Genomic DNA, 112,420 nt, shown 5'->3' with positions numbered 1-112,420 from the left:
GACAGGGAGGCAGCCGATCGCGAGCGATGCGGCGACGATCAGCATGTTGTAGGTGCCGTCGTACTGCACCTTGCTCAGCGTGCGAATCCCCGACGCCGCAACGGTACCGAAGAGCAAGATCCCCGCACCGCCGAGCACGGCTGTCGGCAATGTGGCGACAACGCGGCCGAGCACGGGCAGCAGGCCCAGCACGACGAGAATGGCGCCGCCGGTCGCGACGACGAAGCGGCTCTTGATGCCGGTGATCGCCACGAGACCGACGTTCTGGGCGAACGCGCTCTGTGTGAACGTATTGAACACGGGCGCCACGACGCTCGAGATCATGTCGGCGCGCAGTCCGTCGGCGATGCGGCGGGAGTCGACTTTCGACCCGGTGATTTGCCCGACGGCGAGCAGGTCTGCCGTCGTCTCGGTCAGAATCACGAGTACGACGACGAACATCGAGATGATGCCGCCGATCTCGAAGGTCGGCCAACCGAACGCGAACGGCTGCGGCACCGCGAAGATCGCGCCGTTCGCCACCGAGGAGAAGTCGGCCTTGCCGAGAAGGAGGGCGACAATCGTGCCGATTACGAGCGCGAGGAGGATCGCCAGGCGTGCGATACCGAACGCGCGCACCCGCGAGAGCAGCAGGGCGATCAGTAGCGTGCCGGCAGCAAGCCCGATGTTCGCGACGCTGCCGTAATCGGGCGCGCTCGCGTTGCCGCCCATGGCCCAGCGAGCGGCGACCGGAATGAGCGAGACCCCAATCGTGGTGATGACGACACCCGTAACGACGGGCGGAAAGAAGCGCACAATACGGGCGAAGAAGGGTGCGATCACAAATCCGGCCGCTGCGGCCGCGAGCACGGCGCCGAAGACCGCCGGCATACCCCCACCGCCCTCGATGATCGCGGTCAGCGTGGCGACCGACGCGAACGAGGTGCCCTGCACGAGTGGCAGTCGACTACCGAAGAACGGAATGCCGATGGTTTGCAGCAGTGTCGCGAGCCCGCCGACGAAGAGGCAGCTCGCGATGAGCACGCCGATCTCAGCGCTCGTGAGCCCCGCCGCTGTACCGATGATGAGCGGTGGCGCGATGATGCCGCCGTACATGCTCAAGACGTGCTGCATTCCGTAGGCGAGATTCTTGCTCCAGGGCAGTCGCTCATCCTCGGGCCGGGCTTCGCGCGTTGCTGATCGTTGCTTCACGGCTGTACTCGCTTCTCGTTCGGGCCGGGACTGTACGCCTCGGGGCGCTGCTGCCGGCCGTCACTGTGATCCGGGGCTGTGCATCTCGCCGCGAGTAGGTTAACTTAGAAACTGTGTAACTCAAAGAAGTAACCAAAAATCTGACACATCGAGATTCGGATTGAAGGTCCCCATGGGAGTCGTCGCCCACCTGCAGCAGGTTCGCGCTGCAGCATCCCTCACTCGAGCACTCGCGCTCTCGCACGAATTCGCCACAGCTCCGGTACACGAGGTCGAAACTGGGCGAGACGCGCGGGATGCCCTCGCCTGCGTCACCGCCGCGCTCGCCGGCACCGATCACGTACTCGCCATCGCGGCACTCCACGCCTGCACGCGCATCGACGATACGGCCGTCGATGCACTGCTCGAGGAGGCGATGCGGGATCGCCGCGCCCACATCCGCGAGCACGCTGCGTGGGCGTCTGCCGCACGACCGTTCCACGAACCGTCCATCGCTGGGCTCATCGAGCTCTGCGCTGAATCAGGTCTCGGCGGCATGCTCGCACAGCAGTGCCTCGAAGCATGGGGACGCACGCACCCCGAGTGCATCTCGATCAGGCTTATCTCTGCGCTGCATCGCGTTCGGCCTCTGGTATCGCGTCGACTGCTTGTCGAGACGCTCGGGCTCGTGCGGTCGTCTCGGGCCGCCGAAGAACTTCAACGCATTCAGGCGGACCCGCGGGAACCGGCGCCAGTGCGCGTTGCTGCACATGCCTCGATCGCCGATTCCACATCCAAGCCGTGCCGCGTCACCAAGCGAAACATGCAGAGCGGCGTCACCGTCGCGCAGCTCTTTCTCGGGGCAGACATCGACGCCGGCCTGCGTCGCGTCGGCAGCGGCAACAACGGGGGCATCGCCACGCTCCTGGTGCGGTTGGGAGATGCGCTGGTCGCTTCGGCGGGCACCGCACACACCGCAGATGAACGCTCGGTCCGTCGCGTACTCACCCTGTCGAGTACGGGCGCCGAAGCAGCCGGCGATGCTCGCGCACCAGCGCCTGATTCCGATGCATCAGCATCGCATGCCTATGACAGCGTGTCGTTGGCGGCACCCGGGGCGAACGGCAACGACGCGTGGTCGAACTATGTGTCCGCTCGCCGCGGCATTACTCAGGCACTGCGCCAGCATGGACCGGTCGACATCCTGCACCTGCGCATGGCCGATGTCGGCACGTTTGCCGCTTGGCACGCCGCCCGCGACCTCGGCATCTCGGTGGTATTCACCGCAGCCCCTGACCCGCACGCGCTCATCGAGAGGCTCGATGAGCGCGGAGCGCTCACGCGCGAGAACTTCGGCGATCGCGATATCAGCGATCGCTACTGGTTCCGCACCCGACTGGTCTATCAACTTGCGCGAACGGCCGACCACACCGTCCTCATGCCCCGTGAGCGACTGCGCGACGACTTCGGACGCCTGGTCGGCATCGACATCGGTGCCGGCACGAGCGCGAGTGGTGACGACAGCAGCCGCATTCGCACGTCGTTCACCCCGGTCGCGGAGGGTATCGACGTCGCGGTCATCGATCACGCGGTCACCGAGGCGACCACCGCGGCGAACGGCGGTGCCCCCTCTCCCGCTCTCTCGCAACTGCAACAGCTGCTCGGTTCGCTCCCCGAGGCTCGGCGATCGTTGCCACTCCTCATCTCGGTCGGGCGCCTGCACCGCGTCAAAGGGATGGCCGATATCGTCGCTGCCTGGGCCGAGTCGGAGTTGCGCGATCAGTGCAATCTCCTCATCGTGGGCGGCGACCTGCGCGCTCCCTCGGCCGACGAGACTGAGCAACTCGCGCGTATCGATGCGCTCGTCGATCCTGCACACCGATGCGACGCGGGTCTCTTGCTCGCAGGCCACCGCCCCAATACCGTCGCTGCTCGATGGATGGCGGCCGCGCAGACCGGCGTTCCGGGGTTCGCGGCGCCGCACGGTGTCTATGTGTGCGGCAGCGTGAAAGAGGAGTTCGGACTGGCTATTCTCGAGGCACTCGCCGCCGGCCTGTTTGTCGTCACTCCCGAGCGCGGTGGCCCTGCAACCTACGTCGAGCACGGTCGCACCGGGCTGCTCACCGACACGGCAGACGGCACGGCACTGCGCACGGCGATCGTCGAGGCCCTCGCGGTAGCGCGGGGCCCGCACGCGACAGAGCGAGCCCGCCGCGCCCGCCGCACCGTGCTCGAGCGCTTCTCGATTCGCACGATGGCCGAACGCTTGACGCACGTCTACGGATCAGTGCTTCTGCACTCCTCAGACCGCGAAGCGTCGCCGCTCACTCAGGTTTCGCCACACCCCAACTGCACCCTCGAATTGGAGAGCCAACCGTGACTCTACTCATCATCAGCCCCGACTACGCGTCGCACCTGTACCCGCTTGCGGCGATGGGACAGGTGTGGCGCGAGCACGGACACCGTGTCATCGTCGCGACCGGCAGTGCGACCGCCGACATCGTCTCCTCCTTCGAATACGACCACGAGCCGCTGCAGATGAGCCAGGGGTCAAACCCGGGCACCATCCGCGCCGAGGCGCAGCCGAAGGGTGAGGACGATGCGCTGCGCGGCTTTTTCGCAGCGACGCACGGTGGCATGATCGAGACGCTCTCGTTTCAGGCTCGCGCCCGACTGCACGATCTCATGTGGGAACCCGTTGCCACCGCGAGACGAGTTATCGAGATCATCGAGCGAGTGCAACCCGACGAGATCATCGTCGACCACCTCGCCTTCAGTGCCCGACTCGCATTGCAGTCCGCGGAGGTGTCGTACATCGATGTGGTGCTCGGTCACCCAACTGCCCTGCCGCTGCCCGCCGCGGGAGAGCTCTACGGATACCCGACCGCCTGGCCCGACGCGTTCACGCCAAGCACGGTCGAGCTCGATGCACTGCGTGAGCTGTGCCGCGAGGTGAGCGAGCGCTTCACCGACGAGTGGAACACGGCGTTGCAACACGTCGCACCAGATCGCACCCCCACGACCGATGCGTTCGCCGAGCACGGCGATTTTCTGGTCTTCAACTATCCCGCAGCGCTGATGCCTGAGGACCGAGCCACCCTCTTGCCGCCCCACACCTGCATCGGTTCGTCACTCAGGCCGGAGGCGCCCGACGCCGAGGTGTCAACGTGGCTCGCATCGAGTGATCAGCCGTTCGTCTACGTCAGCTTCGGCAGTTTCCTCTCAGTGCGAGGCGACGTGCTCGCGCGCGTCGCCTCAGCGCTCCGTGATCTCGGGGTGCGCGCGGCGATTGCGCACGGTTCATCGCGTCGGGAGGCGCTCGGCGAGATTCCGCAGGGCTGGCTGGTGCGCGAATTCTTGCCACAGGTGACGCTGCTCGAACACGCCGCCGTCGCGGTGACGCACGGCGGCAACAACAGCGTGACGGAGGCGCTCGCGTTCGACGTGCGGCTCGTCGTTCTCCCGTTTTCGACCGATCAGTTCGCCGGTGCCGAGGCCCTCGAACGAGCCGGGCTCGGGGTTGCCTTGGCACCCAACGATGCGACTGAGGCTCAACTCTCCGCCGCGATTTCTCGAGCTTTACGCGGCAGCGATATCCCTCGAGTTTCCGGACGCCCCGACGCTGGAGACACTGGCGCCGCACTCGCGTACCGCGCTCGACAACGGCATCGCGCCCTCGCGCTCGCACCCTAGAGCAGGCACGCCTGTTCAAAGGCGAGTTCGGCGCCGATCGCGTCACGGGCCCAGATCGCCGCCGCGAGATCCTCATACCCTGAGATGACGCGCGGCCAGTTCTGTGCCTGCTGCTCCCAGATACCCTCGAGCCTGCCACCGAGGGAGTCGATGGTGTTGCGCACCGTGTTCACCAGGTGACGGTTCGGGCAGGCGTCGAGCAGCAGCCGAACCAGTGCCGAAGCGTTCTCGCGGTGACGATCGATGTCGCCGGCACGCGCTGCGCTCTGAGCCTGCTCCAGAGCGTGCAGCACACTCGAGAGTTCGTCGCCCCGCAACTCGGCCGCGGTGAGCCTCACGGCGGCGCCGAGCAGCGCACCGACCATTTGCGTGACGGCGACCTCGTCGCCTTCGAGCACGATGGAGCCCGCGTCTCCAGCTGCGTCCGCACGCGGGGCGACGACGTCACCGGTGATGCGGAACGCATGCTCGAGCGCCAGCTCGGCGGCGACCGCATCGCCGACGTCGATGGCAGACCGAAGCGTAGCGTAGCTCCCGTGCAGGCGGTCCCACTGCGGCTGCTCCTCCGCTTGCGTCAGGGAGATGAGGTACGAGAGCGCCTCGATGCGCCCCTGCGTCGCCCTGGCGAGTTCTCGGTTCGGGCAGGCATGCACGAGAAACTCAATGAATTGCCACGTGTGCGCGGCGTATTCATAGGGCTCGCGGGCCGCGACCGCATCGACCAGCTGCCCGAGTTGCACCGAGAGCGACTCCCGCTCGCAGGTCGGCAGTGCGGGAACCGTCACTCTCGCCACACCGCCGAGCAGCGCTCCCAGGCACTGAATGATCTGATCGCGCTCTTCCAGAGCAGGCAGCACGACGCGCGGACGCTCGATGTCGACGGCTTCGATCAGCCCAACTTTGGCCAGTTCGCGCACCACATTGCGCGCGGCGTCATCGCCGAGGCCGAGCCATCGCTGCAGCTCCCAGTAGTCGATCGCCTCACCAGGCTTCAACGTGCCGTCGAAGATCGCGGATCGCACGCGATGAAACGGCGTGTGGCTGAGTTCCGGGCTGCCCGATTCTGCGGGTGTGCTCGGGGTCGCCATGCGTGCTCCAGCCGGTCAGAAATAGCGTCACCGACACACTACCCGGAGCATGCTCCGAATTTTGTAACTTCTCAAAAAGACATGAGCACGCTTTCGAGGCGCCCTCCCCTACTCCGGCTGCAGCAGGTGCCGCAGAAGCGGCATGGCGAGTTCCAGGCGGGCCGGCAGCGATTTCCACCCATCGCTCATGCCCGCCATGACCTGGGCACCGACGAAGATCTCGTTGAGCAGTTCGCCGATGTCTTCCGCGGGCAGGGTTGAGGTGACCGACCCGTCAGCCAGGCCTTCGCGAATCAGATCGGTGGTCGTGTTCTGCCAGTCGCGGTAGTGGTCGTGGCCGATTTGCTTGAGCTCGTCGGGGAGCGACGCAAGCAGTCGGATGCCCGCCTGCACCACCTTGTCGACCGAGATCAGTGCCGCCATGTTCGTGAGGAGCACCAGCATGCGGTCGACAGCCGATGCGTCACCGGCCACGCTCGTCGTGAACACCTCGGTCATGCGGGTCTGCTGCAGCGTCAGAACGGCAGAGGCGACGTCGTCTTTATTGCCGAAGTGAAAGTAGAGCGAACCGACGCTGACGCCGGCCTCATCAGAGATGTCGGTGAGCTTCGCGTTGTTGTAGTCCAGGCGCGCGAAAACGATCGCCGCCGATTCGAGCAACAGGGTCTCAGTTTCCAGGCTGCGCGGTTGCCGCTTCCTGGGGGTGGTACGGGTGGTGTTGGAGGCCACGGGGGCACCTTCCTGTTTCGAGAACTTCATCTATCGTACGAGTGACGGCATGGCCGAGCTGTCAGACGGTCGCCTGAATTCAACTGGCCTCGCGCACCGACTGCTGCCTTCCACGTCGCGCACCGAGTGTGGACCCTCCGGTGACGTCGAGTGCGGTGCCCGTGATGCGGCGGGCGGCGGGTGACGCGAGAAACGCGACGGCCTGCGCAACGTCATCAGGTTGCGCGACACCGCCGAGCACCGAGAAGGTATCCATGTAGGCGAGCGCCTGGGCGTTCTGAAACAGCGCGTACCCGTTATCGGTGAATCCGGGAACCACGGTATTGATGCGGATGCCCCGTTCTGCCAGGGTTTCTGCGACCTGTACCGTGAACGATTCGAGCGCGGCCTTGCTCATCGCGTAGGCCGTATCACCTGGGCTCGAGAAGTGGGCAGATGCCGATGAGACATTCACGATCGATGCACCTCTCGGCATCACCGGAGACAGCGCCTGCACGAGGAAGAACGGAGCGCGCACATTGGTGGCAAAGAAGTAGTCGAATTCGTTCGGTGTTGTCCGAGCGAACTCGGGGCTGAGCAGGGCGGCGGCGTTGTTCACGATGAGGGTGAGCTGCTGACCGTCAGTCACGAGCCGCCTCGCGCGGTCGCTGACCAGGGCCACGCCGGATTGCGTACTGAGGTCAGCTCGCACGGTGAAGCTCTCGACGCCCGCTGCCTCGCACGCGCGTTCGATGTCGCGCAGACGCGGATGCTCCGCGCGCGAGTGCAGCAAGAGCGCGTACCCGGCTGCGGCGAGCACGTGCGCAATGCGACTGCCGATCCCCCCGCTCGCACCCGTGACGAGCGCAAGGCCGCGCGACACCACCGGTTCAGTCATGAGCGAGATGCCGATCGTGTGCCGCGAAACGGACCTGCACCTGAGCGATCTCGGCCCCCTGCTGACGCACTTGGGCGATCGTCGCGTGCGCACGCTGACGTTCGTCGATCTCGATGGGTGTGTGCGCGTCACCCACTCGGGTGAACGTGGCTTCGAGCCGCTCGACCGTTTGCACGGCGCGATGCTGCCGAGTCACGTCGAGGGTCCGTGACACGATCTGCATGCCAGTGACGTGAGCATGGCGTGACTCGATGCGTGGTTTTCGCGGGTTCAACCGAAGCAGTGCTCTCGCGCGTTCCGCGATCGAGGGCCTGATGTTGGTCGTGGCGGATCGACTCATCCGTTCGATCCGCTCGTAGAGGTCGGCTGCAAGATAGGCGCCATCGATCTCACTGCGGGCCGTGTGCACGCAGTCGGTACGAAACTCGATTGAGGTTGCCACAGACACCTTCTTTCCCGCTCCGGATCGATGCGCTCGGCACAGCAGCGTCAGTTCACCGGAACGACCGAATTGCGCACCATCGATTGCGGCGAATGCAGCACGCGTCAGCAGTGACCGCCCGTCGACGGGTACCTCGAGCTGCAAGTGCGCGAAGCAGTGCACCGCTTGTCGCGCGACTTCGATGGCAACGACTGGCCCGACCTCAATGTTTGCGGGAATTCGGTACCGGAATCGCGCGCCGACCTCCGAGATCTCGATGACCTCTTTGACCCACGTGCGCCGCTCATCTGACTGGTGCGCCAGCGTCGCGAGCGATTCCACGAAACACCCCCCACCCGCGTTGAAATTTCTTGAATCCAAATTAGATTCTAAACACTCCCGGCCGTTGCAATGGGTGAATTATGTGAAATGCATGCGGGTTCCCGCATAGGCTCGAGTCGAGAACACCGAAAGCAGCACTGATTCGCCTAACAGAAACGAGTGCCACGTGTCTGAGATGTATCGCAACGCCACCGAGCAGCCCGACGCCACGAAGATCCTGGTCAATCCGGTCTTTGCGAGGCCAGGAGAAGATTCGGATCTGCCGAAGTTCCAGATTCCCGACGGCATGATGTCGGGCGACACTGCTTATCAGATCATTCACGACGAAGCCATGCTCGATGGCAATTCGCGGTTGAACCTCGCGACGTTCGTGTCGACGTGGATGGATGATCACGCGCAGAAGCTCTACGCCGAAGCCGCCGACAAGAACATGATCGACAAAGACGAGTACCCGGCGACGGCGGCGATCGAGGATCGCTGCTGGCGCATGCTCGCCGATCTGTGGCACGTGCCCGATGCCTCAGACACGATCGGCACCTCGACGATCGGCTCGTCCGAGGCGTGCATGCTCGGCGGCCTCGCGCTGAAGCGGCTCTGGCAGGAGCGCCGCCGCGCAGCCGGGCAGTCGACCGAACAGCCGAACCTCGTGCTGTCGGCCGGTGTGCAGGTCGTCTGGGAGAAGTTCTGCAACTACTGGGACGTCGAAGCACGGTATGTTCCGGTCACCGAGGATCACCTGGTGCTCGACGGCTATGAACTCGAGAAGTACGTCGACGAGAACACCATTGGCGTCGTCGCGATTCTCGGCCAGACCTACACCGGCCTGTACGAGCCGGTGCAGCAGATTGCGGCGAAGCTCGATGAGATCCAGTCCGCGACGGGTGTGGATGTGAAGATCCACGTCGACGGCGCCTCGGGCGCCATGGTCGCACCGTTCTGCCAGCCCGATCTCACCTGGGATTTCGCGGTCGAGCGCGTCAACTCCATCAGCACCTCCGGCCACAAGTACGGACTCGTCTACCCAGGCGTCGGGTGGGTCGTGTGGCGCAACGCCGCGGTGTGCCCCGAAAGCCTCATCTTCCATGTGAGCTACCTCGGCGGCGACATGCCGACGCTCGCTCTCAACTTCTCGCGACCGGGCGCCCAGGTGCTGCTGCAGTACTACCAGTTCCTGCGTCTCGGGCGCGAGGGCTACCGCGCCGTGCAGCAGGGGTCGATCGATGTCGCGACCTTCCTCTCGTCTGAGATCGCCCAGATGGCGCCGTTCGAGCTGGTCAGTCGAGGGGATACCATTCCGGTCTTCGCGTGGAAGCTCGTGCCCGGAGAGCGCAATTGGAACCTGTACGATCTCGCCGACCGATTGCGCATGCGCGGCTGGCTGGTACCCGCGTACCCGATGCCCGACGACCTCTCAGACCTCGTCGTGCAGCGCATCGTCGTACGACTCGGGCTCAGCCGTGATCTCGCCGAGCTGCTGCTCGCCGCGATACGCGAGGAGGTCGACTTCCTTGAGCGACTCGATGCGCCAATTCCGCGAGCGCGAGCGCGTACGAACTTCACACACTGACGCGACGCACGTCGGTCTCCGCGCGCCAGCCCGCACGCCCATTCGCCCGCAGGCCCCGAATCGGTGTCAATATGTGTCGCCAAAAGGCCGCATCGGGCCGCGGAAGCTACACTTTTCGACACCGATTCGCCGAGTCGCCGCTCGGGCAGACGCACGATGGGCCCGTCGCTGCGCGACGGGCCCATCGGTTATGGCGGAGGGTAGGGGATTTGAACCCCTGACTGGGGGTTACCCAGTGCTTGTTTTCAAGACAAGTTCCTTCGGCCGCTCGGACAACCCTCCGCGAACGAGCTTAGCAGCGCATACGCAGTCGTTCTGCCCCAGCGGGCAAAGCCCGCCTCAGCCCCGCGCGTGGTCGAACAGTTCAGCGGACAGATAGCGCTCCCCCGTATCGGGCAGCACGGCGACGATCGTCTTGCCCGCGTACTCGGGCCGAGCCGAGAGCTCGCGCGCTGCGGCGAGCGCGGCACCCGAAGAGACGCCGACGAGCAACCCCTCAGTAGCGAGCGCCTCACGCGCCGTGCGGATCGCCTCGTCGCTCGCGATGCTGATGATCTCGTCGGCGATCTCGATGTCGAGCACGGGCGGGAAGCCGTTGCCGCCGACAATGCCTTGGATCTTGTGGGGCGTGAACTCGCCGCCCGAGAGCACGGGTGCTTCGGCGGGCTGCACGGCGATAACGCGAATCTCGGGATTCTGCGCTTTCAGGTAGCGCCCGGTGCCGGTCAGGGTGCCACCCGTTCCCACAGTCGCGACGAATACGTCGACGGTGCCCGCGGTGTCGGCCCAGATCTCGGGCCCGGTGGTGCGCTCGTGCACCGCGGGGTTCGCGTCGTTGCCGCCTTGCCCCGAGAGGAAGGCGCCGGGTGTGCGCTCCAGAATGCGCCCGGCCTCCTGGTTGGCGCCGGCCATCGCTTCGGGCCCGGGCGTGAGCACGAGCTCGGCGCCGAGCGCGCGCAGCAGGGTGCGGCGCTCCTCCGAGACGTCGTCGGGCATCACGATGATGACGCGGTAGCCCTTGACGGCGCCGATCCAGGCAAGCGCGATGCCGGTGTTGCCGCTCGTCGCCTCGATGATGGTGCCGCCGGGCTGCAGGCGCCCATCAGCCTCGGCCGCCTGCACGATGGAGAGGGCCGTGCGATCCTTCACGCTCGATGCGGGGTTGGCCGACTCGAGCTTGCCCAGCACCTCGGCTCCCCCGGGCGGCACGACCCGGTTGATGCGAACGAGGGGCGTGCCGCCGACCAGATCGGCCACACTGTCGGCGATGCGCCGATTCTGATGCTCACTCATGGGTTCAACTTACGGTGTTCGGGGCCGGGCGCGGTGAAATCGCCGAAACGTTACTGCGCATCGGACGGCTCGGGGGCGAGTTCGGGGGCGTGTTCGAGAGCGTCGAGCGCGGCCCGCTGCTCGTCGATGCCCCCGGGGCCGTAGTAGCTCTGGGGCTTCGACAGGCCGAGGTGACCGCGGAAGGTACTTGTCTCGTACTCGGTGCGGTGCAGGCCGCGCTGCTGCAGGATCGGCACGACCTCGTCGACGAAGCGGTCGAGCTGCGTCCACAGGTACGGCGACTGGATGTTGAAGCCATCGGCGGCTCCGCCGTCGAACCACTCCTCGAGAAAATCGGCGACCTGGGCGGCCGTGCCGTTGATGATCGGGAAGCCGTCGATGATCGCGGAGTAGAGCAGGTCGCGCGCGTGCACGGGCTGCGCCCCGCCGGGGGTGCGGTCGGTGCGCTGCGCGATCTGGGCGAGCAGTCGCTGGCCCTCCGCGTTGAAGATCTCAGCGAGCGACGCGTCGACCTCACCGTCGAGCCCCAGTCGGGTGAGGTCGGCCCCGATGCGCGCGGAGACGATGCCGAGGTTGCGGGTGCCGTACTTGAGCGGCCCGCCGGCGCGAGGATTCGCTGCGACCTCCTGCCAGTGGGCGGCGTCGTGCCCACCGGTGATGGGGTCGGCGTCGAGCGGCAGCGACGCGTTGAGGCGATCATAGATCGCGATCGCGGCCTCACGGGTGTCGGCCACGATGGGCGTGACGCCCGGCAGGAAGAGCACCTCGTCGGGGTTGCGCCCGTGCGCGGCGGCCCGTGCCCGCACGTCAGCATTGAACGCCGCCGAGTCGGCGATCGACTTCGGCCCGGTGAAGTTCACGTCGCACCACTTCGAGGTGAGCTGACGCGAGAGTTCGCTGGCACCCGCGTAGAGCAGCGGCGGGTGGCCCTGCGGCGGGCGCAGCAGCGGCAGTGTGCCGTCGACGCTGAAGTGCTTGCCTTTCCACCCGAGGCGGTGGAACTTGCTGTTGTCGATGAACGTGCCCGCCTCCTTGTCTTGGATGTAGGCACCCTCTTCGACGCTGTCCCACAGCCGCTTGACGATCTCGATGAACTCGTCGGCGCGCTCGTAGCGGGTCTCGCCGCCGAGGTCGGGCAGGCTGAAGTTGCGGGCGGCGACGTCGTTCGCGCCGAGCACCACGTTCCAGGCGAGGCGGCCACCGCTCAGGTGATCCAGCGACGCCGTCATGCGGGCGAGGATGTACGGGTCGTAGTACGTGGGGTGCGCGGTGACGACGATGCCGATGTCTGTGGTGCCGAGCGCGAGCTGCGACCCGAGCGTGAAGGGTTCGAGGCGGCCCGTGTTGTGAGTCGTGATCCACTGCTCCTGCACGAGGTCGCCGGGCAGGGTGTCCCCGAGGAAGAAGAAATCGAACTTGCCGCGTTCGACGGTCTGGGCGGCGCGCAGCGCGTACGCGTAGTCGAAGGCGCCATCTTGCGGGGCTTCGGGCTGTCGCCAGCCGCCCCAGTGGGTGCCGTTGACCCAGTACATGTAGCCGAGGTGGATGTGTCGAGCCGGGGTGTCGCTCATCGGTCGCCTTTCCGGGCCGGGGCCCGCGGGGTTCGTGTTGGGTGTGGTCATGGGTGCGCGGTGTTTACGCGGGCTGGTGGTGCGGGATCGCCGCGATGAGCTCGCGGACGTAGTCGGTGCGGGGATCCCGGAGCACGTCGCGTGCGGTGCCGCTCTCGACGACCGCACCGTGCTGCAGCACGAGGATGTCGTCGGAGATCTCGCCGATGACGCCGAGGTCGTGCGAGATGACGAGGTAGGTGAGGTCGAGTTCGCGTTGCAGCGAGGCAAGCAGGTCGAGGATCTGCCGCTGCACGGTGACGTCGAGTGCCGACACGGGTTCGTCGCAGATGAGCACCTCGGGCCTGACGGCGAGCGCGCGCGCGATGGCGATGCGCTGCCGCTGACCTCCCGAGAGCTCCGCGGTGTAGCGGGCGGCAACCGTTGCGGGAAGCCCGGTGAGGTCGAGCAGTTCGCCGACCCGCCTGCGGCGCTCTGCCCGCCCTCCCAGGTTGAAACCGGTGAGCGGCTCTTCGAGAATCGACTGCACCGTGTGCCGGGGGTTCAGCGCGGCGAACGGGTTCTGGTAGATGATCTGCAGTGTGCGATAGAGCGCGCGCCGACCGCGCTTGCCCCGGGCGTCGTGGTTGACGGGTACACCGTCGATGCGCACTTCGCCGGCATCGGGCTTCGTGAGGCCCGCGAGGGTGCGCATCAGCGTAGTCTTGCCCGACCCCGATTCCCCGACGATGCCGAGCGTGCGCCCGCGACCGACGCTCAGCGAGACGTCGTCGAGGGCGAGCACGGGCTCCCCGGTGCGGTTCGGGAACGTCTTGCGGAGTCCGCTTGCGCGCACGACGGGCGCGGCACCGGCGCCCGGATCGGCGCCCGCAGCCGTAGGAGCCCGAACCACCGAACGCGCCTCCGCGCGCGCCTCCGCACGCGCCTCCGCGACTTCCACGGCTGACCGACCGAGGTGCGACGAGTCGATGAGCTGGCGCGTGTAGGCCTCAGCGGGTGCCGTCACGATCTGCGCCGCCGAGCCGGTCTCGACGAGTCGCCCGTGCTGCAGTACGACGATGCGCTGCGCGCGCTCCGCGGCGACGCCGAGGTCGTGCGTGACCAGCAGAATGCTCAGGCCGTCGCGCGTGAGATCTTCGAGCAAGTCGAGAATGCGCTTCTGCACGGTGACGTCGAGGGCGGTCGTCGGCTCGTCGGCGATGATCAGTTCGGGTTCGGCCGCGATGGCCGCCGCGATGAGCACTCGCTGGCACATGCCGCCCGACAGCTCGTGCGGGTAGCTGTCGTAGACCTGCTCGACGCGGCGCAAACCGACGCGTTCGAAGAGCTCGAGCACGCGTCGCTTCCGCGCGGCCGCGTCGAGCTGGGTGTGCACGCGCAGTGGCTCCCCCGCTTGCTTGCCGACGGTGAGCAGTGGGTTGAGACCGAGCAGTGCATCCTGCGGCACGTAGCCGATGGTGCGCCCGCGCAGTCGCTCGTACTGCTTCGCGGGGAGTCCGACGAGTTCGCGACCGTCGAGCGTGACGGAGCCCCGCGTGATGCGAGCGTTCGACGCGAGCGTGCCCGTGACGGCGCGGGCGAGCGTGCTCTTGCCCGATCCCGACTCGCCCACGAGCGCGAGCACTTCGCCACGCCGCAGCGAGAAGCTCACGTCGTCGAGCACCGGTACGGGTGCTCGACCGCGCACCCGGTATTCGAGGGAGAGCTCTGAGAACTCGAGAATGTTGGCGGAATCGTCCGCGCGAGGCTTATCCGACAACGCTGGTCCTCCCCTGATTCATGGAGCGTCCGATGCGATACACCGCGAGCACCGACGCGACGATGACGAAGCCGGGCAGCGTACTCAGCCACCACTGCACGGTGAGGAACGATCGGCCGGCGGCGACGAGTGCTCCCCATTCGGGTGTCGGCGGCGGGGCGCCGAAGCCGAGGAAGCTGAGGGCCGCGACCCCGAGAATCGCGGTGCCGATCTCGAGCGTGGCCGCGGCGAGCACCGACCCGGAGGCGTTCGGCACGATGTGACGGAAGAGCCGGTAGACCGCCCCGTGTCCCGCGAACGCAGCCGCTTCGACGTAGGGCAGCCCGCGCACCCGCAGCACCTCGGAACGCATGAGACGCGCGAAGGTCGCGACGCTGGTGATACCGATCGCAATCGCGATGTTGATGGTGCCGCGGCCGAGGGCGGTGACAATGGCGAGCGCGATGATGAGGCTCGGCACCGCGAGCATCACATCGATCACGCGCATGAGCACCGTGTCGACCGCGCCGCGCAGGGCGCCGCCGATCAGACCGATGAGCGAACCGAAGACGAGTCCGATGAGCACCGCCACGACCGCCGCCTGCAGCGACTCGACGGTGCCGTACACCGTGCGGGCGAATTGGTCGCGCCCGTAGTCGTCGGTGCCGAAGGGGTGCTCGGCGCTCGGCGGCAGGAAGCGCGAGTACGCATCCTGCGCCAGCGGGTCGAAGCTCGTGAAGAGCTGCGGCGCGAAGGCGGCGAGCAGCACGAGCGCGATCCAGAGCCACGAAATGGTGAGGGTCGGTTGGCCGAAGAGCGTGGTGAGCAAACGGCGGCCGCGCGACGGGTCGGCAGCGTGCGGGTCTGAGCCGGTGGGCGGCGCGACACCGGTTTTCTCGGGTGCGGGATCGGCCCCGGGTGTCGCAGCGAGGCGGGCGGGGGCGGCGAGATCGGTCATCGCTCCTCCAATGCAATGCGCTTGTCGATGAGCGGGTAGAGCGCGTCTACGATGAAGTTCACGACGACAAAGATCGCCGCGCTCACGGTGACGCACACGAGCACTACCGGGGTGTCGCGCCCGTCGACCGCGTCGACGATCACGCGTCCGACGCCGAGGCGAGAAAAGACCGTCTCGGTGAGCACCGTGCCGCCGAACATGAGCCCGACCGTCGTGCCGAACGAGGTGACGACCGGCAGCAGCGAATTGCGCAGTGCGTGCCGCAGCACGACCGCGCGGCGGCTCAGCCCCCAGTTGCGCACCGTCTCGATGTAGGGCGAGGTCAGCGCCCCACGCAGATTCGCGGTGAGCAGCTGCGCGATCGCGCCGGCCCCCGGAATGGCGAGACCGAGTGAGGCGACTAAGAGCCCGAGGAAGCTGTCGTTGCCGGTCGACGAGATCACGCCCAGCTTGAACGCGAAGAGCTGCAGGAGCAACAGGCCGATCCAGAACGGCGGCACGGCCACCGCGATCGCCGGCAGCGACAGCAGCGTCTCGCGCGCCCACTTCCAGTCGACCAGTTCGATCAGCACGGCGAGGCCGACTCCGATCACGACCGCGAGCACGAGCCCGGTGACCGCCAGTTCCAGCGTCGGCCCGAACGAATCGAAGTACAGCTCGGTTGCGGGCCGGCGCTGGTAGATGCTGTCGCCGAAGTCCCCACGCACTGCACCCCAGAGCGCATCGGCGTACTGCACGAGCACCGGGCGGTCGAGGCCGAGCAGTTGGCGCTGCTCGGCGAGCAGGGCCTCGATGTCTTCGCCCTCGGCGCCGAACGTCAGCCCACCCGCCGCATCACCCGGCAGGATGTACAGCAGGAAGAAGCTGGCGGTGAACGCACCCCAGAGCACGATCACGCCGTACAGCAGCCGCTTGCCGAGGTAGCGCGCGAACGCGGCGCCGCCTGAGCGGGGAGCGGCCCGGAGGCCGGAGCGACGAGCGCCCGGCCTCCAGGTGGTCAGAGTTGCCATAGTGCTTCTCGGGATTCCTTACTTCGCCGGCGTGAGCCAGGCGTCGAAGAGCAACTGGTCGAGACCGTTGTGCTTGATGTCGTGCAGTCGAGGCGACGCGACCCAGATGTCGGTGTCGACCGACAGGTTGAGCACGTACGCGTCTTCATCGATGATCTGCGCGGCCTGATCGACCACCTTCTGGCGCTCGTCGTGGTCGAGAATCGTGTTCTGCTGCTGCAGCAGCGCATCGAGCTCCTGGCCCCGGGCGTCGTCTTCCGCGATGAAGGATCGGTTCGACCCCGTCTTCACGCCGTAGTTGGCGCGCAGCACATCGGCGTCGGGCGAGGAGTGGTACCAGTAGGCGATGTCGTACTCGCCCGAGAGCAGCTTCTCATTCGCCTCAGCGGCGAGCGGCACGTCGATGACCAGCTCGACGCCGATCTTCTTCCACTGATCCTGCACGGCGCTCGCCGCAGCGCGATCACTCGGGAACCGCAGCGAGAGTCGCTCGCCATCCTTGTTGACGCGGATGCCGTCTGCGCCGACCGTGTCCCATCCCGCTTCTTCGAGCAGCTTGATCGACTGGTCGGGGTCATAGGTGAGGTACTCGCTCTGGTCGGAGAAGTACGGATTCGCCGGGCTCAGCGGGCCTTCGGCGGGAACGTCGTAGCCGTTCGAGGTGAACTGCACGAGCGCTTCGCGGTCGATGCCGTGCTGCAGCGCCTGTCGCACCTTCACATCTTTCAAAAACTTCGAGGAGGTGTTGAGGGGCCACTCCTCACCCGTCGCCGGGTTCAGCACGTCGGAGGTCACGGTGAGACCCGCGGCCTCGAGTTCGGGCACGTAGGTGCCGTCGACCCAGTAGATGAATTGGATCTCATCCGACTTGATCGCCCCGTTGCGCACGGAGTCCTCCGGGATGACCTTGTAGACGACCTCGTCGAGGTACGCGCGCCCCTCGTGCTCGAAGTACGCCGGAGCCCAGTCGTAGTCGTCGCGCGCCTTGAGCACGATTTGCTGGTTCTCGGTGTACGACTCGAGCTCGAAGGGGCCGCTGCCGTCGATCGACTTCTGCCGTTCCTCGACCGGAAGCGCCGCCGTCGCAGCCGACACGATGCCGGCGTGCGCGCGCGACAAGCTGGGCAGGAACGCGGCGTTCGGCTCGGCGAATTCGACGACGACCTCGTTCTCGGCCGGCACGGTGATCGACGAGATGCCCTGCACGATGGTCTTCGCGCTCGAGTGGATGCCCTCGCGCTGGAGGCTTTCAAAGTTGGCCTTCACGACGTCGCCGGTGAGCTTCGTGCCGTCGTTGAAGGTGACGTCGTCACGCAGTGTGAAGGAGTACGTGCGGGCGTCATCGCTGACCGTCCACTCGGTGGCGAGCCAGGGCTCGATCTCGTTCGTCTCCGGGTTGCGGAACACGAGCGAGTCGGAAAGCTCACGGGCGACGTGACGCCACACCTGATTCACGACCGCAGCATCGACGCCCTGCGGGTCGGCTTCGAGGCCGATGGTGAGGGTGCCGCCGAAGCGGTCTTCAGGGCTGACGGCCGCAGCCGAGTCCTCGGCGCTGCCGCCGCCCGTGGAGCAGGCGGTGAGCGCGAGCGTACCGGCGACGAGCGCCGCTGCGGCGATGCGAATGCCGCGCCATCGGGTTTTGGGGGTGTGCATGGGTCAGTCCTCTCGAGAGACGGGGTAGAGCTCATCGAGTCGAGCGAGCAGCTCGGCCGACGGCTCGGGGAGTTGTGCGGACGCCAGGTTGACGTCGAGTTGTTCGGGCTTCGATACACCGAGCAGCACGCTGGTGACGGCCGGCTGCCGCAGGATCCAGCGCAGCGCCAGCTGCGGCGTCGTCGCCCCCTCCGACTCGGCGAGCGACGCGAAGGCGCGAGTGCGCTGCACGTAGTCGTCGGTCAGGAAGTCGGTGCCGAGAAACTCGCTGCGCCCGGCTCGCGCGTCTTCGGGAATCTGGCCGGCGAGGTACTTGTCGGTCAGGAGGCCCTGCGCGAGCGGCGAATAGACCACGACGCCGAAGCCGTGGCGTTCCGCGAGTTCGAGCAGGTGGCCCGGTCGCTCGATCGCACGGTCGAGCAGCGAGTACCGCGGCTGCACGAGGGCGGCCGGGGTGCCGAGCTCGCGCAGCCGCTCGGCGATTGTCTGCAGCGCCTCAGGAGGATAGTTCGACAGGCCGAGATATCGGGCCTTCCCCTGCCGCACAATGTCGGCGAGGGCCTGCGCGGTCTCGTCGAGCGGAGTCGCCGGGTCGTGACGGTGGGAGTAGAACACATCCACGTGATCGAGACCGAGACGAGTGAGACTGCGGTCGATCTCGGCGAACAGGTGACGACGGGAGGCTCCCGAGCCGTACGGGTGCGAAGCGACCTGATTGCCTGCCTTCGTGCTGACCGTGATCTCGTCGCGATGGGCGCGCAGCTCGCGCGCCAGAACGTCGCCGAGCACGATCTCCGCGTGGCCGTGCGGGGGGCCGTAACGGTTCGCGTTGTCGAAGTGGGTGATGCCGCGATCGAAGGCGCCGGTAATGAGGTCTGCCTGCGTGCGCCGATCATGATGCTCGCCGAAACTGTGCCAGAGCCCAAGCGCGAATGCCGACAGCAGCAGCCCCGAGCGCCCCGCGCGCCGATAGGGCACGCCGCGGTACTCAAGCTCACCGATAGTCGATTGCGTCATCTGCATCCTTCCCTGCCAGAGAGCGGTTCCGATACCGCCCGCAGCACCCATTCGGGCCCTGCGTAAGAAATTATGTCTGCCATAACTACGGGCACTAGAACTTGTGACGTTATATTTCGATAATGAACACGTTATAAGTGCGGAAAACTATCGATATGCGCTTATATCTATACGAGAAGCACAGTACAAATGCTGCTCGAACTGAACAGGAGATCCCGTGCCCCTCACCCCTGCAGCCCCGCTCCCCAGCGGGCACCGCACCGTCGGCGATTCCGGCCTGATCGTCTCCGAACTCGGCGTCGGAGCGAGCACGTTCGGTCGATCCGGCATGCGCGCCGTGGGCTCCGAGCAGGTGCAGGCGATCGTCGATCGCGCACTCGACCTCGGCATTACCTACTTCGATCTCGCCGAGGGATACGGTGACGAGGTCGGACTCAGCGAGCAACTCTTCGGCGACGCCCTCGGCACCCGCCGCGAGCAGGTCGTCATCGGCACGAAGTTCGGCCGCTCCCTGTTGCAGACCCGCGGACCCGCCTATGCGCTGACCGGATCGCGCAAGTACATCGTCGCCTCGGTCGAAGAGTCCCTGCGTCGCCTCGGAACCGACTACATCGATCTCTACCAGATCCACTTTCCTGACGCGCACACCCCGATTGACGAGACGCTCTCAGCGCTCGACGACCTGGTGCACTCGGGCAAGGTGCGCTACATCGGCGCCTCCAACTTCTCGGCGTGGCAAATCGCTGATGCGCATCACCTCGCCTCGGCCGCCGGCCTCACCCGGTTCGTCTCGACGACCGACGAATACAATCTGCTGTGGCGGCGCCCCGAGGAAGAGCTGATTCCCGCTCTGCACCGATTCGGGCTCGGATTCATCCCGTACTTCCCGCTGCAGAATGGCCTCCTCACCGGCAAGTACGCCGCCGATCGGGCCCCTGCAGGTGCAAAGATCACCAATCTGAAGCGCAATCTGCTGCGCGAGGCACCATGGGAGGCGCTCGCCGCCTTCGAGCACTTCGCGCGCGAGCGCAGCATCACCCCCACTGCGGCGGCACTCGGCTGGCTGCTCGCACAGCCCACGGTATCGAGCGTGATCGCCGGCGTCACCGTGCCCGAGCAACTCGACGAAAACCTCGCAGCGACCCGCTGGGTGCCGACGTCGGCCGAAGAGCGCGAACTGCGCGAACTGCTCCCCGGTACCCTCACGGGCGGCCCCGGGCAGGTGGTGACCGAGTGACCGGTGCAGTGCGCTCCCTTGCCGACCTGATCTCCGCGCCGGCGCAGCGCCCCACCCGCGTCGTCGAGATCGTGCACGCGTCGCCGTCGGCGGCGCCGAACGCAGGCGCGGTCGCGCCCATCCCCGGCGCGGTGCGGCTCTCCGCGGCCGACTTCGCCGGAGCCGAGGGGCCGACGACCGGCCGGCAACCGCTTCCCGATCACGCGCGACTCGCGGCGACGCTGACGGCGGCCGGCATCACTCCGAGCACCGCGCTCGTCGTGGTTCCGCGCTCCCCCGACGCGCTCAGCACGGCAGCCAGGGGGTGGGTCACGCTGCGCTGGGCGGGGATCGCCGACGTCGTCGTGCTTGCTCCCGGCCCGCACGTCGACGGTGGTGCACAGCTCGACGCACTTGCTCAGTGGGCGGCTGAGTCGGGCGAGGCAGCCGACTCGGCGGCTCCGCTCGAGCGGAACGAGAGCGTCGTGACCACCGCCGATGCGGTGTCGCGCCGGGATGGCACGGTGATCCTGATCGATGCCCGCTCACCCGAAGCGTTCGGCGACGACGACGCGCACATCGCCGGCTCGGTGAATCTGCCGACCGCGGCACTGCTCGAGGCCGGCGCGCTCACCGACGCTGAGGCGTTGCGTCGCACCTATCGCGAGACGCTCGGTGTCGACCCGCACGCGCAACCCCTCATCGTGTCGTGCGGTAGCGGCATCTCGGCCAGTGTGCAAGCACTCGCGCTCGCGCAAGCGGGCGTCGCGGCACCCGTCTACATCGGGTCGTGGTCGGAATGGAGCAAGCGCGAGTCATCGCTCACGCTATAACTTATATGTCAGGCGAATAACGGCTCGTAACGTTTGGAGGGGTCATGGCATTCGAGCGCAAGTACAGCGACGAAGTGCGCACGGCTTCAGTCGAAGAAGCGCTCAAGCGGCGACGTGCTGAGCCCGGCAACCGCTCGATCATTCGAGAGGTCGCCGAAGAGTACGCGGTGGGCTATCAATCACTGCGCCAGTGGCTCGCCCGATTCGACGACGGCAGCTACGACTTCGACGACGCTGACGAGAGCGAGACGAACGCTGCCGAGCCGACCCGCGACGAACTGCTCGCGCAGGTTGCCGGCCTCGAGCAACGCATCGAGGTGCTCGAGGCCGACAACCGCAGTCTGACTCGGGTGGTCGCGATGTTCGCCGATCAGCTGCGCCCGACCACCCACGCGTAAGACTTCTCAACACCCCGGCACCGCGAGTCGCACGCTTGCTAGGGTGGCCGAACGCCCGTGCCCCGCGGCGCCGGGGTTGCACCGCGGCCGCGACCACACTTGGGCCGCGCGATCCGAACAGGAGGCCCCATGGAAGACGACATTGTCGTAGCGAGCCGACTGCACGGATCGTTCACCGATACGCGCGGGCGGTACGCGCTCGCCGGTGACGGTTTCGAGATCGTCTCCGACGGATCACCGATCAGCGGCGGCCCCGGCGAGGCCGCGAGCGCACTTGATCTGCTCGTCGCATCGCTCGTATCGTGCGCACTGAATGCCTTTCGGCAAGATCTCTTGGGCGACGGCGAGCAGGATCGCCGCGTCGAGATCTTCGCCCGCGTCGAGCGCAGCATCGACGCCAAGCGACTCGGCACCCTGGTCATGGAGTGCTTCATCGAGAGCACAAGCGGCGTTCCGGTCGATCCGGATCGCCTCGTCGCCGAGTACAAACGACGCTGCCGCATCTACAACGCTCTCAAAGACGATCTGCCCGTCGAATTCGTGATTCACGGCTCGGGCGACGAGCCCGATTGGTGAGCGATCGCCCCGCGGATCGCCTGCTGGTTCGCGCCCACGAGGCCGTGCAGCAGCACGCCGCCTCGATTTTCGTCGAGGCCGTGCCGTGGCGCACCGCGGCAACAGTCTCGGATCAGCTCTCGCCCACCATTCCGGGCGCGCTGCGAGTCGGCGTCAAGCAGGTGTTCGCGGGCGAACCCCGCCCCGGCTCCGGCCATCTGCCACTCCCCGATGCGGCCGCGGTGCGTGCCCGCGCAGCACAGTGGCGCACCGCGAAGCCGGGGGCCCGCATCATCGTCTTCACTCGAGATCGCCGCGACCTCACCTCGGCAACGCGCGCCTGGTTCACGCTGTCATGGGCGGGAGTCGGCGGTGTGCGGGTGCTGCTCGGCGGGCTTGCGGCATGGGAGGCGGCCGGCGGCGCGCGCGGTGGTGCGGCGGGCACGGAGTCAGAAGCCACCCATGTCGGCGACGAACGGCTCAGCGTCGGCCAACCCGGCACCGACGCGGCCGGCTTAACGCATGATTCGGCGTGGCCCGTGCGCGTCATCGATGCCGACGCGCTGCGCGAGCGCGGGGCCCGAGGCACTGTGCTCGACGGGCGCCCCGCCGCGCACTACGCCGGATTCGCCGACGACCCCCGCACCGGTCACGTACCGGGTGCGGTCTCAGCCCCGGCGACGGAGTTGCTCACCGCCGATGGCACCCTAAAGGCACCCGCAAACCTGCGCCGCTGGCTGCTCGAGCGCGGCGGCATCGGCGCGCATCCGGTCGCGGCGTACTGCCACGGCGGCGTGGCGAGCTCATCGCTCGTCTTCGCCGCCGCACTGCTCGGGCAACAGGTCGATCTCTACGTCGACTCGTGGAGCGCCTGGGCCGAGCGCGCCGATCTGCCCGTCGCACGCGGCGCCGCGCGAGGGCACGGCACCGGCGACGACTTCAGCTGCTTCGACCCGCTCTGAACGGGCGGGTGAACCGCATTGCGCGATCCTGCACCGCCGGCCCGATCAGCTGCCCGCGTACTCCTGATACCGCTCGCCGGCGCGCACGGCGGCGCCGAGTCGATTGCTCGCGGGCGGAATCGGGCACAGGTACGCCGGCGTGAACGAGCACGGCGGCAGGTAGGCGCGGTTCCAATCGACGATGACGGGCTGAGCGACGTCGTGACCTTCGGGCAGCGCGATGTCGATGAAGCGGAACTGCTTCGTCTCGGCACCGTTCGTCGTGTCGGCGAATGACGCCCACACGCCGCTGTCGTTGCGGAACCCGGCCAGCGACACCTCGTGGCCGTCGACGGTCACCGTCACGCGGCCGGCGACTGGAAACTCGGTCTCGCCCCCGTCGGCCTGATCGACGCGCAGTGATTCGGGTGCGGGATCGTATTGGCCCTCGACGGCCCACTCCGGCGACCACGCGAACGCGTCGATTCCGGTCAGCTTCGTGCGGGTTTCGGCCTCGGGGTCGAGCCAGCGCACGGCGAGCAGTCCGGCGCGCTGCAGCACACGCACGAGTTGCGGGCCGACCTCGGCGCTCTCGCCCGGTGCCAGCGCGAGCTCCGTCGCACCGTCGGCGAGGAATCCGTCGAGGTCGATGCCGGTGACCGTCGCTCCGTCAGACGACCAGGCGCCGGGCAGACCGGGCAGCTCTCGGGGATCGGCGTCGAGCCAGACCGTTGCGACGGCGGCGGCCGTGCCGTGGGGCGCGCGGGCTCCAGCGAGACGTTCGGCGCGCCACTGATGCCACTCGAGCTCGGCGGCGGGCTCGGTCTGTGCGGCCTCGTCGGCTGCGGGGGTCTCGGTCAGACTCATCAGAATCCCTTTCCCGGGTTCAGGATCCCTGCGGGATCGAAGGCGTGTTTGATGCCGGCGTGCAGCTGCAGGGCGACGTCGCCCAGCTCGCGAGCGCTCCACTCCCGCTTCACGATACCGACCCCGTGCTCGCCCGACACCGTGCCGCCGAACTCGATGGCGAGCGCGAAGACGGCGTCGGCCGCGGTCTGCGCGTCGGCCTCAAGTCGCGCCTGCTGCGCAGGATCGTCGTGCGTGGGCACGAGCACGATCGGATGCAGGTTGCCGTCGCCGGCGTGACCCATCGTGAAGATGCGGGTGCCGGTCTCGGCAGCGATCGCGCCGATGCGCTCAACCGCATGCGCCAAGCGGCTGATCGGCACCGAGATGTCTTCGATGAGCACCCGGCCGAGACGTTCGAGCGCGGGCAGCCCGAGCCTGCGAGTGCGAATGAGCAGCTCGGCCTCAGCGTCATCGGCCGCGCGGGAGAGCTCGCTCGCGAACGGGGCGAGCAGCTCGGTGATGCGATCCGCCTCGGCCGCCGCACCCCAGCCGTCGGTCTGCACGATCACAAACGCGCTGCCGCGCTCGCTGAACGTCGTGCCCTCAACGGCATCGATCGCCTCGAGGGTCGCCCGGTCGAGCAGTTCGTACAGACTCGGCGTGACGTCGGAGCCGAGCACCGCGATCGAGGCCTCGGCTGCGGCCTGAATGGATGGGAAGTAGGCGGCGATCGTCACCGTGTCGCGGGGAATCGGTTGCAGCGCGACCGTGGCCTCGGTGACGACCCCGAGCGTGCCCTCGGAGCCGGTCAGCAGCGATACGAGGTCATACCCCACGACGCCCTTCGCCGTCGCACTGCCGGTGCGCAGGGTGCGACCGTCGCCCGTGACCACGGTCAGCGACCGCACCGCATCTCGGGTGACCCCGTACTTCACGGCACGAAAGCCGCCCGCGTTCGTCGCGATGTTGCCGCCGATCGATGAGATCGCGGCGCTGGCGGGGTCGGGGGCGTAGCGCAGACCGTATTCGGCCGCAGCAGCGTTCAGTGCCACCGCCGAGACCCCCGGCTGCACGACGGCGAGCTGATCGACAGGATCGATGCGCACAATGCGGTCGAGTGCCGAGACGTCGAGCACGATCCACCCCGTGCCCGCGGCAGAGCCACCCGCGAGCCCACTCCCGGCTCCCCGCGTCGCCACCGGGATGCCGTGTTCGGTCGCGAGCGCGAGCACTCGGGCCACGCCGTCGGCGGCGAGCGCGCGGATCACTGCGAGCGGTGCTCCCACGGCCTGCCACGATGAGCGATCAGCGACGGGTGCGGTCGCGGTGGTGACGATCTCGAGATCGTCACCCGCATCGAGCTCAGCAAGCAGGCAGGCGCCGCGGTCGTCGGGTACTGCGTGGGTCATGTGGCTCCGGATCTCTGCGCGCGTGGCATCCGCGCGGGTGGCACCGTGCGCGCCGCCCAGGGTTTCTAACGTAGAAGTTCTTCGGCCACGATGTCCAAGCATTTCCGCGAATGACGCGCCATCTCGGATCCGAATGACAGAGGTGCGCCGGCGCGGCTAGCATCCGAACATGAGCACCGACACGATCCCTGCCCGCGAGACGATTCTCATCACCGCCGAAGCACTCGAGGCGCAGCTGAGCGCCGAGCGCGATCTGCCCGCCGAGGCGCCGCGCACCCGACTGCTTGACGTGCGGTGGACGCTGCCGCACCCAGACGGCCGCCCAGCCTTTGCCGAGGGGCACATTCCGGGCGCGGTCTACGTCGACCTCGACACCGAACTCGCCCAGCACCTGACGCCGCAAGACGGGCGCCACCCGCTGCCCGACCCGGCGGCGTTCGAGGCGTCGGCACGGTCGTGGGGCATTCGCGAACAAGACGAGGTGGTCGCGTATGACGGCGGCGGCAATTACGCTTCGGCCCGCGTCTGGTGGCTGCTGCGCGACGCCGGCTTCGACCGCGTGCGCCTGCTCGACGGTGCACTGCCGGCCTGGACCGAGGCGGGCTTTGCGCTCGAGTCAGGCGAGTCTGCAGCGGTGCCCGGCGACGTCAGCCTCTCCTCGGGGCAGCTCCCCGCGCTTACGCTCGACGAGGTCGGGGGCTTTGTCTCGGGCGGCGGAGCCCTGCTCGACGCCCGCGCCCCCGAGCGCTACCGCGGTGATGAAGAACCGATCGACCCCCGCGCCGGTCACGTGCCCGGAGCGCTCAACGCCCCGACGGGCGGCAACCTCGACGACGACGGCCGGTTCCGTTCGGCCGACGAGCTCCGCGGGCGCTTCGCGAAGCTCGGTGTCGATGGCACACGGCCGATCGGCTCCTACTGCGGCTCGGGGGTCACCGCGACCCACAATCTCGTCGGGCTCGCACTCGCCGGCTTCGACGGCGCGCTCTTCCCTGGCTCGTGGTCGCAGTGGTCGAACCACGACGAACTGCCGGTCGCGACGGGAGCGGCGCCGGGCGGCTCGGTCTAGTCGAGAGCGCTCGCGAGCTCGCAGCGGGCGGGCAATCTACTCGTGAGACTGAGCGCCCAGCACCGCTCGCAACCGCTGCGTCTCGGCTGAGGTCAGGCCGCCGCTGATCACATAGCCTTCGGCATCACCATGCTCACGGGCGATCCAATCGAGTGCTGCCTCGATCGCCGATGCCGGTGACTCGGTCGCGAGTGTCGAGAGTGCGGGGGTCAACGGCACACCGAGCGAAGTGATCAGTGCGGTGAGCTTCGGTGCGAGCCCCGTCGCCAGACGCGACTGGGTCAACACGTAATCCGCGACGATCTCCTCTCGAGCGACACCTCCGATCTGCAACAGCAGAGCTGCGGCCAAGCCGGTGCGGTCTTTGCCGGCGGTGCAGTGGAAGAGCACCCCGGGCCGAGGCGAATCGGCGAGCTCGACGATCACGCGGGCAAGTTCGGCGAATTGACGGGCGCTGCTTTCCAGTATCGCGACGTACAGCTCTGCAAGCGTCGGCACCTGTTCGACGATGCGCTCGATCTGATCGGTGTCGAGCGCATGCTGGCCATTTGCAGGCAGCAATTGCCGCACGAGCTCGTCCATCGCGCCACCCAGCACGGGGAGCGGGACGAATCGGATGGCGTCGTCGTGGGGCAGCACATCTGGCGCGCGTTCGCGCTCCGACTCGGTGCGCAGATCGATGATCGCCCCGATTCCGAGTTCGGTCAACCCCTGCACCCCCGCGGGGGAGAGATCCGAGAGCGCATCGGAACGCACGATCAATCCGCCGTCAGTGCTCGATTCGGAATGCGCGGTGCGCGTCGGCAGTGATCTCGCATTGAAGGTTCCCTGCAATATGGCAGTGAGATCAGTCATGGGCCACCCTTCTATCCGTGCGTCACCAGTGCGCGCGCTGCATCATCAGCCTACGGGCAGACGGCACACGACGCCATCGCGAGCAAGGCAGCCGCCGAGCGCCTCTGATCTCGCCGAACGCCTCCCATCTGCGCGCGCACATCGGCAGCGTTCGGCGAGATGGGAGGCGCTCGGCGGGAGCGGCGTAGGAGCAGAGCGCCACCGTTCACCTCAGCGCAGCAGCCGCCGCCCCGCCGCGACGAGTGCCGCGTCCTCCTGCGGCGGGTGCACGCGCGCGCAGAGCACGTCGCGCAGCAACCGCTCGAAGGGATAGTGCCGCGAGAGACCGGGGTTGCCGATCGCGGCGACTGCGGCCTGCACTGCGGCAATCGCCGACCGCACGATCTGCACCTTCAGCACCGGCGCCTGCGCGGCAACCAATGTCTCCCCACGCTCGATACGCAAGGCAGCACCGTAGAGCAGCGTTTCGGCCTGCGCGATCTGGGCATCGATCTCGCCGGTCACCGCCTGGATGCGCTCGGTCGTCGCGATGGGGCGTCCGAGCGCCGCGGGCACGCGTTCGTGCGCGAAGCGGATGAACGCGGTGCGCGCCGCCCGGGCGACCCCGACGTACAGCGCACCCCCCTGCAGCCCGGCTCCGGCCTCGGCAGCTGCCGGGTCGCGGTACGACCCGTCGGGCTGCCGCGGAATCTCGACGAATGCGTCCGCCGGCACCACGACGTCGCGGTAGATCACGTTGTGCGTGTTCGTGGCACGCAGGCCCAGGTGATCCCACGTCGGCACCCACGTGATGCCGGCCGCGTCAGCGGGCACAATGAGGTGCCCCACGCGCGGCGCATCGAGTGATGCGGGATCACCCGGCTCGTCGGCGACCACCCAGACGAGGTGGGTGTCGAGCGCGGTGCCCCCGGTCGCGTACGCCTTCTCGCCGTTCAGCACCCACCCGTCTGCAGTGCGCCGAGCGACGGTTGCGGGCAGACCGCCGCGGGCGGGTGCCCCCAGTTCGGGTTCGGCCCGGATCGCATTGGCGAGCGTCGGCCGCTCGGCGCTGCGGCTGGCGAAGGCCCGGTAGGTCGCCTCAGGCCACGCTCCTGCGCCGTCTTGAGAGCTGTGGGCGCTCAGCGCGTTCTGCGCGAGGAGCGCCACCGACGCGTCGCCCTCACCGAGCGCGACCAGAATGCGTGCGACATCGAGCGAGCCGAGGCCCGGCCCTCCGAAGCGCTCGGGCACGGTCGCGGTGAGCAGGCCGGCGCGATGGGCGATCTCGAGCCCGCGTTCGGGCACCGAGCCGTCAGCATCCGCTGCCGGCGCGTGCTCGGCGATCTCGGCGGCGACCACCGTGAGCGCGGCCTCGCTGAGATCGGGACGCACAAACGCGAGTTCGTCGGTCCGTTCAGCGAGCGCACCGAGTGCGCCGGTCGTCGCTGCGGCGCTCATCGCGCACCCGCCAGGGCGAAGTCGGGTGCGAGCGCACCGATGTGCTCGGCTTGCAGCGCTCCGCGATCCCCCGTCGATTGCCGGTGCGCGAGTTCGGCGCGCACGAGCGGCAACACGTAACGCCCGTAGTCGATCACGTCGTTCAGGGTGTCGTACCCCCGAATCGACACGATCGACGCTCCGAGATCGATGTAATCGAGAATCGCCGCAGCGACCGTCTCGGGGGTGCCGACGAGCGCCGTCGACGCCCCGAACCCTCCGGTCACGGCTGCCGTCTTCGTCCAGAGCGCACGGTCGTAGACGTCGCCCGCAGCGGCGAAGTCGAGCGCGCGCTGCGATCCCACATTCTCGGGAGCTGCGCCCGCAGCGCGCTGCCGCGCAATCGACGAGGCGTGCGTCTCGCCGATGCGCTGCGCGATGCGCTCCGCCTTCTCCCAGGCGAGTACCTCGGTGGGCGCAATGATCGGGCGGAACGTCACCCAGAATCGCGGCCGATCCGCGCGACCCGCGGCCTCGGCGATGCCGTTCACCCGCGCGATCTGCGCGGCGATCTCACCGAGCGGTTCACCCCAGAAGCTGAAGATGTCGGCGAGCTCGCCGCCGAGATCGAACGCCGCATCCGACTGCCCGCCGATCGACACCGGCAGCGCACCGCCCGAGTGGGTGGGGAATCCCGGCCCGAAGTCGTCGAACCGGTAGAACCGGCCCTCGTGGCTGAACGGCTCGGTCTCGGTCCAGGCCCGCCTGAGCAGCGTCAAGAACTCGCGGGTGCGGTCGTACCGGTCGAGCTTGCCCAGGTAATCGCCCTGCCGTGCCTGCTCGGCATCGGCGCCGCCCGAGATGAGGTGGATGAGCGCCCGCCCACCGGTGAGCTGATCGATGGTTGCGAGCTGCTGCGCCACAACGAGCGGAAACGCGGTGTTCGGGCGCACCGCCACGATCGCGCCGAGGCGCTCGGTGAGCTGCCCGATGGCCGACGCGAGGGCGATCGAGTCGGCGCCGTCGGAACCGTAGGGCACCAGCGTGTAGTCGAAGCCGCCCGCTTCGATTGCACCGGCATAGCGCCGCACGAAGTCGCGGTCGAGTCCGCGCCCCGGCAGCGGCGCGAGCTCGGTCGAGGCCGTCTTGTGGATCTGACTCACGAACTGCACCGTCGGCGAGGCGGTGCTCGGGATCGCCGCGTCTCGCGTCACAGCCGCGCTCACGCGGGCACCTCGGCGAGCTCGCGTGCCCCGAAAACCGGCACCTCACGTGTCGCTCGCTCGGAGACCTGGCGAATCGGGCGCACCCCCGGCCCCTCTCCGGCAGCCGCGGCGGCGGCGAGTTCGCGCTGTACCGCGGTGTTGAGCGGTGCCGCGACCCCGACCTCTCGGGCGAGCAGGGCGATCTCTCCGTTCAGATAGTCGACTTCACTGCCCGAACCCCGGGTGAAGCTCTGCCAGGTCGAGAGTCCCTGAATGGGAGCGTCGGCCGGAATCTCGACTCGCGCGAGCTCACGGTCGTACGTGATCTCGGAGCCCGGGTCGGCGATGGAGGAGCCCGCCGCATCGAGCACGGTGCGCGCCTCTGCCGTCAGCAGCGCCTGCAACTCCTGCCGCTCGGCGGGAGAGCCGGCAAACACCTCGGCGGGGAACGTGACCGAGACCGAGAGCTTCCACGCGAGCCAGCGGCGCGGATCCTCAGTCTCTTGGATGAGCCACTCGGCAGCGCGCAGGTCGTTCGCGATGCCCGGCACCCGTTCGGCGACCTCGGCATCGTGCGCAGCGCTCGGGTACGCACCGAGAATGATCTGCCCGAGTTTCGGCCCGTTGCGCACCTCGATCACTCCCGAGCTGACATGGCTCGCGGCGATGAGCGCGACCCCGCCGATCACGTGGGCGAAGTATCGGGTGGCGACCCGCGGGGCGTCGAGGCCGTTCTGCAGCGTCACGATGGGCAGCACCTCTGACGCGGGTGCCGTCGTTCCTTCGGCACCGATCGCGACCGGTCGGGAGGCCCACGCTCGGATGGCAGCCTCCGCATCCTGCGACTTCACGGCGAGCAGCAGCACGTCGTCGACACGCAGCTCGATCTCTTCGGGCGCCCCGATCAGCGGTGCATCGACGATGTGGTCGACACCCTGGTGATGAATGCGCAGCCCGTGCGCTCGAATGGTCTCCAGAGTGGTGCCACGTGAAACAATCGTCGCTTCGCGGCCCGCTTGGCGCAGCCCCAGGGCGAGCGCCGCTCCGACCCCTCCCGATCCGATAATGATGTAGCGCGTCATCGCAGTGCCTCCCGTTCTGCTCCGGTGAAGACCGGTTCGAAGTGTGCGCGCCCGAGCTCGGGCGTCAGTGTCCAGGTATCGACGACGGCGTCGGGCAGCGCACGCCGGCCTTCGACCCCCTCGAGTGCGAGGTTCGCCTCTGCCGAGCGTTCGGCGGCCCACAGCAGAAACGCGGCCTCCGCGACGCTGCTGCCCCACGTGACGAACCCGTGACCGGCTTGCACGATCAGGCGTTTGCCGGCGCGTGCCAGCTCGACGTTGGTCGGCGCCGGAGCTGATCCCGCTCCCCCGTCGTCGCCCCAGATACCGCTGCTCAGCCCCTGCAGCCCGATGAGTCCGGCCGAATCGGTGTTCACGGCTTCGAGCGGGCGCCCGAGGTTCGACCAGATGAAGCCCCGCGGGGTGTGCAGGTGGAACACCGCTGCGGCCTCAGGCACCTCCTCATGGATCGCGAGGTTGCCCGCGAAGCCGTACACCGCGTGACTCGTCGCTGCGTGCACCGGATCGCCCTGCGCGTCGACGAGCACGAAGTCGGCCGGTGTCACCGTACTGATGCTGATCCCGAATGGATTCACCCAGTAGTGCCCCGGTGTTTCGGAGGCGCGAGCCGTGACGTGGCCGTTGAAGCCGAACTCGTACCCCAGCGCGCCGAAGTGACGCAGCGCCGCGGCGAGTTCCCACCGCACGTCTCGGTCGCGCGGTGCGGGCGGGGGCGGAAATGCTGCGCTCATCGGGCGCCTCCTGAGGTCGGGATGGGAAGCCCGAGATTCTCGCGCAGCGTGGAATGCGCGTACTCGGTCTGGAAGAGCCCGCGGCGCTGCAGCTCGGGCACGAGGTGCTCCGTGATCGCCGACAGGCCGTGCGCGTAGTTGTTGTAGAAGGGCAAGAAATTGAACCCGTCGGCGGCTCCCCGCTCGAAGCGTTCCTGCAGCTGGTCGGCGATTCGCTCCACCGAGCCGATCGGGAACCAATGGCCCGCCGCACTCGCGTGGTACAGCACGAGGTCGCGCACCGTGCGCAGTTCTCCGCGCTGCAGCAGACGCAGGAGCACGCCGTACCGCGATCTGCGGCCCTCGACCGCGCTCTCGGGCGGCAGGGAGTCGACCGGCACCGCGTCGTCCAGACCGAGATCCTCGAACCCGCGCCCATCAAACTGCGACGCGAGCTGCCGGCGAGCCGCTTCGAAGTCGAGGTCGGCGTAGGCCTCGTGCCAGAGCCGCTTCGCCTCCTCGTCGGTCGACCCGATCACCGGAGCCACCCCGGGTATCAGTTTCACCTCCGAGCGCTGCCGCCCCGCGCGCTCCACGCGCTGCGCGAAATCGCGTTCGAACGCGACCGACTCGTCGACGTCGATCAGCCCGGTGGTGAAGACCAGGTCGGCGCGCGCCGCCCCGAGGTTCTTGCCGAGATCCGAAGACCCGGCCTGGGCGAGTACCGGCTTGCCCTGCGGGCTGCGCCCGATATCGAGCGGCCCCTGCACCGAGAAGTGCTTCGATTTCCAGTTGATGGCGCGCACCCGCTCGGGGTCAATGAGCAGGTTGCGTTCGCGATCCGCCACCACCGCGTCGCTGTCCCAGCTCTCCCAGAGCGAATCGACGACCCCGGCGAACTCCTCGGCGATTTCGTATCGCGTGTCATGCGTCGCGTCGTCCTTGCCGAAGTTCGGACCGCCGGCTGCCGAGGTGACGAGATTCCACCCGGCACGCCCCGCCGAGATGTGGTCGAGCGAGGCGACCTGGCGGGCGACGTTGAACGGTTCGAAGAACGACGTCGAGATCGAGCCGATCAGACCGACGCGCTCGGTCTGCAGCGCGAGTGCACTGAGCAGCGTGGTCGGTTCGAGCCCGAGGTCGACCGATTGCGGCGACGACGAGACGCCATCGGCGAGAAAGACGGTGTGCAGCTTCGCCGCCTCGGCCTGTTGCGCCTCCGTCACATAGTGCTGAATGTCGCTGCGCGGCGTCTGGCCGTGCGGCCAACGGCGTCGCCAGTTCTGGGACGGGTTGCCGAGCAGCACCCCGAGTACCAGGCCGTCGCGCGCTGCGGTGGTGGTGGTTGCGGTCATTGCGAGTTCGCTTTCGTGAGTCGGGGCGGGATCAGCGCGAGCCGTCGAGTTGCAGTTCGCGCACGCGCGGCTCCGCCTGCGGCACCGAGGCCGGCGCGGGCAGCGCGCTGACGTTGTCGCGCGGCTCGGCCGGGCGATCCTGACCCTGATCTTCGGCTGCCAGCGGATGAATCTCCACGAACCCGCGGTAAATCGAGAGCTCGACGTCGATGCCGTAGACCTGACGGATGATCTCCGACGAGTAGACATCGATCGGCGCACCGGCTGCGAGAATCTCACCGCCCTGCAAGAAGACGACCTGGTCGCAGAAGCGCGCCGCCTGATTGAGATCGTGAATCGCGATCACCGCGGCGACGCCACTCTCCCGAGCGATGCGCTGGGCGAGCGTCAGTGTCTCCCACTGGTAGCGGATGTCGAGAGCCGAAGTCGGTTCATCGAGCAGCAGGATCGTCGGATCCTGTGCCAGGGCCCGCGCGATGAGCACCCGCTGCGCCTGACCGCCCGAGAGCTCGCCCACCGAACGATCGGCCAGTTCCTCAAGCCCGAGCGCGGCGAGGGCGCGATCGACGTGCTCCCAATCCTCATCGCGCGGCCGTGTACCGAAGTACGGCGTGCGGCCGAGCAGCACCGACTCGCGCACGTCTTGGGAGAACGCGAGATTGATGTTCTGGGGCACGTAGGCGACCAGCTGCGCAAGGTCGCGCCGGGCGATCGTCGTGAGGTCGGTCTCCCCCTGCCAGGTCACTGTGCCCGCCTGCGGGCGATTGATGCCCGCGATCGTCTTGATGAGGGTGGACTTGCCGGCGCCGTTCGAACCGAGCAACCCCACGAGCTGGCCGGGCTGCACCTCAAGCCCGACCCCCTTGAGAATGTCGTGCTTGCCGTACGAGACCTGGAGCTGATCGACTGCGAGTGTCATGAGAGTGCCTTCTTTCGCGACAGGATGAGATAGATGAAGATCGGGGCACCGACGATGGCGTCGATGATGCCGACGGGCATGACCGCGGGGTTCACGATCTGACGGCCGACGATGTCGGCGACGATGAGCAGCAGCGCCCCGATGACGGCGGCGAACGGCAGCAAGAAGCGGTGGTTGCCGCCGATGAGCAGGCGGGCGATGTGCGGCCCCACGAGCCCCACGAAGCCGATGATGCCCATGAAACTGACGGCCACCGCCGTGAGCACCGTCGCGACCGCAATCAACTCGAAACGCACCCGGGTCACCGGCACCCCGAGGCTCTTCGCCGCGTCGTCACCGCCGAACGCGATCGCGTTCAGCGTGCCGCTGCGCAACTGCACCCACGGCAGCGCGACGAGCAGCAGCACGAGCAACGTCACCACTTGGTACCAGACCGAGTTGTTGACCGACCCCCACGTCCACCGCACGATCGCCGCGAGCACTTCGTCATCCGCGAAGTACTGGATCGCCGCCGTCAACGCCCCGAACAACTGGGTGAGCGCGATCCCGAGCAAAATCAGCGTTGTCGCCTCGAGTTTGCGACGCGACGCGAGCAGCAGCACGATCACCGTGTTCGCGATGCCCGCGACCAGCGCGCCGACCACGAGCAGGATGCCCGAGGCGGTCGCACCCGCCCCGAAGACGACGATCGCGAGCGAGGCGCCGAAGGCCGCGGCCGGCGCAATACCGAGGGTGAACGGACTGACGAGCGGGTTGCGCAGCAGGCCCTGGAACAGCACACCGGCGACCGCCAGGGCGATGCCGCCGAGAATCGCGAGACCCACGCGCGGCAAGCGCAGCTCCCAGATGACCGTCTGCGCTTTGAGCGATGCCGGGTCTGCGGGCGCGGTTCCGGTCGCCTTGCTCCAGATCGCGCCGAAGAGGTCTCCGATATCGGCGCCGGCCGTGCCCACGAGCACGCTGACCACCGAGGCGATCACGATCGCGGCGATACCGATGATGATCGTGATGACGTGGGTGCGGTAGCGGCTCGCGTACCGGGACTTCCGGCTCTGCGGGGTTGGCCCGTCTGCCGGCGGTTCACCGGGAGACCCGGCGGGCGGCCGTTCCAGGGTCGATGCGCTCATGCTCGTGCTCCGTTCAGTGCTTCGTGATGCGCGCGGTGTCAGCCGGCGTACTTGACGATGTAATCCGCTGCCGGTCGCGGTTCGACGCCCTGCAGTTCGAGCCAGGTACCGAAGTAGTCGTCGACGTCGACATCGGCGAACTCCTCGGGGTACAAGATCTTGGCGAGGGCAACCGAACCGATCTTCTTGCCGAGCGTGCTCCACAGGAAGTTGCTCGTGACGTAGATGTCGTCGTTCTGCACCGCGGTGATCTGATCCCAGCCGCCGCGATTCGCGATGGCCGCCGCCGCGTCTTGCAACTCCTGCTCATCGACCGGTTCGATCCCGGCGGTGAGCCCACCGACCGTGTTCTGAATGATGACGTCGGGGTTGCGGTCGATGATCTCGACCGGATCGACCGGATAGTTGTGGATCTTGGCGCTCTGGTCATCGGTGATGTTCACATCGCCGAAGATATTCTCGCCGCCCGCATCGACGATCTGGTCGTGGAAGCCCGAACCCGGCACGACGGTGCTGTACTCCGTCGAGCCCTCGAAGTAGACCTTCTTGCGCTCGTCCTCGGGAATGCCCTCGGTGTGCTCGGCAAGCGTCGCATCGATGCCGTCGTACAGCGCGGCGGCCTCGGCCGCCTGATCCTCGGTGCCGAGAATCTCGCCCAGTACCGGAATGAACTCGCGCAGCACCTCGGGATCCCAGCCCGTCACGACGAAGACATCGATGCCGAACGGCTCGAGCTTCTCGACCGCGTCCTCCCACGGACCATTGCGCATGACGAACGCGACCTGCGCACCGCTGTCGACCACCGTTTCCCAGTTCGGCTCGTCGTATGCGCCGACGCTCTGGGCATCGGCGAAGCTCGCCCAGTACTCCTTGTTGTTCGCGTTGAGCGGGTTCGCGGGGTCGGTCGCATCGCTGTGCGCGACAATCTTGTCGCCGCCGCCGACGAGACGCACGGCCTCGGCCTGGTATTGGAAGTCGGTGTAGACGGCGGTCACCGGCAGGTCGATCTCGACCTCGCGACCCAGCTCATCGACGAACGTCTGCGCGCCCGTCGGCTCGGCGGCCGAGGCGGCGTCTTCTCCGGGCGCCGTAGACGCCGTGGAGCAGCCGACCAGAGCACCGGCGGCGATGCCGAATGCCGCGATCGCGGCGACGGTTCGGGCGAACCGTTGTGTGGGTGAGGACATGTCGGTGGATCCTTTCGCGCGACGCCGGTTCGATCCGTGCGCCGTGAAGCTGAGTGAGTCCGCGCGTTCGGCGGGTGGACTCATTCGAGCAGCGTGAGGCACCGGGCGTCCAAGCACCAGGCGGAATGAGGAACCATCACTGATCCGCATGGTTGGGCGCGACGGGCGCGGGATCCGCGTCATCTCGCGGATCTCCACGCATTCGAGCGGGCGCAGCGTCTGCGGAGTGTGACGCGCGGGTGCCGACTCTTACGCGATGTGTCGCGCGGTGCGCGTCACATCGCGCAACTTCTCGCGTCGGGCGGGCGGGCGCGCCGCGCCGCGCAGCCAGGCCCGTCGCTCAGCCCAGCTCACCGCCCCAAACCGCCGAGACACCCTCCCCGTCACCGAATCTCCGCCTCGGGCGCGGTGACTCGACGCTGAGGGTGAGGTCTCGACAGGCCCATCGCGCAGCAGCAGCCGGGTCGCCGCAGACGCAGCCCCACCGCGCCTACGCCGAGAGGGCGCGCAAGCGCCGGTAGCGGTGCGCCGCGAAGAACTCGGTGAGGGCAGTGCGCGCGGTCTCTTCGAGCGCGGCATCGACGCCGCGGCGCGAGGCCAGATTGACGCCGATCTCACCGAGCTCGGGCAGCGACGGGCGCACTTCGAGACCGGCGGGAGCGGTATCGCCCGCCGCGGGCAGCACGGCAACTCCGAGTCCGGCGCGAGCCGCGGCAATCACGCCTTCGAGGCTGACCGACTCGACGGCGATCTGCACCTGGTAGCCCGCCTGGTTCAGTTCGTGCAGGGCGCGCTGGCGCATGCCGCACGGCTCCACGTAGGCGACGAGCGGCAGAGGTCCGTCTGCGGTCGGCGGCTCCCAGCCGGGGGCGGCGTACCACTGCAGTTGCAGCGATCCGATCTCCACACCCACTGTCTCGGCGCCGAACCCGAGAATCACCGCGAGGTCGACCTCGCCTCGACTCACCGCTTCGCTGATCTGCGTCGATCGATCGATCGTGAACTGCACCTGCTTGTCGGGGTACACCGCACTGATGGTGCGCAACAGCTCGGGGAGAATCTGCTCAGCTGCCGTCTCGGTCGAACCGATCGTCACTTGTTGGCGATGCCCGGTCTCGAGCCGGATGAGGGCCTCGTCGTGAGCGGCGAGAATGCGCCGGGCTTCGGCGAGCAATGCCTCGCCCGCGGTGGTGAAGCGAATCTTGCGGCCGTCGCGTTCGATGAGTGTCTGGCCGATGCGCTGCTCAAGCAGCCGAACGTGCTGGCTCACGGCCGGCTGGCTGAGGTGCAGCACCGTCGCGGCGCGGCCGAATCCCCCGTATTCCGAGATCGCGCGGAATGTCCGTAAGTGCGAGATCTCAAGAATAGATGACATAAGCCAAGCTTATGCCGAGCAATCGGAACGTCGGGAGCGAACCGACTTACTTCGTCACACGCAGTGCGGGAAAGCGCTCGCGCAGTGCGGTCAGCAGGCCGACCTCGTCGATCGTGCCGGTCACACGACCGGCGACCGCCTGCACCTCGGGCACCGCCTGGCCCATCGCAACCGAGTCTCCGCGCTTCGCGGCCCACTGCAGCATCTCGATGTCGTTGCGACCATCGCCCGCGGCGAAGACGCGCGAAGCGTCGATGCCGAGGTGCGAGGCGACAACCTCGAGTGCGCTCGCCTTCGTGACCCCGTCGGGCGCGATATCAAGCCACGACGTGCTGCCAACGGCGTACGAGACATGGGTGAGCCCCATCGTGCTCACGACATCAAGGAATTCCTCGAGGCGGTGATCGGGCGACACCACGACCACACGCGACGCCTGCACACCGAGCAGTTCTTCGAACGGCACCCGGCGCTGCGCCGACGGCAGCGTGCCAGTCGGAATCTCTTCGGTGTAGAGGAACCCGCCGTCGGCGAGCTCGACCGCGAATCGGGCGGTCACCAGCTGCGTACGAATCTTGCGCAGCGCATCACTCGGGTCAAACGCTTCCACGAACTCGCGGCGATAGGCGCGCGGTGCGAGCGCGTCGCGGCGCAGGGTGACGGCACCGTTGGCAGCGATGACCCACTCGGGGCGAATCTGCAGGCGCTCGACGATCGGCAGCGTCGCGTCGACGGAGCGCCCGGTCGCGATGACGACCTCGTGCCCCTGTTCGTGCAGGGAGCGGATCGCTGCGGCCAGATTCTGATCGATGTGACCGCCGGCCGGATCGTCGCCCGCCCCCGCACCGAACCCGTGGTTGAGCACGGTCCCGTCGAGGTCGAGCGCGATGAGGTGGCGTTCTGCGGCGGGAATGCGAGGGGCGAGGCTCATACGGTTAGGCTCCTGCGATCGGTGTCAAAACTTCGAGGCCGCCGAGGTAGGGGCGCAGCACCTCGGGAACGCGCACACTGCCGTCGGCCTGCTGGTGCGTCTCGAGGATCGCCACGATCCACCGAGTAGTCGCAAGCGTGCCGTTCAACGTCGCCACCGCCGCGGTCTTGCCGCTCTCCGTGCGATACCGCGTCGACAGGCGTCGCGCCTGATACGTCGTGCAGTTGCTCGTCGAGGTGAGCTCGCGGTACGCATCCTGCGTCGGCACCCACGCCTCGATGTCGAATTTGCGCGCGGCGCTGGAACCGAGGTCGCCGGCCGCGACGTCGATGACGCGGTAGTGCAGCCCGAGCGACTGCAGCATGTCTTCCTGCCACGCGACGAGGCGATCGTGCTCGGCCTCGGCGTCGGCCGGGTCGGTGTAGACGAACATCTCGAGCTTGTTGAACTGGTGCACGCGCAGAATGCCGCGGGTGTCTTTGCCGTGCGAGCCGGCCTCGCTGCGGTAGCAGGTAGACCAGCCGGCGTAGCGCAGCGGGCCGTCGTTCAGATCGATGATCTCGTCGGAGTGGTAGCCGGCGAGTGCGACCTCGCTCGTACCGGTGAGAAAGAGGTCTTGCGCCGGCAGGTGGTAGACCTCGTCGGCGTGCTCGCCGAGGAAGCCGGTGCCCTGCATGATCTCGGGCTTCACGAGCGTCGGCGTGATCAGCGGCGTGAAGCCGTGATCGAGTGCACGGTTGAGCGCGTGGTTCATGAGGGCCAGCTCGAGGCGGGCGCCGACGCCGCGCAAGAAGTAGAAGCGAGCGCCCGACACCTTCGCGCCGCGCTCCATGTCGATGGCGCCGAGCAATTCGCCGAGCTCCAGGTGATCGCGGGGCTCAAAGTCGAACGTGGGCTGCTCACCCACGGTGCGCAGCGTCACGAAGTTCTCTTCGCCGCCCGCGGGCACGCCGTCGATGATGAGGTTCTGAATGCTCAGCGCGAGCGTCTCGAACTCGGCCTCAGCGGCCTTCGCGCGCGCGTCAGCGGCCTTCACCGCGGCAGCGAGCTGCTGCGCCTGCGCAATGAGTGCGGGCTTCTCCTCTTTCGAGGCGGCTTTCACCTGCTTGCCGAACTCGTTCTGCTCGGCACGCAGCGACTCGAACTCGCCGAGCGCAGCACGACGACTCGCATCGGCGGCGAGCGCCTGATCTACCACCGCCTCGTCGTTTCCACGAGCGCGCTGCGAGCGCTTGACGGCTTCGGGATCGTTGCGGAGCAGTACTGGATCGATCACGCGCTCCAGCTTACCGGGGCGCAGCATCGGAACAGCCGGCCGGCGCTACGCTGGAGCCATGCCCGACACTCCCGCGCACTATCTGCCCAGTGCCGCTGTCGTGTACCAGCCATTCAAAACCGATCTCGCCGCTCTGCGCGCTGCGGTCGGCCAGTACGAGCAGTCGGCCGGCTGGGGAGCAACGCGCTGGTACGAGACCGATGCCGACGATGCGGGAGTGCGCGCGACCCGGCAGGCCGTCGCCGATGGGGCGAACGTGGTGCTCGGCAGCGGTGGCGACGGCACCGTGCGGGCGGTGGCCGAGGCGCTCAGAGGCACGGGGATCCCGCTCGCCATCGTGCCCCAGGGCACTGGCAATCTACTCGCCCGCAATCTCGGTGCGCCACTGAACCGCATCGACGATGTCGTGCGCGCCGCGTTCACTGGTCGCAATCGCCCGATCGACCTCGGTATCGCGCGCATCGTGCGCGCCGACGAGTCTGAAAGCGAACACGTCTTTCTCGTGCTCGCCGGCATGGGCCTCGATGCGCGCGCGATTTCGGCGACGAAGTCGACGCTCAAGAAGCGGGTCGGCTGGTTGGCGTATGTCGATGCCGGGGTGCGCACGATGTTCACCGATCGACCGCTGCAGATTCACTACTCCGTCGATCGATCGGCGGTGAAGCCGCTTTCCGTCTACACCGTGATGATCGGCAACTGCGGGCTGATGCCCGGCGGTGTGCTGCTCATTCCCGACGCCGAACTCGACGACGGCAAGCTCGACGTCGTCGCGTTGCGGCCACTCGGCCCGTTCTCATGGCTGCGCATCTGGAACAAGATCGGGTGGGAGAACGGCGTGCTTCGACGATCCCGCGCCGGCCGCAAGATCATCGACCTCGTCAACGACACCCGCAGCGTGTCGTACCTGCGCGCCGAACGGTACGCGCTCGCGGTGCCGAAACCCGAGCCGATTCAGCTCGACGGCGACGATTTCGGGCTCGCTCTGACGGTGACCGGCGAGGTCGATCCGGGCGCGCTTGTGGTGCGCGTACTCCCCGAGTGGCACGTGAACGCCTAGGGCCTGAGTAGGTGCCGGATCACCCGGCCGAGCTACGCTTCGCCGTCGGGGGTGCCTTCGATCACGCCGCGCAACCAATCGCGGGCGTCGCGGAACCGATCATTGTCGTGCAGGTCGCGCACCGTCGCAGTGACGCGGTCGGCGCGGGGGTATGACCCGAGGAAGGTCATCTTGGGGCTGAAGCGCTTCACGCCGAGCAGTGCGTCGGCGACGCGCTCGTCTTTGACGTGCCCCTCGGCGTCGATGACGAAGCGGTACCGCCCCATGCGGTCGCCGATCGGGCGCGAGGCAAGCAGCGTGAGGTTCACACCACGCGCTGCGAACTGCTCAAGCAGGTCGAGCAGCGCACCGGGGCGGTCTTCCGGGAGCTCGACGATGAGTGAGGTCTTATCGGCGCCGGTCGGTTCTGCCACGGGCACGCTGCGACTCACGAGCACGAAGCGCGTCATCGCGTCGGGGTTCTCGGCAATGCCTTCGGCGAGCACGTCGACGTCGTAGTGGTCTTCGATGCCCGGGGGCGCGATCGCCGCGTCGATGCCTTTTTCGGGGGCGAAGAGGTCTGCTGCCGCTTGCACGTTCGACGTGGCGATGAGGTGCCGATGGGTCGGTCGCGCGTCGTCGAGCCAGGCACGGCACTGCGCGTAGGCGACCGGGTGACCAGACACGACGTTGATGTCGGCGAGCGACGTGCCACGACGCGCGACGAGCACGAAGCGCACGGGCACCAGATACTCGCCGACGATGCGCAGACCAGGAATCGTGGCCAGGGCGTCTTGCGCCACGGTCACTCCGCCGTCGATCGAGTTCTCGATCGCGATCATCGCCGCGTCGCTGGCACCGGTGACGACGTCGTTGAGCGCCTCACCGAGATTGTCGACGGGATGCCAGTGCTGGCCGACGGCTTCGGGCACCTGCTTCAGCGCCGCCTCCGTAAAGGTTCCCGCCGGCCCCAGGTAGGAGTATCGGCGGGAAGCGGAGGATTCGTGCGACATGCCCCTGAGCGTACCGGAGGAGTGCTCCCCCGGATCGCCTACGGCGTTACGAACCGAGCACCCGGGCCACGAGCGCCTGCGCAGCCGCCTGCACCTCTGCGAGGTGTTCGGGCCCGCGGAATGACTCGGCATAGATCTTCATCACGTCTTCGGTGCCCGACGGCCGCGCCGCGAACCAAGCGTGCTCGGTCTGCACCTTGAGCCCGCCGATCGGTGCGTCGTTGCCGGGCGCGGTGGTGCGAATCGCGGTGATCGGATCACCCGCGAGCTCGGTGTCGGTGACGTCGTCGGGTGAAAGCGCCCCGAGGCGCGCCTTTTGATCGGGCGTCGCAGCGGCGTCGACTCGCGCATATGCTGGGTCGCCGAAGCGTTCGGTCAGTTCGCGGTAGCGCTCCGACGGCGACTGACCGGTCACGGCCTGAATCTCGGCCGCGAGCAGGGCGAGCAGAATGCCGTCTTTGTCGGTGCTCCAGGCACTGCCGTCGAAGCAGAGGAACGATGCACCGGCGCTCTCTTCGCCGCCGAACACCACTGAGCCGTCTGAGAGGCCGGGCACGAACCATTTGAAGCCGACCGGCACCTCGGTGAGCGTGCGCCCGTGCGCGGCGACCACGCGGTCGATGATGCCCGATGACACGAGCGTCTTGCCGATGCCAGCCGTCGGCGACCAGTCGGGGCGGTGCGCGAGCAGGTAGTCGATGGCGACCGCGAGGTAGTGGTTCGGGTTCATGAGCCCGTCTGCGGTGACGATGCCGTGGCGGTCGGCGTCGGCGTCGTTGCCCGTGATGATCGCGTACGGGCCGCGGTACGCGTCGACCGTCGACATCACGTGGGTCGACGACGGGTCCATGCGAATCTTGCCGTCCCAATCGAGGTGCATGAATTCCCACTGCGGGTCGACGCCGGGGCCGAGCACCGTGAGGTCGATGTCGACACGATCGCGGATCGCCTCCCAGTAGGCGACGCTCGCGCCTCCGAGCGGGTGCACCGCGAGCGGCACCCCGGTTGCTCGAATCGCATCGAGATCGATAGCTTCGCCGAGCGTATCGACGTACGCCGCGAGGTAGTCATACCGCTCGACCGCCTCGACCTCAGCATCGGTCGCGCGGGCGATCGTCGTGCCCGCTTCGAGCAACTCGTTCGCACGCGCGGCGATCCACCCCGTCGCATCGGTGTCGGCAGGCCCCCCGTGCGGAGGGTTGTATTTGAAGCCGCCGTCGCGGGGCGGGTTGTGGCTCGGGGTCACCACGATGCCGTCGGCGCGGCCGGGGTCGTCGGCCGCGAGCCCGCGATTGTGCCGCAGAATCGCGTGGCTCAGTGCCGGCGTCGGCACGAACGCGGCTTCGCCATCGCCCACACCGGTTTCACCGGCCGCTGCGAGCACGCGCACTCCTGCGGCGAGCAGCACCTCGATCGCGGTGCGCTCTGCCGGTGCCGACAGCGCGTGGGTGTCGGCACCGATGAACAGCGGCCCGGCGATGCCCTGCGCTGCGCGGTACTCGGCGATCGCGGCACTGATTGCCGCGATGTGCGCTTCGTTGAAGGAGCCCGTGAGCGACGAACCGCGGTGCCCCGACGTGCCGAATGCCACGCGCTGCCACGTGATCGACGGATCGGGCGTCACCGCACTGTACGCGGTGAGCAGTTCGTCGACGTCGATGAGGTCTTCGGTGCGCGCTGGGGATCCGGCTCGTTCGTGCATGGGTCCAGTGTGCCAGGCGCCCCCGACATTGAGGCCGAGGGCGCCCGGTCGAGTTAGCCTTGCGGCACGGCGGCTATCGCCGTCAGCTCAACGAGCATGGTCGGCCGTGCGAGTTCCGCCACACCCACAGCACAGCGCACCGGCACCGTATCGCCGAATCGCCGCGCGTACACCTCGTTGAACGCCGCGCGATGCTCGGAAAGCCCGCGCAGGTAGATCGTAAGGTGGGCGACGTCGTCGAGGGTGGCCCCCACCTCCGCGAGATCGGCTGCGAGCGCATTGATGACCGCTTCAGACTGCGCGACAATGCCGTCAACGAGCTCACCCGCAGCGTTCAGCGGGATCACGGTCGTGTATGCGGTGTTGCCGATTACGGTGATGCTCGACGACAACGCGCCTCCCGACTCGGGTGGTATGCGTCGCACCTGCGCGCTCATACTTGGCCATCTTCGGGCTCGAACCCCGCGTCGTACATGCGCTTCCAGTTTCCGACGAACACCTGCTGCGCCTCCTCCGCGGTCAAGAGGCCGCGCTCGACGAGTCGATCGCGCACCTCTCCGAATTTATAAAAGTCGAAGTTGTCGATCCAGGCTTCAGGCGGCGGTGCGATGTCGGCACGAGACGCACCTTGCTGGGGCTTGCGGCTCCAGCGCCCGTTTCGCATCCAGGTGAGGTTGCCTGCGGGGGCGTTCGGGTCGAGATCGGATCCGTAGGCGACGTGGTCGACGCCGAGCAGTTCGACGTGACGCGCGATGAGCTCGGCCGATCCATCGAGCGAGGCCGCGTAGGCGCCGGCGATGTTGTTGTACGTGCACACCCCCAGCACGCCGCCGTTCGCCACCAGCGCGCGGAGCACATCGTCCCCCTTGTTGCGGGCGTGGTCGTAGATCGATCGGGCGTTCGCGTGGTTGATCGCCACGGGGCGGTGCGATGCCTCGATCGCCTCGAGCGAGGTGCGCTCACCGACGTGCGAGAGGTCGACGATCATGCCGACGCGATTCATCTCGGCGACGACCTCGTGCCCGAACCGCGACAGCCCGGAGTCGACCGGTTCGTAGCACGACGAGCCGATCGCGTTTTGAATGTTGTACGTCAGCTGCACGATGCGCACTCCCAGGTGCCAGAAGTGCTCGATGAACCCGATGCGGTCGTTGAACAGCGACGAGTTCTGGGTGCCGAGCACGATCGCAACGCGATCGGTGGCGATCGCCGCATTGATGTCGGCTCCCGAGCGCGCGATGAGTGCGACGTCGCCGTGCTCTCGCACGAGATCGTTCCACCCGGTCAGTACGTCCATGGTCTCGAGCGCATCCTCCCAGAACGATGCAGTGACGGTGACGGCTCGCACGCCGCCGTCGCGCAGCTGCTGCAGTGTTTGCCGGTCGTACCGCCCGCATTGCAGTCCGTCGATCACGGTCGATCGATACGCGCTGGTCATGCCAGTACCGCCCGCTCCGTGCCCTGCGCTTCGCGTCGCAAGTGCAGATAGGTCTCTTCGCTCACTTCGCCGAGCAGGTTTCCTTCATCGTCGTACAACTGCGATCCGGCGTGCCGGCGCGACAATTCCGAGTCGGGGGTGAGCGCGGCATTCGACTCGTGGAACAGCCGCCAGAACTGCTCGGCGTCGAGCTCATACCCGTCGAGCAGAATGCGCCGCATGCGTTCGCCCGCGGCCCCCTCCGCCGGGTGCACCGGCAACGATGGCACCGCACGCGGGGTGAGGATCGCCCGATCCCCGGAATCCGATTCAGCTCCCTGGGGCAGTTCAACCTCGAACGCGACGCCGCGCACGGCGGCATAGTCGCCGAGGGCGGCGGCGATCCGGATACCCGGTGTCGCGATGACCTCGACCCGCGTCTCACCGCGTGCTGCGGCGAGCGCGAGCTCGTCGACGAGCGCCGGGAGCAGCACGAGCGCTGCGGTGGAATGTCCGTCGAGCACGACCCCGGCTTCGGTGTGCGCGACCGCGAAGCTCGTGCGGGCGTCGGCGTACGCACCGCTGAGCCGTTCCATCTCGGTAACCGCATCGAAGCCCTCGGCTTCGGCTGCCATGATCGCGTCTCTGACGGCGTTCACGGCGAAGCCGGGCAGCGACTGCGCGTGCAGGTAACGGCCCACCATGTGCCGCATTTCGCGGGCCGATGCTCGCATTCGGGTGGTCATCGTGCGGCTCCGATCGTCGCAGTGGGCATCTGGGGGTAGCGGGTCTCGAGTTCGAGGCCCTCGTTCAAGTCGGCGGCCGTGGGGGCGCCGAGGTAGATGAGGCCGAGCACGTTGCGATCGTCTCCTTCGTCGACGGTGCGCAGCAGTCCGTGCACGGCCGAGTTCATGAAACGCACGATGGAGACGGGCACGAAGCTCTCGTCGAGCATGTTCATGTGGGGTGAGTGGAAGCGAAATTCGCGCAGGGATTGCATGCGCTCGATCGCGGCGCGCAGGTCGGGGCGTTCGCGCAGCAGCTCCCCCACGTTCGTCGCGGGGCTGGTCGAGAGTGCCGCGTGCAGGGCTTGCACGGACGTCGGCAGGTCGAGCGCCCAGTTGTGGCCGCCCTCGACTTCGGTCGCCGCACCGCGACGCGGCTCCTCGGCATCTGCCGACTTGTACCAGACGAAGTGCCGGGCTCCCGCCCCGCTCATGTCGATGTCGAGCGCCCAACGGTAGTCGCGCTCGATGATCTCGGCGAGCTCGCTCGTCGGCATGACGGCATCGGCGACGAACTGCTCGGAGCGAATGCCGCCCTCGAGCGCCTGCTCGATGCGTTCGTAAGGCAGCAGCTCGAGCAGATTGGCCGCGACGAGCTCCCAGGCTTCGTCTCCAATGCGCCCCTCGAGTCGGTCGAGCATCTCTGCGCCAGTGGTCGACCCCGCGGCGAGTAGGTCATCGAGTTCGGCGATGGCCGTATTGAGCTGCACCGCGACCTGATGCGGGTCGTCGAAGCGGCTGTAGTGATATGGGTCGACACGGGCAAAGTCGGCTGCGCGGTGCAGCAGATCGCGATACTGCTCCGCAGCGCCGAACTCGCCGGCCGGGCCGTCGCCTCGCGCGGCATCGAGTGCGAGCGGTATCTGCGCCGCCTCGGCGAGCAGCGTCTGGCGCTGCTCGAGCCAGGTGCTGATGAGCATGGGGTGGGTGTTCACGAAGAACAGCAGGCCGAGCGCGGAGCCGTTGCCGATGCCGATCATGCGGCGCACTTCGCGGTCGAGCACTGCCGCATCGGGGTCGCGGTGACGCGCCATCTGCTCGACGAGGTCGGCCGCGAATTCGCGCATGATGTAGGCGGAGAGCAATTGCGCGTGCAGCGGCAGCCGCAGTGCGTGGTCGGATTCGAGGGTCAAGAACGAGCGCGTCAAGAACGTGCCGTTGCCGTCGAGACCCGTGTTGCGCATGAGGTACCCGACCTCCCACAGCGCGCGCAGGTCGGGCTGGTTCCCCGCGGCGAGCGCCTCGACCGTGTGGTCGAAGGCACGGAAGCTGCGATTTGAGCGGGCCCAGGTCAGGGTGCCGGGCACCGCGCGACCCGCGTAGAGCTTGGGCAGCTCGGTCCGCGTCTGCGCGCGATCCTCAGCGGCCGTGGGCCCCTCGATCAGCGCTCCCATCATGTCCCAGTTCTGACCGGTGATGCGCCCGGTGCGGCCGTCGAGTGTCGGTTCGAAGCTGAACACGACGAAGTCGAAGACCTGGCCGGTGCCCGTCGTCACTCGGTAGAGCGCTTCACCCTCCGCGCGATCGTCGATGTCGAAGTTCACGATCTCGAACGTCCACGCCTCCCGCTGCATCTTCTCGAGCAGACTGCGCCCTGCGGAGATGCGGCTTGCGGGCAGCGACTGCAACCGGCTCGGCTGCAGCAGCAGGTCGGGATCGAGAATCCGGCGCGGCACCGGAACGATCGGGGGCGTGGGGAACATCGGCACTCCTTTGTGGTGAGGGGGTATTACGCGAGAAGGATTCCCGCGCTCTGCTGTGTCAGATCTTCGATCGCGCGGGCGCCGGCCTCGAGGGTGGAGAGCACGTGATCCGGCTTCGTGCGGCCGTGCGGCCAGTGGGCCGACAGGGCGAACCGCACCCGACCGGGCGTGCGACCGACGGGAACCGCGACGATTTCGATGGGGTCGAACTCGTCATCGACGAGCATCGCGTAGCCCGTGCTGCGCACCTCCGTGCGGTGGGCCGCCGAAGGAAGCTCCACGCCGGCTCGCTGCAGTCGGGCGAGATCGTCGTCGCCGAGGTAGCTCGCGAGTACCGAGCCGAGCGCGCTCCCGGCGATCCCGAACCGCTGGCCGTGCTCGAGCGACACGTGCACGTTGCGGGGCGGCAGGCCGCGACCCACGATGGTGACGGAGTCGCCGTCGAGTGTGCCGAGCGAGGTGCCCTCCCCCAGTTCCTCGGCGAGCCGTGTGAGTTCCTCGGCGATGCGCTGATCGACGCTGGCGTGGCGCAGTGCGGCCTGTGCGACGCGCACAGGGGCGAACGTCAGCGTGTAGGCGCCCTGCGAGTCGGCGCGCAGCCACCCTGCAGCGACCAGCGTCACCAGTTGGCGGTGCACCATCGATCGGGAGCCGCCGACCCGTCGCGCAAGTTCGGAAACACCGAAGGGAGCGCTGGTCTTCGCGATCTCTTCGAGCAGGCGCAACATCTTGAGGTTCGAGGTCAGCGGCGCCGTGCCACTGCCTGCTGAAACACTCTCAGTCATGATTTCTCCAGTCATTTGTCACTTATTCAGTGACGATATTGCGCATTGAATGACATGAAGTTAGCCATCTCTGCGCAATCCGTCAACTCGATCTTCTGCGCACCATCGCCACGCCGTCAGCGTGAAGCATCGGTAACGATGCGCAAATCACACTTGACGGCGCGCGTGGCACCGGTAATATCGCTCTCACTGCTTCCCAAATGAGAAACAGTTGTCACGATATGGTTGACACTAGTTTGGACGACGAGGTCTGGCAAGCCCTCCACTCGAAACAGTGCACCAGCGACACCCGACACCGAAAGGAATCGCGTTATGGCATCGAGGCCAATGCGACACGCAGTGGGGGCCACGGCCCTGCTGCTCGCCGGCGTACTCACGGTCACGGGCTGCGCAAGCGGCGCGCAGCAGGCGGGAGGGGCTTCGACGGCGAAGTCCGGAACCCTGGTCATCGATCAGGCCTTCACAGCCCAGTCGATCGATCCGGCGACAATCTTCCAGGTGACCGACGCGATCACGGCGAGCGGCCTTTACCAGACGCTCTTCACCTACATCGACAACGTCGCCGAGCCGCAGCCGCTGCTCGCCGAGTCGATCACCGCGAACGATGCGGCGACCGAATTCACAATCGCGTTGCGCACTGACGCCGTCTTCGAGAACGGCAATCCGGTCACCGCGGCCGACGTCGTATTCTCACTGAACCGGCTGAAGCACCTGCAGGCGAGTCCGGCATATCGCATGGATGGCGTGACGGTCACCGAGATCGACGAGCACACCGTGCAGCTCACCACCGAGAACGCGGCGCCGTACATCGAGCACACGCTCACAGCGCCGCCACTCGCCATTGTCGACGACGAGGCCGTGCGCGCCGCAGGCGGCACCGACGCCGAAGACGCCGCCGACACCGACACAGCGGGCCAGCTCTTCACCCAACCCGACAACGGCGTCGGCAGCGGCCCCTACACGCTCGAGAGCTACGATACGAACTCGCAGATCGTGCTGGTGCAGAACGAGAACTACTGGGGTGACGCCCCCGCCTACGATCGCATCGTGATCCGCAACGTCAACAATGCGCAGCAGCAGAAGGCGAACATCGAAGGCGGAGAGAGCCAGATCGCGCTCGATATTCCGGGCCGCATCGCCGAAGGCATGGAATCCGAGGCGCTCCAGGTGCAGTCCTCGTCGTCTCCGGAGGTGCTCTACCTGGCGCTCTCGCAGAAGTCGGGGTCCGCGACGGCCGATCCCGACATCGTCGAGGCGATCAAGACCGGTATCGACTACGAAGCACTGCGCACGCTGGTCGGCGCCGGAGCAAAGGAAGCCACAGGCATCATCCCCTCGATGATGCTCGGCGCGCTTCCCGCGTCGGATGCACCGAAGTCGGACCCGGAAGCCGCGAAGCAGCTGCTCGCCGACACGGGTAAAAGCGGCACAGAGATCAGTCTCGACTACGCGAACGACTACACGCGTCTCGCCGGCATCGACTACAACATCCTCGCCCAGGGCCTGCAGACCCAGCTGGAGGCGATCGGGCTGAAGGTCACCCTGAACCCCACACCGACCTCGACCTCGCTGCAGCGCTACGTCGACGGCGACACCGAGATGGCGCTCTGGTCGTGGCCGCCGGACACGGCGGACGCCTCAGACGAGCTCGTCTTCGCACCCGGTGGCCTCATCGGTGAGCGCGTGCACTGGCCGGCGGATGCCGCCCCCGAGGTCGCCGCGCTCGCCGAGCAGGCACGCGTCGCGACCGGTGACGATCGCGAGGCGGCGTTCAGCGCTTGGAATGCCGCGATGAACGAGGAGGCGCCATTCGCGTTCCTGCTCGAGCCGTCGTTCTTCCTGGTGGCCTCCTCCAGCGTCGAGCACGTCAGCCACGACCCGCTCGCCGCCATCAACCTCTCCCAGGTCAAGTAGGAGTAACGGAACCCATCGTGACTCACACACTCTCCGAAACCGGGGCGGACGTGCAGACGCCCGCCCCGGCGCCGGGCGGCGGAACCGGCTACTTCCGTTTCGTTCTCCGTCGTCTCGGCACCTCGCTCATCACGCTCTTCGGCATCACGTTGGTCTCGTTCGGGCTCGGCGTGCTCGTGCCGCTGCGCCCCGAGACGGCCAATCTGAGCCAACAGGCGCTTTCGAACCCCGAAGCGGTCGCCGCCTTCCGGGAGAAGTTCGGGCTCAATCTGCCGGTCTGGGAGCAGTATCTCCGCTATCTCGGCGGCCTCTTCCGCGGCGATCTGGGCATCTCGCAGCAGACCGGCCAACCGATCTCGGCAGACCTCGCAAAGTATGCTCCGGCGACGCTCGAGCTCGTGCTCTGGGCGACCGTGCTCTCAGTGCTGATCGGCGTCACCCTCGGCATCATCGCCGCGTATGCGCGCAATCGCTGGCCCGACCACGTGGCCCGTGTCGTGTCGCTCATCGGCGTGAGCCTGCCCACATACTGGCTCGCGCTGATCGGCTCGTCGATCCTCTTCCGCCAGCTCGGCTGGCTGCCCGGCAGCGGTCGCCTCGATGCGTCCTCCGCCCCGCCGACCCGTGTCACCGGGTTCATGACCATCGACACCCTGCTCGCGGGCGACCTCGGCGCCTGGGGGTCGGCCGTGGCCCACCTCATCCTCCCGGCGATGATCCTCGCACTCTCCAACCTCGGCATGGTGCTGCGCTTCACCCGCAGCGCCGTACTCGACGGGTTGAACACCGATGCGGTGAAAGCCGCACGCGTCAAAGGCTTGCCCGGTCGACGGGTGCTGATCCGGTACGCCGTGCGCAGCGCGTCGAGCCCGATCATCACGGTCACCGCGCTGTCGTTCGGCTTTTTGCTCGCCGCGACGGTGTACGTCGAGCAGATCTTCTCGTGGGGCGGGCTGGGCCAATACGCCTACCGCTCGGCGACCAACCTCGATGTCACCGCGATCACCGGTATCTCCGTCGTCATCGCCGTGATCTTCCTCGCCGTCAATTTCATCGCCGACCTGCTCGCGTCGGCCTTCGACCCAAGGATCCGCCTCCAATGAGCCGCACCGACGTGATCTCGATGATCGCCACTCCCGAACGCCGCCGGCGCGTGCCCGCTTGGATGCGCACGCCGTCGATGATCGCCGCGGCCGCCGTGCTACTGATCTGGCTCGCCGTGATGCTCATTCCGGCGCTGACCCCTTACGATCCGCTCGCGACCTCGGGCCCAGCACTGGCGCCGCCCGATGCCGCGCACCTGCTCGGCACCGACGCCCTCGGGCGCGACAACCTGAGTCGCACCCTGGCCGCGGCCCGTACGTCGATTCCGAACGGCCTCATGATCGTCGCTGCGGCGGCCGTGCTGGGCACCGCAATCGGGCTCGTCGCCGGCTTCTTCGGGGGCTGGATCGACGAGATCCTCATGCGCATCGCCGACCTGGTCTTCGCCTTCCCGGGAATCATCCTCGCGATGGCCATCGCCGCGGCGCTCGGCCCGAGCGTGCAGAACGCCGTGATCGCAGCCGCGATCAGCTGGTGGCCGGCGTATGCCCGCGCCGTGCGCTCAATCGTGCTGGCGCTGCGCGAATCCGAGTTCGTGCTGTCGAACCGGCTCTCAGGGGTCGGACCCTTCCGCTCGATCGTCGTCGATCTGCTCCCCGCGGTGAGCGGCTCGGTGCTCGTGCTCGCGATGCTCGACATCGGATCGGCGATCCTGTTTCTCGCGGGTCTCTCATTCCTGGGTCTCGGCGCCGTTCCCCCGGCCCCCGAATGGGGGTCGATGATCTCGGGAGCGGTGCAGTATTTCGATCAGTGGTGGCTGGCGCTTGCGCCGGGTCTCGCCATCGTCTCGGTGGTGCTCGCTTTCAACATCATCGGCGACGCCATTCGCGACCACCTTGAACCACGACTCAGCGAGAACGGAGCCGGCGCATGACGCTGTTGGAGGTCACCGAACTCACCATCGCCCGGGCCAGCGGTGCCGGATCACCGCTCGTCGACGGCGTCTCGTTCTCGGTGCGTGCGGGCGAGGTCGTCGGCGTGGTCGGCGAGAGCGGGTCGGGAAAGACGCTGACCGGGCTCAGCCTGCTCGGCTTGCTGCCCGACGGTCTGGTCGCGCGCGGTTCCATACGCTTTGACGGGCGCGAACTGCTCGCGCAGTCGCCGTGGGAGTGGGAGCGCACCCGAGGCGCCGAGATCGCCATGGTGCTGCAGGATCCCTCGTCGAGTCTGCACCCCATGCTCAAGCTGGGCGAACAGCTCACCGACCACGTGCGCCAGCACCTCGGCATCAGCTCCGCAGCCGCAGAAGCGCGCGCGATCGAGTTGCTCGAGCGCGTACATCTGCGCGAGCCGAAGCGTCTGCTCGGCCAGTACGCGCATCAGCTCTCCGGCGGCATGAAGCAGCGCGTCTCGATCGCGATTGCTCTCGCGTGCGATCCGAAGCTGCTGATCGCCGACGAACCGACGACAGCGCTCGACGCCAACATTCGAACCGGCATCATCGCGCTGCTCGACGAACTGCGACGGGAGTCGGGCATGGGCATCATCTTTGTCACGCACGATCTCGCGATGCTGAGTACGATCGCGGATCGGCTGAACGTCTTCCGCACCGGCGAGATCGTCGAATTCGGAGACGCGGATCGCGTCTTCCGCTCCCCGCAGCACCCCTACACGCGGGTGCTGCTCGATGCGGTGCCGCAGGTGCCGTGGCCGCTCCCCCAGGAGGTCCAGTCGTGAATGAAACACAGCACTCCGCCGCCCTCGTCGAGGTGCGCGACGCCGTCGTGAGCTATCGCATCAAGGGCAAGGGTCGGTTCATCGCGGTGCAGGGAGTCGATCTCGAGGTGCGCGCCGGCGAGATCATCGGCATCGTCGGTGAAAGCGGCTGCGGCAAGTCCTCACTCGCACGTGCGCTCGTCGGCATCAATCGGTTGAGTTCGGGATCGATCCGGTTTCTCGGCGCCGACGTGACGCCGCTCCCGATCCGCCGCCGGCCCGGGAATCTCGTGCCCCTGCAGATGGTGTTCCAAGATCCGTACGCCTCACTCAACCCGCGCCGACGCATCGAGCGCCAGCTCGAAGAAGTGTGGCATGCGGCGGCGCGGGCACGCGGCGCCGCCCGGACCACTGCAGCGTGCCAGGGAGCGATTACCGAGGTGCTCGAACGCGTCGGTGTCGATCCGGCGCTGCGCACCCGATACCCGCACGCACTCTCTGGTGGGCAGCGGCAACGAATCGCGATTGCAAAAGCACTGCTCGCCGAGCCTCGAGTGATCGTCGCCGACGAGCCGATCTCGGCGCTCGACGCGTCTTCGCAGAAGCACGTCGGCGCTCTGCTGCGGCGACTCGTCGACGAGTTGCAGATCGGTATGGTGATCATCTCGCACGACCTCGCCGTCGTTGCCACGATCGCCGACCGCACCGCGGTGATGCGCGCCGGAGTGTTCGTGGAGCAGGGCCTGACGGAGCGCGTGTGGACGGCGCCCGAGCACCCCTACACGCGCGAACTGCTCGGTGCGGTGCCGGCCCTCGTGGGTCGGTGATCCTGCCCCACCCCTGCTGACGGCGGAACGCGAGCTCACCATTTGACGATGAGTCCGCGCTCCGCCGCCACCGTTCGGGCACCGTACCGCTGCCACCCCTGAAACCACGCGTTCACACGTGCGGACTACGCTGAGGTCATGACCCAGAACGAACCGCACCCCCGCCGCGCTGAGATCGAATGCTGGCTCACCGACATGGACGGCGTGCTGGTCCATGAGAATCGAGCGATCCCCGGTGCCGCCGAACTGATCTCTCACTGGCAGCAGAGCGAGATTCCGTATCTCGTGCTGACGAACAACTCGATCTTCACCGCGCGCGACCTCAGTGCGCGCCTGCATGCTTCGGGCATCGCGGTGCCCGAAGATCGCATCTGGACGAGCGCCCTCGCGACCGCGGCGTTCTTGAAGCAGCAGCAGCCCGGGGGCTCGGCGTTCGTCATCGGCGAGGCCGGCATTCTGACGGCGCTGCACGACGCGGGCTACGTGATGACCGAGTCGAACCCCGACTTCGTGGTCGTCGGCGAGACCCGCAACTACTCGTTCGAGGCAATTACGAAGGCGATCCGTCTCATCATCGGCGGCGCGCGATTCATCTCGACGAACCCCGATGCGACCGGCCCGAGCCAGGAGGGACCGCTGCCCGCGACGGGCGCCATCAACGCGCTCATCACGAAGGCGACGGGCAAGCACCCCTACGTGGTGGGCAAGCCGAACCCGATGATGTTCCGCTCGGCGCTCAATCAGATCGGTGCGCACTCGCACAACACCGGCATGATCGGCGATCGCATGGACACCGACGTCGTCGCCGGGATCGAAGCCGGTCTGCACACCGTGCTCGTGATGACGGGCATCTCGGATCGCGCCGAGATCGAGCGCTTCCCGTTCCGCCCCGACGAGGTCATCGGCTCGGTCGCCGACCTGCTGTAGGCCTCTGCCGCGCACCTGCCGCCCCCACCGGACCCGCCGCACTCCTCTTCGCGGATCGGGGTAACTTCGGACCAGTGTTGCGGCAGCAGAACCGTGCCGCACTGGCCCAAAGTTACCCCGATCCGCAAGGAGTCACGGCGCCACAGCGCGATGATGCGTGAACGGGGTCACTTTGGGAGGGTGGCGGGATCGCCACACCCTCCCAAAGCGACGCCGTTCGCACGGAATGCGAAGCGAACACGGCGACGGCGCAGCCGCGCACCGCGCGATGCGGCGCGCGCATGAACATGTCCCCCTCATGGGGGTCAGGCTCTACACACGGTCCACGTTTCGGGTTACATTTCTCCTCGGGTGGGATCTCGACCGCGCCCACGCGCGCATCGCGCGCGAAACGCACTGGCGCGGTCACAGAGGTCGATGTCAAGGAGGATCACGTGTCAGGTTCGCGAGTACGACGAGAAGAAAACGGCTGTGGCTCGCGCTGCTGGCCGTCGTCGCCCTGGGGGTGAGCCTGCTCAGCGGGGCGCTCGCTGCGGCGACTCCGGCTGAGGCCGCCGCGCCTCCGACCCCGGTCGCCGCACCGTTCGATGCAGGTCTCTGCAAGAGCACCACTGGCAACCCAGCGGTCGACGCCGACGGCGGCCCGGTCACCATTCTGCTCAGCGTCTTCGGCGGGCGACTCGAGTCGTACAACGCGGGCGGCGTGGTTCCGCTGTGCAACAACAACGGTCGTAGCGACTGGACGAACTCGAATTCCCAGTACGCCGGCAACCCGATTTGCACGGTGCGCTACTCGGCGGAGGCGAGCGGCCCCGTCTCGTCATGGACCTACTGCACGTACGACCGCGCCTCGGTCTGCTCCTGGACTTACGAAGACAGCTACCTGGAGCGCAACGGCACGGTGCGCCCAAACTTCGCGTACGTCGACCCCGACACTCGTTTGACCGCCGATCAGCAGAAGCTGCAGGCATACATCATTCAGAACGATCTTCCGGTCGTCGCGGGCCCGAACGGTACCGGCGCCACTGTCGCCGCAAATACCGCGGCCAACAACGACAGCCTTGCCCAGCGCACGCTGCGCCAGAATCTCGTGCACCGCATCGACAACCCCGATCGCTCTTCGGGTCTCGTCTTCTGCGCGAACAACATGAGCCCGACGATGCAGGCCCGCATCCTCGAGATCATCGGCGCCGCCCCCGACGCGCAGCTCGCTGCGGGGTCTCCTGCCGCATCGTTCGAACCGGGTGCCGACGGCACGGTCACCGTGACCACGACGCTGGCGGGCATCCCGCTCGAGCTCGACGTCAGCGGTGGCACCCTGACGACCGTCGACGGCCCGGCGACGCTGAGCGGCACCACGCTCACCGTGAATGCCGACGCGACGCTGCCTGCCACGCTCACCCTGCCAGATCTTCGCCACGTTCGAGACCGAGCGTCAGCAGCCGCTCATCGCCTCGGCCGAAGTGGTGTTCGCCGATGAGGCGATCCCGACCATCGGCACCAGCCTGACCGATGAGCTTCACGCCCACCGAATCCAGCGGCAGCGTCGACGTCACCTTTACGGTGCCCGCCGGGCACGGCGGCGAGCAGCTGGTCGCCTTCGAGTGGCTCTACACCGGCACCGACACCGAGGCGGAGTCGATCGCCGAGCACACCGATATCGAGGATGCGGCGCAGACCGTCTCGGTGGAGGAGCTGCCCGTCACCGCGACGCCATCAATCGGCACGACACTGCTCGACTCGGCTGACGGCGACCACGTGCTCCCTTGGAACGGCGGCACGGTCATCGACACCGTCGACTACCAGGGTCTGACACCGGGCACCGAGTACACCCTGACCGGTGAACTGCATGATCAGGCCACGGGCGACGCGACGGGCATCACCGGTTCCGTGACCTTCACACCGACCACGGCGAACGGTTCGGTCGAGGTCTCGTTCACGATTCCGTCGGGGCATGCCGGATCGCATCTCGTCGCCTTCGAGTCGCTGTTCACGGGCACCGACACGTCGGTCGCACCGATCGCCGTGCACCACGACATCGACGATGCCGCGCAAACGGTCACGATCGAGCGCTCGACGACCACGACGCCGACCACTCCGACAACTCCGACCACGAAGCCGGGCACCTCAACGCCCAGCACTCCCGTGAAGCCCACGACGGGCCGCGGGCTCGCGAACACCGGCGGTGAGTCGGTGGCTCCGATCGCACTCGCCGGCGGCGCGGCGCTGCTGCTCGGTGCGGCACTGATCGCCGTGCGCCGTCGTCGCACGAGGGCCGGGGTGCGCGCCGAGTAGGGGTCAAGACTCACTCGGCCGCCTGCACTGGCAGCGGGGTCACTTTCGGAGGGTGTCGCACCCAACGCACCCTCCGAAAGTGACCCCGCTGCGGTGTTGAGGTGCGCCGGACCGCGAAGCGCGGCGGCCGGATCACCCGGCGTTCGTGAGCCCGACGTACATCGAGTGGTGCAGCTCTTGCACGTGCGCCGCGGTCAACCGTGCCGCAGCTCCCGCATTGCCATCGGCTAACGCCGCGACGATCTCGTGGTGCTCCTGGTTGCTCGATCGCAGCAGCCCCATGCCGTAGGGCAGGAAGTAGGGGTCGAGTGCGGCGTTGACCCGGGCGACCTGCGCTTCGGCCCGCGGCGTGCGTGCCGCTGCGACGACGCGGCGATGAAAGGCGCGGTCGAGGTTTCTGAACTCGGCCCAGCTCTCGGTCGCGGCCATGCGCTCGGCGAGATCGGTCAGCTCGCGCAGATCGTCGTCGTCGCGCGCGGCGGCCGCGAGCGCGGCAAAGCCGGCCTCGAGCACCGCGCGTTCGTCGATCAGCGTGTGCACGTGCGAATCGTCGTCGAAAAACGACTGCACCGGTGCGTCGAGGCGATGCTGCCCGGCTGCCTCGATACTGCCGACGTAGCTTCCGCCGTAGCGCCCGGCTCGACGCACCACGACGCCCTCCTGCTGCAGCACGGCGAGCCCCCGATTGACCGAGGTGACACTCACTCCGAATGACTCGGCCATCTCTTCGGCGGGCGGCAGTCGGTCGCCGGTGACCAGCAGCCCGAGCGTGGCAGCGAGGGTGATGCGCGCCCGCACCGTATCGATGGCGCTCAGGCGAGAAATGGCGGCGACGCGCGGGGCTTCGAGGGGATCAGCATGATGCTCCTCGGTCACGCGCGTCGCTGCACCGGTCATCTGCTCAGCTTAGCGAGCGGTTGGCGCGCATTCAGTGCTGCGACTCGGCCTCGAGCACGCGATCGAGTTGGATGTCGACGGTGCGGCCGCCGTCTTTGCGGTTGACGATCGCGCCGACGATCAGTGCGACGGGCGGTACGAGCGCGAGTCCGATGCTCACTGCGAGACTGCCGCTCGTCACCATCGTGAAGTTCGAGAGCACGAGCCACGCTGAGACACCGAGCGCCAAGACCGCGATGATCGGCACGACGGTGGCCGTCCACGCGTTTTTGCGCAGTCGCGGATGACGCAAGAAGAACACGACCACCGCCACGGTGGTCAGCAGCATCATCATGACCATGCCGACGGTTGCGACGCCCGCCATGTAGCCGAATACCTGCACGAGCGGGTCGAGGCCGATCACCACGAAGATGGCGACGATCACGAGCGCGGTGATGCTCTGCACGATTGACGAGAAAGCGGGGCTCTGGTGCTTCGCGTGCACCGTGCCGAGTCGCGCGGGCATCGATCCGATCTTCGCAAGCGCGAACTGGTAGCGCGCGATGATGTTGTGGAAGCTCAGGACGCACGCGAAGAGGCTGGTGATCAGCAAAATCTGCATGGTGCTGCGCGTCAGCGATCCGGCGAACTCACCGGCGGTGTCGAGCAGCATGTTCTTCGATCCGAAGAGCGTCTGCTGGGCGACTTCGGTCACGCTGCCCGCTCCCGACGCGACCACGAGCACCCAGACCGAGAGCGTGTAGAAGACGCCGATGATGGCGACGGCCAAATAGGTTGCGCGCGGAATCGTGCGTGCCGGATCACGGGCCTCGTCACGGTAGATCGCCGTCGATTCGAAACCGATGAACCCGGTCAGCGCGAAGAGCACGGCGACGCCGAGCCCCGGTGTAAGGAAGACCTGCGGGTCGAAGGATGCCGCCGAGCGCCCCTCGGGGCCGCCGTTGATGAGCACCGCGACGTTCACGATCATCATGACGAGCATTTCGAGCAGCAGGGCGACGCCGAGCACCTTCGAGGAAAGGTCGATGTGCCGATAGCCAAGGAATCCGACGATCAGCAGCGCCGCGATCGCGAAGATCGACCAGTGGATTTCGGGCCCGCCGTAGTTGCGCACGAGATCCATGACCGCCCACCCCATGTACCCGTAGATGCCGGCCTGAATCGCGGTGTAGGCGACAAGCGCGACGTAGGCGGTGCCCATGCCGAGGCGACTGCCGAGACCGATCGTCACATAGCTGAAAAAGGCGCCCGCCTCTTTCACGTAGGGAGTCATCGCGACGAACCCGACGGCGAACAGCAGCAGCACGATCGAGGCGAGCAGGAAGCCAACGGGAGCACCGGCTCCGTTGCCCTGCCCGATCGCGAGCGGGGCGTTGCCACCGATCACGGTGAGCGGAGCCGCAGCGGCGATCACCATGAAGGCGATGGCTCCGGTGCCGAGACTGCCGGTGAGTCGGGAGCGGTCGGCTGCCGGGGTGGCGGGCGCGGGCGCGGCTGGCGTTGCCGCGGATGCAGCGGATTCAGAGCTCATGAGAACTTCCTTGTTCGAATTCGGGGTCGGTCGATGCCGCCGTCAGCGGTGGGAGTGCAGCTCGCGTTTGGCAGCGACCGTGGGATCTGGAAGGATTCGGCCGTGGCCGAGCGAGATCAGGGATGCGCGTCGCCGCGGAAGAGCGCGCTGCGCACCTCGGCGAGGTAGGGATTCTGGTCACGCGACTGCTCGCCCACGGATCTGTCGACCGTCGCGAGCAGCAGCGCCTCGCCCACGGCCGGGGCCTGCGCCAGATGCTCACCGAGGGGGCTTGCGATGACGCTACGACCGACGTAGTGCAGGTCGCCGTCGGGCCCGTGCTGGTTCGCGTAGGCGACATGCACCCCGTTCTCCCACGCACGCACTCGGATGAGGTGTTCGTTGACAAAGCTGAACGGCTCCATCTGCGCCGTCGGCACCGCGACGAGGTCGGCGCCCGCACGCGCGGCGGCGCGCACGGTTTCCGGAAACTCCACGTCGAAGCAGATCAGCACTGCGATGCGATGCCCGCGGTAATGGACCACCGTGCTCGGCTCGTCTCCGGCGACGAACAGGTTGCGATCGAGATCGCCGAAGAGTTGAATCTTGCGGTGCTTCGCGAGCACCGTGCCGGTGTCGTCGATGAACCAGGCGGCATTCGCGATGGGGCTGCGCTGCACGTCATCGCCGAGCAGTTCGGGGCCACCCGCGACGATGGCGATGCCGACGCGCTCGGCGATGCCGCGCACCCGGTCGAGCGGCTGCTGCGCGCTGAGGCGGCGCACGTCGTCGCCGATGTTGTACCCGGTCAGGTACATCTCGGGCGTGATGAGCAGTTCGGCGCCCGCCGCGGCGGCTTCGACGGCTGCGGTCTCGAGCGCAGCCAGGTTCGCCGTCAGGTCGGCGGGTGTGCTCGCGGCCTGCCACGCGGCGATGCGCAGGGGGCGATCCTCATCGGTCATGCGAACATTCAAGCACAATTATGCCCAAATGAGATAATTAAAATTGCGGCGGTTGCGCTCCATGCGACCGCGGTGCCGGATCGGGGTAAGTCGATACCAGTGTCAATGCGAAAATCGATCGCAACACCCTCACGAAGTTACCTTGATCGCGATCACGCGCCGGCCCGCCCGGCCCAGCGCACCCGACGCCCTACTTCTTCGAGCGCAGCTTGCGCACCAGCATCTGCGTGAGGATGAAGACGAGGTAGAGCGAGAACGCGACGTTGCCCCAGAACGGGTCGATGCCGACGGCGAAGAAGTTGCCGACGGGCACGAACGCGCACGCACCGAGGCCGACGATGGCGGCGGCGCGCAGGTCGACGTTCTGACGGCGGAAGTTGCCGATGGTGCCCGAGATCGAGCCAGGAATCATCATGAGCAGCGAGGTGCCCTTTGCGACGAGGTCGCTCGAGCTGAAGAAGAACATGAGCACGGGCACGACGACGACGCCGCCGCCCACGCCCAGAAGGCCCGACAGCACACCCGTGATGAAGCCGGTGACGATGAGCATAATGACGGTGAGCACCGAGATCTCGATCTCGTCGCCGCGCTGCGGAACGACGAACCAGAGGCTCACGATGACGACCGCGAGGAAGCCCATGAACCCCCACTGAATCGCACCGACGGGCAGCTTCGCGAGCAGCATACTGCCGACCTGCGCCCCGATGACGATGCCGACGGCGAGGCAGGCGCCGGCGATCCAGTCGACGTGCCCTTGGAGCCCGTACGTTGTCGCACCGACGATGGCGGTGGGCAGGATCGCCGCGACCGACGTGCCTGCCGAGAGCTTCTGGGGCATGCTCAACCACAGCGCCAGGGCGGGCACGATGATCGTACCGCCGCCGATGCCGAAGAGTCCGGAGAGGATGCCGCCGGCGATGCCGACGAGCAGGAGCGGGAAGAAGCCGGGGCGGGCGGTCTGGGTCATGTGCTGCTTTCTCGATCTCGCGGTTCTGCGGGAGCCGCGAACACTACAGGTATACCGGACAACGACGGCGCGTGGGCGGGAATGCCGGGCGACCCGGCGATGCGGGGCGTCAGACGACAATCGCCGACCCATCGGAACGCGGATCGCTCGCCGCGTCGACGGCCCCGTCTGCGGCGATGCGGATGAGGTTCGAGTGCCCGAGGTCTTCGGTGTTCGGCGGCACGACTTTGAGCGGGAAGCCGGCGGCCTCGATCGCCGCATGCGCTTCGGCGGGCACCGTCTCCTCGATCGTGACACGCACCACTCCGTCGGCGGCGGGCTCGTCGACGATCCAGCGGGGCGCGTGCGTCGCCTCCTGCGGCGCAGCACCGGCGAGAGAGCGCACGAGCAGCTGCGTGTGGATCTGCGGCTGCACCGACCCGCCCATCGTGGCCGGCACCCAGGCCAGTTCGGAGCCGCGCAGCACCATCACGGGCATGAGCGTGTGGCGCGGCCGCTTACCCGGCTCGAACGCGTTCGGGTGCGCCGGGTCGAGCGAGAACGAGGTGCCGCGATTCTGGAAGAGGATGCCGGTTTCGGGTTCGATCACTGCGGCGCCGAAGCCGAAGTAGACGGAGTTGATGAGCGAGATCGCCCACCCGTCGGCGCTCACGGCGCTCAAACCGACCGTGTCGCCCGTGGGCTTGCCGTCGTGCACCGGAGGGTGCGCCGGCGCGGGCTCATCGATCAGCTCGGCGCCCGTCGCTCCGCCGAAACGGGGGTCGGCGAGTGAAGCGGCGCGCACGGCGCTGCTCGCCTGATACGAGCGGGCGAGGGATCCGGCCCCCGTCACCAGCGGGTCGTCGATGCCGGCGGCGATGTCGCGCAGCGCGCGCAGCAGCATGAACCCCGAGCTGTTCGGCGGCCCGGTCAAGACGCGGTGCCCACCGAACTCGCCTTCGAGCGGCTCGCCCCACTCGGCCGAGTACGCCGCGGTGTCGGCGAGGGTGATCTGCGAGCCCATCGATCGCAGGCCGGCGATCCACTGCTGGGCGAGCTCACCCTCGTAGAACTCGGAGGAGCCCCCAGCCGCGATGCGCTGCAGCGTCGTGGCCAGAGCGGGCTGCACGAAGGGGTCGCCCTCGGTCAGCGGGATGCCCTGGTCGAAGAAGATGTCGCGGCAGCCGGGGTCGAGTTCGAGCACCTCACGATCTTCGACGATGCCCGCCGCAAGAGAGCGAGCCGTCGGCACGCCCTCGCCCGCGTAGCGAATGGCGGCCTCGAAGTGCTGCGACCAGGGCCGCGTCGCACCGTATTCGTGCAGGGCGTTCCAGCCGCAGACACCGCCGGGCACCGTCACCGTGTCGATGCCGCGCAGCGGCAGCAGGTCGCCGTAGCGCTCGCGCAGCACGTCGATCGACTGCTCGGCCGGGGCCGGGCCGGTGGCGTTCAAAAAGCGCACCTCGCCCGCGGGGTTACGCACGAGCGCGACGAGGTCGCCGCCGAGCGCGGTGTTGTTCGGGTACACCACGCAGAGGGCCGCGACTGCGGCGAGCGCGGCATCGATGGCATTGCCACCGGCCCGCAGCGCTGCGGCGCCGGCCTCCGTGGCAAGGTGGTGCGACGTGGAGATCGCGCCGCGTGCCGGCAGCACGGTCGGTGCCGGGTGCGCGGCTGCGGGCGGCGAGGCCGCAGCCCGCGGGTGTTCGGCTGAGCGGGAATCGGTGCCGGGTGCGGCGTCGATCATGTGGGCGTCTCCTCGTGCGTCGTTGCGGCGTGGGCGATCTGGGTACTGATATCGACGACGTGGGCGCGCGCCTCGGCTTCGGCGAGCTCGGCGTCACCGGCGGCGATCGCTTCGAAGATGCGGCGATGCGCCACGCTCGAAGCGTTGCGTCGGGCTTTCGTCTGGTAGCGGCTCGCGCGGCTCGGCGCGATCTGCTGGGCGATCTGCTCGTTGATGAGTTCGAGCAGCGGGTTGTGCGCGTATTGCGCGATGGCCTGGTGGAAGGCGCGGTCGAGTTCGGCGTAGCGCTCTTTGGTGACGTCGGTCTCCATCGCCTCGACGAGCTCGCGCAGTTGAGCGACGTCGCGCGCGGTCGCCCGGGTCGCGGTGATGCCGGCGATCGGGGGCTCGACGATGGCGCGCAGCTCCATGATGTCGTGGAGCTCGGGCTTCAACACCGCGAGCCGCCCGAGCACGCCGTCGCTGAGATCGGCGCGTTCGCCGGGGCTCAGCACGATGGTGCCGCGGCCGGGGCGACGGTCGATGAGCCCGCGGTTCTCGAGTTCGCGAAGCGCCTCGCGAATCGAGACGCGCGAGACGCCGAAGTGATCGGCGAGCTCACGTTCGGCGGGCAGACGCTCCCCCGGCTCGAGTTTGCCGTCGAGAATCAGGCGTTCGATATCGACCGACAGCCGGTCGGGCAGCGACAGCGTTGTCGCTCGGCCAATGTCGTTCCAGTCCATGTGCGCCTCCTTCATGCTCTCGTGATCGTAATGGACACGGCCGACGTTGCGGCTCGTGTTTCAGTTGGGTTTCGTATCGGCCTGCCCGTTGACGCGATGACCCCGACCGGGGTATCGTCCATTCAGTTCATCCGTTGGTCCTACCAACTGCTGATCGAGCATACACCCGGCTTACCGGGAATGCGCAAGACATCCGCCCGGCTCCGGGCGGATCCCACTGAACGGAGAAATCATCGTGGCTTTCCCCACTGCATCGCGCACCGCTCCGGTGCTCGCCCTCGCCGCCGCCGCAGGGCTCACCCTGTCGCTCGCCGCGTGCACCGTCACCACGAACGCCCCGGCCGAGGAGGCCGGTGGATCCGGCGACTCGAACACCACTGAGGCAGCCCTCACCGCCCCGACCATCATCAAGGACGGCACCCTCACCATCTGCACCGGCGACAGCGCGCCCAACATCTTCTACGACGAGAACAACGAGCTGCAGGGCGTCGAGATCGACATCGCGAACGCTCTGGCCGACCAGCTCGGGCTCACCACCACGCTCGGTGAGTACGCGTTCGCCGGTCTGATCCCCGCGCTCCAGGCGAAGCAGTGCGACGTCATCATGGGGTCGCTCTACATCAAGCCCGAGCGCGAAGAGATCGCGAACTTCGTGCCCTACCTCTACTCGGGCACCGCGGTCGCGGTGAACAAAGAGAACCCGAAGAACGTCACCGGCTTCGACGATTCGCTCTGCGGCACGAAGGTCGTCGGTATCACCGGTGCCACGGGTGCGGCCTCGGCGCAGGAGAAGTCGGACGAGTGCGTTGCCGACGGCAAAGAGCCGCTGACCATCACGCTGGTCGACGAGGGCACCAACGCCCTGCAGCAGGTGCTCGCGAAGCAGGCCGACGCGTTCATCGACACCACCGAGATCGTGAGCTACTACGAGCAGCAGTCCGACGGCGATCTGATGGCGATCGGCAAACCGTTCGGCAAGATTCGCATCGGCGCCGCGACGCTGAAAGACAACACCGAGCTCAACATCGCACTCGACGAGGCCTTCGCCGCGATCGTCGACGACGGCACCTACGCCGACATCCTCGCCACCTGGGGCGTCGAGAGCAACGACATCACGCAGCCCGAGTAATCCGCAGGCTCGGGGCGGCGCACGACGTTGCGCGCCGCCCCGAGCCGACCTCACGAAAGACACTTCATGAAATTCGACTGGGACTACTTCTGGCAGAGCCTCTTCGCGCCGAGCGAGAGCTTCCTCAACGGGCTCGGGCTCACCATCATCATTTCGATCGTCGCGATGGCGCTCGCGTTGATCCTCGGCCTCATCATCGCTCTCATGGGCCGCAGCCGCTTCGTGCCGCTGCGCATCCTTGCGAGCCTCTACATCTGGATCATCCGCGGCACCCCGCTGCTGGTGCAGCTCGTCATCATCTACACCGGCTTCGCCGCAGCGAACCTCTTCCGCTTCGAAGACTTCTCGCTCGCCTTCCAGTTCGATGCCTTCACCATCGGCATCCTCATCAAGGGCGCCGTGCAGGCCGCCATCGTCGCGCTCATGCTCAACGAGAGCGCGTACATCTCCGAGATCGTGCGCGGTGGCCTCGAATCGATCGAAAAGGGCCAGACCGAAGCGGCACTCTCGCTCGGCATGACGCCGCTCGCCTCGATGCGGTGGATCATCGTGCCGCAGGCGATCCGCGTCATGGTGCCGCCGCTCGGCAACTCGTTCAACGGCCTCATGAAGAGCACCTCGATCCTCTCCATCATCGGCGTCGCCGAGATGTTCCAGGTGAGCAGCTCGATGAGCGCGGCCACGTTCAAGGTCTTCGAGATCTACATCGTCGTCGCCCTCTACTACCTGCTGCTCACGACGGTGTGGACGGTCATTCAGACCTTCATCGAGAACTGGCTCAACGCCAAGGCCGGCCTGCCGCAGGCCGAGTCGATCTGGAAGCGTCTGTTCGGCTTCCGCAGCAAGCGCGACCGGGTCGCCCCGAAGAGCCCCATCGCCGACCTCGAAGGAGCCGCAGCATGAGCGCGACCACCGAGTACACCGCCCCCGTCACGATCGCCGACGGCCCGATCGTGCGCACCGTCGACATCAACAAGTGGTTCGGCGACCGGCACATTTTGACCGACGTCACCCTCGAGATCGACCGCGGCGAGGTCGTCGTGCTCGTCGGCCCATCGGGTGCCGGCAAGACGACCTTTCTGCGCACGCTCAATCGCCTCGAACCGATCGACAGCGGCGAGATTTACGTCAACGGGCAGCGCATCGGCGAGCGAGTGGGCGAGAACGGCAAGATCCGCGAGATCTCGGCGAAGGCGCTCGCCGCGCAGCGATCCGATATCGGCTTCGTCTTTCAGCACTTCAACCTCTTTCCACACATGACCGTGCTCGAGAACATCTGGCACTCCCCGGTGCGGGTGAAGGGCGAGAAGAAGGCCGAGGCGATCGCGTACGCACGTGAGCTGCTGGATCGCGTGGGCCTGTCAGACAAGGCCGATGTGCGGCCGCGCTCGCTCTCGGGCGGTCAGCAGCAGCGCGTCGCGATCGCCCGCGCACTCGCGATGCGACCCGCGCTGATGCTCTTCGACGAGCCGACGAGCGCCCTCGACCCCGAGATGGTGGGCGAGGTGCTGCAGGTGATGCAAGACCTCGCGAAGGCCGGCATGACCATGATCATCGTGAGTCACGAGATGGGCTTCACTCGAGAGGTGGCGGATCGCGTGATCGTCATGGACGCCGGCGCCATCATCGAGCAGGGCGACCCCGAGCTCGTCTTCACCAACCCGAGCCACGAGCGCACGCGCCAGTTCCTGTCGAAGGTGCTGTAGCCGGGCGCTGCTCAGAAACGCAGAACGCCTCCGATCCTGTGCGGGTCGGAGGCGTTCTGCGTGTGCGAGCGTGCGACTACTGCGGGTCGAGGCCGAGGTCATCGAGGCCGATCGCGAAGCGGTACTCGAAGCCGGCCGCCTCGATGCGCTCCTTGGCGGGGGCCTGACGATCCACCACCACCGCGACCGCGGCGATCTCGGCGCCGACCTTCTGCAGCGCTTCGATCGCTTTGAGGGGCGAGCCGCCCGTGGTCGACGTGTCTTCGACCACGACGACGCGCTTGCCCGCGAGATCGGGGCCCTCGACCTGGCGACCGCGACCGTGATCTTTCGGCTCCTTGCGCACGACGAACGAGTCGTACACCTTGCCCTGTGCCACGCCCTGATGCATGATCGCCGAGGCGATGGGGTCGGCGCCCATCGTGAGGCCGCCGACCGCGACGACACCATCGATGTCGTCGATGAGGTCGAGCATGACCTGGCCGATCAGCGGAGCCGCGCGGTGATCGAGACTGAGCTTGCGCAGGTCGATGTAGTAGGTCGCCTTCTTGCCGCTCGTGAGGGTGAAGTCGCCGTGGAACACGGCCTCGCTCGTGATGAGTTCGATGAGCTGTTCGCGCGCAGTGGTCATGGGGTCGATTCTACTGGCGCTTCGTCGGACTCCGCCGTGGGCGGACAGGCCCACGAAGTCGGGTCGCGTCGACTAGCGTGATGCTCGAAGGAGGTCGCCATGTCAGACCCCACGCGCACCTCGCACGATGCGGCCGGCACCACGGGCCCCGGCTCCGGCCCCGATCCTGAGCAGATCGCGCGCCTCGCCGCGCTGTTCGCAGACGCCCCGCTGGCCGTGCTCACCGGCGCAGGAGCGAGCACGGATTCCGGCATCCCCGACTATCGCGGCGCCGGCACCCCGCCGCGCACCCCCATGAGCATCTCGCAGTTCACCGAAGACCCGGCGTATCGCCGCAGGTTCTGGGCGGGCGCCCGCATCGGAGCGCTGCGCGCCGCCGACGTCGCCCCGAATGCCGGGCACCTCGCGCTCGCGCGCCTCGAAGCCGCCGGTCGCATCAACGGTGTCATCACGCAGAACGTCGACAACCTGCATCGGCGCGCCGGATCGCGCACCGTCGTCGAGCTGCACGGCAATGGCAGCGTGATCCGGTGCACCGAACACGGCCACCGATTCACGCGCGACCAGGTGCTCACGTGGTTCGACGAGCAGAATCCCGGCTTCGTCGAGCGCAACGCCGAAGCCGAGATCGCTCCCGATGGCGATGCCCTCGTCGCCGAAACCGACTTGGTCGTCGAGCCGCGTTGCCCCGAGTGCGGGGCAACGCTGCGCCCCGACGTGGTCTACTTCGGCGAGTTCGTGCCGAAGCCGGTCTTCGCCGCCGCCGAACATCTGGTCGCCGAAGCCGGGGCGCTGCTGCTCGTCGGCACCTCGCTTGCGGTGAACACCGGCATTCGCCTCGTGCACCGTGCCGAACGCCGAGGCATTCCGCTCGCCGTGATCAACCGCGGGCCCACCGCGATCGATGCGCGCCCTTCGGTGTCGCTGCGCATCGACGGCGGTGCGACCCAGACCCTTGAGGCGCTGGAACGGGTGCTGCGGTAGGCGCGGCGTGCGGGCCGCGCGTGCCCTGCGAGCCGCGCTTGCCGCGCTTGCCGCGCCGTGAGTGTGAGGGTAATCGGCGAGTGTGAGCCGAAACCGCGAGTGTGAGGCGAAATACCCCTCACACTCGCGGTTTCGGCTCACACTCGCGCGACATTTGCACAGCGCAGCATCCGGGAGCGCTACTCCCCGCGAGAGATGCGCGTCATCTCGTCGCGCGGCACAACCTTGATGCGCTCGCGGCCGTGCGGCTCGCCGAGGCCGAGCTCGTGGGCGTCGAGACGGTGCCAACCCTCGATGGTCGTGTAGGGCACGCCACGCTGTTCGAGCAGCGCCGGAATCGCCTCGGGCTCGGGGGCCTCGGGCTGCCAGAGGTTCTCGCGATCCTCCAGGAGGCACTCGAGGGTCTCCATGGCGTCCGACTTCGTGTGACCGATGAGCCCGACGGGGCCGCGCTTGATCCATCCGGTCGCGTAGACCCCTGGAATCTGCTGGCCCTCGAGGTCGAGCACGCGCCCCTGGGTGTTCGGGATCACGCCCTTCGCATCGTCGAACGGGATCTCTTCGAGCGGCGAGCCGTAGTAGCCGACGGCGCGGTAGATCGATTGGATCGGCACGATCTCGAACTCGCCGGTGTCGACGATGCCGCCCTGGCCATCGGGTGCGGTGCGCTCGATCTTCAGCCCCGCGACGCGACCGTCTTCGACGACGACCTCGATGGGCTTCGACCAGAAGTGCAGATGCAGGCGACGCGACGCGGGGGCGACCTCGCCGGCTTCTCGCGCGCGCTGCTCGTCGCGCCACTTGTCCATGATGCGGGTCATCACGATGACCTGCTTGTTCTTGACGAGCACCTCATCGGCGAACGCGTCGTCGAAGGCGAAGTCGCGCTCGTCGATCACCATGTCGACGTCGCGCACCTCGCCGAGCTCGCGCAGCTCGAGCGGCGTGAACTTCACGTACTTCGGGCCGCGGCGGCCGAAGAGGTGCAGCTCTTCGATGGGGTTTTCTTCGAGACCGGCGTGGACGTTCGACGGAATCTCGGTGGGCAGCAGGTCTTCGGCGTGCTTGATGAGCATGCGCGAGATGTCGAGCGCGACGTTGCCGTTGCCGACCACGCCCACCGACTGCGCCTCAAGCGGCCAGGTACGGGGCACGTCGGGGTGCCCGTCGAACCAGCTCACGAAATCGGCGGCGCCGTATGATCCCTCGGCGTCGATACCGGGAATCGCGAGCGCGGCGTCGCGGATCGCACCGGTCGAAAAGATGACCGCGTGGTAATGGCGTTTGAGGTCTGCCAGCGTGACGTCTTGGCTGTAGCGCACATTGCCGAAGTAGCGGATCGTGTCGTCGCCGGTCTCGCCCGAACCGGCGCGGTCGAGCACGTCGCGCAGCGCGTTGATGATGCCCTTGATACGCGGGTGATCGGGTGAGACGCCGTAGCGCACCAGACCGTACGGAGCGGGAAGCTGCTCGAAGAGATCGATCTCGACGGCGAACTCGCGTTCGGCTTTCAGCAGCAGGTCCGCTGCATAAATACCGGCGGGGCCGGCCCCCACGATCGCCAGTCGCATCTTGCTCATCGCTCGGTTCTTCCTTCCGTTCCCCTGACGGTATTCTCCGCGGGGATTCGAGAATCGGGTGGTACGTGGGTGGTGCGGGATCGCCGTCCGTTGCAGCGCTCAGCCACGGCGGGCGGGCACGGCGCGTCAGCCTTCGCGGTTCACGATCGAGTCGGCCATGCGCTCGAGCGCACGTTTCACCGACGACTTCGGCAGCACGTCGAGCGCGCGCACGGCGTCTTCGGCCCAGCGATGCGCCGTCGCCTCGGTTTCGCGGGTGACCTCGTGGGTCTGCAGGGCGACCACCTCGGGGTCGAGCAGCGACGAGTCGGCACCGTCGCGGATCTGCGCGACGCCCGCGTCGATACGCGCGAGCAGCGCGGCATCGTCGGCGTTGCCTGCGGCCGCGCGCTCTTGCAGCAAGAGCAGCGGCAGCGTCACGACGCCGGCGCGCAGGTCGGTGCCCGCGCGCTTCCCGGTGCGCTCCTGCTTCGGCGACAGATCGATCACGTCGTCGATGAGCTGGAAGGCGACACCGATGCGCTCACCGTATTCGGTGACGGGGTCTGCGTACTCGGCCGGCGCCTCACCGAACATCACGCCCATGCGCGCCGCGGTCGAGATCAGTGCGCCGGTTTTGTCGGCGAGCACCTGAATATAGTGCGCCTTCGGGTCGTCGCCGGGCTGCGGCCCAACGGTCTCGTGCAGCTGCCCGAGGCAGAGCCGCTCGAAGGTCTTCGCCTGCAGCAGAATCGCGGCCTCGCCCATGCCCGAGACGAGCGACGACGCGCGGGCGAAGAGCAGGTCGCCGGCGAGAATCGCCACCGAGTTCGACCACACCGTCTGCGCAGCGGGCACCCCTCGGCGCAAGCGCGCATCGTCCATGACATCGTCGTGGTACAGCGACGCGAGGTGCGTCATCTCGACCGCTTCGGCCGCGCGGCGCACCAGCTCGTTCGGCCCAGACCCGAGCTCGCTCGTGAGCAGGGTGAGCACGGGGCGGATCCGCTTGCCCCCGGCACCCATCAAGTACCGGGCGGGAGCATCGGCGACCGGCGACGCGAACCGCAGGTGCTCGAGCAGCTCGGCCTCGATGATTTCGAGCTGATCTTGGATCTGCTTCGCGTGACGACGATCGGCGGCCCCGTGGAACAGGCGCATCGGCAGCGCCTGCGTGGCCGTGTCTTCGGCGATGGGACGGCTCACTTCGTGTCTCCGGTGTCTGGGGTGTCAGGCTTCGATACGGCGGGCTTGGCCGCTGCGGGCTTCTTCGCGGCGGGCTTGGCAGCCGCAGGCTTCGAGGCGGTGGGCTTCGCCGCCGGCTTCTTCGCAGCAGCAGGCTTTGCAGCGGCGGGCTTCTTCGCGGCCGGTTTCCGCGTCGCCGCGGGCTTCTTCGTCGCTGCGGCAGCCTTCGGCGTGGCATCAGATGCTGGCGCCGCCGCAGGCTTCGGCGCCTCGCGCGGCACGAATCCGCGGTGCAGAGCGACGATGCCGAAGGTCAGGTTGCGGTAGGCAACGCGCTCAAGGCCGGCCTCGCGCATCCACGCGGCGAGCTCGGCCTGGTCGGGCCACGCCTCGATCGACTCGTTGAGGTATGCGTAGGCGGCCGCGGCGTCGCGATTGATCGCTCCGGCGACCCGCGGCAGCACATGACGGCCGTAGAACGTGTAGGGGCCGCGCACCACGGCAGACGGCGGGGTCGAGAACTCGGCGATGACCACTCGGCCGCCCGGCTTCACCACGCGTCGCATCTCGGCGAGCGCTGCTTTGGGGTCGCTCACGTTGCGCAGGCCGTACGAGATCGTGGCGGCGTCGAAGCTGTCGTCGTCGAACGGCAACTGGGTCGCATCGGCCCACTGGAACTCGATGAGATCGTTGCCCGCGTGACGCTTGCGGCCCTCGGCGAGCATGCCCTCCGAGAAGTCAGCGGCGACGACGTGCGCGCCGTGCGCAGCAATCGCGGCCGACGACGTGCCGGTGCCTGCGGCGAGATCGAGCACGCGCATGCCCTTTCGCGGGGCGATGGCCTTCGTTGTAGCGATGCGCCACAACCGATCGTTGCCGACGGTGAGCACGTCGTTGATGAGGTCGTATCGCGGCGACACCTCATCGAACATGGCAGAGACATCAGCGGCGTGCTTGGTCGCAGTATCGGGGCGGGTCACCCCACCATGCTATCCCGTTCACCTATTCATCACCTGGGCTGTCGTGCGGCGCGAGCAGCTCTCGCCGCCGTGAGCGAACCGCGCAGCCGACAGGAGTAGATTGTGGGGGTGACGAGCTCCACTCTGGCCACCTCCGCGGCGCCTCGACTGCGCGCAGTGACCCGGCAGCTCGAGCAGATTCCCGACCTCGTCAATCTCGCCGACTCATCGTCCCCATTGATCTGGACGCGGGACGATCGCGGCTGCGTCGGCATCGGCGAGGTGCTGAGACTCACGTTCACGGGGCCGCGCCGCTTCGCCGACGCAGCCGCTGAGTGGCGCCGGATCGCCGAGACGGCGATCATCGACGACCCCGTCGGCATGCCCGGATCGGGTCTCGTCGCGCTCGGTACGTTCGCATTCGCCGACACGAGCACGACCGAAAGCGTACTCATCGTGCCCCGAGTGCTGGTGGCACGGCATCGCGGTCGCGCATGGATCACCGAGGTGTTCGATCTCGGCGTCGATCCCGAACCTGTCGCACGCCTCGCTTCGCAGACCGTTCCACAGGCCACCCCACTCGGTGCGTGGCCCGGTGTCGCCCTGCACGATCGCCCCCTCGCGTCTGGCGAAGATTCACGTGCCGCGTACTTGGCCGGCGTGCGCGAAGCAGGCCGTCGCATCGACGTCGGCACATTCGAAAAGATCGTGCTCGCGCGCCAGCTCGAGGGCGCGCTCGCCTCGCACGCAGACCTACGCGTGCCGATCGGCCGGCTCGCAGAGCGCTACGTCGACTGCTGGACATTCGCGATCGACGGGTTCATCGGCGCGAGCCCCGAAACCTTGATTCGTTCGACCAACGGCGCGGTCTCGGCCCGCGTGCTCGCGGGTACCCGTGCGCGTCATACCGAAGACGGCCAGCGCGATCTGCGCGCTCGTGACGAGCTACTCACGAGCACCAAAGAGCAGCACGAGCACGCGTTCGCCGTGCAAAGCGTCGTCACCGCGCTCTCTCCGCACGTGCGCGAGCTGCGTTCGAGCGAAGAGCCGTTTCCGCTGCAGCTTCCGAATGTCTGGCACCTCGCGACCGATCTCGGGGCGTCGCTCGGCGAGCACAGCTCTGCCGTTGAGCTCGTCGGCGCCCTGCACCCGACGGCCGCAGTGGCGGGCACCCCGACCACGATGGCCGTCGAGGCCATTGCCGAACTCGAACCGTTCGACCGGGGCCGCTACGCCGGCGCCGTCGGATGGATCGACGCAGACGGCGACGGCGAATGGGTGATCGGACTGCGCTGCGCTCAGGTCGCAACGAGCGATGCCGCCACCGGCACTCGCGCCGTGGTGGCGAGCGCCGGTGGCGGCATCGTGCAAGGATCGAGCCCGGAACATGAGCTCGGCGAGACGGTCTCGAAGTTTCGCCCGATCACGGAATCGTTTGCGCGTGAGGCTTAGACGCTTCCATCATTCGCGGGCCAGCGGATGTCGAGCGAGTCGACGACGCGCTGCCGCTCGGCTGCGACATTGAAATCGGGCTCGGGCCAGTGCGGGCTCAACTTCGCGAGCTCGGTGATCACAATGCGCTGCACCGCCGCGCGGGCGTACCACTTCGCGTTCGCGGGCACGACATACCAGGGCGCTGCATCGGAGTTCGTGCGCTCGATCGCCATCTGAAACGCATCCATATACGCCGGCCAGTGCAGGCGCTCATCGACATCCCCCGGGTTGTACTTCCAGTACTTCTCGGGGTCGTCGAGGCGCGAGAGCAGGCGCTCCGCCTGCTCTTCGGGCGAGATGTGCAGCATGATCTTCACCACGCGCACTCCCTCGGCGGAGATGCGCGCCTCGAATTCGGTGATCGCACCGTACCGACGCTCGATTTCCTCGGGTGGCGCGAACTCGCGCACCTTCTGAATCAGCACGTCTTCGTAGTGCGAACGGTCGAACACCCCGATCACGCCGGGGCCGGGCACGCGAGGTTCCACTCGCCAGAGGAAGTCGTGCGCCCGCTCCTCGACGGTCGGCGACTTGAAGGCGGTGAGCGCGAGCCCGTAGGGCTCCGTCTGCGCGAAGACGTGGTTCACGATGCCGCCCTTGCCTGCGGCGTCCATGGCTTGGAGTACGACGAGCAGGCGATCCGGAGCTCCGAGTCGGCTCTGAGCGAAGAGTTTCTCCTGCAGCACACGCAACTCTTGCGCGGCCCGAGCGAGCTCCTGCTCACCGGCACGCTTGCCGGCCTCGGTGCCGGGCTTCGCCGCCGGGTCCACCGCACTCAGCTGAAAGCCGTCGCCGACCCTCAGCAGTTCGGCGACGTCGTCACTCCAGAAGGTCTTCGTCATCGTGTCTCCTCAGCCTCAGCCAGCGCCCGGCGCACCGGCTCGCGCACTCCGTGCTCCCCACTGTAGGGCGGGCCGGGGCCGCGGCGCACTATTGGGCGATCGGAATCTCGATGAGGCTGGGGCCCGTGACGGGTTCGGTGAGCAATCGCTCGAGCTCGCTGCGCGTGGCCACCCGACGGTACTCCCACCCGTAGGCCTGCGCCAGCGCGGAGAGATCTGCACGGTGCGGGGTGCGCATCACACGCGCGAACGCATCGGCGTCGGCGGTACCCGCAACCTCGAGCCCGTCGAAAATCGTGCCGCCCCCGTCATTGCCGACGAACAGCTGCACCCGCGGGCGACGCTCTCCGTCGAGCAGCAGCAGCGATCCGGCATCATGGAGTGTCGCGAGATCGCCGATGAGTACGCGGGTGGTGCCCGCTCCCGCAGTAGGATCGTCGATATTTTGACTCGCCGTGGCGACGCCGAGCGCCGTCGCTATGGTGCCATCGATGCCCGCGAGCCCACGGTTCGCGTGCACAGCGAGTCGGCGAGCCGGGGCGATCGCATCGAGCACGCGCACCAGCCTCGATGCAGCGACGATCAGACGGTCGTGCGGCCAGGTGCCCCGCCAGACGCTCTCGACGAGCAGCTCTCGCGTGATCGGTTCGCGCATCGCGGCAACCTCTGCGCGCGCATAGGCGTTGCGCTCTTTGTAGCCCGGAGCCTGCGCTGCTGCGAGGTCGGGCTCATGCACGGTCGAGCGGTCGCGCTGCAATGCGCGGTCTGCGACGACCCACGCGCCGAGCCAGCGCCGCAGGGCTCTGCGGTCGTGATGCTCGGCCACCCGAGCCGCCGGCACAATGCGCGCCGCGCGGTCTGGGTCGAAGTGTTCGACACCTCGGCCCGCGTGCGGATCGACGACGATCACATCAACATCGTCGCGGCGCAGCAATTCCGGAATCTGGCGGGTGAGTGTCGGATGCCCGAACACGATCGCCTGTTCGATGAGCCCGCCGATCTCGGGGTCATCGATCAGCGTCGCGTACCCCGCGACCGCTTCACGCCCGAAGCGCGCACCACTCACCACTTCCGCGAGCAGTGGCAAGCCTGCGGTTCGCGCGAACTCTTCGGCCTCATCACCGGCGCCCGCACCGGCGATGACGACGGCGAGGGCATCACCCTCGTGCACGTACGCCCCGGCGTCGGCGTTCAGCCTCTCAGTCGGCACCGCGGACGCGAGCGGCATAGCGTCCCGCTCTTGCGCCGCCGCAGCGAGCCCGGCCGAGATCATTCGGTCGAAACCAGCGGTGCCCGAAAGCGGCTCGCGGAACGCCAGATTGAGCTGCACGGGGCCCGCCGGCGCCCCTCCCGGTTCTCCGATCGAGTGCGCGAGCGCACGTGCGGCCAAGGCGCTCGGATCCCGCTGCGGCTCGCGGCGCAGATCACCGTCGACGAACGACGGCGCGGGCACGTCGGCCGACCATCGCGCAGTCGCCCCCAAGATGGCGGCCTGTCGCGTGGTCTGATTGCTGCGAATGCCCCTGAGCTCTTCGGGTCGATCTGCAGTGAGCATCACGAAGGGGATGCGCCCGGCGTCTGCCTCGAACGCAGCCGGCAACAGGTTCGCGACCGCGGTACCGCTCGTCACGATCACCGGTGCCGGGTACCCAGTTTCACGTGCAACGCCGAGTGCGAAGAAGCCCGCAGATCGCTCGTCGAGAGCCACGTGGAGGCGCAGGGCCCCAGCCGCCTCGCCCGCGGCCGCCGCGAGCGCGAGCGCCTGCGATCGAGAGCCGGGGCAGACGACCGCGTCACGCACTCCGCGCCGCACGAACTCTGCGAGCAATTCGACCGCGAAGACCGAGGCCGCGGCCGGTTGCACGGGTGCACCCGACGCCTCAGGCACCATCTCGGTCACGACGTCGAATCGCCGTCTGGCCGCTTTCCAGGTTCACCCGAACGTGCATCACGCGGTTCGGCTTCTGGAGCAGGCGACGTCGACGGACCGTCAGTCGCGGTAGTGTCTGAGTCAGTTGCCTCAGGCGTCGACGGCTCAACCGTCTGCGCCGTCTCACTCGCGGTCGACTCATCGGCCTCGGGTGACGCGCCGGCCTCGGATACGGGCTGCTCGCCCGGAAACGTCTCATTGTCGAGTTCGCGGAGTCGATCTTCGAGATCGCGCATGTGCGCGTCGAGATCGTTCGACGACAACCGCGTTCCGGTAAAACGCGGATCGTCATCAGGAGCCCGACGATGCTGGTGCGCAGCGCGAGACTGCTGCGCACCCTTGCCGATAAAGAACCAGAGCAACGCGCCGATCACCGGAAGCACCACGATCAGCACGATCCAGATCGGCTTCGACACTCCTCGTGCACGCGATGCATCGGTCATCGCCGCGTCGACCAGCGCGTACAGTGTCAATGCCACGGCGACGACGATTCCGATAATCACGAATCGCACCATACCCCAATCGTACTCGTACGGCTGCGCGGTTCCCTGGGCCTTGCGCCAAGGGGCGGTTCAGGCGTCGCGACTACACTCGTGCGGGTGAAGAACCCCCGCTCCGCCTGGCTCATCTACATCGTGCTGCGTCTGCTCTTTTTCGCTGTGCCCTTTGCGGTGCTCTATCTCATCGGCATTCAGCCGTGGCTGGCGGCCATCTTCGCAGCGCTCATCGGAGTCGCGCTCTCGGTCATCTTCTTGGCACGCTCGCGCGCCACGGCTTCCGAGAGCATCTACGACTGGCGCAATCGCGATCGCACGGCAGACGACATCGTCGAAGACGAGGCGGTCGATGCGGGCGCCGAGCACGGTGCCGGCACGTCGGGCGACGCAAGCGACGCCGCAGCAGGGCCTCCCGATGAGACCGTTGCGCCTCCGCAGCAGACCCCGCGCGACTGACGAGCGCTACACCTGCGTCGACTCCCACTCCGCGTACAACTTGGCGTATCGGCCGCCGAGCGACACGAGCTCGGCCGGCGCCCCGTCTTCGACCACCCGACCGTGCTCCATCACGAGCACTCGATCGGCGATCGCGACGGTAGAGAGGCGGTGCGCAATGATGATGGCGGTGCGATCGGCGAGCAGGCGCTGCAGGGCGTCTTGCACGAGGCGTTCGCTCGGCAGGTCGAGCGAGGCCGTCGCCTCGTCGAGAATCAGCACGGTGGGGTCGGCGAGGAACGCGCGGGCGAATGAGATCAGCTGACGCTGACCCGCCGATACGCGCCCACCGCGCTTGTTCACATCGGTGTCGAACCCATCGGGCAATGATTCGATGAACGCTTCGGCCCCGACCGCTCGCGCCGCCGCACGGATCTCGTCGATCGATGCATCGGGTTTGCCGAGGGCGATGTTCTCCGCGACCGTGCCACTGAAGAGATAGGCCTCTTGCGTCACCATCACGATGGCCCGGCGCAGGTCTGCCGCATCGAGCTCGCGCAGATCGACGCCGTCGAGTCGCACGGCACCGGATGTCGGATCGTAGAACCGCGCAACGAGCTTCGCCAGCGTCGACTTGCCCGCGCCGGTCGTGCCGACGAGCGCCACCGTTTGCCCGGCGGGCAACTCGAGGTCGCAGTCGTCGAGCACGGTGCGCGCGGCCGCGCCGGCGGTGCCGTAGGCGAAGGTCACGTGGTCGAAGCGCAACTGCCCGCGCGGATGCTCGAGCCGCACGGGGCGCTCGGGATCTCGCACCGTCGGCTCTTCTTCCAGCACACCCGATACCTTTTCGAGCGCTGCGGTCGCCGACTGATACGAGTTCAAGAACATCGCGACGTCTTCGAGCGGGCCGAAGAAGTTGCGCACGTAGAGCACCGCCGCGATGAGCACGCCGATCGCGAGTTCGCCGCTCGTCACGCGCAGCGCGCCCCAGAGCAGCACGACCGCGACGGTGATGTTCGCGAGCAGAATCAGACCGGGGTCGAGGGTGCCGAAGAGCCGAATCACGCGCAGGTTCGCCTTGCGGTACTGATCAGACACCTCGCCGAACGCGGCGTCGCCGTTGCGCTCACGACGGAACGCCTGCACGGCGCGAATGCCGGTCATCGTCTCGACGAACTGCACGATGAGCCGGGCGCTCACCACGCGGGTGGAACGGAAGCCCTTCTGCGACTCGACGACGAACCAGCGCATCAGCAACGCGAGTGGAATACCCATGAACAGCAGCACGAGTCCGCTCTTCCAATCGAGCACAAAGAGCATGACCAGGGTGAAGGTGCCGATGAGCACCGCGTCGACGAGCTCGTTCAGGCTGCCGTCCATGAGCTCCTGGATCGACTCGAGGTCGCTCGTCTGACGCGAGATGATGCGCCCCGACGTATACCCCTCGTGGAATTCGAGACTGAGGCGCTGCGTATGGCGGAATATGCGCGTGCGCAGCTCGATCATCACGGCCTGCGTCAGTCGCGCGATGAGCACCACGTACCAGCCGACGAGCAGTGATCCGATCGCCCCCGTCAGCAAGAAGGCGACGGCAACACCGATTGCGGGCACCCAGTCCCCCGCCTCCACCGCGCGCGGCAATGCCGTGTCGATGCCGTACGCGATGAGCGACGGGCCGACCGCACGCATCGCCGACGAGATGATGACGACGACGGCCGTCAGCAGCATGAGGCGCTTCAGCGGGCGCAGGATCGACCCCAGCAGCCGCAGCGAACGCCGGCGGATCGCGCGGCTCTCGGCCTTCGTGTAGGTGTCGCGGTCTTCGCCGCTCGTGCCGCGAACGCTCTCGGGGCTCATGGTCACACCTCCTCGGTGCTGGTATTGGGGGTGCTGGTGTCGGTGCCGGTATCGATGCTCGCGATGAGGTGTCGGTAATGCTCGCTCGTGCGCAGCAGTTCGGAGTGGGTGCCGATGGCGTCGATGCGCCCGTCGCGCATCACGGCGACGCGGTCGGCGAGGGCGACCGTCGACGGCCGATGGGCCACGATGAGCGCGGTCGTGTCGGCGAGCACGCGGCGCAGCGCCGCTTCGACGAGCGCCTCGGTGTCGACGTCGAGCGCTGAGAGCGGGTCGTCGAGCACGAGTACATCGGGTTCGGCGGCGACGACGCGGGCGAGCGCGAGGCGCTGCCGCTGGCCTCCCGAGAGACTCAGCCCCTCTTCGCCGACCGCTGTGTCGAGGCCCTGCGGCAGATCCTGCACGAAGCCGGCCTGCGCCACGGCGAGGGCGTCGTGCAGCACTTGCTCTGCCTCGGCGCTGCCGAGTTCGAGGTCGTGCCGCCCGAGCAGTACGTTTTCGCGCACTGACGCCGAGAAGAGAATGGGCTCTTCGAACGCGACGCCGATACGGCGCCGCAGCTCCTCGAGCCGCAGATCGCGCACGTCGATACCGTCGAGCTCGACCGCGCCTGCGGTGACGTCGTACAGACGCGTCGGCAACGTCGTAATGCTCGTCTTGCCGCTGCCGGTCGACCCGACGAGCGCCAGTGTTTCGCCCGGCCGCAGAGCGAGATCGAAGCCGTCGACGAGGTCGCGTTCTTCAGGCGCCGCATCGGGATAGCGAAAATGCACATTGCGGAATACGAGCTCGCCACGACCGTGTTCGATGGTCTTCGGATGCTCCGGATCGTTCACCGTCTGCTCGGCGTCGAACACCTCGAACACGCGATCGGTCGCGGTTCGGGTATCGATGAGAAACGAGAACAGGAAGCCCAGCGACCCCATCGGCCAGCGCAGCGCGGCGGCCATGGCGAAGAACGCGACGAGCTCGCCCGTCGTCAGCATGCCGTGGGCTGCGAGCCAGACGCCGGTGATGAAGCAGGCGCCCATCGCGAGAATCGGCACGACCTCGTACCAGAACCACAACCCGCCGACCTCGCGCGCCTTGCGCATCTCGGTGTCGCGCAGCGTCTCGGCGCGGCGGGTGAACTGAGACAGCGCGTGCCCACCGCGGCCGAACGCCTTGAGCACGCGAATGCCGTGCACGCTCTCTTCGACCGAGGTCGCGAGGTCGCCCGTCTGATCCTGGCTGCGCCGCGAGAGCACACCGTAGACCTGTTCGAAGCGGTATCCGACCACCCAAATGGGAATCGAGCACAGAATGAACACGACACCGAGCGCCCAGTGCCAGCGGAAGAGCAGGCCCATGCCGATGAAGATGGTGAGCAGGTTGACGAGCAGCAGAATCGAGCCGAAGGCGAGCCAGCGGCGGATCGAGCTGATGTCTTGCATCATGCGACTCAGCAGCTGGCCCGATTGCCAGCGATCGTGGAAGGCGACGGGCAGGCGCTGCAATCGCTCGTAGAACCCCTGGCGTACGGCGTACTCCACCGATGCAGCCGGCGCGAGTACGAGGCGGCGGCGCATGAAGACGAGCAGCGCTTCGGCGATGCCGAGCCCGAGCACGCCGAGCGTCGCCCAGATGATCTGGGTGCGATCACCCGAAACGATGGGGCCGTCGACGGCCCACTGCAGCACGAGCGGAATGATGAGGCTCGCCACCGCGGCACCGAGGCCGAGGAAGATGCCGCCGATGAGTTTCGGCAGCGCGGGCCGGGCGAACGGCAGCAGGCGCGCGAGCGCGCGCAGCGTCGAGACGCGGGGCTGGGCGTCTCGGGTTTGAGGCTCGTGCGGCTGGGATGCAGCGGTGTGATTCATGATGCCTGACGGAGTCGGCGTCGCCTGCGTTCAGGGCACGAGGGCCCGGGCGCGGGGGCGCGGTGACGGATGCGGAAGCTGGGGTGGTGCGGCGGTGCGCGAGTGATTCAGCGCACGAGCCGCGTCGACCTAATGCCCGGACTTCGGTGTGCCCGGAAGGTACGGTACCGACGGCTGTTCGATGATCGCCATGGGTCGCTCCTCTCCGGGGTCAGGGTTTCCGAGAATCACCTTAGACCCGCATCGCACCCGTCGGCAAGCATTCCGGGCGTGGCGCGGTGATCCGGCACCGGATCACCCGGTGTCAGAACGCGAACGCGACCCCGAGCAGCACGCCGTAGGCCAGCGCGGCGAAGCTCGTGAGCTGCAGCACGATGATGAGTTCGCGCGGCGTCTTTGCGGTCAGCGTGATGATGATTGCCGGGATGACCAACAGCAGCACGAACCACACGAGAATCATGCCCGGCTGCGCGACCGCGTAGAGCGCCGGCACCGCGAACGGCAGCACCACGCAGACGACGTAGAGAATGCGCGAAGCTCGATCGCCGATGCGCACGGAGAGCGTGCGCTTGCCAGCCAGCTTGTCGGTCGGGATGTCGCGGAGGTTGTTCACGACGAGCACGGCAACCGCGAAGAATCCGACGCCGGCGCCCGCGACCCAGGGCTCTTGCACGTCGAGCTCGGTCTGCAGCCACACCGTGCCGACGGTTGCGACGAGCCCGAAGAAGATGAAGACCACGAGTTCGCCGAGCCCCGCATACCCGTAAGGGCGCTTGCCCCCGGTGTAGAACCAGGCGGCGACAATCGCGATCGCACCGAGCGCGAGGAACCACCAGCGCTCGCTGAGCACCACGGCGACGATGCCCGCCACTGCGGCGAGCGCGAAGAAGATCAGTGCGAGGGCAAGCACCCGCTTCGGGTTCACGAGCCCCGATCCGGTGAGCCGCGCCGGGCCGACGCGGTAGGCGTCGGTGCCGCGAATACCGTCGGAGTAGTCGTTCGCGTAGTTCACGCCGATCTGCAGGAAGACGGCGACCGCCAGCGCCAGCAAAGCCAGGGGCAGGTCGAAACCGCGCACCATGTACGCGATGCCCGTGCCTGCGGCGACAGGAGCGACCGCGAGCGGCAGGGTGCGCAGGCGCGCGCCGCCCACCCAGTTGCGCCAGGTGATGCGGGGCGGGCCGCCCGCTGCCGCCTGGCGCTTTGCCGCCTCGCGAGTCGCCGGGTTGCCCGAACGTCGCCCATTCTTCGCCGCGCTCACGCCTGATCGTCTCCTCGTCGTACCTCGGTGAAGCTCGCCCGCAGGCGCTCCATCCACTGCTTGATCGCCGCGTGATCGGGCTTGCCGCCCGCAAGGCGCGGAATCTCTTCCATTTCGGTCGCCCAATCGGGCACCGATGCGGGCCCGAGTGCGCCGCGCAGCGCCTCTTGCACCTGCTCAAAACTCACGCGCGCATCACGGGGCGCCACTGCGGCATGCTTCGGGCGTCGGGTCGGGTCTTCGGAGCGGTCGATCTCGACCACGAGCGAGACCCGCTCCCCCCACTCGGGGTGCGGTGCACTCAGCGCGACCGCACTCTGCCATCCGGTCTGCTCGCGCACCACGCGCTCGACCTCGTCGAGCGACACGTTGACGCCGCCCGAGATGATGACCCGGTCGATGCGCCCGGTGACCGTGAGCATGCCGCCCAGCAGCTCACCCGAGTCGCCCGTGCGGTACCAGCGCACCGGCACCCCATCGCGGCCCGCTTCAGTGATGAATGCGCGGTCGGTGAGTTCGGGATCGCCGACGTAGCCGAGCGCCAGCGACGGACCGGCCAGCTGCACTTCGCCCCCGCGAATACGCACGCGGGTGTCGCCGATCTCAACGCCGTCGTAGACGCACCCACCCGCGGTCTCGGTCATACCGTAGCTGCGCTTCAGCCCGATGCCGAGGGCGTGCGCGCGGCTGCGCAGGGCGAGACTCACGGCCTGGCCGCCGACGAGCACCGCGTCGAAGCGGCGCAGGACGTCGGCGGCGGCGCGATCCGTCTCGATCATGTCGAAGAGTCGCGCGAGCTGCACCGGCACCAGCGAGACGTAGCGGCGCTCGGCGTCGAGCGTCTCGGCGTGCTCTAAGAATGCGGCCGGGTCGAAGTGCCCGTCGAAGAAGACCGGCTGCGTGCCCGCGAGCTCGCTGCGCACGAGCATTTGCAGCCCGGAGATGAGGTGCGTCGGCAGCGTCACGAGCCACTGGCCGTGCCCACCGAAGCGCTCGGCTGTCGCCTCGGCGCTCTCGCGCAACGCCTCGGCAGACAGCGCGACCGCTTTGGGGGTGCCGCTCGACCCCGACGTGCGCACGACCACCGCGGTGCCCTCGGGCAGCTCCTGCTGCTGCAACTGCGCGATCGCCTCGGGGTCGGTGCCCGGCGCCACCGGCACGATCGGGGCGCCGCCCGCGAGTGCGTCGGCGAGCCCGGCCATGAGCCAGGCGCGATCCTCGGTGGGGATGGCACGAAGTGCGTGGGGCGCAGTCACCCGACCAGGGTACTCCGGTTGGCTGGGGTGGTGCGGGCGGTGGGTCTCTGCGGGCGGCGCGTTCGTTGCGGTCGCCCGCTTGCCCGCTCGCCCGCCTGCCGCGATCGCCTCTCGTGCGATCAGGGTCACTTCGGACCGGTGTTGGAGGCGATCAGCAGTGTCGCACTGGTCGGAAGTTACCCCGATCGCAATAACGGCGCGGGGCGATAGCGTTGAGGGATGAACGTCGATAGGCAGGTCTCACCCGGAACGTGGGCCGTCGAGCAGCCGTTTGCGCCCTTGACCGCGGCGCCGTGGGCGAACGGGCTCGGTGCGACGACCGAACTCGTCGGATACGAGCGCTCGCGCTCGATCCGCAGCGAGCTCGCTGCCCCCGAGTGGCGGCTGAGTATCGCCGAGCTGCGTGAGCCGGCCGCCTTTTCGCCGCTGCCCGGGGTGCACCGCAACTTCATGCCGGTGGGCGGCGAGGTCGTGCTCGCGGTCGACGGCGTGCGGCACGAGGCCTCAAGCGGCACAGTGCTCCAGTTCAGCGGGGACGCCGACGTGCGGTTGGTCGCACTCTCGGGGCCGTGCCACGCCGTGAACCTCATGTCGCCCCATGTGTCACTGCAGCTGCGGCTGCACGATGTGACGAGCGGAGCAGCGGCAGCAGTGGCGGATCCGCTTTCCTCGACCGCGCTTCCCCTCGCCGCGGTGCTTCTCGCTGATCGCACCACGGACGCGGCCGTCACAGACCCCGCACTACCCGCCCGACGCTTCGACCTGGTCGTGCCGCGCACGGGCACGACGGCATCGCCGCCTTCGCCTTCCGCGGTGATCGAACTTCTCTGACCTCCCGGCAGCTCCGCCGGCCGGCGTCAGAACGCCGCCGACCCGCTCAGTAATGGTAGGGGAACGGGCTCCAGTCGGGTTCGCGCTTTTCGAGGAACGAGTCGCGACCTTCGACCGCTTCGTCGGTGCCGTAGGCGAGGCGAGTGGTTTCGCCGGCGAAGAGTTGTTGACCGACGATGCCGTCGTCGACCGCGTTCATCGCGTACTTGAGCATGCGAATCGCGGTCGGCGACTTGCCGAGAATGGTGCGCGCCCAAGCGATGCCGGTGCGTTCGAGTTCGGCGTGCGGCACGACCTCGTTGACCGCGCCGATCTCACGGGCGCGGTCGGCCGAGTACTCTTCGGCGAGGAAGAAGATCTCGCGGGCGAACTTCTGACCGACCTGTTTCGCGAAGTAGGCGCTGCCGTACCCGGCGTCGAACGACCCGACGTCGGCATCGGTCTGCTTGAACTTGGCGTGCTCACGGCTCGCGATCGTGAGGTCGCAGACCACGTTGAGCGAGTGACCGCCGCCGGCAGCCCAGCCGGGCACCAGTGCGATGACCACCTTCGGCATGAAGCGGATCAACCGCTGCACCTCGAGAATGTGCAGCCGGCCGGCGCGCGCCGCCGCTTCGGGGCCCACCGCGGTCTCGTCTTCGGAGTACTTGTACCCGTCACGGCCACGAATGCGCTGGTCGCCGCCCGAGCAGAAGGCCCAGCCCCCGTCTTTCGGGCTCGGCCCGTTGCCGGTGAGCAACACGACGCCGACCTTGGGGTTGACCCGGGCTCGTTCGAGCGCATCGGCGAGCTCGTCGACGGTGCGCGGGCGGAAGGCGTTGCGCACTTCGGGGCGATCGAGGGCGACGCGGGCGATGCGCCCGTCGTTGCTCAGGTGCGACGTAATGTCGGTGTAGTGCTCCGACCCGGGGGCGGCCTGCCACTCGGCGGCGTCGAAGAGTTCGGAAACCTGCTGCGTCATGTCTCTACCCTAGGCGGCACCACCGACATTGAGACGAGGCCCGGCTCAGACACGGCAGAAGGTGGGAGGATCGACGCATGTCCGTTGCTGCATCCGCCGATCGGCCCGATCCGCACGCGAGCCCGAGCGCGGGCCCGAGCACCCCGCCGGTACCATCGCTCGCCGAGGTACTCGCGGCGGCACACGTCGTGGCGATCCCGACCCGCACTCGATTTCGCGGCATCTCCGTGCGCGAGGCCGTCGTGTTCGATGCGCCCCGAGGTGCGAGCGAGTTCTCGCCGTTCACGGAGTACGACGACGCCGAGGCGGCCCCCTGGTTGGCCGCGGCGCTCGATTTCGGGTGGGCGCCGCAGCCCGAGCCGATCCGCGAGAGCATCGCGATCAACGCGACGGTGCCCGCGGTCGATGCCGACGCGGTACCGGGCATTCTTGCGCGGTTCGCGGGGTGCACGACCGCGAAGGTGAAGGTCGCCGAGCGCGGCCAGTCGCTCGACGACGACATTGCTCGGGTGCGGGCCGTGCGTGCTGCGCTGGGCCCGGCTGGTCTCGTGCGGGTCGACGCGAACGCGGGGTGGTCGGTCGATGACGCTGTCATCGCTCTCACCGCACTCGCCGCGTTCGACCTCGATTACGCCGAGCAGCCGTGCTTATCGGTCGAGGAGCTCGTCGCGGTGCGCGCGCGCCTGGCGAACGTCGGCGTCACGGTGCGCATCGCGGCCGATGAGAGCGTGCGCAAGGCGGAAGATCCGCTCGCGGTCGCCCGGGCCGGCGCCGCCGATCTGCTCATCGTCAAGGCGCAGCCCCTCGGCGGGGTGCGCCGTGCACTCGAAATCGTTCGTGAGGCCGGGCTGCCGGTGGTGGTCTCGAGCGCGCTCGACACGTCTGCGGGCATCGCGATGGGGCTGCAGCTCGCGGCGGCGCTGCCCGACGGTGTGCTCGCGGGTGCCTGCGGTCTGGGCACGGTCGCGTTGCTTGAGGGCGACATCACCCGCGAGTCGCTGGTGCCGCATGAGGGGGTGATCCGGGTCGCTCGCCCCGAGATCGACGCGACGCTGGTCTCGCGCTACGCGGCGGCTCCGGATCGCGATGCGTGGTGGCGCGACCGCATCGCGCGCACGTACGCGCGTTTGGCCCCGAGCGCGGCCCGCTGAGCCCTCAGCCTTTGAGCCCTGGGAAGTCTTCCTCTCGCCACTCGCTCACAATGCGCTCCCCCGCGGCGTGCGCCGCTTCTTCGCGCTGGCGCAGTTCGATGCGGCGAATCTTGCCCGAGGTCGTCTTCGGTAGTTCGAAGAACTCGACGCGGCGCACGCGCATGTAGGGCGGCAGAGCGACGCGTGCGTGGGCGAGGATCTCGCGCGCCGCGGCCTCCGTCGCTTCGACCTCGGTGGCCAGCGCCACGTAGGCCTTCGTCACGTTGAGGCGCGTGTCGTCGGGGGCGCCCACGACCGCGGCTTCGGCGACGAACGCGTGCTCGATGAGGGCGCTTTCGACCTCGAACGGCGAGACCTTGAAGTCGCTTGACTTGAAGATGTCGTCGGTGCGCCCCACGAACGTGAGCACGCCGTTCTCGCCGCGCTGTGCCACATCGCCGGTGTGGAAGAGCCCGTCGCGCGTGGCCTTCGCGGTCGCTTCAGGGTTGCCGCAGTAACCGGGCATGAGGTTGACGGGGCGCTTCGGGTCGAGGCGCAGGCAGATCTCGCCCTCTTCGACCTCGTCGCCGGTGAGCGGGTCGATGAGCACGGCGTCGACACCCGGCAGGGGTTGGCCCATCGCGCCCGCGACGATCGGGTCACCGGGCAGGTTGCCGATGAGCGCCGTGGTTTCGGTCTGGCCGTAGCCGTCGCGAATCTCGAGGCCCCACCACTGCTGAATGCGGGCGATGACTTCGGGGTTGAGCGGCTCACCGGCCGAAACGATTTCGCGCAGTGCGCGCGGCTTGTGCTCGATGTTGCTCTGAATCAGCATGCGCCACACCGTGGGCGGGGCGCAGAAGGTGTTGACGCCGACGCGATCGAGTTCAGACACCAAGAATTCGGCGTCGAAGCGTGCGTAGTTCGCGACAAAGATGGTCGCCCCGACGTGCCATGGCCCGAAGAAGCTCGACCAGGCGTGCTTCGCCCAGCCGGGAGCGCTGATGACGAGGTGCGTGTCGCCGGGGCGCACCCCGAGCCACGACAGCGTGGTGAGGTGCCCGAGCGGGTAACTGGTGTGCGAGTGCACCACGATCTTGGGCAGACTGGTGGTGCCCGAGGTGAAGTAGAGCAGCGCCGCGTCGTCGCTCGCCGTGGTCTTCGCGACTGCGGCCACCGATGCCGCTGACGACTCTTCGTAGCGCTCCCAGTCATAGAGGCTGGCGCGCTGATCGTCGTTCGCCGCGTCGAACCCGACGCCGATGCCGCGGTAGTCGCCGGGCACCTCGCGGAACTTGATCGCGTCTTCGGCGGCGGCGAACACCCAGTTCACGGTGCCGCGTTCGACGCGGTCGACGAGTTCGTGAGAGCCGAGCACCACCGAGGTCGGCAGCAGCACGACGCCGATCTTCATGGCGGCGAGCATGATCTCCCAGAGTTCGACGCGGTTGCCGAGCATGAGCATGGCGACGTCGCCGCGTTTCGCGCCGATGCGCGTGAGCCAGTTCGCGACCTGGTCGGAGCGCTGCTTCAGCTGCGCGAAGCTGCGCTTGAGCTCGCTGCCGTCTGTCTCGGCGATCCAGAGTGCCGTCGTGTCGTTGTCTGCCGCGATGACATCGAAGACGTCATGCGCCCAGTTGAACGTCGGCCCGACGTCGGGCCACACGAACTCGTCTCGCTGCCGTTTCGGGTCACCGCTGAGGGCGAGCAGCTGATCTCGTGCGGCGAAGAAGGCTGCCGTGGCGTCGATCTCGGTCATTGCTCTATTCTGCTCCCTTGCGCGTGCGGCGGCGCGTACGCGAGCTCGCACGGGTGCGTGTCGCGTTTCGCGCGCGGCCCTTCGCGCTCCCTCGCGCTTCGCCCGGTGTTGCCGAGGTGCGGCGCGCGACCATGATGATTTCGGCAGCGACGGCGGTCAGCATGACGACTCCGGCTGCGATGGCCCAACCGCCCCGCGAGTCACTGCCCGGGCTGGGCATCACTGTCCAGCAGAAGATGACGCACTGCGCGACCGCGATGACGGGGATCGTGACGAATGCGGTGGTGCGCAGACTCACTGAGGGGCGTCGTTGCACGCGCGTCACGATTACGATCACGCCTGCCGAGGCGACGATCACGAGCCCGAGCAGTGCATACAACGCACTGTAGGGCAGGGCGCGCCCGAGTAGAAACGTTTCGGCCGCTTGGGGCGAGGTGCCCGTGAACGTGCCCGCGGGGAAGTCGAGCACCGCTCCCAAATCGTCGTTAAGCCCGAGTGCGTACTTGTCGAGCGTGTCGTTCACCTCGGCATCGACTGCCCAGGGGCCCGCGGCGATGCCTGCGGAATCGTCAGCGACGGTTCGTGATTGCACGGCATCGACGTCGTAGGTCGCGACGAGTGCGCCATCGGCGCGGTCGCGCACATCGCCGATGCGCAGGTCGAGTCGGGTGCGCTGCGCGTCGTCGACGCTGGTTCGCTCTTCGGTGACCCACGGCTTCGACGCCAACCCGTCTTCGAGCGGAAGCACGTCGAGCCGCCGTTCGTTGTTGCGTTCGGAGTAGGGCGGCGAGCTGATCCAGCCGCCCGACGTCAGCGTGGTGGCCAGCTCAGGGGCCACCGTCAGCTGCACGCGGAGCGGGCGCACCTGCGCGCGACCGGCATCGAGGTCATCGACGTCGCGGTAGTACTCGGTGTCGAGGAACGAGAACCAGGCTGTCCAGCGCACCTGGTCGATGTCGCTGGTCGTTTCACCGTGCGCCGGCACCCGCACTGCGGCGCTTTCGAGGGTGTACTCGATCTGCACCTCGTGGTCGCCGTCGAGCACGTCTGCGAGCTGCGTCACCATCGCGGTGCTCTGGGTCTGCGGTTGCGGCAGCTGCTCGTAGGCCACGGGTTCGCCGTCGATGCGCACGGCGTCGAGGGTGAAGCCGAGCGACTGATCGTAGCGCTGCGTCGGCCATTCTTTCGCGAATTGGGGCACGCGCGATCCGGTGCCGTCGAAGCGCACGTCGAGGTGTTCGATGACGTGCAGGCGTGCCGCACCATCGCCCGCCCGCGAGAGCTCGGCCGAGATGTCGAGCCCGGTGACATCGGTCGAGAAGGTGCCGGGCAGGTCGTCGTACTCGGTGATGAACTCCGTATCCATGCCGAGCGGAGGGGGCTGAATCGAGACGGTGACGATCGACCCCGCGAGCACCGCCAGCGCCGCGATCAGTGCAGCGATCGCGGGCCCCGAGATGAAGTGCGCGGTGCGCCACCCACGGTCGGCATCCCGTGATCCGGCTTCACGCAGCGCCAGCTCGCGCACGGCGCGACCTGCCCGGCGCGGCCCGACGAATGCCACGGCGTAGGGCAGCAGCGGGTCGCCGACCGGGCCGCGATCGAGCAATCGTGTCGCCCGCGCCCACACGTCGATTCCTTTCAGCTGCTGCACCGCGAGCGCGCCTGCTCGGGTCAGCGGTCTGGGGCGGTGCACGGCGGCGACTGAGACCACGGCGAGCGCTGTCGAGACCAGTACGAAGAGTGCCGGCCACCAGACGACCGTCAAGATGACCTGGTGCGAGAGCTGCCGCAGCACACCCCATTGCACGAGCGTGAGTGCGATAGGCGCGAAGGTGAAGAAGTCGCGCACGTAGCTGTCGGGCACCCAGCGCAGACCGGCGCCGACAGCGGCATCTTCGCGTCGCCAGCGCGCAGCGCGCTGCAGCGCGCTCGGCAGGTTGCCCCACCGCCCCACTCGTCGCGCAGCCCGAGCGAGCTGGGCGAGCCACGCTTCGCGCCCTCTCGAGCCAGACGCCGGTGCCGCGTCGAGCACCTCGATGAGCTCGGCGTGACGCACCCGCCCGCGCAGTTGCGCGGCGTGCACCGGTGTCAGGCTTTCGGGTGGCTCGGCCCGCGGCAGGTACCACGGCTCGCCGGCGCTATCGGCCCACACGATGCGGCGAGCCGCGAGTGCGAAGAGCGCGAGCGCTGCGAGCACCACGAGGGGCAGCAGCGGCCCGTAGGTCTGCACCCAGAAGAGCGCCGTGGTCGGCGGCTGGGTGAAGGTGCCTGCGGCGAAGCTCGCGGAGAGCGTCGCTTCGGCGTTGGGCGGCATCGTGTCGTCGTTGGTGAACGAGTAGACCGTCGCCCCATCGCCGGTGACGTGGTCGGGGGTCAACCAGCTGGAGGCGCTCAACAGCAGCCACGCGATGGAGCCGCGTGGCGCGCGCACCAGCGCGTCGTTGATCTCGGCGGGCAAGGTGAGCGAGACTTCGACGCCCTTGGTGCCCTGCGGCCAGGTCGGAGCGAACAGTGACCAGGCGAAACGATCGACGACGGCCCCGGTGGCATCGTCGACTTCGCTGGTGATGAGGTCGTGCAGTTCGTACGAGAGCGACACCTGCTGCGTGCCGCTGAGTGGCTGCCCATCGGTTCGGGTCAGACGTACCTCGGTGGTGGTCGGCTTCTCAGTGATCTCGATGTCGGCCGCAGAGCCGTCGATGGTGGCGCTCGACAGCGTGAAACGTACGTCGTGTCCGTGGTATTCGGTGACGACGACCCGCTCAACGCTCGGCTCGGGCCCGTTGCGGAAGTCGGCGTCGTACGTCTCGGTAACCGTCGCAGTGAAGCGGCCATCGTCTGTACGACCGACCGCATAGTCGATCTGCGCATCACGCGCGATCCAATCGACCTCGTCGATGTCGGCCGAGTCGATGACCTCATCGAAGCTCATTGGCGCGTTGAGCACGGGGCCGACGAGGAGAAAAACACCTGCACCCATGAGCAGCACCCAGAAAAACCGCAGGGCGTTGCGCATCGCTGCGTCGCCACGCGCGCGGAGACGGGCTTCGACCGCGGTGAGCACGCGGGCGAGCCAGCGAAACAGCGGAGTGTGGGCCGGCTGCGGGTCGGGAATGCGCCCCGAGTTCAACGGCTCGGGGTCGCTGCCCGCGAGATCGAAGAAATCAGGCGCGGGCAGCGGCGGTTCGTTCCCTCTGTTCCGTCGGCTCATGCGTCGAACTTAGCCCCCACCTCAGACATCGCCGACTAACTATGAAAGACGGTGTGCAGCGCCGGATCATCAACCACGGCACGGCCCCCGAGCCCGTCGATTTCGAAAAGCACTGAGGTGCCCGCGGCCACGTAGCCGAGGCGTTCCAGCAGATGGTGCGCCGCAGCCAGCGTGCCGCCGGTGGCGAGCACATCGTCGATCAGCAGCACGCGCGTGCCCGGGGCGAAGTCGTCGTGCGCTTCGACCTCGGCGGTGCCGTACTCGAGTGCATAGCCGACGCTCGCGGCGGGGCGGGGCAGCTTGCCGGCTTTACGGATCGGCATGAGCCCGGTACCGCTCGCGTATGCGGCGGCGCTCGCGAGCAGAAACCCGCGTGCCTCCAGCCCGGCGATGACGTCGAAGTTGCCGGCGAAGGGCGCGATCAACGCCTCGACCGTGGCCCTCAGAGCGGAGGCGTCACCGAGCAGCGGTGTGATGTCGCGGAAGAGGATGCCCGGCGACGGGTAGTTCGGGATCTCGCGGATCAGTGCTTCCGCGCGGGCAAGTTCAGAGGTCTGTGGCACGCAGTACAGGGTACCCGTCGCACGCGACACGCGCGGGGTCGTCGCCATACGGGGCCCCGATTTCCCTTTCGATCGGGGCTCGTGTACAGTCTTACGAGTTGGGTAACCAACGGGCGCCCCTAGCTCAGCTGGATAGAGCATCTGACTACGGATCAGAAGGTCAGGGGTTCGAATCCCTTGGGGCGCACCAGAGCAAGACCCCCGTCGCAACAGTGGCGGGGGTCTTTTGGGTTTTCTATAGACGAGAGCCTGCAGTACGCGCGCTTCAACCTGCACTCATTTAGAGAACTGGTCGTTTGGGCCCGACTTCGCCATTCTCGGCCGCACCGTTCACGCCACTATCAGGAACTCCGGCGCGTACTGAACTGCAGATGAACCCAGACCGAAGCGCACGAGCTGTTGCATTCAGGTCTTTACGAGCGCTCACTCCTCGCGAGAAGATACTGGCAGGGTGGCACCTCGTCGCCCGGGGACGAAGGAGCACCACATGGGTATCGAAGACCTCACCGCCAAAGCCAAAGAGTTTCTCAGCGACGGCAAGGTTGCTGACGCACTGAAGAGCGAGCAGGCGGAAGACATTAGTGACAAGCTGCTCGACGGCGTCGCCGGAGCCGCCAACAAGGTCACGGGCGGCAAGTTCGAGGGCCAGATTCAAGACGCGCGTGACGCGGCCGATAAGGCCGTCGGCAACGAGTAGCTGCAACCTCGAAAGAACACGGATGTCCCGGCGAATATTCGCCGGGACATCCGTGTAGATTACGCCGAGATACGCCGCATGATCGGGTCAATGACCCAGCGCACCGGTGCCGCGATCGTCTCGCCCAGCGCGTCGAACGCGTCGTCTCGATTCGCGAAGCGCCCGAAGTCGGCGCGCACATAGCGCGAGAGATCGAACTCGCCGCCACTCGAAGACCCGTCCCAGTCGACCGCGCAGCGGCCGGCCGCTTCGAAGAGGGTTTCGGCACCGCGGTTCGCGAACGCCCCGCCCCCGCGGCACCCGATGGAACCGAACAACTCGGAGGCCGAGCTCCAACCATTGACGGCGAATTCAGGCCACACGAGCAGGATGCGATGGGGCATGGCGAATCGCACTCGGGGAAACCGCGGGTACCAGAACGCGCGATCCACGTGCAGCGCGCGCACCCGGGTCGCGACGCCGATCGATCGCGCGACGCTTTCGAGCACCGCGAGGCGCTGACTGCACGAACCCGACCCCCGCTCCAGTGTGCGCGAGGCCGGGGTGCGCTCCGCGAGCGCGTAGACCGCGCGCGTGTTCTCGCGAATCAGCTCATGCGCCGACTCGAGCACCTGCACCGGCGCGTCCGAAGTCGCGGCGCGGCGCGCACGCGCGACGAGTTGCCGCACCGCAGGGGCCCCGTGGTCGAGGATCGCCGTCGCCTCGAGCGACCCGAGCTCAGCGGCCGCGTCAGCCCGCACGTCGCTTGCGCACCTCGCGAAGCACGATTTGCTCGGGGCAGACCGTGGAGAGAAAGTCGCCCACCGAGAGCGCGAGCCGCTCGCCGACCAGCGAGTACAGAATGCGATTCGCGTCGCGCCGCTCGACGACGAGCCCTGCCTGGCGCAGCACGGCGAGGTGGCGCGAGATCGTCGGGCCCGTCGCGCTGAAGCGTGCAGCGATCTCGCCCGCTGCCAGCTCGCCGTCTTTCAGGTCTTGCAGAATTTGGCGTCGCGTAGGGTGCGCGAGCGCGGAGAAGACGTCGGTCGCCGTATCTGCCATATTTGCAATATAGCACAATTGCAAAATAGAGTCGGAGTGCCCGACGACCACGGGCGAAACACCGATCACGATCCGAGGGAGCGACCATGCGCATAGCCATCACCGGAGGCACCGGATTCGTCGGCCGCCACCTGGCCGAACGCCTCGACCCCGAGCAGACCGTCATCGTGTCTCGCCGCACCGGCATCGCCATCGATGACGTCGATGCCCTCACCGAGGCCTTCGCCGGGTGCGACGCCATCGCGCACTGTGCCGGCATCAATCGCGAGATCGGCGACCAGACGTTCAAACGCGTGCACGTGGACGGCACTCGGGCGGTCATCGAGGCGGCCCGCCGCGCGGGCGTCACCCGCATCGTGCTGCTCAGTTTTCTGCGCGCCCGCCCCGAAAGCGGCTCGCCGTACCACGAGTCAAAGTGGGTCGCCGAAGAGCTCGTGCGCGATTCAGAGCTCGAATACACCGTGCTCAAAGCGGGCATGATCTACGGGCCCGGCGACCACCTCGTCGATCACGTCACGCGATCGGTGCGCACGCTGCCGGTGTTCGCCACGGTGGGGCTGCACGAGCGCACCGTGCGCCCGGTGCCGGTGGCCGAAATCGTCAACGTGGTGCTGGCGGCACTCGAGGGGCGCATTTCCGAGCCGACGGTCGCGGTGCGCGGCGCCGACGAGCTGCGATTCAGCACCGCCGTGCGGCGCATCGCAGCCGTCGCGGGCCGCCGCATCATCGTGATCCCCGCACCCGTCTGGGCGATCCGCGTCGTCGCCCAGCTGACCGAGTGGCTCATGGTCACCCCGTTGCTCGCGAAGGCGCAGGCACAGATGCTCGCAGAGGGCGTGAGCGAGGCGGCGCCGCACGCACCCGACCCCGCACCCGACGTTCGGCCCGACCGACCGTTCAGCGACGCCCGCATTCGCGCTGCCCTCCCCGCCGGCAAGTTCGGCCTGAGCGATCTGCGCCTCACGCGGCGGTCACACAACGACACACGCCGCTGACGCACAGCGGTCGCGGCGTACCTTGTGATGCGTCCATAACTACACACCGCCCGTCGGGCGGTTGCACGAACGCGAGCACCAGCCATGTCAGCAGCACCCCGCACCCCCGCACTTCGAGAGCTCAGCTTCTTGAACATGGTGTCGACCATTCGCAACACCCCGCAGCAGGCGTACGCCGAGGCTTTATCAACGCTGGAGCGTGCCGAGCACCTGGGGTTCCAGTCGGGCTGGGTGTTCACGCGGCACGTGCAGCGCGGGCTCTCGTCGCCGGTGTCGTTTCTCTCCGCGGCATCACAGCGCACCTCGCGCATCGGGCTCGGCGCGGCGGTCGTGCCCCTCGAATACGAGCGCCTGCTGAGCCTTGCCGAGGGGCTGAGCACGCTCGACATCATTTCGGGCAGCCGTCTCGAGTTCGGCGTCAGCACGCACCGCCCGAGGTTCGACGACGCCGACAACACGCGCGTCTACGGCGCCGGGTGGCCGCACGAAGACTTCGGCCCTGAGCGCATCGCCGAGCTGAAGCGCATCATCGACGGCGAACCGCTGCTCACGCGCGACTACCCGGGAGAACCCGACCTGCGCTCGACCACGCTCGAACCCGTCAGCCCCGGCCTCGGCAACCGCATGTGGCAGGGCGCCGGCAGCCTCCGCTCCGTCACGGAAGCGGCGCAGCACGCGCGCCCCCTGCTGCTGAGCAACATCGCGACGGTCGACGACGAAACCGCCGATTTCTGGGCGCACCAGCAACGACTGGTCGAGACGTACCGGGCGCACGCACCCGAGGGAGCGCGGGTGAAGCTGGGGCTCGTGGTGATCCCGACCGATGGCGCGACCCCCGAGCAGCTCGAACGTCACACCGCCTACGCCGCGCCGCGCGCCGAGCGCGTCGGCAAGGTCGGCCCCGGCGGCATGATCGCGGCCCCCGACCTCTTCGGCCCCGCCGCACAGATCACCGAGCAGCTGCAGCACATTCTCACGGAGCGGCGGGTCGACGAGCTGAAGGTGCTTCTGCCGTTCGCCTTCGACGCGCAGGATCACCAGCGCATCATCGAGGTCGTCGCCGATTCGATCGCACCTCGGCTGGGCTGGTCACCGCTCGCCTGAGCCCTCGAGCCCGTGAGCCCTCGAGCCCGTCGGGCACGTGCCCATCAGCGCACCGGCACCGCGAAGAACGGTTCGAGTGCGGCGGTGATCTGCTCGCGCGCGTCGACGTCAGTGATCGTCGGCTCGCCATCGCCCGACTGCACGCCGTAGGCGCCGAACTGCGCGTGCACGGCGCCGTCGATCGCGACGAATTCGGCGTTGCCCGGCAGATCGGTGCGCGACGCCTCGATCTTCTCGGGCGTCGCCAGGCCGTCGTTCGTCGCCGAAATCGAGAGCACAGGCAGGTCGTCGCGCGAGGCGAGTGCGTCGCCCGAGCAGTAGGAGGCCAGCAGCACGAGCCCGTCGACGGCGTCGCGATCCGCATCGGCGTACATGCAGGCCTTCACGCCGCCCATGCTGTGCCCGCCGACCGACCAGCTCGTGACGTCGGGTGCGAGACCGGTGAACGCGCTGAGCGGTCGCGTCTCGAAGAGCGGCAGATTCAGCGCTGACTGCACGATCACCACGGTCGTGCCCTCGCCGACGAGGTCGCGAAAGGTCGCCTCGTACGCCTCGGGCTGCACTTTCGCCCCGGCGAAGAACACCAGGCCTCGGCCGTTCGCGGCGCCGGTCGGCGTCATCGTGACCGTCGAGCCGTTGACGGCGGTCGACAGGCGCGCGTCTTGCGACACCTCGGCGAGCGCCTTCGGTTCTGCCGGATACGTCTGCTCGCTCCAGACCAAGAACCCGATGACCGCGACGAGCACCACGGCGAGCAGTCCGCCACCGATGGCCCCGGCCGCGCGACGGCCACGGCTGCGGCTCCCTGCGCCGCGACGCCCGGGAATCAGTGCCGGGGTACGCGCACGGTACGCAAGGTATTCGGGGTCATCGCCCCACTTGCGCTGCGCTTTCTCTTCGAGCAGCGGGATGCCGCTCACTCGCGTGAGCAGCAGAATGACGAAGAGTGGGGAGAGGATCGCAATCCACTGCCAGCCGCGCAGCGCGGGGGCCGCGATGACGAGCACGCCGATCCAGAGCACGATCTCACCCAGGTAGTTCGGGTGCCGCACCACCGACCACAGGCCGGTCGAGATGAAGCGACCGCGGTTCGCCGCATCGGCTTTGAACCGGCTCTTCTGCGCATCGGCGGTGACCTCGATGACGAAGCCCAGCAGCCAGATCGCGAGTCCGATCCACGTGCTCACGCCCAGGGGCACCGGCGAATCGGAGGTGATCGCGATCCAGGCGGCAGCCGCGGTCAGACTCACCCACGCGCCCTGCACCGTCCACACCGAGAGGAAGCGCACCGGCGATCCCTTGATCTCGTCGAAACGATCATCGCCTCCCGAGCGAATGTTGCGCACGAACAGGAAGCTGCCGAGTCGCACGGCCCAGATCACGACGACTGCGGTGAGCAGCACCGAGCGCGCATCGAACGACGGTGCCAGCAGCAGGAGCCCGATCGTGACCGCGATGTACGTCACGCTGCCGGTCAGATCGAAGAAGCGGTCGGTGCGCGCGACGATCGCCGGGATGAATGCGATCCACTGCACCGCGAACGCGGCCGCCACCGCGATGACGAACCCCGGCAGGGGGCCGATCGACCACCCGTTGCGGCTGCCGGCGAGCGCGAGCAGCGCTCCCAGAATCAAGGCGGCGGCGATGAGAATCACCGAGCGTGCGATGGGCCGAGACATATCAGGTCCTGTTCGTGTGCGGGCTGGCGCGGTCACGCGTACAGCGCGTCGATCATCGGCGCCGCAGCGTCGAGCAGCGCGGAGCGCTTGAGTTTCATGGTGGGGGTGATGAATTCCGGGGTCCTGCGTTCGCCGATCACGAGGAGTGACCAGGTCTGCACCCGCTCCCCGGGCGAGACCGCAGCGTTCGCCGGTGCGATGGCCTCGGCGATCTCGGCTCGCAACCGATCGTCGGTGACGACGTCGAGGCCCGTCGCGGCGAGTTGGGCCGGCGGCTGCCGATCGTGCTCGTCGCACCACGCCTGCACGGCCTCGGTGTCGAGCACGACCAGGCCGGTCAGATAGGGGCGGTCGGTGCCCACGAGCACCGCGTGCGCAACGAGCGCATGGTGTTCGACGGCGCGCTCCCAGCGCTCGGGCGCCACCGTGCGGCCGGTCGAGGTGACGATGGTCTGCCCCATGCGCCCGCGCAGTGTGAGGGCGCCATCACTGCCGAGTTCGCCGAGATCGCCGGTGCGGAAGTAGCCGTCGACGAAGGCCGCCGCCGTGTGCTCGGGGTTGCGGTACCCGGCGAAGACGCCGACGCCGCGCGCGAGCACCTCGCCCTCTGCAGAAATGCGTACCTCGTTGCCCGGCAGCGGGGTGCCGACGCTGCCCGCGACGAGCGCGCCCGGGCGGCCACCGGTGAGCGGCGCCGTCGTCTCGGTCAGGCCGTACCCCTCGATGATGGGCACGCCGATGCCGCGGAAGAACTGCGCCAGCTCGGGGCGCAGGGTCGCTGCCCCCGAGAGCAGGTAGTCGACGCGCCCGCCCATGAGTGCGCGCAGTCGGCCGAAGAAGACGCGGTCGAAGACGGCGCGACGCGCGCGCAGCAGCAGGCCGGGGCGTGCGCGGGGTTCGCGATCCTGCGTCTCCATCGCCGCACCCCAGGCCTCGGCCGTGCGCACGGCCGCCCGCCACACAGCATCGAGGCGCTTTTCATGCGCCGCCTTGCCCGCGGCCGCCTGAATCTTCTCGAGCACGCGCGGCACGACGACGAGGAACGTGGGCCGCAGCACCGACAGGGCCTGCACGACCTCTTTGGGGTCGGCGAGATGCGCCACCCGCATGCCGTTCGCGATGCAGATGAGCTGCAGCGCACGACCGAGCACGTGCGTGAGCGGCAGGAAGAGGATCGTATTGCCCTGATCGTGCACCACCTCGGTGTACGCCTCGGCAGTGTTGAGCACCTGACCCACGAGGTTGCGGTGCGTGATCTGCGCCCCCTTGGGGTCACCCGTCGTGCCCGAGGTGTAGACGATTGTCGCGATGTCGTCGAGGGTGGCGGTGGTGCGTCGTTGTTCGAGCTCCGCATCAGCGATCGCCTCGCCCTGTTCGATGAGGTGCGACAGAGGGGCCGCCTGCGTCGTCGGGTCAGCGGTCGCGTGTGCCTCGGTACCGTTCGCGTCGCTCTCGCTGCGGAGTGCCCAGGTGCGCAGTGAGACGCCGGCTTCGGCAGCTGCCGCGCGCAGACGCGCATCGAGCACATCGTCGCCGACGAATGCCGCGACCGGTCGCGCGTCCGAGAGCACGGCAGCGAGCTGCGAGTGCGCCGCAGTGTCGTAGACGGGCACGACAACCGCACCGGCCGTCGCCGCCGCAAGGTCGGCCACCGCCCAGAGATACTGCGTCGGCGCCATGATCAGCACCGCATCCCCCGCCCGCACGCCATGTGCGAGCAGCCCCTTCGCCATACGGGTCACCTGCGCGGCGAACTCCGCCGTCGTGACGGGCAGCCACGGCTGATCGAGCGCGGTGCCTGGCTCGCGCACCTCGAAGGCCACGTGATCGGGGGCGGTCGCGAGCCGACGCTGCAACAGGTCGGTAACGTTGCGCACGCCGTCGATATCGATCACCGCCGGAGTAGCTGCGTCGAGTCGCTGTGCGGTAACCATCCGTGTGCCCACTCCCCCGAGCCCCCGTCGAGCAAGTTGCTCAATTCGTGAGGTTCTTCCGATGAAAGTATCACAGAAAGTGAGCAATGGGGCAAGGCGTGCGCCCCCGCGCGCTCGCGCTTCGTAACCCGATGACGTCGGTTTTCGCAACGCCCTCGACGCCCGAATGCCCGGCTGCGAGAGTCGCCCCATGAGAAGCATCACCTACGCCGGAGAAACCGTGGTCACCACCGACGATGTGGCAGAGGCGCTGATCGAGCTCACCGCCGCCATTGCGAAGAACGGGCGGGCGGAGGCCGTCAAGATTCCGATCGTCACCGATGACCACGAGCACCTCGGCACGGCCGAGCTCGTCATCGGCGTCGGCAACGACGTACTCTCGATCCCGGCCGCCTGGGATGCGGAAGAGGAGCCCGACTTCTCGGAGCAGGCCGCCGAGCTGCGCAGCCACGCGGGCTACCCCCACCCGGTGACCGGAGGCTCTATGACCGAGGAGTTCACGACACTCGACTGGGATCTCGATCTGGGCGACACCGACGGCGGCGCACCGGGCAGGTGAGGGCGGAGCCGACCGGTTCCGCCCTCACTGCACCACCCGCGTGTTCAGATGGTCGCCACCGACCCCGAGTCGACGCGGTAGTTCGATCCGTTGACGAACGACGCCCGGTCCGAACAGAGGAAGACGACGACGTTCGCCACTTCTTCTGGCTCGCCGCGGCGCCCCAACTCCATGTACGGCCGCTCCTCGTCGAGGAACGATTCGATGGCCTTGTCGAAGCTCACGCCCAGTTCGTCCGAGCGCTTCTGCATCATGCGATCCGTCATCGGCGTGTGAATGAACGCCGGTGACACGCAGTTCACCAACAGCCCCTCGTCGGCATACGACCGCGAGAGCCCCTTCGCGAGCGCCAGCACGCCCGCCTTCGCCGCGCAGTAGGGCAGCTCGTCATCGTACGGCTGCACCGCGTCTTCGGAGGCGAGAAAGACCAGCCGCCCCCACCCGCCCGAGCGCAGCGCCGGCAAGAATTCGCGCACGAGGCGCACGGGCCCGAGCAGATCGACCTCGACGGTCGACACCCAACCCTCATCGTCGATCTCGTGGAATTTGCCCTGTGCACCGGTGATACCCGCCGACTGCACCAGAATGTCGATGCTGCCCACCGCGGCCTCGACCTGTTCGCGCAGCGAGGCGAGGTCGTCGAGACTCGTGATGTCGGCCGCGAACGCGTGCAGCGCGTCGGGTGCGACATCGAGCTTCGCCGCGGCGGCTGCGAGATCGTCGGCGTCGTGATCGGTGATGACCACGCGCGCGCCCTCCTCCAGCAGCTGTCGCGCGGTGTGCCAACCGATTCCCGATGCACCGCCGGTGACCAGCGCCGTCTTGCCCGTGATTCCCAGATTCATGAGGTGTGTCCTTTCGTCGTTCCGAATGTGTGCACCGGCCGACCGTGCTCGCGGGGGTCGACCTCGATGCGGAAGATCGCGCCAGAGTCGGGCGCATCGTGCAACTGCTGCTCCGTCAGGTTCTCGCGCGCCGATCCGATGAGCAGAGTGGTGAGGTCCGGGCCCGCAAACGCCACCGAGGTGAGATTCGGGGTCGGGATCGCCACTTCCTCGAGCAGTGCGCCCTCGGGGCTCCACCGAGCGACGCACCCCTCGCCGTACAGCCCGTTCCAGAAAGTGCCGTCTGCGGCGAGCGCGAGCCCGTCGTGCGCTCGACCCGTGATGAACGGCTCGAGTTCACCGAGCTCGCCGGCCGGCCCGTAGCCGCCGCGGTAGATCGTCGAGGTGGAGGTGTCAGTGACGAGCATTGTGCTCCCGTCAGCCGACCACTCGAAGCCATTGGCGACCCCGAACCCGCCGCGCAGCACGCGCACGTCGCCATCGGCGTCGACCGACCACAGATCGGCATCCGGTGCGTCGCCGATCAGGCCCATGCCGCCCACGACGAACCGCCCGTACGGGTCGACCTTTCCCTCGTTCAGGCGCATACCGAATCGGCGGTGCGGCAACCGCGCGACCACGCGCTCGATGAGCCCGTCGGAGCCGAGCAGCACCACCGAGTCTTCGAGCGCGGCGACGTAGCGCCCACCCGGCGCCGGCTGCACCGCTGAGACCGGCGGAGGCAGCGACACCACGCGATCCTCACTGCCGTCGACGGCCCCGTCGAGTCGGCCGCGATGCAGCTGACCGGCGGTGATATCGACCCAGACGACCTCGGCGGTTCGCGCATCCCACCAGAGACTCTCGACCAGAATCGCCCGCGTCGAGCGGAACAGCTGCACCTCGCGAGTCATCACGCTCAGGGGGTCGGCATGCCGCCGTTGACGTTGAGCGTTTCACCCGCGACGTAGCTGGACTCCGCCGACGCCAAGTAGACGTACGCGGGGGCGAGCTCGGCGGGCTGCCCCATGCGACCCAGCGGGGTCTCTTCGCCGAAGTGTTCGATCTTGTCTTGCGGCTGGCCGTCGCTCGGCTGCAACGGGGTCCAGATCGGCCCCGGCGCAACCGCGTTCACCCGAATACCTTTCGGAGCGAGTTGCGCGGCGAGCCCCTTCGTGAAGGCGTTGATCGTGGCCTTCGTCGACGCGTAGTCGACCAGAATGCCCGAGGGCGAGTAGGCCTGAACGGAGGTCGTATTGATGATCGTCGACCCCGGAGCGAGGTGGGGCAGCGCGGCCTTGGTGATCCAGAACATCGCGTACACGTTGGTCTTGAACGTGTCATCGAACTGCTCATCGGTCAGGTCGGTCAACGACTCCTGGAAGACCTGCTTGCCGCCATTGTTCACGACGATGTCGAGGCCGCCGAGCTGCGAGACGGTGTCGGCCACGAGCGAGCGGCAGTACGACGCGTCGCGCAGATCCCCCGGCAGCGTCGCGACCTGCACCCCGGCGTCGCGGATGATGCCGGCGATGCGCTGGGCGTCGGGCTCCTCCTCGGGCAGGTACGACAGGGCCACGTCGGCGCCTTCGCGCGCAAACGCGATCGCCGCGGCGGCACCGATGCCCGAGTCGCCACCCGTGATGAGCGCCTTGCGCCCCTGCAGACGGCCGGAACCCCGGTAGCTCTGCTCGCCGAGATCGGCCTTCGGTGTGAGGTCGGCGTCGAGTCCGGGCTCGGAGAGATGCTGCCGCTGCGGCTTGATATCGGCGTAAAGCGCTGCCGGGTCGACGAAGGTGTACTGGTCACGAGACATGGTGCGTCCTTTCGTTGCGGTGGGTGGTGTGGCAGCTCGCCGTCATCGGTCGGCGAGCACATCTTTCGTTACGACATCGCGGAGGGTCATCACGGCCCCGAGAAACGCGAGGTGGCTGAGTGCCTGCGGGGTGTTGCCCCACGCGGTGCCGTCTGCGGGATCGATCATCTCGGCGTAGATGCCGACGTCGTTCGATAGGTGGACGAGCTCGTCCATGAGCTCGAGCGCCTCCTCGTGCCGGCCGACGCACGCGAGCGCTTCAACGCGCCAGAACGCGCACGCCACGAACGCGTGCTCCTCCTGCGGCATGCCCGAGTACCGGTACAGCAGCGGGCCTGCGCCGAGCGCATCACTCAGCGCGTCGATCGTCGACGACATGCGCTCGCCGCGGTCGAAGCCGCTCGGCGCGTGCAGCAGTACCGAAGCATCGAGTTCGTCGCTGCCGGCGGAGAACCGATACGCGCCAAGCTCCTCGTTCCACCCGTACTCATCGATCCACAGCCGAATGCGGTGCTGCTCCGCACGCCAGCGATCCGCACTCCCCGCGATAGCGCCCGCTTCGGCGAGCGCCGCCGCGTCTTCCAGGGCTTTCCAGCAGCCCATCTTCGACGAGATGTAGTGGCGCTGCTCTCCGAGCTCCCACATGCCCGAGTCGGGGTTGCGCCACAGATCGCACGTGCGATCCGCCACCCCCGCGAGCATGCGCGCAGTCGCCACATCGAGCACGTTGCCGGCATCGACGTACGTGCGGCAGATCGAGATGAGGTCTCCGTACACGCCGAGCTGCAACTGCTCATTCGCGGGGTTGCCCGTGACGACCGGGCCGATGCCCCGCCACCCGGCGACGTCATGCTCGGAAGGTTCGGGCACCAGCTCGCCGTCGAGCGTGTACATGACGTGCAGCTCGGGGCCGTGCTCGCGAATCGTCTGCAGCATCCACGACAGCGCCGCCTGCGTTTCCTCACGCAGGCCGAAGCGCACGAGCGCGGTCGCGGTGTAGGCGAGGTCGCGCACCCAGGCGAACCGGTAATCCCAGTTCTTGCCACCCGCGCGGCTCTCGGGCAATGAGGTCGTCGCGGCGGCGGCGATCGCCCCGGTCGGGCTGAAGATCAGCAGTTTCAGCGCGAGGGCATTTCGCTGCATGCGCTCTGCGTACGGGCCATCGTACGAGAACACTTCTGACCAATGCTGCCAGTTCTCGATGGTGCGATCGATGCCCAGGTCGACGTTGCGGGGGTCGGGGAAGTGGAGGGGCTCGTCGTGGGTCGCCGCGAGCGCGACGAGGTGTCGTGACCCCGCGCTCGCCACGAAGGCGCCGGCGAGTTCTGGGCCGGTCGATCCATCGGGGTCGGGATCAGCCGGACCGTGCTCGAACCCGACCACCGTGAACGCCGTCGCCCCGCTGCGCACCACAGGGCCGTGCATCGTCTGCTCGATCCACGGGGCCGCAGTGCGCAGCGACGCACCAGGGTTCACCCGCCACCGCATGGCAACGTCGCCGTCGATGCCTTCGATGCGGCGCGCGAGCTCTGCCCACGGGAGACGACCCGCGACCCCCGACACGAGCGCATCGGTCACGCGGACGCTGCCTTCCGGGGTCGTGAACGTGGTTTCGAGCACATTGGTGTTCGGCACGTAGCGGCGCTCCACCGAGACCTCGGCTGCTGGAGCATCCGGGGCGAGCTCGAAACACCCCCCGGTCTCGTCATCGAGCAGTCGGGCGAACACCGGCACGTTCGTGAGGTTCGGCAGCGGGAGCCAGTCGATGCGGCCGTTCAGGCCGATGAGCGCCACCGTGCGGCCGTCGCCGATCGGCGCGTACGACTCGACTCCGGGCTGCTCGACACTGTTGCGCTGCTCGCTCGACCGGTGCGGGGTGGGGGCTGCCATGCCTCCCATGGTCGAACCGCGGCGTCGCACACGTCAGTGCCTTGCGCTGCGGCCCGTGGTCGCGATATGCGATGCGGCAGCGGGCAAGGCGGTCGAGATTGCGCGGAGCCTGTCCAACGCAACCCCCTGTCCGGCCACCACGGCGAACGGCACGATGGAAGCATGAGCTCGATTTCGGCATCCTCCGCAGCAGCCCATCACCCGACCCACATGGCACTCCCGGCGCCGGCACGCCAGGTGTTCGCCGGCCTGCTGTTTCTCATCATCGTCGCGGCCGTGGCGTTCGGCGGATCCCTCGCATCCACCGGCAATGTCGACGGCTGGTACGCGGGCACCGAGAAAGTCGCCTGGAGCCCGCCCAACGGAATCTTCGGCCCGGTCTGGACGCTGCTCTACGCGCTGCTCGCGCTCGCCGGCTGGCTCATCTGGCGCGCCGGATATCGCGAGGGCGAACCGAATGCTGCGCGCAACGCGCTCGCACTGTTCGTCGCACAGCTCACGCTGAACTCGCTCTGGACCCCCGCGTTCTTCGCCGGCTACCCGTTCATCGGCCCGGCAGCGTGGTGGATCGCCGCTGTCATCATCGTGGCACTCATCTTCGTCGTGATCGCGCTCGCGATCTCAGCACGGCACTGGTCGCGCGTCGCCGCCTGGATCATGGCCCCGTATCTGGTCTGGCTGGCGTTCGCCACGAGCCTCAACATCGGCATCATTGTTCTCAACTGAGCGGGTGATCCTACCCCCTCGACTTCGGTTTTCGATCGATTTATGCATCACGGATTGGTCAAATCGCTCGTGATCGGGTAAAATTAGTAGGAAGTGCAAGTTCACCGGCCAATTTCGGCGCGTTTCGCCCCGTAATCGACGCCTGAACGCACTCGTCGAGACCGTGCGGCAGCCAGCCCACGAGTCCGCACACGACAGCGTCTGAGGAGATCACTATGCAGCAGTCTCACGTCGTGGGACACACCCTCGTGTACCCGCACCACGGTGCGGTGACGATCACTGCGATCGAGGTGAAGAAGATCGGCGGCGTCGAGCGCACCTGGCTCACGCTGCAGCCGCTGCTCAACGAGCTGTCGATCCAGATTCCCGCCGATCAGCTGAACGAGATCGGTGTGCGCGAGCTCATCGATAGCGACGGCATCGCAGAATTGATCGACATCCTCCAAGAGGAGTTCATCGAGGAGCCGGGCAACTGGTCACGCCGATTCAAGGCCAACGGCGAGAAGCTCGCCTCGGGCAGCGTGCACCGCGTCGGCGAGGTCGTTCGCGATCTCTGGCGCCGCAGCCAGGGTGCCAAGCTCTCGACCGGCGAAAAGGCCATGTACCAGCGCGCCAGCGGCATCCTCGTCACCGAGTTCGCGCTCGCGCGCGGCATTGCCGAAGCCGACGCCCACGAAGAGGTCGAGAAGATCCTCGCCGGCGAAAAGATCGCCGTCTGATCGAGATACCCCCGCAGCGGTCAACCCGCTGACACGCCGAACGGCCGCCCGCGCGAGATCGCGGGCGGCCGTTCGGCGTTTCGGGCGGAGCACTCAGGCCGCGTGGGCCACCCGCAGCGCCTCGACGAGCGACGTCGTCGGGCGGCCGATGAGCTCGGCGAGCGTGCGATCCGATGACTCGAGGTCGCCCTGCGCGATGCCCGCATCGAGCGCCGTCAAGAAACCGATGGTCCCCGCATCAAGCCCGGCGCCCTCGAGCGCTGCCTGGTACTCGGCCGCGGGCAGATCCTGGTGCACGACGGGCGCGCCCAGCACCTCCCCGATAGCCGCAGCGAGCTCGTCGTAGGTGAACGACTCACCCGCGAGCTCGTAGGTCTTGCCGATGTGCGCGTCACCGATCAGCGCGACGGCTGCGGCCTCCGCGTAGTCGCGGCGCGCAGCAGCCGACACGCGCCCGCCCTGTGTCGCCGAGAGCAGCGTGCCCGTCGCCTCGGCAGCACCGAAGTTGCCCAGGTAGTTCTCGATGTACCAATCGTTGCGCAGCAGCGTCGCCGGCACCCCCGATGCGGCGATGGCCTGCTCGGTGGCGAGATGCTCGGCAGCAAGCGGCAGCGAGCTCGACTCGACATTCGCGAGGCTCGTGTACGCGAGCTGCACGATACCCGCTGCCGCAGCAGCGTCGATGACCGCCTGGTGCTGCGGCACGCGCTTGCCGACCTCGCTGCCAGAGATGAGCAGCACGCGGTCGACCCCGTCGAACGCTGCAGTCACGGTTGCGGCATCGTCGTAATCGAGCGGCACGACGCGAATGCCGCGCTCAGCGATGTCCGCCGCCTTCGAGGGCGTGCGCACGCCGGCGACGATCTGGTCGGCGGCGACGCCCTTCGCGAGGAGCGCGTCGATGACGAGGCGGCCGAGCTGGCCGTTGGCTGCGGTGATGAGTGTGGTCACGGTGTTCCCTTCGATGGTGGCTTCGTTCGGGTGCAGCGCGATCCTGCCCCTGCGCATTCCCGTGCGACGGTACCCACTTTCGGGTAAGGTACTAGCGAAATGGTGAGTTATGCAGAAATCCGCGCCACTGGGGCGTTCGATCCGGCGTGTTCGACACGTGTCGTGCTCGATCACGTGATGAGTCGTTGGGGTGTGCTCGTGCTGTGCACGCTCTCAGACGGCACCCGTCGCTGGGGCGAGTTGCGCCGCGAGGTCGAGGGCATCAGTGAGAAGATGCTCGCGTCAACCCTGCGCCAACTGGTCGCCGACGGCATCGTGCACCGCGAATCACTGCCGACCGTGCCCCCTCACGTCGAGTACTGCCTGACCGAGCGCGGCGAAGAACTCATGGAGCGCATGCTGCCGCTCATCGGGTGGATCGCGGATCGCGCCGACGAGATCGTGGGCGCCCCGGCGCAGCGGCTCGGCGTCACGCCCCAGCCACTCACCGCGCGCGTGTGAAGTAGACCCGCTCGAACCCATCTTCGGTGCGGCGGCCCGTCTCAACGAACCCGCGTTTCGGATAGTAGGTGAGGTTCTCGGTCATCGCCGCGTTCGTATACAGCCTGAGTTCGGGCAGCCCGAGTCGCTCCGCCTCTGCCTCTGCCGCGGCAATGAGCCCCCCGCCGATACCCTGACCGTGAGCGTCAGGATCGACCGCAACATTCTCGATCAGCAGGTGGTCGAGGTGCGGAATTGTGACGAGCAACCCAACGATTTTGTTGTGCAGCGTCGCCACGCGAACGTGCACCCGCTCCTCCCCGATCAGAGCAGCGTAGTCGCTCGCCATCGGTGCGGGCTCGCGCCCGATGCGCGGCACGTACGGGGCATAGGCCCGACGCACGAGGGCCGTCAGATCTTCGACGTCCGCGGCTGACGCATCACGAATTTCGAGCACGGCGCTCAGCTCCCGTCACGCAGGTCGTGCAGCGTTTCTGGCTCGAAGCGAATCTCGTCGAAGCGCACGGCGCACCCCTCGCCGGTGGGCGATTGCACCAGGAAGCCGAGCTGCGCACGTAGGTGGTCGCGCGTTGCAGAGGAAGCCGGGGGGTCGAGGCGGAACACGCGCACGAACTCCCAATATCGACCATCGCGTGAGGCGTGCAGCGCGAACACGGAATCAATACGCGAGATGCGCAGCCACAGCGTGTCTGCCTCGGCGTCGAATGCGTTGGCGTCGTCAGACGCCCCGCGCGTCACCACACTGACCGCGAAGCGCTGCCCGGTCGGCGAGTATTCGAAACAGAGCTTCGCCCAGTGCGCCTCGTCGAACCAGATCAGCAGCACGCCCGCGTCGAATGCTGAGGCGAAATCGACGGTAACCCGGGCGGAGAACTGGAAGTCACCCTCGGAGGCCGCGAACCGCGCCATCGAAGCGTTCCGCAGGGTGGCGCGACCGAACGGATCGACGATGAGATCGATGCACGGTGGTGCGACCGCCGAGAGCAGCGCCCCGTCCCAAACCCACTCCGCCCGATCATCGGTGGTCAACTCGCCCGGCAGCGCGGCGACAGCGTGTGCAGTCATGAGGTCCTCTCGAGACAGAGCCGCGGCGATGCGGCGATGCGGGATCAGCCTGCCAGCGACTCCTGAGAGCTCGCATCGGCGATCCGCACGAGCATCTCGGCGAGCAGCAGCCGCTCCCCCGCCGTGAGCGCCGTGCCGAGACCCGACAGCCCGGCGAGCAGCGCGGCGGCGTGCGAGGCCACAGTTGGGGCCGAGGCCGCATCACAGGCTTGATCGGTGGTCACTCCGTCGAACACGGCGTCGCGCACGCGGTGCGACATCGAGGCATCGCGATCCGCCGCCGCCTGACCGATCAATCGCAGCGTTACCCCCGTGCCGGCGGCTTCGATCATGCCCGATGCGGTCTCGGGGCTGACCCGGAGCGCCCCCGCCTCGGCGACACGGGTGGTGAGCATGAGCAGGCGCGCGTGGGCCACCGCGGTCACTTCTGAGCTGTACCCCGGCTGCGGGTCCGCGTAGGTCAGCAGATAGTGGTGGGGATGCTCGAGGCCGTAGTTCACGTGTAGATCCCAGCCGGCACGCAGGTCGGCGATCGGGTTATCGCTGAGCCGCTGCGCCCGCTTCTGGGCGAGGTACCCCTCGAAGGCACGCGCCGCAACGGCCGCGAGCAGCCCCCGCATGTCACCGAATTGCCGGTAGATCGCGGGCGCCTGCACCCCTGCCGCTTCGCCGACCGCCCGCGTCGTGACCGCGTCACGGCCGCCCGCGCGCAGCAGCGCATCGGCGGCGTCGAGCATGCGCTCACGGGGGTCGGGTCGAGAAGACATGTAGCGATGCTATCAGCAGATTGATAGCACTCTTCAAAAACTCGTGTTATGTTAGCGGCGATAACACTTGAGCGAGAGCGGAGAAGACATGCGTCTCACCGGAAACACCATCTTGATCGTCGGCGGCACCTCGGGAATCGGCCTCGAACTCGCGTTGCGTTTGCGCGATGCCGGCAACTCGATCATCGTCTCGGGCCGCCGCACCGAACGCCTCGCGGCGATCGAAGCCGAACACGGCATCCCCGGCATCGCCGCCGACGTGGCCGACGCTGGGTCGATCCTGCGCCTGCGCAACACCGCGATCGAGCGCTTCCCCACCCTCGACGCCGTGGTGACCATGTCGGGGATCATGCAGCGCGAGCTCGTTCTCGAGCCGGGGGCGCTTGAGATCGCGGAACGCACGATTGAGACCAATCTGCTGGGCACCATTCGCCTCATCGACGCGTTTCTGCCTCATCTGCTGAGCCGCCCGCGCGCGGCGATCCTGACCGTCTCGTCGGGCCTCGCCTTCGTGCCGCGCGCCGACACCCCGACCTATTCTGCGACGAAAGCCGCTGTGCACTCGTACTCCGAATCGCTCCGCGAACAATTGCGCGACACCGCGGTGCAGGTCATCGAATTGGTGCCGCCGCTCACCGCGACCGAGTTGACCCCCGGTCAGCGCGAGAACCCCGCTGCGATGCCACTCGAGGACTACGTCGCCGATTCGATCACGCTCGTCGATGCCGACCCCGACATCACCGAGGTGCTCGTCGAGCGCGTGAAGCCGCAGCGTTTCGCCGAGGTCGACGGCACGTACGCGCAGATCTTCGCGCGGATCGCCGGGCGCGCGGTGTAGGTGCTGGGCCGCGGGCAAGGGCACAGATGCAGCCACCGCCCATGCCGCACCGGCACCCCACTCCGAGTGCACCCTTTTCTCGCGAGCGCACCATTTCTTCGAGGGTGCACTCGCGAGAAAAGGGTGCCCTCGGGGGGCGGGCGGGCGGGCGGGCGAGCAGGGCGCGGGGCAGCGCCGCCCCGCGAGCGCGCTACAGCTCTTCGTGCGAGGCCGGGTCGGCGTCGAACAGGCGCCCATCCGGCCGCCCGAGCGCGGTGATCGCAGCCACATCGGCATCGTCGAGCTCGATCGCGACCGCCGCGAGGTTCTCGCGCTGACGCTCCAGGCTCTGCGACCGCGGAATCGACACGACTCCACGCGCCGCGTGCCAGGCGAGCACGATCTGCACCGGCGTCGCCTGGTGCGCGGCGGCGATCCGCCGAATCACGGGTTCGTCGAGCACCGCTCCGGCGCGACCGATCGGGCTCCAGGCTTCGGTAATGATGCCGAGTTCGCGGTGCAGCTCGACCGCGGCCTCCTGCGGAAAGTACGGGTGCACCTCGAGCTGATTCACGACGGGCCGCACCCCGGTTTCGGCCTCGATGCGCTCCAGGTGCTCGGGAAGGAAGTTCGAGACGCCAATCTGATCGACGACGCCGCGCTCACGCGAATCGACCAGCCCCTGCCACGCTTCGACGTACTGCCCGCGCGACGGGTTCGGCCAGTGAATCAGGTGCAGTCCGATCGCGTCGACGCCGAGGCGTGCGCGACTCTCTTCGACGCTGTGATGATTCCAGGGCGCCTCGTGGTGGCGGCCCGGCAACTTCGAGGTGACAATCACCTGTGCCCCTGCCTCACCTGCCTGACGTACGCCGCGACCGACGGCACCTTCGTTCTCGTAGTTGAACGCGGTGTCGACGAGGCGGTACCCGGCACCGATGGCACCCGCCACGGCATCGGCCCCTTCGTCGCCGTTCAGCTTGTAGGTACCGAGCCCGATAGGCGGCAGAACGAAGCCGTTGTGGGCGGTGAACCGTTTGTGCTGTGCCATGCTGCAGTGCTCCTTCGGTCGCGAGGTGACGAACCCTCTGTCTAGCACGGCGGGTGACGGCTACGCCAGGAATTTGCTCCGGGTGTCGATTACGAGCTTGATGCCGAAGAGCACCAAAAACGACCCGGCCACGCGATCGACGACGCGAATCGCACGCGCGTTCGCGAGCCACCGCTTGGCCACGCTGGCCGCGCAGATGATGAGTGCGAACCACGCGAGACTGATCCCCACGTGCACCCCGGCGAGCAGCAGTCCGCCCTCGAGCGGGGCCACGCCCGCCGGAATGAACTGCGGCAGCGTCGCGATATAGAAGACGCCGACTTTCGGGTTGAGCAGGTTCGTCGTGACTCCCGCGGCGAAGGATCGCCAGGGCGACACTGCGGTCGGCGTCTCCGCGGTCACACCGGCGAGCGATCCACCCCGAAAACTGTGCACGATCAGCGAGATGCCGAGGTACAGCAGGTACGCCGTACCGGCCGCCGCGACGATGAGGTAGGCGGTGCGCGATGCGGCGAGCAGCGCTGTAGCACCCAACGCTGCCGCCGCACCCCAGATGAGCGCTCCGAGCCCGATGCCGAACGCGGCGCTCACCGCGTGACGCACGCCCCGAGTCAGTGAGGCCCGCAGCACCAGGGTCGTGTCGATGCCGGGAATCACCGTGAGCACCGCGGCGACCGCGGCGAATCCGATCATTGCCTGTGTCAGCGTCATGCGCCCTCCCGAGATCTCGCGTCACCGTGCAGCGCCGCGCAAAGCGCGACCACACCAGTATTGTGCAGTCCGGGCCGCGGTTGCTGCCGATAAGGAAACGAAACCGCCGCCGCATACACCGTTGGCAGCAGCAGCACTTCACAGCCGAAAGGACGACGCGATGATCACTCAAGACGACCGACCCGCCACTCCCTCGGAGGCCCTGCAGATCTCACTCACGCACGCATCCCGAGCCTCCGATTGCAATCTCAACTGGATCCGCGAACGCCAATCGCCAGGCACCCGTTCAGCACTCGACCATGCGCTGGCCGAATTCGCTGCGGGTGATCTGCAACTCGCGCAGGAGTACGTGCGTCTGGCGTGCGAGCTCAGCCGTCAGGCCTCGCAGCAAGCGAACGAGCCGGCCCCCGGCTGAGCTCGCGGACGTGCCGGCTACGCCACCCAGGCCGGGATGCGCCCGCGCAGCAGCGCCCCGTCGAGCGAGATGCGCCCGGCGCCCGAGAACGCGAGGCCCAGCGCCGCCGCTCCGAGCAGGGCGACGAATTCGTACCCGCCCTCTCCGACCCAGAACCCGGCCTGCGCGTGCACGAGTGCGATCGCGACGACCATATCGATGGCGAGCAGGATCGCGACGAGCCGGGTGAACAGACCCGCGATGAGCAGGATGCCGCCACCGAACTCGAGGAACGCGACGAGGGGTGCCGTGATCTCGGGAAGCGGCGCCCCCATGCTGCCGAACGATTCGACG

The 112,420-nt window shown here is 67.8% G+C and carries 104 protein-coding genes and 2 tRNA genes (2 of these 106 only partly in view); 36 read left to right on the top strand and 70 right to left on the bottom strand.

Annotated features, from left to right (window positions below):
* Nucleotides 1–1,191 carry the 5' portion of a nucleobase:cation symporter-2 family protein gene (locus ACZF5Y_RS02425; protein WP_497534242.1) on the bottom strand. The gene continues 153 nt to the left of window position 1, outside the view, so only the first 1,191 of its 1,344 coding nucleotides appear in the window; it begins with the start codon at nucleotides 1,189–1,191; the stop codon falls past the left edge of the window.
* A gap of 172 nt (nucleotides 1,192–1,363) precedes the next feature.
* Here ACZF5Y_RS02425 and ACZF5Y_RS02420 point away from each other — a divergent pair, with 172 nt between their 5' ends.
* Both ACZF5Y_RS02420 and ACZF5Y_RS02415 read left to right on the top strand, forming a co-directional pair.
* Nucleotides 1,364–3,550, top strand: a complete 2,187-nt coding sequence (locus ACZF5Y_RS02420; RefSeq protein WP_497534241.1) for a glycosyltransferase — start codon at nucleotides 1,364–1,366, stop codon at nucleotides 3,548–3,550.
* The gene (locus ACZF5Y_RS02415; RefSeq protein ID WP_497534240.1) at nucleotides 3,547–4,863 is read left to right on the top strand and encodes a nucleotide disphospho-sugar-binding domain-containing protein; all 1,317 of its coding nucleotides are present in this window, start codon (nucleotides 3,547–3,549) and stop codon (nucleotides 4,861–4,863) included. The genes ACZF5Y_RS02420 and ACZF5Y_RS02415 overlap by 4 nt, the downstream gene beginning before the upstream one ends.
* Here ACZF5Y_RS02415 and ACZF5Y_RS02410 read toward each other — a convergent pair.
* From ACZF5Y_RS02410 to ACZF5Y_RS02395, 4 genes are all read right to left on the bottom strand, one after another.
* Nucleotides 4,860–5,951 (bottom strand): FCD domain-containing protein, encoded by a 1,092-nt coding sequence (locus tag ACZF5Y_RS02410; RefSeq protein WP_497534239.1) that lies wholly within the window; start codon nucleotides 5,949–5,951, stop codon nucleotides 4,860–4,862. The genes ACZF5Y_RS02415 and ACZF5Y_RS02410 overlap by 4 nt on opposite strands.
* A gap of 108 nt (nucleotides 5,952–6,059) precedes the next feature.
* A complete protein-coding gene (locus ACZF5Y_RS02405; RefSeq protein WP_497534238.1) occupies nucleotides 6,060–6,680 on the bottom strand; it encodes a TetR family transcriptional regulator in 621 nt (206 codons plus the stop codon).
* A 79-nt stretch (nucleotides 6,681–6,759) separates the two neighbouring features.
* Entirely contained in the window at nucleotides 6,760–7,557 is a 798-nt protein-coding gene (locus ACZF5Y_RS02400) for an SDR family NAD(P)-dependent oxidoreductase (RefSeq protein WP_497534237.1), read from the bottom strand.
* Nucleotides 7,550–8,320, bottom strand: coding sequence for a hypothetical protein (locus tag ACZF5Y_RS02395; protein ID WP_497534236.1), 771 nt, complete (start codon nucleotides 8,318–8,320; stop codon nucleotides 7,550–7,552). The genes ACZF5Y_RS02400 and ACZF5Y_RS02395 overlap by 8 nt, the downstream gene beginning before the upstream one ends.
* 166 nt (nucleotides 8,321–8,486) lie before the next feature.
* On the opposite strand from ACZF5Y_RS02395, the gene gad reads away from it, so the two are divergent.
* Nucleotides 8,487–9,887 carry a glutamate decarboxylase gene (gene gad / locus ACZF5Y_RS02390; RefSeq protein ID WP_497534235.1) on the top strand — a complete coding sequence of 467 codons (1,401 nt, stop codon included), beginning with the start codon at nucleotides 8,487–8,489 and terminating at the stop codon, nucleotides 9,885–9,887.
* A 191-nt stretch (nucleotides 9,888–10,078) separates the two neighbouring features.
* Here the strand turns inward: gad and ACZF5Y_RS02385 are convergent.
* The 8 genes from ACZF5Y_RS02385 to ACZF5Y_RS02350 form a co-directional block, all read right to left on the bottom strand.
* Nucleotides 10,079–10,169, bottom strand: a tRNA-Ser gene (locus ACZF5Y_RS02385).
* Between the two features lie 57 nt (nucleotides 10,170–10,226).
* On the bottom strand, nucleotides 10,227–11,180 hold the full coding sequence (cysK, locus tag ACZF5Y_RS02380; RefSeq protein WP_497534234.1) for a cysteine synthase A: 954 nt from the start codon (nucleotides 11,178–11,180) through the stop codon (nucleotides 10,227–10,229).
* Nucleotides 11,181–11,230: 50 nt separating this feature from the next.
* Nucleotides 11,231–12,751 carry an NtaA/DmoA family FMN-dependent monooxygenase gene (locus tag ACZF5Y_RS02375; protein ID WP_497534233.1) on the bottom strand — a complete coding sequence of 507 codons (1,521 nt, stop codon included), beginning with the start codon at nucleotides 12,749–12,751 and terminating at the stop codon, nucleotides 11,231–11,233.
* A 64-nt stretch (nucleotides 12,752–12,815) separates the two neighbouring features.
* Nucleotides 12,816–14,510, bottom strand: coding sequence for a dipeptide ABC transporter ATP-binding protein (locus tag ACZF5Y_RS02370; protein ID WP_497534232.1), 1,695 nt, complete (start codon nucleotides 14,508–14,510; stop codon nucleotides 12,816–12,818).
* A complete protein-coding gene (locus ACZF5Y_RS02365; protein WP_497534231.1) occupies nucleotides 14,500–15,447 on the bottom strand; it encodes an ABC transporter permease in 948 nt (315 codons plus the stop codon). Before ACZF5Y_RS02365 ends, ACZF5Y_RS02370 begins: the two co-directional genes overlap by 11 nt.
* Nucleotides 15,444–16,457, bottom strand: coding sequence for an ABC transporter permease (locus tag ACZF5Y_RS02360; RefSeq protein WP_497534230.1), 1,014 nt, complete (start codon nucleotides 16,455–16,457; stop codon nucleotides 15,444–15,446). The genes ACZF5Y_RS02365 and ACZF5Y_RS02360 overlap by 4 nt, the downstream gene beginning before the upstream one ends.
* An 18-nt stretch (nucleotides 16,458–16,475) precedes the next feature.
* Nucleotides 16,476–18,113 (bottom strand): ABC transporter substrate-binding protein, encoded by a 1,638-nt coding sequence (locus ACZF5Y_RS02355; protein ID WP_497534229.1) that lies wholly within the window; start codon nucleotides 18,111–18,113, stop codon nucleotides 16,476–16,478.
* A 3-nt stretch (nucleotides 18,114–18,116) separates the two neighbouring features.
* Nucleotides 18,117–19,130: an aldo/keto reductase gene (locus ACZF5Y_RS02350; RefSeq protein WP_497534228.1), complete on the bottom strand. Its 1,014-nt coding sequence runs from the start codon at nucleotides 19,128–19,130 to the stop codon at nucleotides 18,117–18,119.
* A 217-nt stretch (nucleotides 19,131–19,347) separates the two neighbouring features.
* On the opposite strand from ACZF5Y_RS02350, the gene ACZF5Y_RS02345 reads away from it, so the two are divergent.
* From ACZF5Y_RS02345 to ACZF5Y_RS02325, 5 genes are all read left to right on the top strand, one after another.
* Nucleotides 19,348–20,367, top strand: coding sequence for an aldo/keto reductase (locus tag ACZF5Y_RS02345; protein ID WP_497534227.1), 1,020 nt, complete (start codon nucleotides 19,348–19,350; stop codon nucleotides 20,365–20,367).
* A complete protein-coding gene (locus ACZF5Y_RS02340) occupies nucleotides 20,364–21,179 on the top strand; it encodes a sulfurtransferase (RefSeq protein WP_497534226.1) in 816 nt (271 codons plus the stop codon). The genes ACZF5Y_RS02345 and ACZF5Y_RS02340 overlap by 4 nt, the downstream gene beginning before the upstream one ends.
* A gap of 44 nt (nucleotides 21,180–21,223) precedes the next feature.
* Nucleotides 21,224–21,577, top strand: a complete 354-nt coding sequence (locus ACZF5Y_RS02335; protein WP_497534225.1) for a transposase — start codon at nucleotides 21,224–21,226, stop codon at nucleotides 21,575–21,577.
* Nucleotides 21,578–21,706: 129 nt separating this feature from the next.
* On the top strand, nucleotides 21,707–22,153 hold the full coding sequence (locus ACZF5Y_RS02330) for an OsmC family protein (RefSeq protein ID WP_497534224.1): 447 nt from the start codon (nucleotides 21,707–21,709) through the stop codon (nucleotides 22,151–22,153).
* A complete protein-coding gene (locus ACZF5Y_RS02325) occupies nucleotides 22,150–23,094 on the top strand; it encodes a sulfurtransferase (protein WP_497534223.1) in 945 nt (314 codons plus the stop codon). The genes ACZF5Y_RS02330 and ACZF5Y_RS02325 overlap by 4 nt, the downstream gene beginning before the upstream one ends.
* 45 nt (nucleotides 23,095–23,139) lie before the next feature.
* Here ACZF5Y_RS02325 and ACZF5Y_RS02320 read toward each other — a convergent pair whose 3' ends face one another.
* Nucleotides 23,140–23,940, bottom strand: coding sequence for a DUF1684 domain-containing protein (locus tag ACZF5Y_RS02320; protein ID WP_497534222.1), 801 nt, complete (start codon nucleotides 23,938–23,940; stop codon nucleotides 23,140–23,142).
* Complete coding sequence (locus ACZF5Y_RS02315; RefSeq protein WP_497534221.1) at nucleotides 23,940–25,331, bottom strand: FAD-binding oxidoreductase; 1,392 nt, start codon at nucleotides 25,329–25,331, stop codon at nucleotides 23,940–23,942. The genes ACZF5Y_RS02320 and ACZF5Y_RS02315 overlap by 1 nt, the downstream gene beginning before the upstream one ends.
* A 169-nt stretch (nucleotides 25,332–25,500) precedes the next feature.
* Here ACZF5Y_RS02315 and ACZF5Y_RS02310 point away from each other — a divergent pair, with 169 nt between their 5' ends.
* Nucleotides 25,501–26,400: a sulfurtransferase gene (locus tag ACZF5Y_RS02310; RefSeq protein WP_497534220.1), complete on the top strand. Its 900-nt coding sequence runs from the start codon at nucleotides 25,501–25,503 to the stop codon at nucleotides 26,398–26,400.
* Between the two features lie 36 nt (nucleotides 26,401–26,436).
* On the opposite strand, the gene ACZF5Y_RS02305 is transcribed toward ACZF5Y_RS02310, so the two are convergent.
* From ACZF5Y_RS02305 to serS, 12 genes are all read right to left on the bottom strand, one after another.
* The gene (locus ACZF5Y_RS02305) at nucleotides 26,437–27,255 is read right to left on the bottom strand and encodes a tyrosine-protein phosphatase (protein WP_497534219.1); all 819 of its coding nucleotides are present in this window, start codon (nucleotides 27,253–27,255) and stop codon (nucleotides 26,437–26,439) included.
* 210 nt (nucleotides 27,256–27,465) lie between these two features.
* On the bottom strand, nucleotides 27,466–28,692 hold the full coding sequence (locus ACZF5Y_RS02300) for an acyl-CoA dehydrogenase family protein (protein ID WP_497534218.1): 1,227 nt from the start codon (nucleotides 28,690–28,692) through the stop codon (nucleotides 27,466–27,468).
* Nucleotides 28,689–29,897 (bottom strand): LLM class flavin-dependent oxidoreductase, encoded by a 1,209-nt coding sequence (locus ACZF5Y_RS02295; RefSeq protein ID WP_497534217.1) that lies wholly within the window; start codon nucleotides 29,895–29,897, stop codon nucleotides 28,689–28,691. The genes ACZF5Y_RS02300 and ACZF5Y_RS02295 overlap by 4 nt, the downstream gene beginning before the upstream one ends.
* A complete protein-coding gene (locus ACZF5Y_RS02290; RefSeq protein ID WP_497534216.1) occupies nucleotides 29,894–30,958 on the bottom strand; it encodes a ketopantoate reductase family protein in 1,065 nt (354 codons plus the stop codon). The genes ACZF5Y_RS02295 and ACZF5Y_RS02290 overlap by 4 nt, the downstream gene beginning before the upstream one ends.
* Nucleotides 30,955–31,689 (bottom strand): class II aldolase/adducin family protein, encoded by a 735-nt coding sequence (locus ACZF5Y_RS02285; protein ID WP_497534215.1) that lies wholly within the window; start codon nucleotides 31,687–31,689, stop codon nucleotides 30,955–30,957. Before ACZF5Y_RS02285 ends, ACZF5Y_RS02290 begins: the two co-directional genes overlap by 4 nt.
* Nucleotides 31,686–33,023 carry an NtaA/DmoA family FMN-dependent monooxygenase gene (locus ACZF5Y_RS02280; RefSeq protein WP_497534214.1) on the bottom strand — a complete coding sequence of 446 codons (1,338 nt, stop codon included), beginning with the start codon at nucleotides 33,021–33,023 and terminating at the stop codon, nucleotides 31,686–31,688. The genes ACZF5Y_RS02285 and ACZF5Y_RS02280 overlap by 4 nt, the downstream gene beginning before the upstream one ends.
* A 31-nt stretch (nucleotides 33,024–33,054) precedes the next feature.
* The gene (locus ACZF5Y_RS02275; protein ID WP_497534213.1) at nucleotides 33,055–33,942 is read right to left on the bottom strand and encodes an ABC transporter ATP-binding protein; all 888 of its coding nucleotides are present in this window, start codon (nucleotides 33,940–33,942) and stop codon (nucleotides 33,055–33,057) included.
* Nucleotides 33,939–35,069 (bottom strand): FecCD family ABC transporter permease, encoded by a 1,131-nt coding sequence (locus tag ACZF5Y_RS02270; protein ID WP_497534212.1) that lies wholly within the window; start codon nucleotides 35,067–35,069, stop codon nucleotides 33,939–33,941. The genes ACZF5Y_RS02275 and ACZF5Y_RS02270 overlap by 4 nt, the downstream gene beginning before the upstream one ends.
* A 38-nt stretch (nucleotides 35,070–35,107) precedes the next feature.
* Nucleotides 35,108–36,256, bottom strand: coding sequence for an ABC transporter substrate-binding protein (locus ACZF5Y_RS02265; RefSeq protein WP_497534211.1), 1,149 nt, complete (start codon nucleotides 36,254–36,256; stop codon nucleotides 35,108–35,110).
* Between the two features lie 490 nt (nucleotides 36,257–36,746).
* Entirely contained in the window at nucleotides 36,747–37,631 is an 885-nt protein-coding gene (locus ACZF5Y_RS02260) for a LysR family transcriptional regulator (RefSeq protein ID WP_497534210.1), read from the bottom strand.
* A gap of 46 nt (nucleotides 37,632–37,677) precedes the next feature.
* Nucleotides 37,678–38,559, bottom strand: coding sequence for an HAD family hydrolase (locus ACZF5Y_RS02255; protein ID WP_497534209.1), 882 nt, complete (start codon nucleotides 38,557–38,559; stop codon nucleotides 37,678–37,680).
* Between the two features lie 4 nt (nucleotides 38,560–38,563).
* On the bottom strand, nucleotides 38,564–39,835 hold the full coding sequence (gene serS, locus ACZF5Y_RS02250) for a serine--tRNA ligase (protein ID WP_497534208.1): 1,272 nt from the start codon (nucleotides 39,833–39,835) through the stop codon (nucleotides 38,564–38,566).
* 58 nt (nucleotides 39,836–39,893) lie between these two features.
* Between serS and ACZF5Y_RS02245 the strand changes: the two genes are divergently transcribed.
* Nucleotides 39,894–40,892: a diacylglycerol/lipid kinase family protein gene (locus ACZF5Y_RS02245; protein ID WP_497534207.1), complete on the top strand. Its 999-nt coding sequence runs from the start codon at nucleotides 39,894–39,896 to the stop codon at nucleotides 40,890–40,892.
* A 32-nt stretch (nucleotides 40,893–40,924) separates the two neighbouring features.
* Here the strand turns inward: ACZF5Y_RS02245 and pheA are convergent, their stop codons facing one another.
* The 7 genes from pheA to ACZF5Y_RS02210 are packed head-to-tail and all read right to left on the bottom strand — an operon-like array spanning nucleotide 40,925 to nucleotide 48,276.
* On the bottom strand, nucleotides 40,925–41,884 hold the full coding sequence (gene pheA, locus ACZF5Y_RS02240) for a prephenate dehydratase (protein WP_497534206.1): 960 nt from the start codon (nucleotides 41,882–41,884) through the stop codon (nucleotides 40,925–40,927).
* Between the two features lie 46 nt (nucleotides 41,885–41,930).
* Nucleotides 41,931–43,586 carry a phosphoglucomutase (alpha-D-glucose-1,6-bisphosphate-dependent) gene (gene pgm / locus ACZF5Y_RS02235; RefSeq protein WP_497534205.1) on the bottom strand — a complete coding sequence of 552 codons (1,656 nt, stop codon included), beginning with the start codon at nucleotides 43,584–43,586 and terminating at the stop codon, nucleotides 41,931–41,933.
* A gap of 53 nt (nucleotides 43,587–43,639) precedes the next feature.
* A complete protein-coding gene (locus tag ACZF5Y_RS02230) occupies nucleotides 43,640–44,023 on the bottom strand; it encodes a RidA family protein (protein ID WP_497534204.1) in 384 nt (127 codons plus the stop codon).
* Entirely contained in the window at nucleotides 44,020–45,024 is a 1,005-nt protein-coding gene (locus ACZF5Y_RS02225; protein WP_497534203.1) for a membrane dipeptidase, read from the bottom strand. Before ACZF5Y_RS02225 ends, ACZF5Y_RS02230 begins: the two co-directional genes overlap by 4 nt.
* Nucleotides 45,021–45,749 (bottom strand): hypothetical protein, encoded by a 729-nt coding sequence (locus ACZF5Y_RS02220; RefSeq protein WP_497534202.1) that lies wholly within the window; start codon nucleotides 45,747–45,749, stop codon nucleotides 45,021–45,023. The genes ACZF5Y_RS02225 and ACZF5Y_RS02220 overlap by 4 nt, the downstream gene beginning before the upstream one ends.
* Entirely contained in the window at nucleotides 45,746–47,491 is a 1,746-nt protein-coding gene (locus tag ACZF5Y_RS02215; protein WP_497534201.1) for a hypothetical protein, read from the bottom strand. Before ACZF5Y_RS02215 ends, ACZF5Y_RS02220 begins: the two co-directional genes overlap by 4 nt.
* A gap of 26 nt (nucleotides 47,492–47,517) precedes the next feature.
* The gene (locus ACZF5Y_RS02210) at nucleotides 47,518–48,276 is read right to left on the bottom strand and encodes an IclR family transcriptional regulator (RefSeq protein ID WP_497534200.1); all 759 of its coding nucleotides are present in this window, start codon (nucleotides 48,274–48,276) and stop codon (nucleotides 47,518–47,520) included.
* 312 nt (nucleotides 48,277–48,588) lie between these two features.
* Here ACZF5Y_RS02210 and ACZF5Y_RS02205 point away from each other — a divergent pair, with 312 nt between their 5' ends.
* The 8 genes from ACZF5Y_RS02205 (at nucleotide 48,589) to ACZF5Y_RS02170 (ending at nucleotide 56,999) form a co-directional block, all read left to right on the top strand.
* Nucleotides 48,589–50,190 carry an ABC transporter substrate-binding protein gene (locus ACZF5Y_RS02205; protein ID WP_497534199.1) on the top strand — a complete coding sequence of 534 codons (1,602 nt, stop codon included), beginning with the start codon at nucleotides 48,589–48,591 and terminating at the stop codon, nucleotides 50,188–50,190.
* Nucleotides 50,191–50,207: 17 nt separating this feature from the next.
* Nucleotides 50,208–51,293, top strand: coding sequence for an ABC transporter permease (locus ACZF5Y_RS02200; RefSeq protein WP_497534198.1), 1,086 nt, complete (start codon nucleotides 50,208–50,210; stop codon nucleotides 51,291–51,293).
* Nucleotides 51,290–52,168: an ABC transporter permease gene (locus tag ACZF5Y_RS02195; protein ID WP_053387288.1), complete on the top strand. Its 879-nt coding sequence runs from the start codon at nucleotides 51,290–51,292 to the stop codon at nucleotides 52,166–52,168. Before ACZF5Y_RS02200 ends, ACZF5Y_RS02195 begins: the two co-directional genes overlap by 4 nt.
* Nucleotides 52,165–52,971 carry an ABC transporter ATP-binding protein gene (locus ACZF5Y_RS02190; protein WP_497534197.1) on the top strand — a complete coding sequence of 269 codons (807 nt, stop codon included), beginning with the start codon at nucleotides 52,165–52,167 and terminating at the stop codon, nucleotides 52,969–52,971. The genes ACZF5Y_RS02195 and ACZF5Y_RS02190 overlap by 4 nt, the downstream gene beginning before the upstream one ends.
* A complete protein-coding gene (locus ACZF5Y_RS02185; RefSeq protein ID WP_497534196.1) occupies nucleotides 52,968–53,777 on the top strand; it encodes an ABC transporter ATP-binding protein in 810 nt (269 codons plus the stop codon). Before ACZF5Y_RS02190 ends, ACZF5Y_RS02185 begins: the two co-directional genes overlap by 4 nt.
* Nucleotides 53,778–53,915: 138 nt before the next feature.
* The gene (locus ACZF5Y_RS02180) at nucleotides 53,916–54,704 is read left to right on the top strand and encodes an HAD-IIA family hydrolase (RefSeq protein WP_497534195.1); all 789 of its coding nucleotides are present in this window, start codon (nucleotides 53,916–53,918) and stop codon (nucleotides 54,702–54,704) included.
* A gap of 505 nt (nucleotides 54,705–55,209) precedes the next feature.
* Complete coding sequence (locus tag ACZF5Y_RS02175) at nucleotides 55,210–56,184, top strand: hypothetical protein (RefSeq protein ID WP_497534194.1); 975 nt, start codon at nucleotides 55,210–55,212, stop codon at nucleotides 56,182–56,184.
* A gap of 32 nt (nucleotides 56,185–56,216) precedes the next feature.
* Nucleotides 56,217–56,999, top strand: coding sequence for a VaFE repeat-containing surface-anchored protein (locus tag ACZF5Y_RS02170; protein WP_497534193.1), 783 nt, complete (start codon nucleotides 56,217–56,219; stop codon nucleotides 56,997–56,999).
* 132 nt (nucleotides 57,000–57,131) lie between these two features.
* Here the strand turns inward: ACZF5Y_RS02170 and ACZF5Y_RS02165 are convergent, their stop codons facing one another.
* The 6 genes from ACZF5Y_RS02165 to ACZF5Y_RS02140 all read right to left on the bottom strand — a co-directional run bounded on the left by ACZF5Y_RS02165 (nucleotide 57,132) and on the right by ACZF5Y_RS02140 (nucleotide 63,783).
* Nucleotides 57,132–57,896, bottom strand: coding sequence for a FadR/GntR family transcriptional regulator (locus ACZF5Y_RS02165; protein WP_497534192.1), 765 nt, complete (start codon nucleotides 57,894–57,896; stop codon nucleotides 57,132–57,134).
* A 31-nt stretch (nucleotides 57,897–57,927) separates the two neighbouring features.
* Nucleotides 57,928–59,427: an APC family permease gene (locus ACZF5Y_RS02160; protein ID WP_497534191.1), complete on the bottom strand. Its 1,500-nt coding sequence runs from the start codon at nucleotides 59,425–59,427 to the stop codon at nucleotides 57,928–57,930.
* Nucleotides 59,428–59,543: 116 nt separating this feature from the next.
* Entirely contained in the window at nucleotides 59,544–60,368 is an 825-nt protein-coding gene (locus ACZF5Y_RS02155) for a carbon-nitrogen hydrolase family protein (protein ID WP_497534190.1), read from the bottom strand.
* A 190-nt stretch (nucleotides 60,369–60,558) separates the two neighbouring features.
* Complete coding sequence (locus ACZF5Y_RS02150) at nucleotides 60,559–61,335, bottom strand: sulfite exporter TauE/SafE family protein (RefSeq protein ID WP_497534189.1); 777 nt, start codon at nucleotides 61,333–61,335, stop codon at nucleotides 60,559–60,561.
* Nucleotides 61,336–61,444: 109 nt separating this feature from the next.
* Nucleotides 61,445–63,061, bottom strand: coding sequence for a gamma-glutamyltransferase family protein (locus tag ACZF5Y_RS02145; protein WP_497534188.1), 1,617 nt, complete (start codon nucleotides 63,059–63,061; stop codon nucleotides 61,445–61,447).
* Nucleotides 63,058–63,783, bottom strand: coding sequence for a FadR/GntR family transcriptional regulator (locus tag ACZF5Y_RS02140; protein WP_497534187.1), 726 nt, complete (start codon nucleotides 63,781–63,783; stop codon nucleotides 63,058–63,060). Before ACZF5Y_RS02140 ends, ACZF5Y_RS02145 begins: the two co-directional genes overlap by 4 nt.
* A 235-nt stretch (nucleotides 63,784–64,018) precedes the next feature.
* Between ACZF5Y_RS02140 and ACZF5Y_RS02135 the strand changes: the two genes are divergently transcribed.
* The 3 genes from ACZF5Y_RS02135 to ACZF5Y_RS02125 all read left to right on the top strand — a co-directional run bounded on the left by ACZF5Y_RS02135 (nucleotide 64,019) and on the right by ACZF5Y_RS02125 (nucleotide 66,618).
* Complete coding sequence (locus tag ACZF5Y_RS02135) at nucleotides 64,019–64,912, top strand: ABC transporter substrate-binding protein (protein WP_497534186.1); 894 nt, start codon at nucleotides 64,019–64,021, stop codon at nucleotides 64,910–64,912.
* Between the two features lie 66 nt (nucleotides 64,913–64,978).
* Nucleotides 64,979–65,815, top strand: coding sequence for an amino acid ABC transporter permease (locus ACZF5Y_RS02130; protein WP_497534185.1), 837 nt, complete (start codon nucleotides 64,979–64,981; stop codon nucleotides 65,813–65,815).
* The gene (locus ACZF5Y_RS02125; protein WP_497534184.1) at nucleotides 65,812–66,618 is read left to right on the top strand and encodes an amino acid ABC transporter ATP-binding protein; all 807 of its coding nucleotides are present in this window, start codon (nucleotides 65,812–65,814) and stop codon (nucleotides 66,616–66,618) included. The genes ACZF5Y_RS02130 and ACZF5Y_RS02125 overlap by 4 nt, the downstream gene beginning before the upstream one ends.
* A 76-nt stretch (nucleotides 66,619–66,694) precedes the next feature.
* Here the strand turns inward: ACZF5Y_RS02125 and pyrE are convergent, their stop codons facing one another.
* Nucleotides 66,695–67,249 carry an orotate phosphoribosyltransferase gene (pyrE, locus tag ACZF5Y_RS02120; RefSeq protein WP_497534183.1) on the bottom strand — a complete coding sequence of 185 codons (555 nt, stop codon included), beginning with the start codon at nucleotides 67,247–67,249 and terminating at the stop codon, nucleotides 66,695–66,697.
* Between the two features lie 99 nt (nucleotides 67,250–67,348).
* Here pyrE and ACZF5Y_RS02115 point away from each other — a divergent pair, with 99 nt between their 5' ends.
* Complete coding sequence (locus ACZF5Y_RS02115) at nucleotides 67,349–68,233, top strand: Sir2 family NAD-dependent protein deacetylase (RefSeq protein ID WP_497534182.1); 885 nt, start codon at nucleotides 67,349–67,351, stop codon at nucleotides 68,231–68,233.
* Nucleotides 68,234–68,412: 179 nt separating this feature from the next.
* On the opposite strand, the gene ACZF5Y_RS02110 is transcribed toward ACZF5Y_RS02115, so the two are convergent.
* From ACZF5Y_RS02110 to ACZF5Y_RS02100, 3 genes are all read right to left on the bottom strand, one after another.
* Nucleotides 68,413–69,813 carry an FAD-dependent oxidoreductase gene (locus tag ACZF5Y_RS02110; protein WP_497534181.1) on the bottom strand — a complete coding sequence of 467 codons (1,401 nt, stop codon included), beginning with the start codon at nucleotides 69,811–69,813 and terminating at the stop codon, nucleotides 68,413–68,415.
* 126 nt (nucleotides 69,814–69,939) lie between these two features.
* Nucleotides 69,940–70,953, bottom strand: a complete 1,014-nt coding sequence (locus ACZF5Y_RS02105) for a polyprenyl synthetase family protein (RefSeq protein ID WP_497535285.1) — start codon at nucleotides 70,951–70,953, stop codon at nucleotides 69,940–69,942.
* Nucleotides 70,954–70,994: 41 nt separating this feature from the next.
* Nucleotides 70,995–71,957: a class I SAM-dependent methyltransferase gene (locus ACZF5Y_RS02100; RefSeq protein WP_497534180.1), complete on the bottom strand. Its 963-nt coding sequence runs from the start codon at nucleotides 71,955–71,957 to the stop codon at nucleotides 70,995–70,997.
* 108 nt (nucleotides 71,958–72,065) lie between these two features.
* Here ACZF5Y_RS02100 and ACZF5Y_RS02095 point away from each other — a divergent pair, with 108 nt between their 5' ends.
* The gene (locus ACZF5Y_RS02095) at nucleotides 72,066–73,388 is read left to right on the top strand and encodes an isochorismate synthase (RefSeq protein ID WP_497534179.1); all 1,323 of its coding nucleotides are present in this window, start codon (nucleotides 72,066–72,068) and stop codon (nucleotides 73,386–73,388) included.
* Here ACZF5Y_RS02095 and ACZF5Y_RS02090 read toward each other — a convergent pair.
* From ACZF5Y_RS02090 to ACZF5Y_RS02080, 3 genes are all read right to left on the bottom strand, one after another.
* Complete coding sequence (locus ACZF5Y_RS02090) at nucleotides 73,385–74,272, bottom strand: PPK2 family polyphosphate kinase (RefSeq protein WP_497534178.1); 888 nt, start codon at nucleotides 74,270–74,272, stop codon at nucleotides 73,385–73,387. The two genes, ACZF5Y_RS02095 and ACZF5Y_RS02090, sit on opposite strands and share 4 nt — an antisense overlap.
* 88 nt (nucleotides 74,273–74,360) lie before the next feature.
* Nucleotides 74,361–76,163, bottom strand: coding sequence for a 2-succinyl-5-enolpyruvyl-6-hydroxy-3-cyclohexene-1-carboxylic-acid synthase (gene menD, locus ACZF5Y_RS02085; protein WP_497535284.1), 1,803 nt, complete (start codon nucleotides 76,161–76,163; stop codon nucleotides 74,361–74,363).
* 5 nt (nucleotides 76,164–76,168) lie between these two features.
* Nucleotides 76,169–76,717: a PLD nuclease N-terminal domain-containing protein gene (locus tag ACZF5Y_RS02080; RefSeq protein ID WP_497534177.1), complete on the bottom strand. Its 549-nt coding sequence runs from the start codon at nucleotides 76,715–76,717 to the stop codon at nucleotides 76,169–76,171.
* A gap of 84 nt (nucleotides 76,718–76,801) precedes the next feature.
* Between ACZF5Y_RS02080 and ACZF5Y_RS02075 the strand changes: the two genes are divergently transcribed.
* Nucleotides 76,802–77,155: a DUF4229 domain-containing protein gene (locus tag ACZF5Y_RS02075; RefSeq protein ID WP_497534176.1), complete on the top strand. Its 354-nt coding sequence runs from the start codon at nucleotides 76,802–76,804 to the stop codon at nucleotides 77,153–77,155.
* Nucleotides 77,156–77,161: 6 nt separating this feature from the next.
* On the opposite strand, the gene ACZF5Y_RS02070 is transcribed toward ACZF5Y_RS02075, so the two are convergent.
* The 4 genes from ACZF5Y_RS02070 to ACZF5Y_RS02055 form a co-directional block, all read right to left on the bottom strand.
* Nucleotides 77,162–78,991, bottom strand: a complete 1,830-nt coding sequence (locus tag ACZF5Y_RS02070) for an ABC transporter ATP-binding protein (RefSeq protein WP_497534175.1) — start codon at nucleotides 78,989–78,991, stop codon at nucleotides 77,162–77,164.
* 2 nt (nucleotides 78,992–78,993) lie between these two features.
* Nucleotides 78,994–80,850 carry an ABC transporter ATP-binding protein gene (locus ACZF5Y_RS02065; RefSeq protein ID WP_497534174.1) on the bottom strand — a complete coding sequence of 619 codons (1,857 nt, stop codon included), beginning with the start codon at nucleotides 80,848–80,850 and terminating at the stop codon, nucleotides 78,994–78,996.
* 304 nt (nucleotides 80,851–81,154) lie between these two features.
* Nucleotides 81,155–82,111: a 1,4-dihydroxy-2-naphthoate polyprenyltransferase gene (locus ACZF5Y_RS02060; protein WP_497534173.1), complete on the bottom strand. Its 957-nt coding sequence runs from the start codon at nucleotides 82,109–82,111 to the stop codon at nucleotides 81,155–81,157.
* Nucleotides 82,108–83,367, bottom strand: a complete 1,260-nt coding sequence (locus tag ACZF5Y_RS02055) for an AMP-binding protein (protein WP_497534172.1) — start codon at nucleotides 83,365–83,367, stop codon at nucleotides 82,108–82,110. Before ACZF5Y_RS02055 ends, ACZF5Y_RS02060 begins: the two co-directional genes overlap by 4 nt.
* A 219-nt stretch (nucleotides 83,368–83,586) precedes the next feature.
* Here ACZF5Y_RS02055 and ACZF5Y_RS02050 point away from each other — a divergent pair, with 219 nt between their 5' ends.
* Entirely contained in the window at nucleotides 83,587–84,198 is a 612-nt protein-coding gene (locus ACZF5Y_RS02050) for a HutD family protein (protein ID WP_497534171.1), read from the top strand.
* Nucleotides 84,199–84,244: 46 nt separating this feature from the next.
* On the opposite strand, the gene ACZF5Y_RS02045 is transcribed toward ACZF5Y_RS02050, so the two are convergent.
* A complete protein-coding gene (locus ACZF5Y_RS02045) occupies nucleotides 84,245–85,159 on the bottom strand; it encodes a 1,4-dihydroxy-2-naphthoyl-CoA synthase (protein WP_497534170.1) in 915 nt (304 codons plus the stop codon).
* 77 nt (nucleotides 85,160–85,236) lie between these two features.
* On the opposite strand from ACZF5Y_RS02045, the gene ACZF5Y_RS02040 reads away from it, so the two are divergent.
* The gene (locus tag ACZF5Y_RS02040) at nucleotides 85,237–86,310 is read left to right on the top strand and encodes an o-succinylbenzoate synthase (RefSeq protein WP_497534169.1); all 1,074 of its coding nucleotides are present in this window, start codon (nucleotides 85,237–85,239) and stop codon (nucleotides 86,308–86,310) included.
* 4 nt (nucleotides 86,311–86,314) lie between these two features.
* Here ACZF5Y_RS02040 and ACZF5Y_RS02035 read toward each other — a convergent pair whose 3' ends face one another.
* The 3 genes from ACZF5Y_RS02035 to ACZF5Y_RS02025 are packed head-to-tail and all read right to left on the bottom strand — an operon-like array spanning nucleotide 86,315 to nucleotide 91,825.
* On the bottom strand, nucleotides 86,315–88,048 hold the full coding sequence (locus ACZF5Y_RS02035) for an AMP-binding protein (RefSeq protein ID WP_497534168.1): 1,734 nt from the start codon (nucleotides 88,046–88,048) through the stop codon (nucleotides 86,315–86,317).
* 4 nt (nucleotides 88,049–88,052) lie between these two features.
* Complete coding sequence (locus ACZF5Y_RS02030) at nucleotides 88,053–91,262, bottom strand: DUF2207 domain-containing protein (protein ID WP_497534167.1); 3,210 nt, start codon at nucleotides 91,260–91,262, stop codon at nucleotides 88,053–88,055.
* Between the two features lie 35 nt (nucleotides 91,263–91,297).
* Nucleotides 91,298–91,825: an adenine phosphoribosyltransferase gene (locus tag ACZF5Y_RS02025; protein ID WP_497534166.1), complete on the bottom strand. Its 528-nt coding sequence runs from the start codon at nucleotides 91,823–91,825 to the stop codon at nucleotides 91,298–91,300.
* A 113-nt stretch (nucleotides 91,826–91,938) separates the two neighbouring features.
* Here ACZF5Y_RS02025 and ACZF5Y_RS02020 point away from each other — a divergent pair.
* Together ACZF5Y_RS02020 and ACZF5Y_RS02015 are read left to right on the top strand one after the other, a co-directional pair.
* Nucleotides 91,939–92,015, top strand: a tRNA-Arg gene (locus ACZF5Y_RS02020).
* A 297-nt stretch (nucleotides 92,016–92,312) separates the two neighbouring features.
* Entirely contained in the window at nucleotides 92,313–92,522 is a 210-nt protein-coding gene (locus ACZF5Y_RS02015) for an Rv0909 family putative TA system antitoxin (protein ID WP_053387331.1), read from the top strand.
* A 59-nt stretch (nucleotides 92,523–92,581) separates the two neighbouring features.
* Here the strand turns inward: ACZF5Y_RS02015 and ACZF5Y_RS02010 are convergent, their stop codons facing one another.
* On the bottom strand, nucleotides 92,582–93,262 hold the full coding sequence (locus ACZF5Y_RS02010) for a hypothetical protein (RefSeq protein ID WP_497534165.1): 681 nt from the start codon (nucleotides 93,260–93,262) through the stop codon (nucleotides 92,582–92,584).
* Nucleotides 93,252–93,563, bottom strand: coding sequence for a metalloregulator ArsR/SmtB family transcription factor (locus ACZF5Y_RS02005; protein WP_497534164.1), 312 nt, complete (start codon nucleotides 93,561–93,563; stop codon nucleotides 93,252–93,254). Before ACZF5Y_RS02005 ends, ACZF5Y_RS02010 begins: the two co-directional genes overlap by 11 nt.
* An 86-nt stretch (nucleotides 93,564–93,649) precedes the next feature.
* On the opposite strand from ACZF5Y_RS02005, the gene ACZF5Y_RS02000 reads away from it, so the two are divergent.
* On the top strand, nucleotides 93,650–94,558 hold the full coding sequence (locus ACZF5Y_RS02000; protein WP_497534163.1) for an NAD-dependent epimerase/dehydratase family protein: 909 nt from the start codon (nucleotides 93,650–93,652) through the stop codon (nucleotides 94,556–94,558).
* A gap of 84 nt (nucleotides 94,559–94,642) precedes the next feature.
* Entirely contained in the window at nucleotides 94,643–95,662 is a 1,020-nt protein-coding gene (locus tag ACZF5Y_RS01995) for an LLM class flavin-dependent oxidoreductase (protein ID WP_497534162.1), read from the top strand.
* Nucleotides 95,663–95,706: 44 nt separating this feature from the next.
* On the opposite strand, the gene ACZF5Y_RS01990 is transcribed toward ACZF5Y_RS01995, so the two are convergent.
* A complete protein-coding gene (locus tag ACZF5Y_RS01990) occupies nucleotides 95,707–97,341 on the bottom strand; it encodes a DUF1295 domain-containing protein (protein ID WP_497534161.1) in 1,635 nt (544 codons plus the stop codon).
* 32 nt (nucleotides 97,342–97,373) lie between these two features.
* Complete coding sequence (locus ACZF5Y_RS01985; protein WP_497534160.1) at nucleotides 97,374–99,275, bottom strand: AMP-dependent synthetase/ligase; 1,902 nt, start codon at nucleotides 99,273–99,275, stop codon at nucleotides 97,374–97,376.
* A 190-nt stretch (nucleotides 99,276–99,465) separates the two neighbouring features.
* On the opposite strand from ACZF5Y_RS01985, the gene ACZF5Y_RS01980 reads away from it, so the two are divergent.
* On the top strand, nucleotides 99,466–99,834 hold the full coding sequence (locus ACZF5Y_RS01980) for a hypothetical protein (RefSeq protein ID WP_497534159.1): 369 nt from the start codon (nucleotides 99,466–99,468) through the stop codon (nucleotides 99,832–99,834).
* 44 nt (nucleotides 99,835–99,878) lie between these two features.
* Here ACZF5Y_RS01980 and ACZF5Y_RS01975 read toward each other — a convergent pair whose 3' ends face one another.
* The 4 genes from ACZF5Y_RS01975 to ACZF5Y_RS01960 are packed head-to-tail and all read right to left on the bottom strand — an operon-like array spanning nucleotide 99,879 to nucleotide 104,364.
* Nucleotides 99,879–100,679: an SDR family NAD(P)-dependent oxidoreductase gene (locus tag ACZF5Y_RS01975; RefSeq protein ID WP_497534158.1), complete on the bottom strand. Its 801-nt coding sequence runs from the start codon at nucleotides 100,677–100,679 to the stop codon at nucleotides 99,879–99,881.
* Nucleotides 100,676–101,572: an SMP-30/gluconolactonase/LRE family protein gene (locus tag ACZF5Y_RS01970; RefSeq protein WP_497534157.1), complete on the bottom strand. Its 897-nt coding sequence runs from the start codon at nucleotides 101,570–101,572 to the stop codon at nucleotides 100,676–100,678. Before ACZF5Y_RS01970 ends, ACZF5Y_RS01975 begins: the two co-directional genes overlap by 4 nt.
* 5 nt (nucleotides 101,573–101,577) lie before the next feature.
* On the bottom strand, nucleotides 101,578–102,474 hold the full coding sequence (locus ACZF5Y_RS01965; RefSeq protein ID WP_497534156.1) for an SDR family oxidoreductase: 897 nt from the start codon (nucleotides 102,472–102,474) through the stop codon (nucleotides 101,578–101,580).
* Between the two features lie 42 nt (nucleotides 102,475–102,516).
* Nucleotides 102,517–104,364, bottom strand: a complete 1,848-nt coding sequence (locus ACZF5Y_RS01960; protein WP_497534155.1) for a glycoside hydrolase family 15 protein — start codon at nucleotides 104,362–104,364, stop codon at nucleotides 102,517–102,519.
* Nucleotides 104,365–104,526: 162 nt separating this feature from the next.
* Between ACZF5Y_RS01960 and ACZF5Y_RS01955 the strand changes: the two genes are divergently transcribed.
* Both ACZF5Y_RS01955 and ACZF5Y_RS01950 read left to right on the top strand, forming a co-directional pair.
* Nucleotides 104,527–105,090: a TspO/MBR family protein gene (locus ACZF5Y_RS01955; RefSeq protein ID WP_497534154.1), complete on the top strand. Its 564-nt coding sequence runs from the start codon at nucleotides 104,527–104,529 to the stop codon at nucleotides 105,088–105,090.
* A gap of 215 nt (nucleotides 105,091–105,305) precedes the next feature.
* A complete protein-coding gene (locus tag ACZF5Y_RS01950; protein WP_053351314.1) occupies nucleotides 105,306–105,809 on the top strand; it encodes a CarD family transcriptional regulator in 504 nt (167 codons plus the stop codon).
* 93 nt (nucleotides 105,810–105,902) lie between these two features.
* Here the strand turns inward: ACZF5Y_RS01950 and ACZF5Y_RS01945 are convergent, their stop codons facing one another.
* Nucleotides 105,903–106,760 (bottom strand): SDR family oxidoreductase, encoded by an 858-nt coding sequence (locus tag ACZF5Y_RS01945; RefSeq protein WP_497534153.1) that lies wholly within the window; start codon nucleotides 106,758–106,760, stop codon nucleotides 105,903–105,905.
* Between the two features lie 99 nt (nucleotides 106,761–106,859).
* Here ACZF5Y_RS01945 and ACZF5Y_RS01940 point away from each other — a divergent pair, with 99 nt between their 5' ends.
* Nucleotides 106,860–107,261: a winged helix-turn-helix transcriptional regulator gene (locus ACZF5Y_RS01940; RefSeq protein WP_497534152.1), complete on the top strand. Its 402-nt coding sequence runs from the start codon at nucleotides 106,860–106,862 to the stop codon at nucleotides 107,259–107,261.
* Here ACZF5Y_RS01940 and ACZF5Y_RS01935 read toward each other — a convergent pair.
* The 3 genes from ACZF5Y_RS01935 to ACZF5Y_RS01925 are packed head-to-tail and all read right to left on the bottom strand — an operon-like array spanning nucleotide 107,245 to nucleotide 109,093.
* Nucleotides 107,245–107,697, bottom strand: coding sequence for a GNAT family N-acetyltransferase (locus tag ACZF5Y_RS01935; RefSeq protein WP_497534151.1), 453 nt, complete (start codon nucleotides 107,695–107,697; stop codon nucleotides 107,245–107,247). The two genes, ACZF5Y_RS01940 and ACZF5Y_RS01935, sit on opposite strands and share 17 nt — an antisense overlap.
* 5 nt (nucleotides 107,698–107,702) lie before the next feature.
* On the bottom strand, nucleotides 107,703–108,326 hold the full coding sequence (locus ACZF5Y_RS01930) for a DUF1349 domain-containing protein (RefSeq protein WP_497534150.1): 624 nt from the start codon (nucleotides 108,324–108,326) through the stop codon (nucleotides 107,703–107,705).
* Between the two features lie 44 nt (nucleotides 108,327–108,370).
* Nucleotides 108,371–109,093: a TetR/AcrR family transcriptional regulator gene (locus tag ACZF5Y_RS01925; protein WP_497534149.1), complete on the bottom strand. Its 723-nt coding sequence runs from the start codon at nucleotides 109,091–109,093 to the stop codon at nucleotides 108,371–108,373.
* A gap of 88 nt (nucleotides 109,094–109,181) precedes the next feature.
* Here ACZF5Y_RS01925 and ACZF5Y_RS01920 point away from each other — a divergent pair, with 88 nt between their 5' ends.
* Nucleotides 109,182–109,931 carry an SDR family oxidoreductase gene (locus tag ACZF5Y_RS01920; protein ID WP_497534148.1) on the top strand — a complete coding sequence of 250 codons (750 nt, stop codon included), beginning with the start codon at nucleotides 109,182–109,184 and terminating at the stop codon, nucleotides 109,929–109,931.
* 190 nt (nucleotides 109,932–110,121) lie between these two features.
* Here the strand turns inward: ACZF5Y_RS01920 and ACZF5Y_RS01915 are convergent, their stop codons facing one another.
* Nucleotides 110,122–110,961 carry an aldo/keto reductase gene (locus tag ACZF5Y_RS01915; protein WP_497534147.1) on the bottom strand — a complete coding sequence of 280 codons (840 nt, stop codon included), beginning with the start codon at nucleotides 110,959–110,961 and terminating at the stop codon, nucleotides 110,122–110,124.
* 60 nt (nucleotides 110,962–111,021) lie between these two features.
* Nucleotides 111,022–111,672, bottom strand: a complete 651-nt coding sequence (locus ACZF5Y_RS01910; protein WP_497534146.1) for a LysE family translocator — start codon at nucleotides 111,670–111,672, stop codon at nucleotides 111,022–111,024.
* Between the two features lie 160 nt (nucleotides 111,673–111,832).
* On the opposite strand from ACZF5Y_RS01910, the gene ACZF5Y_RS01905 reads away from it, so the two are divergent.
* Nucleotides 111,833–112,087: a hypothetical protein gene (locus ACZF5Y_RS01905; protein ID WP_497534145.1), complete on the top strand. Its 255-nt coding sequence runs from the start codon at nucleotides 111,833–111,835 to the stop codon at nucleotides 112,085–112,087.
* Between the two features lie 17 nt (nucleotides 112,088–112,104).
* Here the strand turns inward: ACZF5Y_RS01905 and ACZF5Y_RS01900 are convergent, their stop codons facing one another.
* Nucleotides 112,105–112,420 carry the 3' portion of a DoxX family protein gene (locus ACZF5Y_RS01900; RefSeq protein WP_497534144.1) on the bottom strand. It continues 128 nt past the right edge of the window, so the window shows 316 of its 444 coding nt (coding positions 129–444); the start codon falls outside the window, past its right edge — the gene reads right to left on this strand; the stop codon is at nucleotides 112,105–112,107.

Source organism: Leucobacter sp. WKLB1 (assembly GCF_059696215.1).
Note: the sequence above shows the minus strand (reverse complement) of the source record. Positions and strands in the feature narration are given on the sequence as shown.

Coding starts and splice junctions, on each gene's coding strand:
- ACZF5Y_RS02170 (WP_497534193.1), top strand. CDS start 56,217: ATGAGCTTCACGCCCACCGAATCCAGCGGCAGCGTCGACGTCACCTTT.
- ACZF5Y_RS01985 (WP_497534160.1), bottom strand. CDS start 99,275: ATGGTTACCGCACAGCGACTCGACGCAGCTACTCCGGCGGTGATCGAT.
- menD (WP_497535284.1), bottom strand. CDS start 76,163: ATGGTGCCTGAGGCGTCGGGTGCACCCGTGCAACCGGCCGCGGCCTCG.
- ACZF5Y_RS02030 (WP_497534167.1), bottom strand. CDS start 91,262: ATGAGCCGACGGAACAGAGGGAACGAACCGCCGCTGCCCGCGCCTGAT.
- ACZF5Y_RS01990 (WP_497534161.1), bottom strand. CDS start 97,341: ATGTCTCGGCCCATCGCACGCTCGGTGATTCTCATCGCCGCCGCCTTG.
- pyrE (WP_497534183.1), bottom strand. CDS start 67,249: ATGACCACTGCGCGCGAACAGCTCATCGAACTCATCACGAGCGAGGCC.
- ACZF5Y_RS02220 (WP_497534202.1), bottom strand. CDS start 45,749: ATGACCACCCGAATGCGAGCATCGGCCCGCGAAATGCGGCACATGGTG.
- ACZF5Y_RS02420 (WP_497534241.1), top strand. CDS start 1,364: ATGGGAGTCGTCGCCCACCTGCAGCAGGTTCGCGCTGCAGCATCCCTC.
- ACZF5Y_RS01905 (WP_497534145.1), top strand. CDS start 111,833: ATGATCACTCAAGACGACCGACCCGCCACTCCCTCGGAGGCCCTGCAG.
- ACZF5Y_RS02150 (WP_497534189.1), bottom strand. CDS start 61,335: ATGACCCAGACCGCCCGCCCCGGCTTCTTCCCGCTCCTGCTCGTCGGC.
- ACZF5Y_RS02195 (WP_053387288.1), top strand. CDS start 51,290: ATGAGCCGCACCGACGTGATCTCGATGATCGCCACTCCCGAACGCCGC.
- ACZF5Y_RS02145 (WP_497534188.1), bottom strand. CDS start 63,061: ATGATCGACGCCGCACCCGGCACCGATTCCCGCTCAGCCGAACACCCG.
- ACZF5Y_RS01925 (WP_497534149.1), bottom strand. CDS start 109,093: ATGTCTTCTCGACCCGACCCCCGTGAGCGCATGCTCGACGCCGCCGAT.
- ACZF5Y_RS02310 (WP_497534220.1), top strand. CDS start 25,501: ATGAGCACCGACACGATCCCTGCCCGCGAGACGATTCTCATCACCGCC.
- ACZF5Y_RS02270 (WP_497534212.1), bottom strand. CDS start 35,069: ATGAGCGCATCGACCCTGGAACGGCCGCCCGCCGGGTCTCCCGGTGAA.
- ACZF5Y_RS02215 (WP_497534201.1), bottom strand. CDS start 47,491: ATGTTCCCCACGCCCCCGATCGTTCCGGTGCCGCGCCGGATTCTCGAT.
- ACZF5Y_RS02400 (WP_497534237.1), bottom strand. CDS start 7,557: ATGACTGAACCGGTGGTGTCGCGCGGCCTTGCGCTCGTCACGGGTGCG.
- ACZF5Y_RS02065 (WP_497534174.1), bottom strand. CDS start 80,850: ATGAATCACACCGCTGCATCCCAGCCGCACGAGCCTCAAACCCGAGAC.
- ACZF5Y_RS02105 (WP_497535285.1), bottom strand. CDS start 70,953: ATGCGCCTGTTCCACGGGGCCGCCGATCGTCGTCACGCGAAGCAGATC.
- ACZF5Y_RS02335 (WP_497534225.1), top strand. CDS start 21,224: ATGGCATTCGAGCGCAAGTACAGCGACGAAGTGCGCACGGCTTCAGTC.
- ACZF5Y_RS02305 (WP_497534219.1), bottom strand. CDS start 27,255: ATGACTGATCTCACTGCCATATTGCAGGGAACCTTCAATGCGAGATCA.
- ACZF5Y_RS02130 (WP_497534185.1), top strand. CDS start 64,979: ATGAAATTCGACTGGGACTACTTCTGGCAGAGCCTCTTCGCGCCGAGC.
- ACZF5Y_RS02115 (WP_497534182.1), top strand. CDS start 67,349: ATGTCAGACCCCACGCGCACCTCGCACGATGCGGCCGGCACCACGGGC.
- ACZF5Y_RS02280 (WP_497534214.1), bottom strand. CDS start 33,023: ATGACCGCAACCACCACCACCGCAGCGCGCGACGGCCTGGTACTCGGG.
- ACZF5Y_RS02000 (WP_497534163.1), top strand. CDS start 93,650: ATGCGCATAGCCATCACCGGAGGCACCGGATTCGTCGGCCGCCACCTG.
- ACZF5Y_RS02365 (WP_497534231.1), bottom strand. CDS start 15,447: ATGACCGATCTCGCCGCCCCCGCCCGCCTCGCTGCGACACCCGGGGCC.
- ACZF5Y_RS02315 (WP_497534221.1), bottom strand. CDS start 25,331: ATGACCCACGCAGTACCCGACGACCGCGGCGCCTGCCTGCTTGCTGAG.
- ACZF5Y_RS01980 (WP_497534159.1), top strand. CDS start 99,466: ATGAGAAGCATCACCTACGCCGGAGAAACCGTGGTCACCACCGACGAT.
- ACZF5Y_RS02015 (WP_053387331.1), top strand. CDS start 92,313: ATGGGTATCGAAGACCTCACCGCCAAAGCCAAAGAGTTTCTCAGCGAC.
- ACZF5Y_RS02040 (WP_497534169.1), top strand. CDS start 85,237: ATGTCCGTTGCTGCATCCGCCGATCGGCCCGATCCGCACGCGAGCCCG.
- ACZF5Y_RS02355 (WP_497534229.1), bottom strand. CDS start 18,113: ATGCACACCCCCAAAACCCGATGGCGCGGCATTCGCATCGCCGCAGCG.
- ACZF5Y_RS02125 (WP_497534184.1), top strand. CDS start 65,812: ATGAGCGCGACCACCGAGTACACCGCCCCCGTCACGATCGCCGACGGC.
- pgm (WP_497534205.1), bottom strand. CDS start 43,586: ATGCACGAACGAGCCGGATCCCCAGCGCGCACCGAAGACCTCATCGAC.
- ACZF5Y_RS02290 (WP_497534216.1), bottom strand. CDS start 30,958: ATGACGCGCTACATCATTATCGGATCGGGAGGGGTCGGAGCGGCGCTC.
- ACZF5Y_RS02080 (WP_497534177.1), bottom strand. CDS start 76,717: ATGGTGCGATTCGTGATTATCGGAATCGTCGTCGCCGTGGCATTGACA.
- ACZF5Y_RS02260 (WP_497534210.1), bottom strand. CDS start 37,631: ATGTCATCTATTCTTGAGATCTCGCACTTACGGACATTCCGCGCGATC.
- ACZF5Y_RS01960 (WP_497534155.1), bottom strand. CDS start 104,364: ATGGCAGCCCCCACCCCGCACCGGTCGAGCGAGCAGCGCAACAGTGTC.
- ACZF5Y_RS02140 (WP_497534187.1), bottom strand. CDS start 63,783: ATGGACTGGAACGACATTGGCCGAGCGACAACGCTGTCGCTGCCCGAC.
- ACZF5Y_RS01995 (WP_497534162.1), top strand. CDS start 94,643: ATGTCAGCAGCACCCCGCACCCCCGCACTTCGAGAGCTCAGCTTCTTG.
- ACZF5Y_RS02005 (WP_497534164.1), bottom strand. CDS start 93,563: ATGGCAGATACGGCGACCGACGTCTTCTCCGCGCTCGCGCACCCTACG.
- pheA (WP_497534206.1), bottom strand. CDS start 41,884: ATGTCGCACGAATCCTCCGCTTCCCGCCGATACTCCTACCTGGGGCCG.
- ACZF5Y_RS02285 (WP_497534215.1), bottom strand. CDS start 31,689: ATGAGCGCAGCATTTCCGCCCCCGCCCGCACCGCGCGACCGAGACGTG.
- ACZF5Y_RS01920 (WP_497534148.1), top strand. CDS start 109,182: ATGCGTCTCACCGGAAACACCATCTTGATCGTCGGCGGCACCTCGGGA.
- ACZF5Y_RS02230 (WP_497534204.1), bottom strand. CDS start 44,023: ATGAGCGCGCAGGTGCGACGCATACCACCCGAGTCGGGAGGCGCGTTG.
- ACZF5Y_RS01965 (WP_497534156.1), bottom strand. CDS start 102,474: ATGTCTCGTGACCAGTACACCTTCGTCGACCCGGCAGCGCTTTACGCC.
- ACZF5Y_RS02360 (WP_497534230.1), bottom strand. CDS start 16,457: ATGGCAACTCTGACCACCTGGAGGCCGGGCGCTCGTCGCTCCGGCCTC.
- ACZF5Y_RS02410 (WP_497534239.1), bottom strand. CDS start 5,951: ATGGCGACCCCGAGCACACCCGCAGAATCGGGCAGCCCGGAACTCAGC.
- ACZF5Y_RS01930 (WP_497534150.1), bottom strand. CDS start 108,326: ATGACTGCACACGCTGTCGCCGCGCTGCCGGGCGAGTTGACCACCGAT.
- ACZF5Y_RS02275 (WP_497534213.1), bottom strand. CDS start 33,942: ATGACACTCGCAGTCGATCAGCTCCAGGTCTCGTACGGCAAGCACGAC.
- ACZF5Y_RS02225 (WP_497534203.1), bottom strand. CDS start 45,024: ATGACCAGCGCGTATCGATCGACCGTGATCGACGGACTGCAATGCGGG.
- ACZF5Y_RS02155 (WP_497534190.1), bottom strand. CDS start 60,368: ATGACCGATGAGGATCGCCCCCTGCGCATCGCCGCGTGGCAGGCCGCG.
- ACZF5Y_RS01955 (WP_497534154.1), top strand. CDS start 104,527: ATGAGCTCGATTTCGGCATCCTCCGCAGCAGCCCATCACCCGACCCAC.
- ACZF5Y_RS01915 (WP_497534147.1), bottom strand. CDS start 110,961: ATGGCACAGCACAAACGGTTCACCGCCCACAACGGCTTCGTTCTGCCG.
- ACZF5Y_RS02110 (WP_497534181.1), bottom strand. CDS start 69,813: ATGAGCAAGATGCGACTGGCGATCGTGGGGGCCGGCCCCGCCGGTATT.
- ACZF5Y_RS02050 (WP_497534171.1), top strand. CDS start 83,587: ATGAACGTCGATAGGCAGGTCTCACCCGGAACGTGGGCCGTCGAGCAG.
- ACZF5Y_RS02035 (WP_497534168.1), bottom strand. CDS start 88,048: ATGACCGAGATCGACGCCACGGCAGCCTTCTTCGCCGCACGAGATCAG.
- ACZF5Y_RS02210 (WP_497534200.1), bottom strand. CDS start 48,276: ATGACTGAGAGTGTTTCAGCAGGCAGTGGCACGGCGCCGCTGACCTCG.
- ACZF5Y_RS02350 (WP_497534228.1), bottom strand. CDS start 19,130: ATGACGCAATCGACTATCGGTGAGCTTGAGTACCGCGGCGTGCCCTAT.
- ACZF5Y_RS01970 (WP_497534157.1), bottom strand. CDS start 101,572: ATGACTCGCGAGGTGCAGCTGTTCCGCTCGACGCGGGCGATTCTGGTC.
- ACZF5Y_RS01950 (WP_053351314.1), top strand. CDS start 105,306: ATGCAGCAGTCTCACGTCGTGGGACACACCCTCGTGTACCCGCACCAC.
- ACZF5Y_RS02180 (WP_497534195.1), top strand. CDS start 53,916: ATGACCCAGAACGAACCGCACCCCCGCCGCGCTGAGATCGAATGCTGG.
- ACZF5Y_RS01910 (WP_497534146.1), bottom strand. CDS start 111,672: ATGACGCTGACACAGGCAATGATCGGATTCGCCGCGGTCGCCGCGGTG.
- ACZF5Y_RS02090 (WP_497534178.1), bottom strand. CDS start 74,272: ATGACGAAGACCTTCTGGAGTGACGACGTCGCCGAACTGCTGAGGGTC.
- ACZF5Y_RS01975 (WP_497534158.1), bottom strand. CDS start 100,679: ATGAATCTGGGAATCACGGGCAAGACGGCGCTGGTCACCGGCGGTGCA.
- ACZF5Y_RS01940 (WP_497534152.1), top strand. CDS start 106,860: ATGGTGAGTTATGCAGAAATCCGCGCCACTGGGGCGTTCGATCCGGCG.
- ACZF5Y_RS02190 (WP_497534197.1), top strand. CDS start 52,165: ATGACGCTGTTGGAGGTCACCGAACTCACCATCGCCCGGGCCAGCGGT.
- ACZF5Y_RS02160 (WP_497534191.1), bottom strand. CDS start 59,427: ATGAGCTCTGAATCCGCTGCATCCGCGGCAACGCCAGCCGCGCCCGCG.
- ACZF5Y_RS02255 (WP_497534209.1), bottom strand. CDS start 38,559: ATGAGCCTCGCCCCTCGCATTCCCGCCGCAGAACGCCACCTCATCGCG.
- ACZF5Y_RS02045 (WP_497534170.1), bottom strand. CDS start 85,159: ATGACGCAGCAGGTTTCCGAACTCTTCGACGCCGCCGAGTGGCAGGCC.
- cysK (WP_497534234.1), bottom strand. CDS start 11,180: ATGAGTGAGCATCAGAATCGGCGCATCGCCGACAGTGTGGCCGATCTG.
- ACZF5Y_RS02070 (WP_497534175.1), bottom strand. CDS start 78,991: ATGAGCCCCGAGAGCGTTCGCGGCACGAGCGGCGAAGACCGCGACACC.
- ACZF5Y_RS02330 (WP_497534224.1), top strand. CDS start 21,707: ATGGAAGACGACATTGTCGTAGCGAGCCGACTGCACGGATCGTTCACC.
- ACZF5Y_RS02320 (WP_497534222.1), bottom strand. CDS start 23,940: ATGAGTCTGACCGAGACCCCCGCAGCCGACGAGGCCGCACAGACCGAG.
- ACZF5Y_RS02205 (WP_497534199.1), top strand. CDS start 48,589: ATGGCATCGAGGCCAATGCGACACGCAGTGGGGGCCACGGCCCTGCTG.
- ACZF5Y_RS02265 (WP_497534211.1), bottom strand. CDS start 36,256: ATGTCCTCACCCACACAACGGTTCGCCCGAACCGTCGCCGCGATCGCG.
- ACZF5Y_RS02245 (WP_497534207.1), top strand. CDS start 39,894: ATGCCCGACACTCCCGCGCACTATCTGCCCAGTGCCGCTGTCGTGTAC.
- ACZF5Y_RS02300 (WP_497534218.1), bottom strand. CDS start 28,692: ATGAGCGCCGCAGCGACGACCGGCGCACTCGGTGCGCTCGCTGAACGG.
- ACZF5Y_RS02375 (WP_497534233.1), bottom strand. CDS start 12,751: ATGAGCGACACCCCGGCTCGACACATCCACCTCGGCTACATGTACTGG.
- ACZF5Y_RS02165 (WP_497534192.1), bottom strand. CDS start 57,896: ATGACCGGTGCAGCGACGCGCGTGACCGAGGAGCATCATGCTGATCCC.